Source organism: Clostridium sp. FP1, assembly GCF_011065975.2.
GTDB lineage: Bacteria > Bacillota > Clostridia > Clostridiales > Clostridiaceae > Clostridium_AD > Clostridium_AD tagluense.
The window spans coordinates 3,023,572-3,137,775 of record NZ_JAAMNJ020000001.1; the positions used below are offsets into that span (position 1 = coordinate 3,023,572).

Annotated in this window: 144 protein-coding genes, 1 tRNA gene and 2 pseudogenes (2 of these 147 cut by a window edge); 8 read left to right on the forward strand and 139 right to left on the reverse strand. The window is 30.3% G+C overall.

Going from position 1 to position 114,204, the window contains the following annotated elements; translation table 11 throughout:
* The 36 genes from G9F70_RS14660 to G9F70_RS14835 all read right to left on the reverse strand — a co-directional run.
* Window positions 1–1,684, reverse strand: the 5' portion of a protein-coding gene (locus G9F70_RS14660; RefSeq protein WP_164943682.1) for a phage tail tape measure protein. It extends 680 nt beyond the left edge of the window; only the first 1,684 of its 2,364 coding nucleotides appear in the window; the start codon lies at window positions 1,682–1,684; its stop codon lies beyond the left edge, outside the window.
* Between the two features lie 182 nt (window positions 1,685–1,866).
* Entirely contained in the window at window positions 1,867–2,280 is a 414-nt protein-coding gene (locus G9F70_RS14665; RefSeq protein ID WP_164943683.1) for a hypothetical protein, read from the reverse strand.
* A 111-nt stretch (window positions 2,281–2,391) separates the two neighbouring features.
* Window positions 2,392–2,811: a phage tail tube protein gene (locus tag G9F70_RS14670; RefSeq protein ID WP_164943684.1), complete on the reverse strand. Its 420-nt coding sequence runs from the start codon at window positions 2,809–2,811 to the stop codon at window positions 2,392–2,394.
* Window positions 2,812–2,856: 45 nt separating this feature from the next.
* Window positions 2,857–3,948 carry a phage tail sheath C-terminal domain-containing protein gene (locus G9F70_RS14675; RefSeq protein ID WP_164943685.1) on the reverse strand — a complete coding sequence of 364 codons (1,092 nt, stop codon included), beginning with the start codon at window positions 3,946–3,948 and terminating at the stop codon, window positions 2,857–2,859.
* A 23-nt stretch (window positions 3,949–3,971) separates the two neighbouring features.
* Entirely contained in the window at window positions 3,972–4,433 is a 462-nt protein-coding gene (locus G9F70_RS14680; protein ID WP_164943686.1) for a DUF6838 family protein, read from the reverse strand.
* Window positions 4,434–4,874 (reverse strand): HK97 gp10 family phage protein, encoded by a 441-nt coding sequence (locus G9F70_RS14685; protein ID WP_164943687.1) that lies wholly within the window; start codon window positions 4,872–4,874, stop codon window positions 4,434–4,436.
* The gene (locus tag G9F70_RS14690; protein WP_164943688.1) at window positions 4,874–5,215 is read right to left on the reverse strand and encodes a hypothetical protein; all 342 of its coding nucleotides are present in this window, start codon (window positions 5,213–5,215) and stop codon (window positions 4,874–4,876) included. Before G9F70_RS14690 ends, G9F70_RS14685 begins: the two co-directional genes overlap by 1 nt.
* 15 nt (window positions 5,216–5,230) lie before the next feature.
* Window positions 5,231–5,524, reverse strand: coding sequence for a head-tail connector protein (locus G9F70_RS14695; RefSeq protein WP_164943689.1), 294 nt, complete (start codon window positions 5,522–5,524; stop codon window positions 5,231–5,233).
* 51 nt (window positions 5,525–5,575) lie between these two features.
* Window positions 5,576–6,730, reverse strand: coding sequence for a phage major capsid protein (locus G9F70_RS14700; RefSeq protein WP_164943690.1), 1,155 nt, complete (start codon window positions 6,728–6,730; stop codon window positions 5,576–5,578).
* 67 nt (window positions 6,731–6,797) lie between these two features.
* Window positions 6,798–7,403 carry an HK97 family phage prohead protease gene (locus G9F70_RS14705; protein ID WP_164943691.1) on the reverse strand — a complete coding sequence of 202 codons (606 nt, stop codon included), beginning with the start codon at window positions 7,401–7,403 and terminating at the stop codon, window positions 6,798–6,800.
* Window positions 7,381–8,625, reverse strand: coding sequence for a phage portal protein (locus tag G9F70_RS14710; RefSeq protein ID WP_164943692.1), 1,245 nt, complete (start codon window positions 8,623–8,625; stop codon window positions 7,381–7,383). Before G9F70_RS14710 ends, G9F70_RS14705 begins: the two co-directional genes overlap by 23 nt.
* 27 nt (window positions 8,626–8,652) lie before the next feature.
* Entirely contained in the window at window positions 8,653–10,341 is a 1,689-nt protein-coding gene (locus G9F70_RS14715) for a terminase TerL endonuclease subunit (protein ID WP_164943693.1), read from the reverse strand.
* Window positions 10,331–10,837 (reverse strand): phage terminase small subunit P27 family, encoded by a 507-nt coding sequence (locus G9F70_RS14720; RefSeq protein WP_164943694.1) that lies wholly within the window; start codon window positions 10,835–10,837, stop codon window positions 10,331–10,333. The genes G9F70_RS14715 and G9F70_RS14720 overlap by 11 nt, the downstream gene beginning before the upstream one ends.
* Before the next feature lie 178 nt (window positions 10,838–11,015).
* On the reverse strand, window positions 11,016–11,459 hold the full coding sequence (locus G9F70_RS14725) for a hypothetical protein (protein WP_164943695.1): 444 nt from the start codon (window positions 11,457–11,459) through the stop codon (window positions 11,016–11,018).
* 205 nt (window positions 11,460–11,664) lie between these two features.
* Window positions 11,665–12,765: a hypothetical protein gene (locus G9F70_RS14730; protein ID WP_164943696.1), complete on the reverse strand. Its 1,101-nt coding sequence runs from the start codon at window positions 12,763–12,765 to the stop codon at window positions 11,665–11,667.
* 112 nt (window positions 12,766–12,877) lie between these two features.
* Window positions 12,878–13,117: a hypothetical protein gene (locus G9F70_RS14735; RefSeq protein ID WP_164943697.1), complete on the reverse strand. Its 240-nt coding sequence runs from the start codon at window positions 13,115–13,117 to the stop codon at window positions 12,878–12,880.
* 33 nt (window positions 13,118–13,150) lie between these two features.
* Complete coding sequence (locus G9F70_RS14740; protein ID WP_164943500.1) at window positions 13,151–13,351, reverse strand: hypothetical protein; 201 nt, start codon at window positions 13,349–13,351, stop codon at window positions 13,151–13,153.
* A gap of 69 nt (window positions 13,352–13,420) precedes the next feature.
* Window positions 13,421–13,981 (reverse strand): hypothetical protein, encoded by a 561-nt coding sequence (locus tag G9F70_RS14745; protein ID WP_164943698.1) that lies wholly within the window; start codon window positions 13,979–13,981, stop codon window positions 13,421–13,423.
* Between the two features lie 96 nt (window positions 13,982–14,077).
* Entirely contained in the window at window positions 14,078–14,503 is a 426-nt protein-coding gene (locus G9F70_RS14750) for a hypothetical protein (RefSeq protein ID WP_164943699.1), read from the reverse strand.
* A 25-nt stretch (window positions 14,504–14,528) separates the two neighbouring features.
* A complete protein-coding gene (locus tag G9F70_RS14755; RefSeq protein ID WP_164943700.1) occupies window positions 14,529–14,813 on the reverse strand; it encodes an iron-containing alcohol dehydrogenase in 285 nt (94 codons plus the stop codon).
* A 77-nt stretch (window positions 14,814–14,890) separates the two neighbouring features.
* Window positions 14,891–15,187, reverse strand: coding sequence for a hypothetical protein (locus G9F70_RS14760; RefSeq protein WP_164943701.1), 297 nt, complete (start codon window positions 15,185–15,187; stop codon window positions 14,891–14,893).
* Window positions 15,188–15,301: 114 nt separating this feature from the next.
* A complete protein-coding gene (locus tag G9F70_RS14765) occupies window positions 15,302–15,844 on the reverse strand; it encodes a hypothetical protein (protein ID WP_164943702.1) in 543 nt (180 codons plus the stop codon).
* Window positions 15,845–16,113: 269 nt separating this feature from the next.
* Window positions 16,114–16,860 carry a Rha family transcriptional regulator gene (locus tag G9F70_RS14770; RefSeq protein ID WP_164943703.1) on the reverse strand — a complete coding sequence of 249 codons (747 nt, stop codon included), beginning with the start codon at window positions 16,858–16,860 and terminating at the stop codon, window positions 16,114–16,116.
* 570 nt (window positions 16,861–17,430) lie between these two features.
* The gene (locus G9F70_RS14775; protein WP_164943704.1) at window positions 17,431–17,622 is read right to left on the reverse strand and encodes a hypothetical protein; all 192 of its coding nucleotides are present in this window, start codon (window positions 17,620–17,622) and stop codon (window positions 17,431–17,433) included.
* Window positions 17,606–18,082, reverse strand: coding sequence for a hypothetical protein (locus tag G9F70_RS14780; RefSeq protein ID WP_164943705.1), 477 nt, complete (start codon window positions 18,080–18,082; stop codon window positions 17,606–17,608). Before G9F70_RS14780 ends, G9F70_RS14775 begins: the two co-directional genes overlap by 17 nt.
* On the reverse strand, window positions 18,082–18,228 hold the full coding sequence (locus G9F70_RS14785; protein WP_164943706.1) for a hypothetical protein: 147 nt from the start codon (window positions 18,226–18,228) through the stop codon (window positions 18,082–18,084). Before G9F70_RS14785 ends, G9F70_RS14780 begins: the two co-directional genes overlap by 1 nt.
* Before the next feature lies 1 nt (window position 18,229).
* On the reverse strand, window positions 18,230–18,907 hold the full coding sequence (locus G9F70_RS14790; RefSeq protein ID WP_164943707.1) for a hypothetical protein: 678 nt from the start codon (window positions 18,905–18,907) through the stop codon (window positions 18,230–18,232).
* Window positions 18,908–19,538: 631 nt separating this feature from the next.
* Entirely contained in the window at window positions 19,539–21,194 is a 1,656-nt protein-coding gene (locus tag G9F70_RS14795; protein WP_164943708.1) for a DEAD/DEAH box helicase family protein, read from the reverse strand.
* Between the two features lie 36 nt (window positions 21,195–21,230).
* Complete coding sequence (locus G9F70_RS14800; RefSeq protein ID WP_164943709.1) at window positions 21,231–21,434, reverse strand: DUF5659 domain-containing protein; 204 nt, start codon at window positions 21,432–21,434, stop codon at window positions 21,231–21,233.
* Window positions 21,435–21,559: 125 nt separating this feature from the next.
* Window positions 21,560–24,835 (reverse strand): hypothetical protein, encoded by a 3,276-nt coding sequence (locus tag G9F70_RS14805; protein WP_164943710.1) that lies wholly within the window; start codon window positions 24,833–24,835, stop codon window positions 21,560–21,562.
* A gap of 473 nt (window positions 24,836–25,308) precedes the next feature.
* Window positions 25,309–25,584 (reverse strand): hypothetical protein, encoded by a 276-nt coding sequence (locus G9F70_RS14810; RefSeq protein WP_224617593.1) that lies wholly within the window; start codon window positions 25,582–25,584, stop codon window positions 25,309–25,311.
* A 24-nt stretch (window positions 25,585–25,608) separates the two neighbouring features.
* A complete protein-coding gene (locus G9F70_RS14815; protein WP_164943711.1) occupies window positions 25,609–25,761 on the reverse strand; it encodes a hypothetical protein in 153 nt (50 codons plus the stop codon).
* Window positions 25,762–25,828: 67 nt separating this feature from the next.
* Complete coding sequence (locus G9F70_RS14820; RefSeq protein ID WP_164943712.1) at window positions 25,829–26,755, reverse strand: type II toxin-antitoxin system PemK/MazF family toxin; 927 nt, start codon at window positions 26,753–26,755, stop codon at window positions 25,829–25,831.
* A 75-nt stretch (window positions 26,756–26,830) separates the two neighbouring features.
* A complete protein-coding gene (locus tag G9F70_RS14825) occupies window positions 26,831–27,181 on the reverse strand; it encodes a hypothetical protein (protein ID WP_164943713.1) in 351 nt (116 codons plus the stop codon).
* A 251-nt stretch (window positions 27,182–27,432) separates the two neighbouring features.
* Window positions 27,433–27,732 (reverse strand): hypothetical protein, encoded by a 300-nt coding sequence (locus G9F70_RS14830; protein WP_164943714.1) that lies wholly within the window; start codon window positions 27,730–27,732, stop codon window positions 27,433–27,435.
* Between the two features lie 26 nt (window positions 27,733–27,758).
* The gene (locus G9F70_RS14835) at window positions 27,759–28,526 is read right to left on the reverse strand and encodes a hypothetical protein (RefSeq protein ID WP_164943715.1); all 768 of its coding nucleotides are present in this window, start codon (window positions 28,524–28,526) and stop codon (window positions 27,759–27,761) included.
* Between the two features lie 225 nt (window positions 28,527–28,751).
* On the opposite strand from G9F70_RS14835, the gene G9F70_RS14840 reads away from it, so the two are divergent.
* Complete coding sequence (locus G9F70_RS14840; RefSeq protein ID WP_164943716.1) at window positions 28,752–28,955, forward strand: helix-turn-helix domain-containing protein; 204 nt, start codon at window positions 28,752–28,754, stop codon at window positions 28,953–28,955.
* Window positions 28,956–28,979: 24 nt separating this feature from the next.
* Here G9F70_RS14840 and G9F70_RS14845 read toward each other — a convergent pair whose 3' ends face one another.
* From G9F70_RS14845 to G9F70_RS14980, 28 genes and pseudogenes are all read right to left on the reverse strand, one after another.
* The gene (locus G9F70_RS14845; RefSeq protein ID WP_164943717.1) at window positions 28,980–29,369 is read right to left on the reverse strand and encodes a hypothetical protein; all 390 of its coding nucleotides are present in this window, start codon (window positions 29,367–29,369) and stop codon (window positions 28,980–28,982) included.
* A 35-nt stretch (window positions 29,370–29,404) separates the two neighbouring features.
* Complete coding sequence (locus tag G9F70_RS14850; protein ID WP_164943718.1) at window positions 29,405–29,692, reverse strand: hypothetical protein; 288 nt, start codon at window positions 29,690–29,692, stop codon at window positions 29,405–29,407.
* A 26-nt stretch (window positions 29,693–29,718) separates the two neighbouring features.
* A complete protein-coding gene (locus G9F70_RS14855; RefSeq protein WP_164943719.1) occupies window positions 29,719–30,033 on the reverse strand; it encodes a hypothetical protein in 315 nt (104 codons plus the stop codon).
* Window positions 30,034–30,655: 622 nt separating this feature from the next.
* Window positions 30,656–31,075: a hypothetical protein gene (locus G9F70_RS14860; RefSeq protein ID WP_164943720.1), complete on the reverse strand. Its 420-nt coding sequence runs from the start codon at window positions 31,073–31,075 to the stop codon at window positions 30,656–30,658.
* 832 nt (window positions 31,076–31,907) lie between these two features.
* Window positions 31,908–32,864, reverse strand: coding sequence for a tyrosine-type recombinase/integrase (locus G9F70_RS14865; RefSeq protein WP_164943721.1), 957 nt, complete (start codon window positions 32,862–32,864; stop codon window positions 31,908–31,910).
* 134 nt (window positions 32,865–32,998) lie between these two features.
* A tRNA-Pro gene (locus G9F70_RS14870) sits at window positions 32,999–33,074 on the reverse strand.
* A gap of 112 nt (window positions 33,075–33,186) precedes the next feature.
* On the reverse strand, window positions 33,187–34,665 hold the full coding sequence (gene spoIVA, locus G9F70_RS14875; RefSeq protein ID WP_164943722.1) for a stage IV sporulation protein A: 1,479 nt from the start codon (window positions 34,663–34,665) through the stop codon (window positions 33,187–33,189).
* 155 nt (window positions 34,666–34,820) lie between these two features.
* Window positions 34,821–35,813: an NAD(P)H-dependent glycerol-3-phosphate dehydrogenase gene (locus G9F70_RS14880; RefSeq protein ID WP_164943723.1), complete on the reverse strand. Its 993-nt coding sequence runs from the start codon at window positions 35,811–35,813 to the stop codon at window positions 34,821–34,823.
* A 1-nt stretch (window position 35,814) separates the two neighbouring features.
* Entirely contained in the window at window positions 35,815–37,131 is a 1,317-nt protein-coding gene (gene der / locus G9F70_RS14885; protein ID WP_164943724.1) for a ribosome biogenesis GTPase Der, read from the reverse strand.
* The gene (locus G9F70_RS14890; RefSeq protein ID WP_164943725.1) at window positions 37,131–38,468 is read right to left on the reverse strand and encodes a DUF512 domain-containing protein; all 1,338 of its coding nucleotides are present in this window, start codon (window positions 38,466–38,468) and stop codon (window positions 37,131–37,133) included. The genes der and G9F70_RS14890 overlap by 1 nt, the downstream gene beginning before the upstream one ends.
* Window positions 38,469–38,796: 328 nt before the next feature.
* The gene (locus tag G9F70_RS14895; RefSeq protein WP_164943726.1) at window positions 38,797–39,621 is read right to left on the reverse strand and encodes a substrate-binding domain-containing protein; all 825 of its coding nucleotides are present in this window, start codon (window positions 39,619–39,621) and stop codon (window positions 38,797–38,799) included.
* Between the two features lie 167 nt (window positions 39,622–39,788).
* Window positions 39,789–40,445 carry a phosphate signaling complex protein PhoU gene (gene phoU / locus G9F70_RS14900; RefSeq protein ID WP_164943727.1) on the reverse strand — a complete coding sequence of 219 codons (657 nt, stop codon included), beginning with the start codon at window positions 40,443–40,445 and terminating at the stop codon, window positions 39,789–39,791.
* Between the two features lie 23 nt (window positions 40,446–40,468).
* On the reverse strand, window positions 40,469–41,221 hold the full coding sequence (gene pstB, locus G9F70_RS14905) for a phosphate ABC transporter ATP-binding protein PstB (protein ID WP_164943728.1): 753 nt from the start codon (window positions 41,219–41,221) through the stop codon (window positions 40,469–40,471).
* Window positions 41,222–41,233: 12 nt separating this feature from the next.
* Window positions 41,234–42,121 carry a phosphate ABC transporter permease PstA gene (gene pstA, locus G9F70_RS14910; RefSeq protein ID WP_164943729.1) on the reverse strand — a complete coding sequence of 296 codons (888 nt, stop codon included), beginning with the start codon at window positions 42,119–42,121 and terminating at the stop codon, window positions 41,234–41,236.
* Complete coding sequence (gene pstC / locus G9F70_RS14915; protein WP_164943730.1) at window positions 42,121–43,017, reverse strand: phosphate ABC transporter permease subunit PstC; 897 nt, start codon at window positions 43,015–43,017, stop codon at window positions 42,121–42,123. The genes pstA and pstC overlap by 1 nt, the downstream gene beginning before the upstream one ends.
* Before the next feature lie 202 nt (window positions 43,018–43,219).
* Window positions 43,220–44,110 carry a phosphate ABC transporter substrate-binding protein gene (locus G9F70_RS14920; RefSeq protein ID WP_164943731.1) on the reverse strand — a complete coding sequence of 297 codons (891 nt, stop codon included), beginning with the start codon at window positions 44,108–44,110 and terminating at the stop codon, window positions 43,220–43,222.
* 181 nt (window positions 44,111–44,291) lie between these two features.
* Window positions 44,292–45,995, reverse strand: a complete 1,704-nt coding sequence (pnpS, locus tag G9F70_RS14925; protein WP_164943732.1) for a two-component system histidine kinase PnpS — start codon at window positions 45,993–45,995, stop codon at window positions 44,292–44,294.
* Between the two features lie 2 nt (window positions 45,996–45,997).
* Complete coding sequence (locus G9F70_RS14930) at window positions 45,998–46,693, reverse strand: response regulator (RefSeq protein ID WP_125005596.1); 696 nt, start codon at window positions 46,691–46,693, stop codon at window positions 45,998–46,000.
* Window positions 46,694–46,823: 130 nt separating this feature from the next.
* The gene (gene pgeF, locus G9F70_RS14935) at window positions 46,824–47,564 is read right to left on the reverse strand and encodes a peptidoglycan editing factor PgeF (protein WP_164943733.1); all 741 of its coding nucleotides are present in this window, start codon (window positions 47,562–47,564) and stop codon (window positions 46,824–46,826) included.
* 74 nt (window positions 47,565–47,638) lie between these two features.
* Window positions 47,639–48,094, reverse strand: coding sequence for a transcriptional regulator NrdR (nrdR, locus tag G9F70_RS14940; RefSeq protein ID WP_125005592.1), 456 nt, complete (start codon window positions 48,092–48,094; stop codon window positions 47,639–47,641).
* Window positions 48,095–48,252: 158 nt separating this feature from the next.
* Window positions 48,253–48,528 (reverse strand): YlmC/YmxH family sporulation protein, encoded by a 276-nt coding sequence (locus tag G9F70_RS14945; RefSeq protein ID WP_164943734.1) that lies wholly within the window; start codon window positions 48,526–48,528, stop codon window positions 48,253–48,255.
* 201 nt (window positions 48,529–48,729) lie between these two features.
* A complete protein-coding gene (gene sigE / locus G9F70_RS14950; protein ID WP_125005588.1) occupies window positions 48,730–49,437 on the reverse strand; it encodes an RNA polymerase sporulation sigma factor SigE in 708 nt (235 codons plus the stop codon).
* Window positions 49,438–49,482: 45 nt separating this feature from the next.
* Window positions 49,483–50,289 (reverse strand): sigma-E processing peptidase SpoIIGA, encoded by an 807-nt coding sequence (gene spoIIGA / locus G9F70_RS14955; protein ID WP_164943735.1) that lies wholly within the window; start codon window positions 50,287–50,289, stop codon window positions 49,483–49,485.
* A 199-nt stretch (window positions 50,290–50,488) separates the two neighbouring features.
* Entirely contained in the window at window positions 50,489–51,592 is a 1,104-nt protein-coding gene (gene ftsZ / locus G9F70_RS14960; RefSeq protein WP_125005584.1) for a cell division protein FtsZ, read from the reverse strand.
* Between the two features lie 15 nt (window positions 51,593–51,607).
* Window positions 51,608–52,849 carry a cell division protein FtsA gene (gene ftsA, locus G9F70_RS14965; protein WP_164943736.1) on the reverse strand — a complete coding sequence of 414 codons (1,242 nt, stop codon included), beginning with the start codon at window positions 52,847–52,849 and terminating at the stop codon, window positions 51,608–51,610.
* A gap of 376 nt (window positions 52,850–53,225) precedes the next feature.
* A complete protein-coding gene (locus G9F70_RS14970) occupies window positions 53,226–54,281 on the reverse strand; it encodes a type IV pilus twitching motility protein PilT (protein ID WP_164943737.1) in 1,056 nt (351 codons plus the stop codon).
* Between the two features lie 14 nt (window positions 54,282–54,295).
* Window positions 54,296–55,060, reverse strand: coding sequence for a shikimate dehydrogenase (gene aroE / locus G9F70_RS14975; protein WP_164943738.1), 765 nt, complete (start codon window positions 55,058–55,060; stop codon window positions 54,296–54,298).
* A 91-nt stretch (window positions 55,061–55,151) separates the two neighbouring features.
* Window positions 55,152–55,460 (reverse strand): annotated as a pseudogene (locus G9F70_RS14980) (sigma-70 family RNA polymerase sigma factor); the annotation flags it as partial.
* 402 nt (window positions 55,461–55,862) lie between these two features.
* Between G9F70_RS14980 and G9F70_RS14985 the strand changes: the two are divergent.
* Window positions 55,863–56,093 (forward strand): helix-turn-helix domain-containing protein, encoded by a 231-nt coding sequence (locus G9F70_RS14985; protein ID WP_164943739.1) that lies wholly within the window; start codon window positions 55,863–55,865, stop codon window positions 56,091–56,093.
* Window positions 56,094–56,323: 230 nt separating this feature from the next.
* Window positions 56,324–56,479: a helix-turn-helix domain-containing protein gene (locus tag G9F70_RS14990; protein ID WP_164943740.1), complete on the forward strand. Its 156-nt coding sequence runs from the start codon at window positions 56,324–56,326 to the stop codon at window positions 56,477–56,479.
* A gap of 158 nt (window positions 56,480–56,637) precedes the next feature.
* Here the strand turns inward: G9F70_RS14990 and G9F70_RS14995 are convergent, their stop codons facing one another.
* The 3 genes from G9F70_RS14995 to G9F70_RS15005 all read right to left on the reverse strand — a co-directional run bounded on the left by G9F70_RS14995 (window position 56,638) and on the right by G9F70_RS15005 (window position 59,121).
* A complete protein-coding gene (locus G9F70_RS14995) occupies window positions 56,638–57,384 on the reverse strand; it encodes a hypothetical protein (RefSeq protein WP_164943741.1) in 747 nt (248 codons plus the stop codon).
* A gap of 207 nt (window positions 57,385–57,591) precedes the next feature.
* Window positions 57,592–57,855: a hypothetical protein gene (locus tag G9F70_RS15000; protein ID WP_164945993.1), complete on the reverse strand. Its 264-nt coding sequence runs from the start codon at window positions 57,853–57,855 to the stop codon at window positions 57,592–57,594.
* Between the two features lie 15 nt (window positions 57,856–57,870).
* Complete coding sequence (locus G9F70_RS15005; RefSeq protein ID WP_164943743.1) at window positions 57,871–59,121, reverse strand: DNA polymerase thumb domain-containing protein; 1,251 nt, start codon at window positions 59,119–59,121, stop codon at window positions 57,871–57,873.
* A gap of 213 nt (window positions 59,122–59,334) precedes the next feature.
* Between G9F70_RS15005 and G9F70_RS15010 the strand changes: the two genes are divergently transcribed.
* From G9F70_RS15010 to G9F70_RS15020, 3 genes are read left to right on the forward strand one after another with little or no spacing between them, the layout of a single operon-like run.
* Window positions 59,335–60,147, forward strand: coding sequence for a Ku protein (locus G9F70_RS15010; RefSeq protein ID WP_164943744.1), 813 nt, complete (start codon window positions 59,335–59,337; stop codon window positions 60,145–60,147).
* A 32-nt stretch (window positions 60,148–60,179) separates the two neighbouring features.
* Complete coding sequence (locus G9F70_RS15015; protein ID WP_318010999.1) at window positions 60,180–61,082, forward strand: RNA ligase family protein; 903 nt, start codon at window positions 60,180–60,182, stop codon at window positions 61,080–61,082.
* 29 nt (window positions 61,083–61,111) lie between these two features.
* Window positions 61,112–61,486, forward strand: coding sequence for a hypothetical protein (locus G9F70_RS15020; RefSeq protein ID WP_164943746.1), 375 nt, complete (start codon window positions 61,112–61,114; stop codon window positions 61,484–61,486).
* A gap of 597 nt (window positions 61,487–62,083) precedes the next feature.
* Here G9F70_RS15020 and G9F70_RS15025 read toward each other — a convergent pair.
* The 60 genes from G9F70_RS15025 to G9F70_RS15320 all read right to left on the reverse strand — a co-directional run bounded on the left by G9F70_RS15025 (window position 62,084) and on the right by G9F70_RS15320 (window position 101,362).
* Window positions 62,084–62,860, reverse strand: a complete 777-nt coding sequence (locus tag G9F70_RS15025; RefSeq protein WP_164943747.1) for a hypothetical protein — start codon at window positions 62,858–62,860, stop codon at window positions 62,084–62,086.
* Between the two features lie 27 nt (window positions 62,861–62,887).
* Window positions 62,888–63,946 carry a hypothetical protein gene (locus G9F70_RS15030; RefSeq protein ID WP_164943748.1) on the reverse strand — a complete coding sequence of 353 codons (1,059 nt, stop codon included), beginning with the start codon at window positions 63,944–63,946 and terminating at the stop codon, window positions 62,888–62,890.
* Window positions 63,947–64,206: 260 nt separating this feature from the next.
* Window positions 64,207–64,671, reverse strand: a complete 465-nt coding sequence (locus G9F70_RS15035) for a hypothetical protein (RefSeq protein ID WP_164943749.1) — start codon at window positions 64,669–64,671, stop codon at window positions 64,207–64,209.
* A 64-nt stretch (window positions 64,672–64,735) separates the two neighbouring features.
* A complete protein-coding gene (locus G9F70_RS15040; RefSeq protein ID WP_164943750.1) occupies window positions 64,736–65,488 on the reverse strand; it encodes a peptidoglycan recognition family protein in 753 nt (250 codons plus the stop codon).
* Between the two features lie 16 nt (window positions 65,489–65,504).
* Window positions 65,505–65,759, reverse strand: coding sequence for a hemolysin XhlA family protein (locus G9F70_RS15045; protein ID WP_164943751.1), 255 nt, complete (start codon window positions 65,757–65,759; stop codon window positions 65,505–65,507).
* A gap of 53 nt (window positions 65,760–65,812) precedes the next feature.
* On the reverse strand, window positions 65,813–66,151 hold the full coding sequence (locus tag G9F70_RS15050; protein ID WP_164943752.1) for a hypothetical protein: 339 nt from the start codon (window positions 66,149–66,151) through the stop codon (window positions 65,813–65,815).
* Between the two features lie 254 nt (window positions 66,152–66,405).
* Window positions 66,406–66,570, reverse strand: a complete 165-nt coding sequence (locus tag G9F70_RS15055; protein ID WP_164943753.1) for a hypothetical protein — start codon at window positions 66,568–66,570, stop codon at window positions 66,406–66,408.
* Entirely contained in the window at window positions 66,570–66,854 is a 285-nt protein-coding gene (locus G9F70_RS15060) for a hypothetical protein (RefSeq protein WP_164943754.1), read from the reverse strand. The genes G9F70_RS15055 and G9F70_RS15060 overlap by 1 nt, the downstream gene beginning before the upstream one ends.
* 44 nt (window positions 66,855–66,898) lie before the next feature.
* Entirely contained in the window at window positions 66,899–68,065 is a 1,167-nt protein-coding gene (locus G9F70_RS15065; protein ID WP_164943755.1) for a hypothetical protein, read from the reverse strand.
* A gap of 11 nt (window positions 68,066–68,076) precedes the next feature.
* Entirely contained in the window at window positions 68,077–68,682 is a 606-nt protein-coding gene (locus G9F70_RS15070; RefSeq protein ID WP_164943756.1) for a YmfQ family protein, read from the reverse strand.
* A gap of 3 nt (window positions 68,683–68,685) precedes the next feature.
* Entirely contained in the window at window positions 68,686–69,885 is a 1,200-nt protein-coding gene (locus tag G9F70_RS15075; protein WP_187352950.1) for a hypothetical protein, read from the reverse strand.
* 3 nt (window positions 69,886–69,888) lie between these two features.
* A complete protein-coding gene (locus G9F70_RS15080) occupies window positions 69,889–70,953 on the reverse strand; it encodes a baseplate J/gp47 family protein (RefSeq protein WP_164943757.1) in 1,065 nt (354 codons plus the stop codon).
* The gene (locus G9F70_RS15085) at window positions 70,946–71,377 is read right to left on the reverse strand and encodes a DUF2634 domain-containing protein (RefSeq protein WP_164943758.1); all 432 of its coding nucleotides are present in this window, start codon (window positions 71,375–71,377) and stop codon (window positions 70,946–70,948) included. The genes G9F70_RS15080 and G9F70_RS15085 overlap by 8 nt, the downstream gene beginning before the upstream one ends.
* Window positions 71,374–71,769 (reverse strand): DUF2577 domain-containing protein, encoded by a 396-nt coding sequence (locus G9F70_RS15090; RefSeq protein ID WP_164943759.1) that lies wholly within the window; start codon window positions 71,767–71,769, stop codon window positions 71,374–71,376. The genes G9F70_RS15085 and G9F70_RS15090 overlap by 4 nt, the downstream gene beginning before the upstream one ends.
* A gap of 4 nt (window positions 71,770–71,773) precedes the next feature.
* Window positions 71,774–72,763, reverse strand: a complete 990-nt coding sequence (locus tag G9F70_RS15095) for a terminase (RefSeq protein WP_164943760.1) — start codon at window positions 72,761–72,763, stop codon at window positions 71,774–71,776.
* Window positions 72,760–73,389 carry a LysM peptidoglycan-binding domain-containing protein gene (locus G9F70_RS15100; protein ID WP_164943761.1) on the reverse strand — a complete coding sequence of 210 codons (630 nt, stop codon included), beginning with the start codon at window positions 73,387–73,389 and terminating at the stop codon, window positions 72,760–72,762. Before G9F70_RS15100 ends, G9F70_RS15095 begins: the two co-directional genes overlap by 4 nt.
* Before the next feature lie 13 nt (window positions 73,390–73,402).
* Window positions 73,403–75,781, reverse strand: coding sequence for a phage tail length tape measure family protein (locus tag G9F70_RS15105; RefSeq protein ID WP_164943762.1), 2,379 nt, complete (start codon window positions 75,779–75,781; stop codon window positions 73,403–73,405).
* Window positions 75,782–75,817: 36 nt separating this feature from the next.
* Window positions 75,818–76,156 carry a hypothetical protein gene (locus G9F70_RS15110; RefSeq protein ID WP_164943763.1) on the reverse strand — a complete coding sequence of 113 codons (339 nt, stop codon included), beginning with the start codon at window positions 76,154–76,156 and terminating at the stop codon, window positions 75,818–75,820.
* A gap of 221 nt (window positions 76,157–76,377) precedes the next feature.
* The gene (locus G9F70_RS15115) at window positions 76,378–76,785 is read right to left on the reverse strand and encodes a phage tail assembly chaperone (protein WP_164943764.1); all 408 of its coding nucleotides are present in this window, start codon (window positions 76,783–76,785) and stop codon (window positions 76,378–76,380) included.
* A gap of 56 nt (window positions 76,786–76,841) precedes the next feature.
* Window positions 76,842–77,282 carry a phage tail tube protein gene (locus G9F70_RS15120; protein WP_224617598.1) on the reverse strand — a complete coding sequence of 147 codons (441 nt, stop codon included), beginning with the start codon at window positions 77,280–77,282 and terminating at the stop codon, window positions 76,842–76,844.
* Window positions 77,283–77,296: 14 nt separating this feature from the next.
* Window positions 77,297–78,361, reverse strand: coding sequence for a phage tail sheath subtilisin-like domain-containing protein (locus G9F70_RS15125; protein ID WP_164943765.1), 1,065 nt, complete (start codon window positions 78,359–78,361; stop codon window positions 77,297–77,299).
* A complete protein-coding gene (locus G9F70_RS15130; RefSeq protein ID WP_164943766.1) occupies window positions 78,348–78,800 on the reverse strand; it encodes a DUF6838 family protein in 453 nt (150 codons plus the stop codon). Before G9F70_RS15130 ends, G9F70_RS15125 begins: the two co-directional genes overlap by 14 nt.
* Window positions 78,801–78,835: 35 nt before the next feature.
* The gene (locus tag G9F70_RS15135) at window positions 78,836–79,270 is read right to left on the reverse strand and encodes an HK97 gp10 family phage protein (RefSeq protein WP_164943767.1); all 435 of its coding nucleotides are present in this window, start codon (window positions 79,268–79,270) and stop codon (window positions 78,836–78,838) included.
* Between the two features lie 3 nt (window positions 79,271–79,273).
* On the reverse strand, window positions 79,274–79,588 hold the full coding sequence (locus G9F70_RS15140; protein WP_164943768.1) for a hypothetical protein: 315 nt from the start codon (window positions 79,586–79,588) through the stop codon (window positions 79,274–79,276).
* A complete protein-coding gene (locus G9F70_RS15145) occupies window positions 79,585–80,175 on the reverse strand; it encodes a phage head-tail connector protein (RefSeq protein WP_164943769.1) in 591 nt (196 codons plus the stop codon). The genes G9F70_RS15140 and G9F70_RS15145 overlap by 4 nt, the downstream gene beginning before the upstream one ends.
* A 9-nt stretch (window positions 80,176–80,184) precedes the next feature.
* Window positions 80,185–80,376, reverse strand: a complete 192-nt coding sequence (locus G9F70_RS15150; protein WP_164943770.1) for a hypothetical protein — start codon at window positions 80,374–80,376, stop codon at window positions 80,185–80,187.
* A 13-nt stretch (window positions 80,377–80,389) separates the two neighbouring features.
* Window positions 80,390–80,530, reverse strand: coding sequence for a hypothetical protein (locus tag G9F70_RS15155; RefSeq protein ID WP_164943771.1), 141 nt, complete (start codon window positions 80,528–80,530; stop codon window positions 80,390–80,392).
* Window positions 80,531–80,601: 71 nt separating this feature from the next.
* Window positions 80,602–81,717, reverse strand: a complete 1,116-nt coding sequence (locus G9F70_RS15160) for a phage major capsid protein (RefSeq protein WP_164943772.1) — start codon at window positions 81,715–81,717, stop codon at window positions 80,602–80,604.
* Window position 81,718: 1 nt separating this feature from the next.
* Window positions 81,719–82,603, reverse strand: a complete 885-nt coding sequence (locus tag G9F70_RS15165) for an HK97 family phage prohead protease (RefSeq protein WP_164943773.1) — start codon at window positions 82,601–82,603, stop codon at window positions 81,719–81,721.
* A 47-nt stretch (window positions 82,604–82,650) separates the two neighbouring features.
* Window positions 82,651–82,929 (reverse strand): hypothetical protein, encoded by a 279-nt coding sequence (locus G9F70_RS15170; protein ID WP_164943774.1) that lies wholly within the window; start codon window positions 82,927–82,929, stop codon window positions 82,651–82,653.
* Window positions 82,930–82,964: 35 nt separating this feature from the next.
* Window positions 82,965–85,034, reverse strand: a complete 2,070-nt coding sequence (locus tag G9F70_RS15175) for a phage portal protein (protein WP_224617599.1) — start codon at window positions 85,032–85,034, stop codon at window positions 82,965–82,967.
* A gap of 294 nt (window positions 85,035–85,328) precedes the next feature.
* Window positions 85,329–87,023 (reverse strand): hypothetical protein, encoded by a 1,695-nt coding sequence (locus tag G9F70_RS15180; RefSeq protein WP_164943776.1) that lies wholly within the window; start codon window positions 87,021–87,023, stop codon window positions 85,329–85,331.
* A 2-nt stretch (window positions 87,024–87,025) separates the two neighbouring features.
* Window positions 87,026–87,421 carry a phBC6A51 family helix-turn-helix protein gene (locus G9F70_RS15185; protein WP_164943777.1) on the reverse strand — a complete coding sequence of 132 codons (396 nt, stop codon included), beginning with the start codon at window positions 87,419–87,421 and terminating at the stop codon, window positions 87,026–87,028.
* Between the two features lie 141 nt (window positions 87,422–87,562).
* Window positions 87,563–88,087, reverse strand: coding sequence for a hypothetical protein (locus G9F70_RS15190; protein ID WP_164943778.1), 525 nt, complete (start codon window positions 88,085–88,087; stop codon window positions 87,563–87,565).
* 33 nt (window positions 88,088–88,120) lie between these two features.
* The gene (locus tag G9F70_RS15195) at window positions 88,121–88,984 is read right to left on the reverse strand and encodes a tyrosine-type recombinase/integrase (protein ID WP_164943779.1); all 864 of its coding nucleotides are present in this window, start codon (window positions 88,982–88,984) and stop codon (window positions 88,121–88,123) included.
* A 286-nt stretch (window positions 88,985–89,270) separates the two neighbouring features.
* Window positions 89,271–89,858, reverse strand: a complete 588-nt coding sequence (locus G9F70_RS15200) for a recombinase family protein (RefSeq protein WP_164943780.1) — start codon at window positions 89,856–89,858, stop codon at window positions 89,271–89,273.
* A gap of 533 nt (window positions 89,859–90,391) precedes the next feature.
* Window positions 90,392–90,541 (reverse strand): hypothetical protein, encoded by a 150-nt coding sequence (locus G9F70_RS15205; RefSeq protein ID WP_164943781.1) that lies wholly within the window; start codon window positions 90,539–90,541, stop codon window positions 90,392–90,394.
* Between the two features lie 37 nt (window positions 90,542–90,578).
* On the reverse strand, window positions 90,579–91,571 hold the full coding sequence (xerA, locus tag G9F70_RS15210; protein WP_164943782.1) for a site-specific tyrosine recombinase/integron integrase: 993 nt from the start codon (window positions 91,569–91,571) through the stop codon (window positions 90,579–90,581).
* Window positions 91,572–91,935: 364 nt separating this feature from the next.
* Window positions 91,936–92,073: a hypothetical protein gene (locus G9F70_RS15215; protein ID WP_164943783.1), complete on the reverse strand. Its 138-nt coding sequence runs from the start codon at window positions 92,071–92,073 to the stop codon at window positions 91,936–91,938.
* Between the two features lie 35 nt (window positions 92,074–92,108).
* Complete coding sequence (locus tag G9F70_RS15220; protein ID WP_224617601.1) at window positions 92,109–92,831, reverse strand: phosphoadenosine phosphosulfate reductase; 723 nt, start codon at window positions 92,829–92,831, stop codon at window positions 92,109–92,111.
* 415 nt (window positions 92,832–93,246) lie between these two features.
* Window positions 93,247–93,867: a toxin regulator gene (locus G9F70_RS15225; protein ID WP_164943785.1), complete on the reverse strand. Its 621-nt coding sequence runs from the start codon at window positions 93,865–93,867 to the stop codon at window positions 93,247–93,249.
* Window positions 93,868–94,112: 245 nt separating this feature from the next.
* A complete protein-coding gene (locus G9F70_RS15230) occupies window positions 94,113–94,379 on the reverse strand; it encodes a hypothetical protein (RefSeq protein WP_164943786.1) in 267 nt (88 codons plus the stop codon).
* A gap of 3 nt (window positions 94,380–94,382) precedes the next feature.
* Window positions 94,383–94,595: a hypothetical protein gene (locus tag G9F70_RS15235; protein WP_164943787.1), complete on the reverse strand. Its 213-nt coding sequence runs from the start codon at window positions 94,593–94,595 to the stop codon at window positions 94,383–94,385.
* A gap of 2 nt (window positions 94,596–94,597) precedes the next feature.
* Entirely contained in the window at window positions 94,598–94,786 is a 189-nt protein-coding gene (locus tag G9F70_RS15240; protein ID WP_164943788.1) for a hypothetical protein, read from the reverse strand.
* Window positions 94,770–94,988: a hypothetical protein gene (locus G9F70_RS15245; protein WP_164943789.1), complete on the reverse strand. Its 219-nt coding sequence runs from the start codon at window positions 94,986–94,988 to the stop codon at window positions 94,770–94,772. Before G9F70_RS15245 ends, G9F70_RS15240 begins: the two co-directional genes overlap by 17 nt.
* 29 nt (window positions 94,989–95,017) lie before the next feature.
* The gene (locus tag G9F70_RS15250; RefSeq protein ID WP_164943790.1) at window positions 95,018–95,218 is read right to left on the reverse strand and encodes a hypothetical protein; all 201 of its coding nucleotides are present in this window, start codon (window positions 95,216–95,218) and stop codon (window positions 95,018–95,020) included.
* A gap of 31 nt (window positions 95,219–95,249) precedes the next feature.
* Window positions 95,250–95,417, reverse strand: coding sequence for a hypothetical protein (locus G9F70_RS15255; RefSeq protein ID WP_164943791.1), 168 nt, complete (start codon window positions 95,415–95,417; stop codon window positions 95,250–95,252).
* 49 nt (window positions 95,418–95,466) lie between these two features.
* Complete coding sequence (locus tag G9F70_RS15260) at window positions 95,467–95,673, reverse strand: hypothetical protein (RefSeq protein ID WP_164943792.1); 207 nt, start codon at window positions 95,671–95,673, stop codon at window positions 95,467–95,469.
* Window positions 95,674–95,675: 2 nt separating this feature from the next.
* The gene (locus G9F70_RS15265; RefSeq protein WP_164943793.1) at window positions 95,676–96,233 is read right to left on the reverse strand and encodes a hypothetical protein; all 558 of its coding nucleotides are present in this window, start codon (window positions 96,231–96,233) and stop codon (window positions 95,676–95,678) included.
* Between the two features lie 58 nt (window positions 96,234–96,291).
* A complete protein-coding gene (locus tag G9F70_RS15270; RefSeq protein WP_164943794.1) occupies window positions 96,292–96,576 on the reverse strand; it encodes a hypothetical protein in 285 nt (94 codons plus the stop codon).
* A 60-nt stretch (window positions 96,577–96,636) separates the two neighbouring features.
* Complete coding sequence (locus G9F70_RS15275) at window positions 96,637–96,789, reverse strand: hypothetical protein (protein ID WP_164943795.1); 153 nt, start codon at window positions 96,787–96,789, stop codon at window positions 96,637–96,639.
* A 34-nt stretch (window positions 96,790–96,823) separates the two neighbouring features.
* Window positions 96,824–97,759, reverse strand: a complete 936-nt coding sequence (locus G9F70_RS15280) for an ATP-binding protein (RefSeq protein ID WP_164943796.1) — start codon at window positions 97,757–97,759, stop codon at window positions 96,824–96,826.
* On the reverse strand, window positions 97,710–98,564 hold the full coding sequence (locus tag G9F70_RS15285; RefSeq protein ID WP_224617602.1) for a hypothetical protein: 855 nt from the start codon (window positions 98,562–98,564) through the stop codon (window positions 97,710–97,712). The genes G9F70_RS15280 and G9F70_RS15285 overlap by 50 nt, the downstream gene beginning before the upstream one ends.
* A gap of 48 nt (window positions 98,565–98,612) precedes the next feature.
* Entirely contained in the window at window positions 98,613–98,915 is a 303-nt protein-coding gene (locus G9F70_RS15290) for a hypothetical protein (protein ID WP_164943797.1), read from the reverse strand.
* A gap of 15 nt (window positions 98,916–98,930) precedes the next feature.
* Complete coding sequence (locus G9F70_RS15295; protein ID WP_164943798.1) at window positions 98,931–99,116, reverse strand: hypothetical protein; 186 nt, start codon at window positions 99,114–99,116, stop codon at window positions 98,931–98,933.
* A 187-nt stretch (window positions 99,117–99,303) separates the two neighbouring features.
* Window positions 99,304–99,801: a hypothetical protein gene (locus tag G9F70_RS15300; RefSeq protein WP_164943799.1), complete on the reverse strand. Its 498-nt coding sequence runs from the start codon at window positions 99,799–99,801 to the stop codon at window positions 99,304–99,306.
* Between the two features lies 1 nt (window position 99,802).
* Entirely contained in the window at window positions 99,803–100,567 is a 765-nt protein-coding gene (locus G9F70_RS15305) for a phage antirepressor (RefSeq protein ID WP_164943800.1), read from the reverse strand.
* 12 nt (window positions 100,568–100,579) lie between these two features.
* On the reverse strand, window positions 100,580–100,744 hold the full coding sequence (locus G9F70_RS15310) for a hypothetical protein (RefSeq protein ID WP_164943801.1): 165 nt from the start codon (window positions 100,742–100,744) through the stop codon (window positions 100,580–100,582).
* A gap of 130 nt (window positions 100,745–100,874) precedes the next feature.
* Entirely contained in the window at window positions 100,875–101,024 is a 150-nt protein-coding gene (locus tag G9F70_RS15315) for a hypothetical protein (RefSeq protein WP_164943802.1), read from the reverse strand.
* A 98-nt stretch (window positions 101,025–101,122) separates the two neighbouring features.
* Entirely contained in the window at window positions 101,123–101,362 is a 240-nt protein-coding gene (locus tag G9F70_RS15320) for a helix-turn-helix domain-containing protein (protein ID WP_125004733.1), read from the reverse strand.
* A gap of 206 nt (window positions 101,363–101,568) precedes the next feature.
* Here G9F70_RS15320 and G9F70_RS15325 point away from each other — a divergent pair, with 206 nt between their 5' ends.
* A complete protein-coding gene (locus tag G9F70_RS15325) occupies window positions 101,569–101,934 on the forward strand; it encodes a helix-turn-helix transcriptional regulator (RefSeq protein WP_125004731.1) in 366 nt (121 codons plus the stop codon).
* Between the two features lies 1 nt (window position 101,935).
* Complete coding sequence (locus G9F70_RS15330) at window positions 101,936–103,444, forward strand: recombinase family protein (RefSeq protein WP_164943803.1); 1,509 nt, start codon at window positions 101,936–101,938, stop codon at window positions 103,442–103,444.
* 28 nt (window positions 103,445–103,472) lie between these two features.
* Here the strand turns inward: G9F70_RS15330 and G9F70_RS15335 are convergent.
* The 12 genes and pseudogenes from G9F70_RS15335 to alaS form a co-directional block, all read right to left on the reverse strand.
* Window positions 103,473–103,889 (reverse strand): annotated as a pseudogene (locus tag G9F70_RS15335) (sigma-70 family RNA polymerase sigma factor); the annotation flags it as partial.
* A 92-nt stretch (window positions 103,890–103,981) separates the two neighbouring features.
* Complete coding sequence (locus G9F70_RS15340) at window positions 103,982–105,661, reverse strand: penicillin-binding transpeptidase domain-containing protein (RefSeq protein ID WP_164943804.1); 1,680 nt, start codon at window positions 105,659–105,661, stop codon at window positions 103,982–103,984.
* Window positions 105,662–105,736: 75 nt separating this feature from the next.
* Entirely contained in the window at window positions 105,737–106,357 is a 621-nt protein-coding gene (udk, locus tag G9F70_RS15345; protein WP_164943805.1) for a uridine kinase, read from the reverse strand.
* The gene (locus G9F70_RS15350) at window positions 106,357–107,580 is read right to left on the reverse strand and encodes a peptidase U32 family protein (RefSeq protein WP_164943806.1); all 1,224 of its coding nucleotides are present in this window, start codon (window positions 107,578–107,580) and stop codon (window positions 106,357–106,359) included. Before G9F70_RS15350 ends, udk begins: the two co-directional genes overlap by 1 nt.
* Window positions 107,581–107,585: 5 nt before the next feature.
* Window positions 107,586–108,254, reverse strand: coding sequence for an O-methyltransferase (locus G9F70_RS15355; RefSeq protein ID WP_164943807.1), 669 nt, complete (start codon window positions 108,252–108,254; stop codon window positions 107,586–107,588).
* A 93-nt stretch (window positions 108,255–108,347) separates the two neighbouring features.
* Entirely contained in the window at window positions 108,348–109,346 is a 999-nt protein-coding gene (gene mltG / locus G9F70_RS15360) for an endolytic transglycosylase MltG (RefSeq protein WP_164943808.1), read from the reverse strand.
* A 21-nt stretch (window positions 109,347–109,367) separates the two neighbouring features.
* Complete coding sequence (gene typA, locus G9F70_RS15365; RefSeq protein WP_164943809.1) at window positions 109,368–111,197, reverse strand: translational GTPase TypA; 1,830 nt, start codon at window positions 111,195–111,197, stop codon at window positions 109,368–109,370.
* Between the two features lie 250 nt (window positions 111,198–111,447).
* Complete coding sequence (locus G9F70_RS15370) at window positions 111,448–111,900, reverse strand: Fur family transcriptional regulator (protein ID WP_125004716.1); 453 nt, start codon at window positions 111,898–111,900, stop codon at window positions 111,448–111,450.
* Between the two features lie 155 nt (window positions 111,901–112,055).
* A complete protein-coding gene (locus tag G9F70_RS15375; RefSeq protein WP_125004713.1) occupies window positions 112,056–112,313 on the reverse strand; it encodes a DUF1292 domain-containing protein in 258 nt (85 codons plus the stop codon).
* A gap of 72 nt (window positions 112,314–112,385) precedes the next feature.
* Window positions 112,386–112,805 carry a Holliday junction resolvase RuvX gene (ruvX, locus tag G9F70_RS15380; RefSeq protein WP_164943810.1) on the reverse strand — a complete coding sequence of 140 codons (420 nt, stop codon included), beginning with the start codon at window positions 112,803–112,805 and terminating at the stop codon, window positions 112,386–112,388.
* Between the two features lie 148 nt (window positions 112,806–112,953).
* Window positions 112,954–113,211 carry an IreB family regulatory phosphoprotein gene (locus tag G9F70_RS15385; protein WP_125004709.1) on the reverse strand — a complete coding sequence of 86 codons (258 nt, stop codon included), beginning with the start codon at window positions 113,209–113,211 and terminating at the stop codon, window positions 112,954–112,956.
* A 183-nt stretch (window positions 113,212–113,394) separates the two neighbouring features.
* Window positions 113,395–114,204 carry the final stretch of an alanine--tRNA ligase gene (gene alaS / locus G9F70_RS15390; protein ID WP_164943811.1) on the reverse strand. Its footprint extends 1,836 nt past the window's final position, so the window shows 810 of its 2,646 coding nt (coding positions 1,837–2,646); the start codon falls outside the window, past its right edge — the gene reads right to left on this strand; its stop codon occupies window positions 113,395–113,397.

Consider the following 114,204-nt stretch of genomic DNA (forward strand, 5'->3'; position numbering starts at 1 on the left):
TAGTTCCTGTCATTATTAATGCATTTTTAACCATTTCCACACCTGATAATATTATACTAGCTATAAATCCTGTTACCATTTTAACCCCTGCAATACCTGCTTCAACTCCAACTTTTATTAATGCAGGTGCAAATATAGTGCCTAAAACAACTGCAACTCCACCTATAACGGCTTGATTATCTATTAATATTTGCTTGAAACTATTGAATGCTTCTTTAACTTCTTTGGTATGTTTTATACAGTATATTACTGCTAATGTCAAACCACCAATTGCCAATGTTATCCATCCCAAACTAGTTATTTTCAAAGAACCATCCACTAAAACTATTGCTAATTTTAAAGCGTCTAAAGCAATTTTTAAGTCTTTAACTATTTTAATTGCTACATAGAAACTAAAAAATGCTTCTGCCACATTTATTATAGTATCTTTGTTGTCTTTTAAAAATTGAAATACCTTTCCGATAACTTCAGTAGCCTTATTTACTCCATTTGCAATGTTGTCCACAAACTTTTGTATACTACCATTTTCTTCTAATACTTTTAATTTATCTGTTATATTAGATGTTAATTTTACAATCGCACCGCTTGTATTGTCCATTATCCCTGTTGCTATATTTTTCGTTCTTACTTTTAATTTATTTAGTTTGCTACCTAGGGTGTCGCTCATTACTGCAAATGCGGTATCTGTAGCCCCTGCACTATTTTTCATGCCATCCATTCCGCCTTTTACGTCTTTTAAACCACCACCTGCAAGCACTAACGCACCACTTAAGGCTCTAACATTTCCAAATAAACCTGCCATTTTCTCTGTACTTCCACCAGTTTTCTTTTTAATTTCTTCTAAGAACCCTACAAAGCCTTTAGATTTTAACCCTGCTACACTAAAATTTATTCCTAATTTTTTTGCCATATCCGCAGATTCTTTCGAAGGAGAAATTATGCTTGTCATAACGCCTTTCATTGCAGTTACTGCTTCATCAGTTTTTATTCCGTTTTTCGTCAATCCAATCATACCAGATAGTAATTCATCTATAGATAGTCCTGTGGATTTTGCAATGGGTGTTAAACTCCCCATGCTTTCTGCTAATTCCGCAACTGTAGTCACTCCCAAATTTTGGGTAATTAGCATTTTATCTGATATGCCTTGCATAGCTTTTTGTCCACTAAGTCCATAAACATTCATTGTTGCACACAAAATTTTTAAAGCTGAATTAGAATCTGTAAAACCTGCTTTTGCCAACTTAGCCGACGTAACCGCCGATGCTAAAGAGTCTTTTGAACTAACTCCCGAACTTATTGCATTGTATTGCGTATCCCCCAGTTCTGTTGTACTTATTCCAGTATCGCTCGAAGTTTTAAGAAGTCCTTTCTTAATTACCTTTTTATCTAAACTTGCACCTGCTATACTTTTAACTTTAGCACTTGCCTCGTCTAATTCTTTCATACCTTCAAATCCAACTTTAATAATAAAACCAGTAGCTAGGGTTGCCATTGCGACACCCAATTTTAACGCTTTATCTCCAGCTTTCTCAAAATTCTTTTTAGCATTATTCGCAAACAGGGCACTTTGTTGGCTTGCTCTTTTCATTTCGCTAGACATGTTTTTAACATTTTTATTTACTTTCATTATTCCGCCAGACATATTATCCCGTAGGTTTAGTATCGTACTAATAGCCTTAGACATTTGTTATCACCTACTTCCTGCTATTATTTTAAACTTCTCATTTTCTTCTTCTTTATCTTTATTCATCATTTCTAACAATACCATTTTTTCCATCATTCCTAAATTACATAAATATTCCATTGTTTGCCCTTTTGCAAGGTAATGACGTATAATTTCTAAATCAACATCATCCCCTTGCTCTATTAGTTTTTTACTTTTTCTTTAACTTTTCCAAGACCATAAAAACTGTTTACAATCTCGCATATTGCATTCATTTCGCCCATATTATCATTTAACAAAATAAGTGGTAATTCTAAAGCATCTTCAACCTCAAATGTTTCCATTAATTTCTTAGAGTTTTCCTTGAAAATTGGACAACATTCAAATATTACTTCAGACATAAAATCTAAGTTATCTTCCATGTCTCCATCTTCTACATCATTCATAAGTCCCATATATTTTTTTAGTGGTATTTTAACAACTTGTATCTTTCCACCAATTTCCTTAGAATCGTACATTTTTACTTCCATTTTATCAGTGTCTTTTTGTAGTTTCTTAGCCATTAAATCCTCAAATGTAATTGTTTTAGATTCTATTTTTTTTGCTTTTTTAGTCATTATTAATCAATCTCCTCTATTTTTAAATTTTTATTGTAATTTCAATAAAAAACAACGCCATAGAATAACTCCTAAGGCGTTGTTTTGATTTTTAGGTATATTATATACCTACTATAATATTTCTACGAAACTAGCTTTAAAAGGCATCTCACCTTCTGTAACAGACTTTTCTTCCCATTTTTGCAACATTAATTCATCGAAAGTTATACTTGTAATTTTAATACGTTGTGTTTTTCCACTTGCTTTATTGTAAGCTTTAGACACTATATTTACATCGGGAACATTACCTTTTGCATATTCTGCAAATATTAAATCTAATATAATATTAAAGTTTTTATCTGTTTTTCTATAACTAAAACTACCTTCATAACTAATCCCCATAAGAACTCTATCTGTAGTAAGCCCATTTGGAACATCTTCCCACTCATAAACCGCTTTACACTCAAAAGACTTTACTTTTTCAAATTCCTTGTCTTCTAACCATAAATTTCCATTCCCCGTCCAATAATTATTACTAGCACTATTTCCCATTATTATTAACCACCTTTTTTATTATTATTTTATAAATACTTTTAATTAAAATATTGTTATTCCAAATTGTAATGCTTCCATAGCTTCTAAGAATTTTACATCTGCCATTAAAAATAGTTTATTCCTAAATGCTTTAACTATTACTTGTCCATCATCCCATGTTTCTGCTTCTGTTTTTCCACTCGCAACATAAGCATCTCGTTGTGCTTCTATATTTATTAGAGATTTATTATCGTATAGATTATCTAAAATATCTTCCTTAGCTAATCCTTTAAAATATGTATTTACCGCTCCTATAAACAAAAACTGATAATCTGTCTTATTTTTAAATGTTCCAACATAATCATTTTTATAAGAAGAAGATATATCATTTGTAATTAAATCCATTGTTTCAACCGCTTCTATTTTGGACATTATTTCCGTATTTACTTTATCTATAGTTGTTAGAGAATTTACTGCTGTGCTTATTTTAACAACGTCAATATCATCATTAAATAAGCACAACTTACCTAATCCAATACTTGTATCAATATTAACTTCCTCAACTACAGATTTTAAATTAGTAACTTTAAGATATGTAGCACTTCGGCTCAATGGTAGTCCAGCAAACACTCCTAATAATGTTGGAATAAGTTCATTTCCTGTTTTTTCCCCTCTTAGAGAATCCGTGAATGTTACCTTACTATTAACAAAATTAACTACATGCTTAACATCTGCACTATTATTAAATACAACACCCTTATAGAATTTAAACAAAGATTCTTGCTCTTTTATAAACGTTGCAACTGCTGTTTGGTCTGTAACACTAGAACTCGCAGTTCCCATCCAATCTATTTTAAGTCCTCTTATTATAGTTAATGCATCTGCTATTACCCCACCTATATCTATTCTTACTACACTTACAGTAGCAGGAACTCCTAAAAAACAATCTTTAATAAATTGTAAATTTTCTGCTGTATATAATGCAATATCTGCTTCAACTTCAGAAATTAGTTTATATGTTTTGTTTGTAAATGTTTTGTTTGTATCGTCATTAATTATTAATCCTACTCTACCTCTACTGCCTCTCATATTTGCTGTTTTTGCCTTTTGTGTAAATATTACGGATATACTTGGAGATGTATTTGTTGTTGCCATTTATATTACCTACCTTTCTTATTTTATTGTTTTATATTTATTTCTAACTCTTCCATCATTTCTATGTCATCTTCATTAGTTATAATTTCTTCGCTTGTGAATACATTAAAATAATAATGCACTATTTTATCTATAACATCAGCTTCAACTTCATCAAAAATTTCAATATTAAAATCCTCATTGATTTTAATTATGTTATCTTCAATAAAAATCTCATTAAGTGAATCTATCATATTTAAGTTTTCTATTTTATTTTTCTTATCATCTTTTGGATAATAGTAAATTCTAATAGTAATGTTTTTATCCAAAGCAGAATCACAAAATTTATTTGTCTTTAAATTATCTAAACTCACAAAAAATGAAGGTCTAACAATCTTTTCTGTTACATCTGATTCTGACATTAATTTTATACTTGGAAATTTAGTTATAAGTTTTTTATTTATTGCCGTTATTATATCTGTATATTTTACAATATTAATCACCACCTAATCTATATCCTCGATTATGTCTTCAATCAATTTTTCTATTTCTTGATAGTATCCACTTTTAAAAGCTTCCTCTGTTTTTTCTATAAAATGATAACCTGGAACAAAAGTTTCTGCACCATCGTGATTTTTTCCACCTTTGTGTATATATCCGTTATTTAGTAGGTGGGATAATGGATGACTATTAAATGCTCTACAAGTTAAATCTCCATTGTATTTATAAACTTTACCAGATTTACTACTAGTTAATATTTCTTTTTCTATAAATCCCTGTTCTCCAATCCCTAAACTTTTAATCTCTTTTTTCTGTTCTTTACTTAATTTAGTAGCTTCTTTCTTTAGAAACTTCTTACTCTTTTTAGCTACAGATTTACTTGTTTTTGCTAAATTATTAATATAGCTTTCTAATTCACTTGTGTCAAATGCTATATCCGCTGCCATTATTCCATCACCATTTTTGTAAATATTTCTAAGTATTCACCATTTTTGAAGTCTACATCAAACGAAACAAATTCATATTTTTTACCCTGAAATACGAAAAACATATCTATAGAAGGATTAAGAATACTTTTAATTCTAACTGTAAATTTGTGACTATATTCTACACTTTCTGTTATTCCATTATCCTTTTGCCGATTCATCGTTCCACTTGGAATAATATTGCAGTATACAAGTGGCTTAATTATTTTTTCCTCTTTATCTGATTCCAATAATTTATTTGTAAATTCTACCATTCCCCATAATTGGGCACGATTATTTAATTTATTGGTTATATTGCCCATTTAATCATTCCTTTCTTATAAAAAGTTCCTTCTGTGCATTTCTAAAATACAATCAACTATTTTATTAATTTTATCTTTTTCTACAACATAACTTCTTGTGTCGAACATATCTGCAATTAATACCAAATAAGCCATTGTCAAATCCTCTTTTTGGTCTATTTCCTCTATTGTTAATGCAGTCTTGCCTTTTATAAAAGCTAATGAAGAAGACATACATAAACTTATAAAACTATCATCATTTTCTTGATCTAATCTTAAATAATCTCTTACAAATATTAATGTTACCTGACTGATTTTAATATTAATCACCTACTTTTTTATAATAAAAAAAAGGAATAGCCATAGCTACCCCTTAATTAATTATGCTTTATTAAATATACCTGCTAATCTTTGCTCGTCCTTAACTTTACCATCCATGTACATATCTGCTCCATACCCTACTAATCCTGCTCTCTTATAAGAAGAATCATCATAAACAGTCAGTGCTATAGTCTTTTGTGTATTGGTGTGATAAGCCTTTGGAGAAGCTAAAACTATTAGACATTTAGCACCAGTTACAGTAGTATTATCTATTGCATCTGTTAATTCTACTGGTATTCCCAAAATAGTATAATCAGAAGTTTTTGTTAAGTCTGGCTGTAAAAGTGGTCTACCATCAGCATCTTTAAGTAAATCTAGTAATAGCAATGTATCTGCATGCATAAACCATTTAGCACCAATTAAAGCAGATTTTTTGAATTTTCCTTTACACTTCTTTAAATCTTCAATTGTTACTACTCCTCTAACTTCTACAGTTAGTTTATTTGCTACTTTTATTCCACCAATTAGTCCTGTAGGTTGGTCTACTCCACTACCATTAAATATAGCCACTTCTATAGCATCACCCATAGTTTCTGCAATATCTGTTTTTACAAAACTAGATAAATCTAATTCTTGTACATTCATCATAGATTGAGTTAATGCAGATTCTCTATAAAGTCTATTTTGTCCTAGTTTTAATATTTCTAGTGTTGGAATAGTTGCTTTTGGAGTTGAATCAGGTGTAGTTCCTTCTACTACCCAAGAAGCAGTTCCAGTTCCAGTTTGTTTAGGAATTTTTAAATCTCCTGCTATAGTTGTACCATCAAAGAAAGAATATATGGTACTTCTATCTTTTAATTGTTTTATAATTTCTCCCGATAGAACCTCATTTATTACTATTCCACCTTCAGCACTAACTACAGTATTCATTGCTACTCTTTTTTCAAAAATTTCTCTAAGTTCTTCATTGTTAATAACTTCTTGACTTCTAATTTCTTCCTTTTTATCATTTACTTTAATTTCTCTTTTTTCCATACCTTTAACGTTATCCATTGTTTGTATAGTTTCATCAATTTTTCTAACTTCTTCTATAATTTCTGTCATTCTTGATTGTTCTACCTCATCAAATGCTCTAGTTTCAGTTTTTATCTTAGCAGACATTACCTCTATCTCCTCAATTAATACATTTCTTTTTTCCAATAATCCTTTTATCATTTATAATACCTTCCTCTCGTGCCATTCTTGGCTTTATTTTTTGTTTTTGGGCATAAAAATAAGACACCTATTGATGCCTTTGCTTTAACTTTAATATTAATGTTTTTGCTTCAATATGGTCATAATTTACAAATTCTCTTTCCTCTTCCTTAGTTGTATTGTCTATTATTTCTATTTCATCATCAAAACATCTTAATTCATATGTTTCTTCATTATCTCTAGTTTGTATTGACGTACCATTGTAAGCAGGAGTTTTTCCACTTAATATAGAAACTTCTTTTAGTGTAATATCCTCTAAAAATCTACGCTCTAATCCTTCTGTGTTGGTATTTTCTTTCCTATCCTTATTCATTAAAAACCCAAAACTCCAACCATTTAAATTACCTTCTTTTGCTCTATGTATAACATCAGGATCGCTTATTTCTGCCCTAGCATATAATCCAATATTATCTTCTCTAAGTTTTAAATTTGTTGTTGTGTCTCCCAATTTTCTACTTTTGTCATGATTTAATAGTATATCAACACTATTTTTTTCAATGGCTCTAGTAAAAGTCTTCGGCATAACTTGTTCAACAAATTTTCCATTAGCATCTGTTAATATTTTACTATCTCTACAAACTGCATTTACATATCCTTCTAAAATTACACTATCATTTCTTAATTCCACTTTCATCTTTTTTAATCACCTCCTTAACGACATTCTTACTATCTAAACTATTGGATTCGTTTGTATTTGGAGTATAAAACTGTTTAGTTTTAATATCATACAAAACATCAGCTAAATTTAATTTAATAAATTCTAAATTTAGTGGTTCTAAATTCTCTTCTTCTCTAACTTCATCAATAGTTTTTATAGTGTTTTTAATAGCCATTTCATGTGCCTTAAATCTTTCCTCTATATCAGCCTTATTTAAGCTATTCATATCAAATTCAAAATAATAGTTAGATTTTTCTGATTCCAATAATAGATTTCTGTTTAAAGCATTTTCTATAACTTTTAAAATTGGTAATATGCAAATCTTAATAAAATTTTTATATTCTTCTTTTGTTGCATTACCTTCTAATATTGCAGGAGGTACGTTTAATATTTTACAAATTTCAATAGTGTTAGCTTTTTTATTCTCAACAAGTTGCATTTCTACACTTGTAGCACTAGCTTCTGTAAAATCTAATCCCTTGTTTAATATCATCATGTTATTAGAGTTGTTAGCATATAGTTGTGACCATTGTGACTTTAAATCTTCTAATGCTTCTTTAGTTAGTACTTTATCAGATTTAAGAAAACCTTTTTTATTTCCACCATTCTTTACCAATACATTTTCATAAATTAAAGAGTTATAGGAAACCTGTAATATCTTTTGATTTTCTTCTACTATTCCAACACCTTTAGCCCCGTCTTTTGTATTTCTTAATAATTTTATAAATTCAAAATCTCGATACTCATTGGCATTTACTGTAAGAGAAAAACTTTTAAATATTGGGTCTACTGTATTATTTATTACACTGATACTATTACTATCTACATAATTTAAAGAATCTACAGTATTAAGTTTTTTATTAATATAACTATACCCATTTCCTTCTAAAAGATAATCTCTAACTATAGCTTTTCTAAATTGTGTAGCATCTAAGGTGTCTTTAGTATCCACATTAAATAGAGTAGTTCTATAATCCATTAATTCAGTTGTTTTTTTTCCTGCCTTTTCGTATAATTTTAATTTTGGTAAAACACAAGTATTACATATTAACTCTATACAACTAGATAAAGCAGGTATTTGCATAGCTTGTTGCGTGGTTATAATTTTATCATCTGTGATTAAGCCTAATAATTCTGCTAAAGTAACTGTATCTGTACCCTCTCTAATTTCTTCTTTTTTATTCCAAAACCAACTCATATGTTCACCTCCCCTCATATTTTCATATCAACTTTGTATAGTCCATGTTGAGCCATTTAATAATTCTTGTTCTAATAGATACATTGCATTTATAGTAGAAAATACCATGTCCACTTTCCCTGCTGTCTTTACAGATATTTTTTTATTAATATATTTATTAAGGTTTGTATCCTCTGTGCATCTACAATTACAAAAGTTGTTTTCATAAGCTAAGTTATTCCAATACCAAAACTTTCTATCTAGTATTAATTCTTTTAGCCATTTTATAGAACTATGTAAAACGGTGCTATGTTGTTTTACTTCAACACATTCAAAGTAAAATTCTCTTTCCCATCTCTGTGCTGAATTTCTTAAATTTCTTATGTCATATCCTATTTCAACAATATTAACTCCATATTTTTTAGGTAAGTCAGCAACAAAATTTTCAAACTGTGCATAATCTAATGAACTTTCACCACAGATAATTGTGTTCCCTTCAGCAATAGATTTTCTATAATCAAAGCTTTCACGTTTGCTTTTTTCCTCTATATAATCCTCTTGAATAAAACTCCAAGTCTTAGAATGTACCTCACCAGTGATTTCATCATACCCGACCATAGAGACACTAGAATTATCCCAAGTTTCTGCACCATCTGCTCCAACATAAACATCTTTACCATCCCAATCCCATTCTTCTTTAGCTTTACAGTTCCGAATTTGTTCCGAATTTACATATCCTTCTGTTCCAATTCCTTTGTATTTTATATTATTATGCTTACATAAATAATTTTCTCTTTTAGTTTCATATGAAATTGCATTTGCTCTTTTCTTTACAATTGCTTTAAATACTTTATTATTCTTAACTGCAACTGGATTGCTTTGGTATATAATTAAATCATTGGTTTTCCACATATCTTTTGCTAATAATTCTATATTTGGCTCATATAATAATGCAAAATATCTTTTGTCTTCATTAATGCCATCTAAAGTTTTCTTAGCACAATCTACCTCGGTAATCATTACGTTATTATCATTTGGATATTGTGTAGATATAATTATACCTAGTTTACTATCTAGTGTAATTTGTGATGAACGCATGGCTTCCACTGGGTAATCATCCATTGCACCACTTTCATCTGCTAGGAATATATTACTCAACTTACCGTCCATTCCATCATTACTATAAGCCAAAGGAACATATTCTATGTCGGTTAATTTACATTCAATCATGTCCCTTTTTATAACAAACTCATCTATTAATTGTGGGGATGATTTTATAATCTTTCTTATTGCTAATCTCAATTCATTACTCAATTTATAATCGGGAGCAACTGAAAAAAACCTAGAAAATCTAGGTTCTAGCAACATACCAATTATAAATATTATTGCAGAATTAAAAGTTTTAAAATTTTTTCTTGCAATTTCAAGCAAACTGGATTCGTAATACCGACTATCATCTTCCCTATAAAAAGTACATAAACTTGCAACTATAAAAAGCCATGCATAGTCTTCCATACCATCATAAATACTACAATGAAGGTCTGGATGTATCATCAATTTTAGTATTCCACAAATTTGATCAAATGCAAATTTATCTACATATGCTTCTGTATTATTACCGTCTACTATATTCTTCCATTCTCTAGCTTGTTTCTTTATATAGTATCCCACATATTCATTATCATTCTCTAAACACCATTTACAATATGTATAAGCCTTGCTCTTATTAATCTGCATTGCTTTCACCCCTAATGGCTTTTGCTACTGGGTTTTCTATTACTTCTGGTTTAGTTACACTTGTAAATTTTAAACGGTCTGCGGGAGAAAATCCAAACTTAATTGCAATATTAATCATTTGTGTCTCGGTGGCACGTTTTAATTTTATCCAAGGTGCTTCAACAAGGTTAGTTTCGCCTGCCTTGTTAGTGTATTCTGAAAATAAACCTTTATCATTTTCTAATCTTATACATTCACAATAAGTAGAATAACAATTACAATACATTGCCAGTTGTGTACTATCAACGTTGCTTAGAACTTTTCTTTCCTTTAATTCTTTAGTTAATTTTTTAAATTCTTTCTCTGCTATTTTATTTCCTTTGATGAATGGTGGCATTGTAAATTTATCACAATCACCATTTGCTTTTTTTTCTTGCTGTTGTCTATATTCTATTTGCTCTTTTGTATATCCACCTTTTTTAGTGTCTATATTATTTATACTTTTTCTACTTGGCATTTTTATCACCATCCTTTCGTTCTAATTGATAATTGTTTTCACTTGATAACCCCTCTAGGGTATCTATTTTAACATTCGTGTTTAAAAAAGAGGGCAGTCGGTGAATTTAAATCTTTAAAAAAATAATTATTCTCAATGGGGGGGTATATTGTATCAATTGTTTCAAGAATACAAACAATTAACCATTAATCTTATTTACTTCACTCTTTAACATTCCCATGCCTTCTAACCTCACACCTTCTAACCATAACCTGTTGCACTCTCTTAGTATCTTCATTGTGTTAACTCTATCTATCTTATACAACTCATGTACTACATCATGTACACTCTTATCTAATCCTATTACGTTATCTCTATCATATGCTTTACTATCATCTACTATAAGTTCTACTATGTGGTGCACACATGATGCTTGTCTTATAACACCATCTACATACAGTGACCATAGGCACACATACTCTTGTTCTTCTAGCACTACTACTCTTAACTTACGCCACTTAACAGACCAATATATCTTCTTATCTTCTCTCTTACTATCTCTATCATGTTGTTCCTTCGCAATCACAGGACACTTATGATTCATTGGTACTATGCCACAATGAGAACAACTCTTCATAGGCATTACTTATTACCTCCAATATCTAATCTACACGACAAAAAAGAAGCCTATCTCTAGACTTCTTTCGTATTTCATATTTAATTCTTACTAAGCTATAATCATTCATTAATTTATTAATTCATTACTTTCTTTATCTTCTACTATTTGAAAGTGTAAATCTATATCATTTTTTATAAAATAACTTTATCTAATGTAATATCTACATTATTTATTCCTTCATGCCTTCTTTTTTTCCAGTAATTTCATCTTTAAGTAGTTTTTCGTTTACTTCTTCTAAAACATTCAGACTCATTGTATAATAAGTTCCTATTACCGATCTTTTCCAATCATCATTATGTGCCATTAAAATATATGTAAAATCTCCTACTATTAAAACTGTAAATCCCTTTAAAATCGAATAAATTAAGTGGTCGTTAAAAGTTATAGATTTTCCAAGGAAAGTAACAAGGCTTAAAAAAACTGTAAAAAGTAAAACATAAAATACTGTAGCACTACTACTTTTACATTCTTCAAGATAACATATTTTAGAAGCTAAAATATTCTTTTCTTTAATGTACCCATCTTTAGTTTTAATTACTTTCAAATATTGTTCCTTAATTGCATCATAAACCTCTCCGTATAATGCATGTTCTGTAAGGCTGTCTTTATTAATTGTAATTTCTTGACATATATCAAACCTTTCTACCAATAATGAATTAAATTTTCGTCTACATCGTTCTAATATCAATCTTTTTAATATACTTAATTTGCAATAATGTATATCACTACTAATATCATTATCACTAGAATCCGCTGCAACTTCATCTAGAGCAACTTTAGAGTTGTTTTCAACTTCAATTACTCCATTCTCAATATCCTCTAAAACTTTTAATGAAATATTAAGCATCAAATTTCTTGGCTTTCCTTTAAGAATGTCTTTCCCAATGATATATGATACAAATAAAATCATTGCAAATAAAAAAAGTAATGTTAAACCAAATTTAGTTGCCTCATTATTTATGAACGAATTCAAATAGTTTATTACACATTGAAACGTAAAATAAAAAATACTACCTATAACAGCAATGTAATAAGCCAAACTGGACGAAGTAAGATTATTAGGATGCATTCCAAGGTTATCCTTTATCCTAATTTTCTCCATACTAATGCTAAATCGTTCTTGTTTCTTTTTCTTGATATAGTATTTTTTTATATAATTATAAACTTTGTCAATATTATTATATTGGATAATTGTTCCCTTATTTGATATGTCCGAATTAAATTTACTTATAATCTTATCATAATCGCTTAACTTATTTTTTCTACCCATTATTTTATTACCACCCCATAACCATTATTCGCCACAAAAATGGTAAAATCCTTTAATTATTTTTGGACAAATAAAAAAGCACCTAAATTAATAGGTGTTTTTCACTACTTCTTTATGGTTCTACCACTATGTAGTCTCCACATTTTTCACAATTAATTCTTATTTCCTTTAGTTCTGATTCAACTTCTTCAATATCTGTAATTTCATTTAAATCACCACTTACATCAATAGTTGGAGTATCAGCATTAAATCCATTATTTCTCATTCTCCATAATTGTACTTGGTTTCCGTTTTGATTTGATTTTAATTCTATAAAATTACCACATTTTTCACAGATAATTTGAATTTTCACTATAAATCATCTCCTATAAGACATCAACGGAACTTAAACATTATCTAATTCATCGTAAGGCATATTTGCCATAAGTTGTGCAGTCGCATAAAACTTTCTATATGCTTCTTGAATTTTTTGTACCGTATATTCATTATTATTTCTTTTACTATAAAATAACATAGTTAATTCCATTGCAACATCATTAAAATTTCTTTGTATCGGAGTTGGGATTACTTTAATTTCTTCTGCCATTTCTCTCACTTCCCTTCAATTACATATTTCTACATATGAAGTAAAATATCCTTTATATTCTTACAAATTTTATTTCTTTTTATCATGGCGTTTTTCACTATATTCATGTAATTTCTCTTTTGCAGTAATTGTTGCCGAATCATTCTTATTCTCTCTTTCTCTACTATTTTTAGGTTCTTCCTTTTCAATATCCTCTAAAGCCGTTAAACAAATACGCGAGTTAGATATCTCTTTTCGGTTTTTAATTTTAACCATTTCATAGGACGTCAATATTATAATAACTAAAACTAGATACGTCAATATAAACTTCATTTTAGAAAAAGCATCTCCAGGTATAGAAATTAAGTAAGTTGTCGCTATAGTTATTGCAAGAGCAATAACTGTTATATATACACTTGTATAGTTTATCTCCATTATTTTTTCTTCAATAATTTTTTTCAATTTTATTTTTTCATTTTTTATAAATTCTGGTTTATTTTTTATGAATTCAGAATCATCCATTTTACTTTTATAAATTCTATAAGCATTAATATAGTTATCCTTTACGGATTTATAGCTTTTTTTATCATTTGCAATTTCTTCAATACTTTTACTTCTTAAGAAACATATTTTTTTTAAGATATTGTTCACACAAATCACCTCATGACCATAATTCGTCATAAAGTAGTGATATTCCTTTTTATATGAAAAAGAGCGCCCATAATTGGATGCTCTTAAATAAATTATTTACCTAGATATCGTTTTTAATTCTTCATTTAATTCAAATAAATTCTGAAAAATTTTATCAATAGTATTTTCATCAATAAATTGTTGAAACTCCGGATTAAGGTTTTCTGTATTGCCATAATAAATTAAATACAAACCTGCACCTTTGACAACACTTAATTCAACAAATACATCTTGTTCATCCTCTTCTTTGTTAAATAAAGTAAAAACAATCTTACTTTCATAATATTTTATTTCAATTCTTTTATAACCTTTTATATCAATATATTCACTTAAATCTGTTGTTGCTTCAATACCATCTATTTTATATTTGTCAAGATTACTATTAACCTCATTAACAAGATTTTGCATTGCTCTACTAATAATATTTTTGTCAATAGTTAACTTCCTAAACTGTAAAACTAACTCTTCTTTCCAATCCACCATAAAACTTCCTTCCTCTTTATATTTATTAAATCTTGTAAACCACTTCAACGTTTGTTGATGATTTTGTGTTACATTCTAAATAATCCATCCCTCTTATTGAGATTTTATATCTATCTAAAGGAATCATTAAAACCTTATTCCCTGCACCACCACGCACTGGCTTGATCCCAGAAATTAATCCGTCTTCTAGCATACTATCAATTAAATCCCCATACTCATCTTTATCAATACTTAATTCTATTCCTGTTGGCATCTTGCTTTCTAAGTCAAGTTTTTTTAATATTTCAATAACTTTATCTTTTTTACTCAAGCTAATCACCTCCCCCATAAACAACATATTTCTACATTTAAGAGGTAATATCCTTCTTTTTGTAACATTTTATAAAATTATCTATAAGCCTTCATATCATCAATATTTAATGTAGCAAAACTTTTCTTTATCTTACTGAATTGTTTATTAATGACCTTGAATTCATCATAGAATCCCTCGTCCCATTTTAAAACTATTTCTTGAAACAAATCATCTTCTACCTTATATATACAACTTGTATAATTACCATTTCTTCTCAAAGCACAAGGATATATGAAATTTGCACTTAATACTGCAACCAAGCCAATTGAATCTATGATTTCAAATCTATCCTCTGTAAATTCTTCTCTAATTTTATCTATATTTTCACTCATTTTAATCCCTCCACTTTTAACAGGAAGCAACATTACATCGCTCCCCTATTTTTATTTCATTCCATATGTATATTTTCTATGTTTTTATGTTATAATTTAATTAACGTTTAATATTTATAAATTTACTACATCGCCAAATGTAGTTCTTGAAGTTGCATCTACGCCAATAGATTCAGCTTCTTTTTCATTTTCTATGTTCACATTTGCCCATAACAAACCTGTTTTAATTTTACTTATAGTACAATCTTTAACTCCATATATTTCAGCAATATCCTTGTTTCTTTTTCCTTCTTTTAATAGCAGTTTTATTTTTATTACTTTTTCTTCATCTAGTATTAATTTATATTCTTTTGTAGTAACAACTGCTTTGGCTATATTACAAACTATTACACCTTCAATTTGCCTATAATGTTGCATCCATTCATTTTCTAAATCTCTTGCTTCCACATCTGTATCTATATTACTTTCTAATATTTCCAATTTAATATCTAATATAGAATTATATGCATCTTGAAATTGCTTATTAGAGTGTACGCCCCTTTTAACCTTAGATATATTACCACTCAATCTTTCATACTTACCCGAACCCACATAGATGTAATCACCTACATGTACTGCATATACTATTTGTTTACTTGTATCAATATTTTTTATCATTATTATTGCCCTCCTTGTATGGCTCTCGCCTATATTTTTAGTTATTTAGTTTATAAATTTTTACTAATCTCGCTGCACTCATTTCCTCTGGCCCGACATTCTCTATGTACATCAAACACCCATCTAAATCTGTGAATCGAATATGCCTATGTTCCTTTTGTATCCTCATGCGTTCCTTAAATGAATTGTAAGGAAAAATCTCTACTAAACTCAACATCCACACCTCCGATTAATAGCTTGATATAAGAAAAAGCCAAGTGGAAATACACTTAGCTTACTTGGCTTTCTAATTTTTTAATTTTTTTATTTCTATGAGCTATTTTTTGTCCTCTATTTCTATTCTCAGCCATATGTGCTAATTCCTTAATATCATCTATATATTTTAGAATCTTATAACATTCTGCTATGTTTAAAGAACTTTCTTTAGCTATCACATCATGTAGTTTTCGAAGTCCTTTCATAGCACTCTCACACCTTATAACTCTTGTTTTGGTATCTAAATTTATAACACAATCTATAAACTCTTTGACTAATTGTTTAACATCATCGACATTACTGTCGACAAAGGTATTCATAGTTCTTCTAATACTAAACCTTATTTTATTATAATCCTCTAAAGACATTTCACCTTTTGTATTCATAATTTCATTTACTTCATTAAGTTTTGATTCCATTTCATTAAATTTATTAATATAATCAATCTTGAATTTAAAAGCTTTTGCTCCTGTAAATCCCATAGCAAGCAAAGTAAATCCATCTTTAGTTATTAAATATTCTTTGTATTCCTTACCTCTTGAAATATATGTGCTTTTAACTAAATAATTTTCAACTTGGGAAATCCCACCCTCAAACAATTCATTAATAACACCATTGTTTTTTATATTTCCCTTTGAATCAGTTCTTCCTTCTATAGAATAAATAACCTCAGCATGTTCCTTTTCGAAATCCGTAGCTATCGTTCTACTAGTAGCATATACCTTTCCGTTTTTTGTTAATAAATTAATTTTGTTGTTCATGAAAACAACCTCCTAAAATAATTTTGAAAGCCTCTCACCTTTCTAGTCCTCTCTGTAATTCTGTAAATTATTTTAAGAGGTATCCACTCCAGTTTTTACACCTTCATCGTTTCATCTACCTCTAATTTTAATAGTACCTACTTCTCACTTCGGTACAAAATTTCTCTGTAAATATTCACTTACCTTAAAATTAAGGTAAGCTAATTCCGTTCGATTTATTTATTATCCAGTAACATCACTGGTGCAATTTTTAAAATTACCAATATATATACATATTTCACTCCGTATATTGAGGTTTAAATATATACATATTGCTAACTTAAAATTCTTTGCCTAATTTGTTATTATCACTTTCTGGGTTTATTTTGTTAATATTCTGTAAATAATTAAATCTTTAAATAAATACACTTTTATTAAGTACATTTATTTAAAGATTTATATTGACATATGAAATTATTTTATGATATACTTATATTGGTGTATTATGTTCTAAATTAATTTAACAAAATAAATTATATATTATTTTAACCAGCTCAAAGTTAAGCTGACGGTAAATACCATCCGCCACCCCTATTGCAATATTCTTTCTAAAACAGTTAAAAGTGTAGTAAATGTAAACATTATTACAATTACCAAAGTCCATATACTACTTTTTTTACTAAATTTTATTATGTCTTTTTTTATTGCTATTATTTGTCCTACATTTAAAAAGATTACTATAATAAGCAATATAGCTAAAATTATATTAATTATTAACATCATTAAACATCTCCTTCGCCATTTTTTCGTTTTGTATTAGTCCAGTTCTAACAACATGTCCTATATAATTACTACTAAAAATTAAATTGTTGTAATAGTCCTCTTCTCTGTCTACCTCGTTATCGTCTTCATCAGCAGATTCTATTAATTCAAATACTTCGATAAATGTTTTCCAATCCACAAATTCCTCTATTACATTTAATGTATCTATAATTCTTCTATTTAATAAACACATTTCTTTTTTTATAAAATCCAGTCTTATTTGATATTTATTTCTAAACAAAGTCAAATATCCTATTGCTTGAGCATCATAAGTTTTTTCCATTTGCCTATTTTCTATTTGTTTGTTATATTGGGATATTGCTAATTTATAAATACATTCCTCATTATATAATTTTTTAGCCTGCTCCTGTAAACTTCCTTTTGTATTTATTTCTATTATAGCTTCCATTATTTTATCCATTATCTTCTACCTCCAAATTTGGGTATACTTACTCTATTTAATTTAGCCAGATTTCTTTTTACACCAATTGTTATATTATTAGTTTTATCTAACTTTGAGTTGATTTCCTCTAATAATTCAATTATTCTTTTTAAGTAATTTAGCATATTACGCCACCTCATTTAATACTTTTACTTTATTATGCAATTCTATAAATACATCTTCTTTTCTGCTAAAATTATCTACAGTAACACTAAAAATATTATCTTTATGATTTGCAATAATTTTGTCACTTTGAATAGTAATTTCTACATCAATAATACTAAAATATTCCAATCTATTAATTACATAATCCTTGATATCCTCTATCTTCCAATTTGGACTAAGGACATTTAAAACATTATATAAATCTCTAACATAACTTTTATATGTAGATAATTCATTTGTAACTTTAATTGTTGTATTGTATCTCTCTACAAGCTCCATATTAATCTTATTAACTCTGTCGATGTTTTCTCTACTCAGCCATAAAGCCATAGATTTAATTTTTCTATTATTGAATGACTTATTTTTGTTTATGTAATTTTGTCTGCTATTAATTTCATTTTCATAGATGTTATTTATAATGCTTTTGCAAATATTTAATACATCTGTCTTACCTTCAATTACTCCTATTGCAAATGCCTCTTGTAAATATTCATCATCAAAAATATTAATAATTATTTCATTGTTATTTAATTCTAATTTATAAGTCCAATATTCTTCTTCCCATTCTGCATGTGTATTAATTACCGCTTCAATCTCCTGTAAATTTATTTTTAATTGCTTAGTTGTTAATTTATTCATACATTCTCCTTCGCTCTTTTAAGTGTCGCCACTATTAATTTTAGATAATAAAAAAGAACGATTAGAATTTTATATCCAACCGTTCAAAAATTTATTATACTTCCACAAAAAGTGGTGAGAAGGGGTAGAACCCCGAACACCCTATATAATCTAATAAGAGTAAATAAAAAAGACATATAATAATTTATGTATCCATATCATGTTAAATATTGTTCTTGTTATATGTATAGTTGTACCCCTGTGACATGAAAATTACCATTCGATTTATTTGAACAATTTTGTATTAATTATAAATAATAGTAATGATAAATATATAACTATAAGATTAAAATACTATATATTCGTAACATATTGTTACAGTTGTATTAACGATATGTTATGTAGCCTATCGGCTAGTCTTCACAGACGGTGACACATCTTTAATTCTTATGGCTATCGCCAACGAATGAAATCTGTGTTCGATATTTTTCATATTTTTCTTTTTCATATTTTTTTCATTTTTCATATTTTCATATTTTCATACTATCATACTATATTACATTCTATTTCTATTTTATATTAGTTGTTTCACCCACTACATTTACTATATAATCTATATAACTAGATAAAAAGTAAAACATGTGGGTGAGTTTTATATTATCTTATTTACAATTATATAACTTTTACTTATTCTCTTGCCATCAATTACTTTATCTTCTCTTTTAGTTGTACTAACAGCATAATGTAAATTTAATTGGACTCTTAATATATTTTCCAATGTAGAGGGTTTAAGTTTTTTAGTTCTGTAATCTACTCCGTCTGCAACAGTTATTAATTCTTTGATTATTAAATCTGATATTGTTTGTTGTTCATCTGAATATAATCTTTGACCTACTATACTTTCTAAATATTTTTCTAAACTTTGGATTTCATCATTCGATATTACATTTTCAATATAATTAGCCTTATCAAAACTTCCTGTTAACTCTAACCAATGTAACTGCTCCAATACAAAAGCAAATTTACCACAAGTATCAAATTCTAATATAGTGTTTTCAAATGCTTTAATATCTAACTGCAATCTTCTATTTCCTATTAAATTTAATCCCCATTCTTTAGTCATATTATCTCTATAAAATAAGTCTTGCATTTCTCCTATTTTTTTTAAATCATTATCATATTTTCTATTAAATAAGTTAATATCTGCTTTAAATAGATCAACTTCTAACTGTTTATCTGTACAATCTTTAAGTTTATTTATGAATGACTTTTTATATCTTGTAGGTATATATAAATTTACTTCTTGAGCATCATTAATATCAATTCTTTTTCTACCCAACATTTGCATAAAAGTTATTCTATCCCAAGACATTATAACTATATTAGTTAACTTATCGTCATTTAAATTTATTCCATTATCCATTGCTTTTGTTGCACATAAAATTTTGCATTCAAATTTGCTATTAGATATTATATTATTGAGTTCTTCTGTTTTGTCTCCAGCTTTTACAATAGCGCAAATATCTTCCCCGAACTCCTCTTGTATTTCTGTAGCATCTTTTAATTTTGTAACAAATATCAGCCATTTTTCATCAGTTGTATCATTTTTAATAGTTGATATAATATCTTTTATTCCTGTGAAATATTTTATATTGACATAACTATAATCTACACCAGTTGTGTATTCCCACAGTTTAGGTTGTTTCCCTAAATAACCCTCACACATATGTAATATAGGATATTTCAATTCTTCCATAGTTGCACTTATGAGTATTTTAATAGAATTACGATTTTTACTCATTATTAATTTATTAAATGCAATTCTCACTTTAGCATTAAATCCACCATCTGCTAACAAGTAATGACATTCATCCATTATAATATAATCATACTCACTAGTTTGATAGTATTTGCTTAGTTTATAATCCTTATCTAATTCGCCATTCTGAATAGCATGATAAGAAGTAATTGTTATATCTCCTATTTCTGTTATTTTATCTAAGGTATCAACATCTAATATCTTGTTATTCTTATATAATATGTATTCACCTTTTTCACTCTTAAGGTATGGAATAGGTCTATTTAACTGTTCTAATAAGTCTACTTTTAATTGTCTTTTTAAATTAGTTCTGTTGCATATGTACAATAATCTTTCATGGTCTTTCATATGAGGAATTAAAACTTTCTTTATGAAATATGTTTTTCCTGTTCCAGTTTGTGCTTGAATTTTTACTATATCACCTTTTCGCCATTTCTTATAATCTTCTCCAATTTCATCAATAACCCATTTTAATTTTAATTTATTCATAATTAGAACACCATCCTCTTAATTTATTATCATAACTTAAATTGCTTTATTTGGGTTTTTATTAAACTTATCTCTTAATAATGTAATTCCTGTTATAGCTTTTCTAAATTCTAATGTATCTTCAAAGCTATATATTTTTTCGTCATTTTCTTTGTCGAATATAAAATATCTAAATCCTATGTAACTTAGTGAATTTGCTAAATATAATTTTTTAACCTCATAATACTTTTTATTTTCCATGTTATTGCCACCTTTCATAATTTTCTAATCTCTGTTAACTCCATAATCTTTTAATTAAATCCGTTTGTAATTTTTACATTGTTTTTCCACAAAACGTGGGCATAAGGGGTAGAACCCCGTTGCCCTTATAAGTCTATACATACTCCAAAATTATTTTTAGTTATATGCTTACTACCATCCGTCTTTAGCATAAATCCTTTAACTTTTACATTTGTTTTGCCTTCTATTTTCTTTTTAAATTCTGGAAATGTTTCTAATTTGGTTATATCTAAATCATAGTAGCCGTTTTCAGCTAATCCATTTTCTATATTTTCTATTAACCGTGTATCTGCACTTTTAAATCTAACTTCCGCTGCTAACTTATATCTAACTAGATCATTAGTTTTTAATTTCTGAATAACTGCATCTGATAAATTTACAGGCTTTTCTTCTCTCTTATAAGTATCATACATATATTCAATTTTACCTTCAGAATCTTTTATGTATTTATACTTAATGCTTGGGTTTATTTGGTCTACTGCAATTAATGCACACATAAAAAAGTTAATTATAAATCTTTCTGTAAGTTTTTCTATCTTACTTAAAGCTATTGCAACACTATAAATGTCGTTATTTTCTATTATTGTATTGGCTTTTAATAAGAATTCTGCATCTGTTTTATCAAGTGCCTTGTAGTAATTATATTTATTAATTTTATATCCTTGCTGAATATCTTTTAAATCTTTTTGCCACTGTATATCTTCCCATTTACTCGAAATATTTTCCTTATCTAAATGATGTATTGCAGTTTTAGTCTTAATTCCTTTATCAGCTTTAACCCTATCACTTTGTATTTTATTAATTTCTATTAAATAATCATCATACATTTCAGTTGTTTCTTCCCAAGATTTTATAGCATTTTCTTTTGTATATAATGTATTTACTAGTTGCTTTTGTAATTCTTCACCCTTGTCACTAAAACCTTTCTTTCTCTTAGCAATAACATTTAATAGTTCTTCCTGTACTCTATCTCCAAAATTATCCAGTGTAGAATTTAAAGAATACTCATATTTTGTTGTATCAACATCCTCTAATCTTTTAGCATATTGCAAGAAATTTGCTTTTCTTTTATATTTATCTTTTATAACCCTTGTATAAGCTTTAACGTCTATACAATTCATAGTTTTAGGGCTATCTATAACTAAGCTACTAACATATAAAAGAGAATATATATCCTTCTCATTCTCATAGAAATTTCGCTTTATTTTTTCTCTTAATATTTCATTGTCAAGATTATTGCTATAATCTAATATTCCTTTTTCTATTAATTCAACTCTTATAAATTCTTTAATTATTTCAAACTGTTCATCTTCTGTTTTATCTTTAATTTCAATTTTTTCACATTTTATTATTTTATTTTTTATTTGTTCCCAATTCCAAAATTTACCACTCTTACTATAGAATGTTGGTAGTAATTGGTTATTATTGTTAACACTGGCACCCATTATAGCTACCTGACCTATTAGGTTTCCAGAAGGTGTGTATGTAGCTAGAAATCTCCCCTCAGCATTAAATTTACATCTCTCTTTTTTACCATCTTGTTCAGATATAAAATACTTGCAATCAGCAGGTACAATTACAGCATTTCTAACTATAGAATTATCTACCATAGTAGTAGAGTCCCCATCTTTATCTGCCGATCCCATAAGGCCTAAAATATCTGACTTATCGTTAAAATATACAATTTCCTCACTTCTACACAACCAATTATCTAGAAAAGCATTTCTCTTAAACATTACATTATGTATTTCTGAATAAGCCATGCATGGATTTCTGAATATAGTACGTGTTTCTCCATTTTGAATAGCACTACAATAAAACTCTTCTGCATTAAGTCCATTCTCTCCCTGTTCCCTTGTCATTGCATAGTTTAAGTAACTAATTGGGTCTATTGCTATGTAATTATAAGTAGCTTTTAATGTAATTCTACCCTGTGCCATATCTCTTATTTTCTTCTCTATTAGTTTTGCTAGGTTCTTTTTAACGTAACTTAGCTTCACATTTTCTCGATTTATGTTTATTAATACATTGCTCTTATCTACCACATTTGTAATTTCTTTTAAATCTTCTATGTCATTTTCACTTTCTGCACATTGGTTATAAAATAGGTTTATGTAATCTACATTTATTTTAAATTCATTTTCAGCAGTTCCTTTTTCAAAAGGTTTTAATATTTTCTTAAATAGTTTAAAGTCCTGTTCAGCTAAAGTGTTATATTCGTTTGTAGTAACTGCTAACCCCTGCATTAGCTGATAATTCATTCTTCTATATTGCTTTATATCTTCATTCTTCTTGTTTACTTTAGTTATGTATAATTTATTTAATAATTTGTATATATCCATATGTTTTTCATTGTTACATTTTTCTAATAATGAATTGTATTCTTTCATGCCATAATATTCTTTGCCTTCTTCTTTTTTAAAGAAATCTGCCAATTTAACCATACTCTCATTAAGTAAAATCGTGTTATCTGTAACTACGTTCCATTGCTTATACATATCTAATAATTCAAAATGTCCATCTACTTTTCTACAATAATCTGTGTCGCCTATTTGGGCGTGTGCAATATCTAAATAAGCTATTATATTAAATCTAGTAACCATACCTTTAATAGCTATTCCAAAACCTCTTATAATTGCAAAATCAATATCGTCTCGTCCTAAGGTACGACCTATAGAATCCATAACTTTATGTGTCGCAATTCCACCGCCGTCAAATATATCTAATTTACCATCAAATTTATAATCCACTAAATCGTAATCTACCCCAGTTTTTTCTTTACCACCTTCTGTTGTATATGTAACATCTTTAGGCTCTACAGTCTTATATGTTCTTTTCCATTCTAGTTGTGCCTGAGGTAATATTATAATATTAGGCATATCAATTTCTGTAATCAACTCCGAAGTTGCAAGCGAAAACCTTGATAATATTTTCTTGTTTACGTACATATCTTTAGTTTTATCCACCTTAGAAAATTTACCTAAACTTATAATATCTTCAAACCATCCTGCAAAATCTTCAATTTCTGTATTTATAAATATGACTTCACATTTAGATTTTGAATTCTTATCCTCTTGTTTCATTCCACCGACTGTAGCAAACCATGCTTTGTATAATCTTCCTTCCCATGTTATTCCGTTATTCCATTGTTCTTTAGCTTCATTTTCTGTATAAGGTAACATTACTTTTATAAATTCCGTAACCTGTTCATCATCTTCAAATTCACTTTTTCTATAAGTTTCTAATGACTTTATTAAGAAGTTATATGTTCCCACCTTTACAATATTTTCTTCAGTTAAATTGTAAACCTCACTATTTTTAATATTTGATTGATTAATTTTTAATATTTTAATTTGTTTCACATTAATCCCATCCTTTCATAATTGATTATTTTATAATTGATTTTCCACAAAACGTGGTGCGAAGGCTTGGAAAGCCGAACACCTTATAAGATTATTTTATATATCCAACGGATTCTCCATCGCGAGTAAATAAAATTTTTATTTTAAATTTGAATAAATCTATTGATTAATGTCCAGAATAGAGATATACTATTGTCATAAGTTATTTAGATTATATATCTCTACTAGTAAAGTTAGTGTTTATTTGATTTTCAAGGAACATATTTCAATGTAATATAAAATTCGTCGTTTATAACAGAGGGTTTATTTCCCCTGTATTTGTGTTTGTCTTATACATATTTTAATTATAGTACCACAACCCTATTTTGTCAATGATTCCTAGAATCGTGACGTTTTTTTACTTTTTTGGACTAAAATATATTAACTTTTACAACTCGGTTAATGCGACTCGTGTTAAACAATGAGATGCATTTCTACCCTACTGGGTGTTTCGCCGACTCAGGTATATCTAAAAACATTTCTAATTCTTCTGGAAAAACAGGTCTATTTTTCAGCTTTAAATCTTCCATGATCTCGTCATCAAATTCATAGTTGTACTCATATAACCCGACCAGAGCCTCTATTATATCCATTTTCTTACTTATATATATTCTCTGTTCTTCGCTAAGATTTGTATTGGAAAATGCCTTTCTTAAGTATTGATAATATTCATTTACTTTTTGATGTTTTATTTTAATTATATTAATCACTCCTCTTAATTTATATGGATGGAATTAATGACCTGGAGGATCAATACTACAAACATCTGTCTGTGTTGCTTTTCCTACAGTAAAACCTCCAGACACATTTGTTGCAATTACTGTACTAATCGTTAGTGCAACTACTCCTGCCAAAATTATTCTCTTTTTCTTTTTTAAAATCTTCATATTTGAAGACCTCCTCAATAAATATTCTATGCCAGAGTTTAGCTGGCACGCTATCTATTAAGTTACTTTACAACATACTATCTAGTTCAGATTTTAATGTTATTAATATTTCCTCTTTTTCCGTATCTCCTATATTAAATAGCATTATCTTAAATTTAGTATTTTTATAAGTTTCAATGCATCTTTGCATTTCTGGAATATCTTTTAACATTTTAGCTTTATTGAATATAGATAATATTTTATATCTTTCTTCACCTATCTTGTCATAAAATTCGATACATTCCTCAAACATCTTAATTCCTTCCGGTATAAATTTATCAGTTAATTCCATACATATACTTCCAATCATCCAACAAGTGTAAGCATAATCACTATTTTTTGTTTTGCTAAACATTAAAGATTCTTTAGCCACATTATAAGCTTCATGAATATATCCATTCTTCTTTTTTGCAAGTGCTATGTGGAAATTTACCCACTCTAATTCTATGTCCATTTCTGGACTTTGAGTAATACTAACCATTTCATACAGGTTTTTTAAATATTCCTCTGCTAATTGCTCCATTAATTTATAATCCTCTTGACATTTAGCCATTCTTATTTCCATTCTTTTTTGTTCGTAAACTTGATACATTTTTAAACATCCCCAACTATTCTTAATTCCTAACTGTTGAAGTAATACTTTTTGAACCTCCTGCATCTTCTCTAGGTTTATAAATCCTATCTTAAATAAAATGTCATTCTTGTTAATTGTTTGAATTTGATTACTAAGTAATTTAGATTCGTGTAATAATCCGCACTCCATACCTATTATTACATTGTTATGACTGTCTGTATTAATAGTGGAGGTAAGTGGTATTATATTAATTAGATTGCTAAATTTATTATTATCTTGACAACTTATAACTAAAATAGGATGTTTTCCTTTTAACAAATCTCCTTTTCCTTCTAGTTCTGCCATAAAAATATCTGCTCTTCTAACTATTAATTTTCCCACTTAATTTCTACCACCTTTAAAATTGTTTTTTTGAGGTAGCAAGCAATGCCACCTCGTATATATTATTACTATTTTTTAACTTATTTTCCTGTATCCAATGAAGCAACTTAACCTTTCTGTCGTAGATAATTCTTCTCCACATTCTTCTGCTATTGCTTGCTCTATTTCTAACATGTCTAACCATTCGTAGGTGCCTTCTTGCACACAAATTAGCCCTGTCCAATGTTCTTCTGTCTGTCCTGTCCACTCTTCTACATCTCTTATTGAGGCTAAGTCTACACTATATACCGTAGTTGAAAAATCTTTACATAATTCTAATATTTCATTTTCTGAACCTACTCCATATGTTCCCCCACACAGACCAAAATTAAATATATTCTGAACCCCATTTGCACCAGTTTTAGTTGTTAAATTTTTATTACACATTTTAATATTCCCCCTAAATTTTATTTAATTTTCTAAGAGCATTTTAATCTATCCAATACATTTTTCTATGTCTTTTTAATCCACTTATACTAGGTTCTAAGCCTTTATTCTTACATGCTGTTATATAATCCATAACTATATAAACGCTCATTCTGTGACCTCCTATGCTTGTACTATAGAAGGATTTAATGTTATAATCTAAGTGCGAGTTAGGACTTAACATTATCCTTCGGGTGTGTTGGGTTCTTTTTTTATTTAATAGAATTATTAAATCTTTTATCATAATTAAATGTAAAACCTATACTTGTTACACTATCATCTTTGACCCTTATAAAGTAATTACTATCATCTAGATTTTCTATTACATTTAGAGCTACTTTTAACATTTCAATATTTTGCATAGCCATTTTATTATTTCTACCACTTTTCAATATGGTTCCTTCTTGTAGCTTTGTTTCAAATTCTAATTCTTTAATATATTCTTTTAATTTTTCATTTCTAATATCATTTGCCCATTTTACTTGTTTTTCTGAGCCTTTTAGTTCTACCATCACTTTCTCCCCCATTATTTGCTTTTTTAAACTTCGTAAACCTTTCCTTCTACATTGTCCTTATCCCCATTTATATGAGGTTTAATCCATACTTTTTTACCACTCTTGTATTCTCTCCAATGCCCTCTAACTGTCCAACCTAATGTGTGTCTTTCATATTCTCTTTTCTCTTCTTCCGTAGGAGGTTGTATATGATCTGTATTTAATGTAATTATTGTTTGTTTAATTAATTTAGTTTTAGGTTTTTTACCAGCTCTTTTATCCTTTTTAGATTGAATTTTATGTGTGTGAGTTTTAGTTTGTCTTATAACTTGTTCTTGGTTGAGTTGAGAATATATCAATATTGAAAAAAAATTACATAAAGTAATGTTAATTTCTTCCAAATGCTCATCTGAACTTATTGAATGACTAAGATAAAATTCACTTAATGATATATCTGTATCTTCTAAATCTGTTATAAATATTTTATCTTGAATCATTTTTATGCCATTTTTTAAAGTTATTATAGGTTTCGTTACCCCAATAGTAGGCTTAATTACTCTTACTATAGAGTTATATGCATAATTAGAAAATCTCAATTTTTCATTTACAAACTCAAAGTATATAATGAAGTATATATTATTACTTACATTTCTTTTTATTAGTCCTTTATTAAATATAATATTAATTAAATTCACATTTCTATTTATTAAGTCATTATTTTTTAAACACCAATTTTTTATTTTATCTAATTCATCCTCTGTAACTTCAATCACATCTAACTTATCTAAATCACCTAATGTTAACTCTTTCAATTCTACCACCCCCTTCAATTTATTTAAGGTCGCTACCCTCAGTGGATTATTTTTATATAAGCTATAAGTTCCAACTATAGAAAACTTTGTTTTGATTGTGTTTGTTTTCCATAATTTAATAATACACCTAGACATACAGTATGTCAACATATATTTCAAAATATTTCTAAATTTATTTGCACACATACATCATCTTGACGTATACTATATCTAGGAGGTGTTTCTGTGATTAAAGTTAAAATAAATGATATATTAGAAGAGAAAAAGATAAGCGTATATGCCCTTAGTAAAAATATAGGTATAAGCCAACATAATCTTTCTAAGTTAATTAAGGGCGAAACTAATAGTATTAGGTTTGACACATTAGAAAAAATCGCTGATGAATTACAGTGTGATATATGTGATATATTAAAAATAGTTAAAGACTAGAAATTAATCTAGTCTTTTTGTTTATTAATAATATATTATTTTTGTTAGATCTTCAGATATTAAAATTTTATTATTCTCTAAAAATTCATCATAACTTAAATCAAATACATTTATAATATTTTTATTAATATTATGTATGAAAAATTTATTTCCAATTCCAGTTACTTCCTGAATATCCTTAACTACTTTTTTAAGTTTTTCTTTAAATTTCGATTCTATTGTCTTAGTTAATTGTTCAAATTTTTCATCTGAAATTTCTTCAATTTCATAAATAGAATCCAATACAGCACCTGCTCCTTTTGCAATACCTTGTATGTGAATTAATTTATAAGTAAACTCTTTTGAATTTTCATTTAATTCAATACTTTTTATTGTATCAACTATTGTACATTTTTTAACGAAACTTCCTACCATTACATTTCTCTCCTGTCTGCTTTTTTAGTCACTATTTATTCTATTTTAACCTTTTTAATTTCTCCATTTTCTAGTGTTACAATTTTATATAAACCAATTTTTGATTTTATTTCCTCTCTATCAATTATGTTTACAAATATATCTATTTCATTTTCTAACACTCTCAAAACATTATAACCACTATATTCACATATCAATATCTCGTTTTTCATAGTTATGTGTATTTGTGTAAATGGTACGAGTACAGCACTTAGTCCTTCAAATTTATCAGTTTCACATAAAATATTGTTTTGATTGTCTTCCTCTATAAATCGTATTTTCATTTATAATTCCACCTCATCATTAGTTATTATTCTGCTATTTTTTGTTCTTGTGTATCTGATTTCTCTTCATATTCCCTAATTTTTTCTTTTATTTCATCAATTTTATATTTGGCATTTAAAAGATTCACTTTACTGCTAACATCATTAAATTTTTTTTGATTTAAACAATTTAGTATTTCTATTATCGCATCTAATTTTCTTAAAGCATGTGCATAATCCCTTTTATCAGTTCCTTGATGTAGTTTACTTAAAACTTTAGTAGCTTTACCTAAATGTATCCTAATATCTAACATATCTTCTATTAGTATATCTTCGGGAACTAATATTACCCTATCCATCATTTTATCACTCCTATATCTTTTGTTTTTTGTCTAAACATAGTATAAATTAAAAACGTATTTTTGTCAATTTAAACGCATTCACCTCCTTCTTGCTTCATTTTACTCCATTTTTCATTTGCCACGTTTAATAAATACTCTTAATACTATTAAGTTAATCAAAAAAATCCATCATTTGGGCACTTTTTATTGATAATGTTGGATTATATTATCTTTAGACCATACAAAATCATACTTCCAATCTTAATTTAACTAAAAAACTTCTTATTATTTACAATTATTAACAATATTTATTATAATTTATAGTTTTTATTTGAATTTTTGTTATAATATACTAATTAAATTACATATGTATTTAATAATTGTTTGTGATTGCCTTAAATTTGAACCATTTTATAATTGTTTTAATAGATACAGTGTATAAAATTTTTAAAATAGTGTATAATTTAAATACTTCATTTTTATTTAAATAACTAAAGAAAAGAAAACAATACTGCACTGGGATCCCCCTAGGTGCAGTATTGTTATTTTTATTGATAATCTAAAATCTAAATTTTATCTCATATATCTTATCAGCTCCATTATTACACTCTGCCACTTATGCACTAGAATATCATTACAATTTTTAATGTTTCCAGTCTTTAATATAAATACCTATACAATCGATCAATTCATCTCCATATTTATCAAAAGCTTTTCCAATAATATAATCCAAATCTTTTTCTTTCAGCTCCCTTAATGTCTCTGAAAAACAATCACTTCCATTTATAGAATTTGTATATAAATAGTATCTTTTTTCATTCATGTCTTGTATATATTTAGGATCAGCTCTATCCTCTAAACTTCTTTCAATAAAAGCAACTGATACATAGTTATTTATATCGAGCTTATACAATTTGCATATACCCATTAATCTTCCAACAGGTATTCTCATCATCATTTTGCTATCAGAATAAGCATAAATTTCTTGCTTTAAAACTTCAATGTAACCTTCAACTTCTTCGATACTGCCTTGTCCACTTTTTAATTTGTCTAAATCTATCATGATATCCCCCCATATTTCAAATTAAATTATAAGATTATATTACTATATTACCAAATTATTAACAATGCTAATAATATATTGCTTTTCTACACTCCTCATTTTATTTAACTCTTATTTAAATTTTAACCTTTTCTAAAATATTCACAAACCCATGGCCTTGGTCATGAAATATCACTTCTGTGCATCTCTGTCACTTAAATGAACAACTATAAGGAAATCATATTACATTTGATTTTAAATGGACTTTAGCGATATTTGAGTTAAACCCCTTTGTTTTCAACGTTTTATTATTTAGATTTAATTTAAGAATTTACTTGACACTACGAACTTGAACTTCTAATATTTGGGAATGTTAAGCACGACGTAGTTACCCTAAAAAATTAGGATAACGTAATATTTGGTTGATGTTGAAGTCTCTCGAAAGCCTATTTGTTATAATACTTTTATATGTACTCTATTCCCATACATACTCATAAACTGCTTGTCCATGATTATATTACACCCTTGTCTTGCGACTAATAGCGAACCACCCTAAGTAATATTTAAACAGGACACTTATACCCTGCTAAGGTCGTAGAACACAAATAGGCTCAAGCATTACAACTCCCACTGTACTTTATAGCATCGGACACAGTTATCCTACTCTAATTATTTAGACTTGCTAGAGTGCCTACACAAGTAACCTATACCTTAAATTTTGGCATAGGAAATAAACCTTGCAAAACCTTATTTTCTTTGATAAACTTTATATGAGGGTAAATAGGTTTTAACAAGAATCTATTAATTTATATTCAATTTTTCAAAAGGCTTGAAGGTATGAACTTCGTAGCCTTTATTTTTTTATCTTTACGTATTTCCCTTTATTTGTTGTAGGTTGCATAAGTTCTAATGGGTTAATTAAATCAAAGTCCTTTTGTAAATCCACCAGAAATAAATCCATATATTCTTTTACTGTAGATAAATCTGCATGACCTAAAATTTGCTGTAATCTAAATGGGTCTCCTTTGCCATTTATAATCCAAATTTTGGCAAAAGTATGTCGCCATAAATGTATTCCTGTTCGCATTACCCCACGTCTATTATTGTATTTTATTAGACTATGTTGAATTGCGTTATTTGTAAGCTTATCACCATATCTACTGCAAAATAACCAATCTTCTTCATCTGCATTTCTAATATCAATATATTCTTTCAGTACATTTACAAGAGTTCGTGAAACTGGCACTATTTGATGATATCTATTTTTAGTTGTAGTATAATGCAACAATTGATTCTTTAAATCAACATCACATATTTTTAAATTGATTAATGTTCTAACTCTCATCCCCGTGGCTAAAAGTGTATTGATAACAGTCCAATCTCTAAAATTAACAAACTCTGATTCATTTAAATCGGGCTTTACAAGTAATATTTTTATTTCCTGTTCTGTATAGGTTTCTTTAATTTTCTTTTCTTGCTTCATAGATGGGATTTTAAAGTCTTCTAAGTAACCCATTTTCATAAAGTAATATAACATTACCCTTACACCATTTATTGCAGTATTAAAAGATATAGAGCTTTCTAGTTCTGTATTTCTAAGATTTAATATAAAATAATCTACTGTTTGCTTTGTAATATCCTTTACCAAATTATCATCATCATAAAATTTAGTAAACCGATTATAAGATTCCTCGTAAAAAGTCAGTGTTGCATCTGCAAGATTTTTAACTCTACAGTGTAATATAAATTCCTTAAATGCGTCTTTTAAAGTTTTTTTGGATAAAGGTTTAATTTTTAATTCTTTTCTCATTTATATACCCTCCTAGCACAACAAAAAAACAAAATAGACCACCTAATTAAAATCTCCTAAGAAATTTAATCATGTGGTCTATTTTATGAGATTAACAGTTTAAAACACCTTGAAACCGTTGATATATCTACGTTTGGTCTGAGTGACAAGAGTCGAACTTGCGACCTCATGAACCCCATTCATGCGCGCTACCAACTGCGCTACACCCAGTTATCAACTTTATTATAGCATGAAATTTTAGATTGATTCAAGATTAAATTTAGTTTTGAGTTATAAGAAATGTTCCCTATAACTCAAAACTACTAAATAATAAAAAATATTATTATAGTATAATACATATCAAACTTCCATTACCTTCATTTATAATTCTTTGTAGAGTCTTTTGAATTTTTATTTGAACATCATCAGGCATCTTAAATAATTTATTTTGAAGGCCTTCTTTAACCAATACTTCTAAAGATTTACCAAACATATTACTCTGCCAAATTTGAGATTTATCGTTCTCAAACTGTTCTAGGATTGAATTATAGAATTCTTCACTTTGCTTTTCTGTACCCATAATAGGAGATACTTCTGTGGTTATATTAGCCTTAATAAAGTGAAGCGAAGGCGCTGAAGCCTTTAATTTAACTCCATATCTACCACCATGCTGTACTATCTCAGGTTCTTCTAAGGTCATTTCTGAAAGCTGTGGTGCCACTAGGCCATATCCTTTTTCTTTAACATCTCTTAGTGCATCTGCAATTTTATCATATTCCACTTTTGCTTTAGAGAATTCCCCCATTAATGTTAATAAATCATTTTCACCTTTTATTTCGCAATCACAAGTTTCACCTAGTATTTTGTAAAATAATTCATGTTTGGGAATTATATTAACTCTAGCCGTGCCTTCTCCCATATTCATTTCATCAAGTCTTGCAGAGTCTAAAAAGTCGACCTCCTTAAAACTGAGTAGAGATTTATTTATATCCCTAACTTTAAAAATATCCTTGCACATATCTTTTAAGAACTTCATAAAATTAATTTTCACCCAATGCTTAGAACTTAAGTTTTCAATCCATTCAGGCATATCTATGTTAATTTCTTTAACTGGGAATTCTCTAAGAATTCTTTGGAATATATTAGCTATATCCTCTTCTTTCATATTTAGTACATCCATAACTTGAACTGGAACATCGTATTTTTCTTCCAATTCCCTTGCTAAAGATTCTGTTTCAGGAGCAGCTGCATTTTTAGAATTTAACACCACTATGAAAGGTTTATTAATGGCTTTAAGTTCATCAACTACTCTTTTTTCAGCTTCTAAATATTCTTCTCTTTCTATACCTGTAATAGAACCATCTGTAGTAATTAAAAGACCAATAGTTGAATGCTCATTTATTACTTTTTTTGTTCCAAGCTCTGCCGCTTCCTCAAATGGAATCTCATAGTCGTACCAAGGAGTTGTAACCATTTTAGGTGTCTCCCCTTCTTCATATCCTAGCGCTCCTTTAACAATATATCCAACACAATCAACCATTCTAACTTTGAGTTTAGTACCACCGTCAAAATCAATTTCAACTGCTTCGTTGGGTACAAATTTAGGTTCAGTGGTATGAATTGATTTTCCTGAGCCACTTTGAGGAAGTTCATCTTTTGCTCTTTCTTTTTTATGAGGATTGTCTATTCTAGGAATTACCATAAGCTCCATAAATCTTTTTATAAATGTTGATTTTCCAGTTCTTACTGGACCTACAACACCTACATAAATATCCCCTTGCGTTCTCTCTGCTATATCTTTGTATATATCAAAATTATCCAAGATATACCCTCCCAATAATTATTATTACCATTATAAATATATTTTATATAACAATAAATTATTACTACAGATTAAAAATATATAAAAAACCCAGTTTTTCATTAACTTCTTAATGAAAAACTGGGTTTTAATATTAGTCACTTTATAAAATGTGGTTAAACCTCATCTTTTTTATTTCTTGACATAAGTTCATGTACTCCATCTTTAGGGTCTTTACCTTCAAATAGTACTTTGTAAAGCACATCTGTAATAGGCATAGAAACTTGCGCTTTTTCTTTAAGTTCATAAAAGGCTCTTGTGGCTTTTATACCTTCAACCACCATTCCTATTTCCTCGCAAGCTTTCTCCATTGGAACACCCTTTCCAATTAAAATACCGGCTCTTCTATTCCTACTATGCATACTAGTGCAAGTTACGATAAGATCGCCCATACCTGTTAATCCATAGAAAGTTTCAGTTTTACCGCCAAGCACAGTGCCTATTTTTATAATTTCACTCATTCCTCTTGTCATAAGTGCAGCCTTAGAATTATCGCCGTAACCTATTCCATCTGACACGCCTGCTGCTAGTGCAATAATGTTTTTAACTGCTCCACCTATTTCTACTCCAATAATGTCTTCATTAGTGTAAACTCTAAATTTACTGGTCATAAATACATCTTGAACTATCTTTGCATACTCCATTTTTTTAGAAGTAACTACTACTGTTGTAGGTATCTCTAAGGCAACCTCTTCTGCATGACTAGGACCTGAAAGTATTACTATAGGGTTACTCGGAATCTCTTCTTCTATAACCTGTGAAATTCTTTTTGATGAATGTTCTTCGATTCCTTTTGCAATGCTAACCACAATTTGATTTTGTTTTAAGTGTGGTGCTATCATCACACTTAATTCTCTTATTGCATGGGATGGAACTGATAACACAATTATGTCGCTATCACATATAGCCTTTTCTATATCAATGAATGCTGTTACTCCTGCTGGCACGATAACCTTGGGTAAATATTTAACGTTTTCTCTTTTGATGTTAATATCATCAATAACACTAATTTTTCTGTCCCATATGTTAACATTAATTCCTTTTTTGGCAAGCATTATAGACAATGCGCTGCCGAAACTACCACCACCTAAAAAAGCAACTTTTAACATTCTATTCCTTCCTTTCCCTAAATATAAGCTTTATACCTGTTCCCAAAAATTCAAAGCTATTTCTCAATTGATTTTCTAAATATCTTTCATAAGAGAAATGCAGTAAATTTTCATTATTTACAAAGAACACAAATGTTGGTGGTTTAGAAGCTACTTGAGTAACATAGAATATTTTTAATCTCTTATTTGCTACTGTTGGAGGTTCTTTCATTAATACAGCCTTATTTACAACCTCATTAAGTATGCCTGTAGAAATTCTTTTTGAATAATTTTCATAGCATTCTTTTATTGTTGAAAGTACCTTATGCACTCTTTGGCCTGTTTTTGCAGATATAAATAAATATGGTGCATATGCCATAAAGTTTAACCCTGCTTGTATTCTCTTTTTATACTCTAGCATAGTTTTATCATCTTTTTCAATAAGATCCCATTTATTTACTATAACTAAAATAGCTTTTTTCATCTCATGAGCATACCCTATAATTTTCTCATCTTGATCACTTAATTCCTCTGTAGCAGTTAACATAAGTATAACTACATCAGCTCTCTCCACTGCCGCTAAGGATCTAATAACACTATATCTTTCAATTCCTTCTTCTACTTTGCTTTTTCTTCTTATTCCTGCAGTATCTATAAGAACAAATTTTCCTTCCTGCGTTTCAATTTTACTATCAATTGCATCTCTAGTTGTACCTGCGATTTCAGTTACTATATTTCTTTCTTCTCCAAGCATTCTATTTATCAATGATGATTTACCAACATTTGGCTTACCTACCACTGCAACTTGAATATATTCTTCATCTTCTGTTTGTGAATATATACTATCAAAATGCGCTACTACCTCATCTAACATATCTCCAAGTCCAAGTGCTTGAGTTGCAGAAATAGCAAAGGGTGTGCCTATACCTAAATTATAGAATTCAAAGGCATTTGCTTCTAGTTGAAGATGATCTATTTTATTTACAACCAATACTATTGGTTTTTTGCTTTGTCTAAGCATTTGAGCAACTTCATAATCTGCACCTGTAAGGCCCTGCTTACCGTCTACAATAAATATTATAACATCTGATGTTTCTATAGCTATTTGTGCCTGTCTTCTCATTTGTGCTAAAATAATATCTTGACTTTCAATTTCAATACCACCTGTATCAATTAGTGTGAAATTGTGTCTAAGCCAATCTGCATCTGCATACACTCTGTCTCTTGTTACACCTGGTCTATCATCAACTATTGATATTCTTTTACCTGCTAACTTATTAAATAAGGTAGATTTACCTACATTAGGCCTTCCTACTATTGCTACTATTGGTTTTGCCATTATTCTGCCTCCCGACTATTTTGGTTTATTATATGGATTAAATCTTCTCCTGAATAATCACATATTAAAACTTTTATATTTAAACTTTTTTCTAAATCACTTACAGTAATATTATCTAAGAATATTTGCTGATCGTAATCTCCTAATTCATATCCACTTTTTAACATATTGCTAGGAATTATTATATAATCCCCTAGTTTTTCGTCCTTTAGCTGATTAATTATATCTTTTCCCGTTAAAAGACCTGCTACTGTAATAGTTTCTCCAAAAAAATGATTTACTATTTTTTTAACATTAATATTAATTTTGTTATTAGTTGTAGTGATTTTCTCAGCTACCTTTAGTATTTCTGCATAGGCTGATTGCCCTGTTATAAAGGTGAATTTTCCACTATGATTTAGCTCAAGGTCTGCTACATCTTCATCAATAACGTTTCTAAGCATCCTTATCATGCCAATTCCATCTTCTAACTGATCATAACCATCATAGAAATCTTCCTCTGGAACATCAATACCTGCTGTAACGTAAAATTCATCTGACAACCTTACAAAAGGCGATCCGATTTCATTAATGTATTTTTCTTGTAATTCCTTTACGCATTCAATTTCTTGCCTTGCAGTATTTTTATCATACAAAGTCAAATTAAATAAGCCTTCTCTATACTTAGTTATCCCAACGGGTACAACCGCTAAATTTTCAATGCTTGGATAAAGTTTATATAAATCTTCAATTGTTTTTATAAGTTCAGGTCCATTATTAATGCCAGGACACGAAACCACTTGACAATTGATTTTAATGGAAGCTTCAGCCAGCCTCTTTAACCTATCATAAACATCTCCAGCAAATTTATTGTTTAACATTATCTTCCTAAGCTCTGCATCAGTAGTGTGAACTGACACATTAATAGGACTTATCTTATATCGAATTATTCTTTCGATGTCTTCTTCCTTCATATTGGTTAAGGTTACAAAATTACCTTGGAAAAACGATAACCTTGAATCATCATCCTTAAAATAAAGTGTTTCTCTCATTCCTTCTGGCAATTGATCAATAAAACAGAATATACATTTATTATGACAACTCTTTGGCTTATCCAAAATGGCATCAACAAATTGGATTCCTAAATCTTCATCATATTCCTTTTCAACTTCAATCTCCCAAACCTCACCGTCAGCCTTTTCAATCTCAATTGATATAAGTTCATCTGTAATTAAAAATTTGTAATCTATAATATCTATTACAGCATTGCCATTTATACTAATTAATCTATCTCCCACTTCTAACTCAATTTCTTCTGCAATACTTCCTGGAAGTATCTTAGATATCTGATTTTTCATTTTTACCTCCTGTTTAACAATGACCTTTCATGTAAAAGGCTTTATGAGGAATTAGAAATATTATACTAAATTTAAATATTTTTTTTTAATATATAGTACTAAATATTTAATATTTAATTTATAATAACCAATTAGTTTAATAATAAATTATAGCATTCCATTAAGTTATATTACATGAATTCAATATTTAAGTCAACGTTATTAGTCTTTAAAAGAAGAAAAAGTGCATATATCGCAAATTTTGCGCTTTTTCACGTACTCCTACTAGAAAACTTGTGATTAATAAATAATTTACTACAGAATAAAAATACCTCCTAAGAAGGAGGTACTAAAATGCTTCTATGCAATATTTTCTTATAATCTTTTTACAATCTTCACTTTTAAAATACTGAAAAAGCTCCTTTAGACTATCTTTTTTTTCTTTGGAGTAACACATTTGTATTGGAAATCTTAAAGAATACAGTTTATTCTTTAAATTTGAGGTCGTAATGTCAATACCATTTAATTTTAAAAACACACTCTCTTTATTATACCACTGTCCAGGCATAAAACCTATAGCATTTTTATTCTGAGCAACAAAATTTTTCATTTCTTCTATACTTCCTACATACTGCATATTACTACTCATTTGTTCTTTTACAGGAGTATCCATTATTTTTATATCAAATTCATACTGAACTGAATTCATAATATTTTTAAAAGCTACAGGGACTATTGTTTTTGATTCACCCTTTAACTTTTCCCAGTTTACTATATTTCCGGTATATATTTTTTTCAAGTCAGAAGTTCCAATACTATTTACTTTATTACTGGCGTTAACAATAATGCCAATACCATCATAAGCTAGCATCTCAGAATCAATTTCCTTATTGTCTGACTGAACATATCCAATTAATATATCCACTTTAGAATTTTTCAGTTTATTAAAAGCACTTTCTCTGTCAACGGATTCCACAGTAACTACAGGGTCATTATTTAAATTATAATCCCTTACTAAATCATTTACCATGGGAAAAACTGTGTCCTCACAAATTATTCTAATGTTCTTAGGCTTCTGGTCTTTGGTTTCTGCATCTTTTTTGCATCCTACACCTAACATCGCAATTGTAATGCTAAAGATTAGCCAAAGTGTTTTTAATCTTTTTTTCTTCATAATCACTACTCCACTACAAAATTTTAAATATATAGCTAACCATATTTATATGGCTAATGCCATATTTATATGGCTAATGCCATATTTATATGACTAACGCCGTATTTATATGGTTAACTATGTTTTCATATTTATTATAATTGTAGCTTTTGTATTTCACGTAAAAACTATTCGTTTAAATTAACTTTTTCTCCAGTAACTAAATAAATTGTCCATTCACATATGTTTGTAGTATGATCAGCAATTCTTTCTAGCCACTTACAAATAAATAAAAACTGCGTAGCTTGAGTTACTGTCTCTTGATTTTTAAACATTAATTGTAGAAGTTCTGCAAATACTTCTTTATAAATATCGTCTACTTGATCGTCTCGTTTGCAAACTTCATATGCCTTTTCAACATCTCCTGCCACATAAGCATCTAAGGAGTCCTTTATCATAAGTATTACTATCTCAGCCATTCTAGGTATATCTATTAACTCTTTTATATACTCTTCATCTTTTAATCTTACGGTTATTTTAGCAACGTCCACAGCATAATCCGCCATTCTCTCAAGGTCTGTTACTATTTTTGTTGTGGTAAAAATATTTCTTAAATCTATTGCTAAAGGTTGCTGCATGGCAATTAATCTTATTGCCTTGTCTTCTATTTCTCGTTCCAGTGCATCAACTATGTCATCATTGATCATTATTCTTTCAGCCTTTTCAACGTTTTGAGTAACTAAGGCCTCGATGCAGTCATGAATTTGTTTTTCCACCATACTTCCCATTCTAATTAAATCATTATGAAGCTCTTCAAGACTAGCTTCAAATACTTTTCTTGCCATATTATCACCTTCCTTCTTATATTTTAACCAAATCTTCCTGTAATATAATCCTCTGTTCTTTTATCTTGAGGTTTATAAAATATATTTTCTGTTTTACCATTCTCAACTATTTCTCCATTGAGAAAAAATGCGGTATAATCAGAAATTCTACCTGCTTGCTGCATATTATGAGTAACAATTATAACTGTATACTTTTTTTTAAGCACATCCATTAATTCTTCAACCTTTAATGTGGAAATAGGGTCTAAAGCAGAAGTGGGCTCATCCATTAATAAAACTTCAGGTTGTACAGCCAAAGTTCTAGCTATACATAAACGTTGTTGCTGTCCACCAGATAACCCTAGTGCACTCTTTTTAAGCCGGTCTTTTACTTCATTCCAAAGGGCAGCCCCCTTTAAACTATCCTCTACAATTTCATCAAGTTCTTTTTTATTAGTTAGGCCGTGAATTTTAGGGCCATAAGCTATATTATCGTATATTGACATAGGGAAAGGATTAGGCTTTTGAAATACCATTCCTATTTTTTTCCTTAAATCTATAACATCATAATCCGAGCTGTATATGTTTTTATTTTCGTATAAAACTTCTCCATCTATTTTAACAGAATCTATTAAATCATTCATTCTGTTAATAGTACGTAAAAATGTTGACTTACCACAACCTGATGGTCCTATAAGTGCAGTAACTGAATTTTTCTCTATATCAATACTTACATTTTTAAGCGCTTGAACATTTCCATAATATAGATTTAAATTCTTTGCTATAACTATTCCCATGTTGGTCCCTCCCTATTTACTTCCTGTGTGAGATTCATATAATTTTTTTCCGATTATTCTTGCAGATACATTAAATATAAGCACTGCTATTATTAAAACTGCTGAAGCCCCGTTTGCTATCTTAGCAGCATCAGGCACCATTCCTTCAGAATTCAGCTTCCATATATAGACAGACAAAGTTTCAGCTGGCCTTAATAAGCTATAAGCTGAAGCTTTACTTGTTAAGCTTATATTAGTAAAGTTCAAAGTTGGTGCACTCATACCAGCAGTATAAAGTAAGGCTGCTGCTTCTCCAAATATTCTTCCTGCGGCTAGTATAATACCTGTTAGAATTTGAGGCATCGCAGAAGGTAATACAACATTTTTAATGGTCTGCCACCTGGTAGCACCCAGTCCTAAACTGGCTTCTTTAACACCAAATGAGGCCGCTTTAATAGCATTTTCACAAACTCTAGTCATACCCGGTAAATTTATTATAGTTATTGCGAGCGCTCCAGCAATAAGAGAATATCCCCATTTTGTCATGTTAACAAAAACTAATAGCCCGAATAAACCTACTACTATAGAAGGCAAGGAAGCCATAGTTTCGATACTCAATCTTATAATATTTAATAACTTTCCCTCTTTTGCGTATTCAGCTAAATATATTCCAGCCCCTACCCCTAGAGGTACTGTAATTATAAGGGTTACTAAGAGCAAATGTATTGAATTATATAATTGACGTCCAATTCCTCCACCGGCTTCACCGATTTTGGGTTCACCGAATAAAAATTTTAAATTTAATGATTGTCTCCCATTATATATTATATAGCCTATAAGACTTATAAGCAAAAGAATCACTAAGGCAGAAATTATATATAAAACTATAGTTGCTATTTTATCCTTAACTTTAGAACTCATTATATATCACCTCTTTTTCCAAGTTTTCTAATTAGAAGTATAAATATAAAGGATATTAATAATAATAATAGCGCCATTGACCATAATGCGTCATTCCATGCTGTACCATAAATTGTATTTGCCATATCCATAGTTAGTATGCTTGTTAATGTAGCTGTGGTTCCAAGTAAACCCTTAGGGAGGGTAACTGAGTTTCCTATAACCATTTGCACTGCTAGTGCTTCTCCAAAGGCTCTTGAAACTCCCAGGACTATGCCTGTTAATATTCCACTTTTAGCTGCTGGAATAATTACTTTAATTATAGTTTGCCATCTAGTTGCTCCAAGTCCATAGGATGCTTCTATATAATCTTTAGGTATAGTTTTTATAGCATCTGAAGAAATACTTGTTATCGTTGGTAAAATCATTACGCTAATAACTAGTACTCCTGCAAGTAGACTAAATCCTATTCCTCCAAAAAAAATCTTAATAATAGGTACTAATACACTTACTCCTATCCAGCCATAAACAACGGAAGGTATTCCCACAAATAACTCAATGGCAGGTTGAAGAACTTTTGTGCCGAGTTTTGGTGAAATTACATTCATAAATACAGCTAGTGCTACCCCTATCGGTGCACTTACTAGCACTGCAAGGAAAGAAACCACTGTTGACCCAATAATAAATATCAAAGTTCCAAATTGAGGAGATAGTGATTCTCCGCTACCCTCTGGATTCCATGCCCCTGAGAATATAAAATGAAATATTGAATATCCATGCTTTATAAATGTACTGAGGCCCTTAGTAGTTAGGAATAATATGATTGAAAAGGTAAGAATGACTATAATCGCACCACAAAACATTGCAAAACCGCGTCCTAGATATTCATTTTTAAGTTTTAAAAATATTTTTTTCATATCATTTTACCTCGAAAAATTATTTTAACCACATTTCAGAAGGAAAGTCCGCCATCTTCCATAAATGAGAACTTGCTACCCGAGAAAAAATAAAGCTTCGGTGATGGGTATAAAACTCCTTCTAAAATCGTTAATAGGATAAGCACCGACGGATATTAGTTAATGCAAATAAAGACTGGTTTTACCCAGCCTTTTGAGAACATTAATCTCTTTTAGCCTTCATATCTGCCATTGGGATATATCCTAGTTTTTTTATTCCTGCTTTCATTTCATCACTTATCATATAATCTAAATATGCTTTTGTTAATCCTGTAGGTTCACCCTTAGTGTACATATGCTCATATGCCCAAATTTTATATTTATCTGTGCTTATGTTTTCTGCATTTGCAGAAATACCATCAATTTTCAATACATTTAAGCCTTGTTTATTAGCTGCATCAGAGAAGTATGATAATGCTAAGTAGCTTATTGCTCCATCTGTTTTTGTGATCATTCCTTTAACAGCTCCACTTGAATCCGAAGTTAATCCTGCCACTTCTTCCGCGCCATCTAATCCAAATTGTTTAAATGTTGCTCTAGTCCCTGAAGATGCTGGTCTATTTATAACTGTAACTGCTATGTCAGCTCCACCAACTTCCTTCCAGTTTTTTATCTTTCCTGTAAATATATCTAGTAATTGCTTCTTTGTTAAAGAGTCTACTTTAACTTTTGGATTTGTTACCGCTGCAATTCCTATAACACATACCTTGTGATCTTTTAATGCAGTAGCATCAATTCCTGCTTTATCTTTTGCATATATATCTGAATTCCCTATTTCTACACTACTTTCTAACACTAATTTAAGTCCTGTACCACTTCCGCCACCTTGGACATTTACAGTTGCTCCTGGGTTTTTATCTTGGAAATTTTTAGCACCGAGTTCTGCTAAAGGCTGAAGTGCAGTTGATCCTGCTGCAGTTATTGAACCGGATAATTCAGTGTTTTTAGTTTCAGGTGCAGTTTTAGCTGTTTTATCTGCACAACCCGTGAAAATTCCTGCTGTCATTACAACTGCTAGTGTAGCTACCATTAATTTTAAACTTTTTTTCTTCATTGATAATTCCCCCGTTCACTTATTTTAATTTCTTTATTAGCTATTCATTACAATTATAATATTATACCCCGAAGGTTAATTTTGTATTATGAAAAAGTTAATTAAAGTTTAACTAATGTTAATTAAACTTTACAATGAATAAAAATAAAGCTATCCCAATAATAATTGTACAGTTTTATTTCTATTCATTGTAGGGAATTTCAACTATGAATTTACTACCTAGTCCAAGCTCACTTTCAACATATATTTTCCCGTTAAATTGAAGTACTATATGCTTAACAATAGCAAGGCCAAGACCTGTGCCACCATTCGATCTAGAACGAGCCTTATCCACTCTGTAAAATCTTTCGAAAATACGTGGAATTTGTTTTTTAGCTATTCCAACGCCAGTATCCTTAACCCATAGAATGAATCTATCATCGTAGACCTCTGTTCCAATGCAAATACTATCACCTGTTTCTGAGTAGTTTATTGCATTACCTACTAAGTTAATTAACATTTGTTTAAACCTATCAGCATCACCTAGCAATGCTTTTATGCTGTGCTGCTCAATTGATAACTGGATTCCTTTTACATCTGCTGTGTTTTTCATTAGATTGTAAACATCTCTTATAATTTTATTAACATCAATTTTTTCTTTTTTGATTTCCTTTTGTTGTTCTATATGTGAAAGTGTTAAAATATCTGTAATTAATCTAGTCAATCTTTCGGCTTCTTCATTGATTATATTTAAAAACTTTTCCTTTGTGTCCACATCATCCACATATTTTAGGGTTTCAGCAAAGCCTTTAATAGATGTTAGCGGCGTTTTAAGTTCATGGGAAACATTAGCAACAAACTGCGTTCTCATTTTCTCTAATTTTTTTACTTCTGTAATATCTTGAACCACAGCAACAGTTCCTATATGCTGACTTCTGTTTATTATGTCTGCAGTTTTTATTCTGAGTTCTCTTTCTTGTGGCCAAACTATCTTTATTTCTTTATAGTCATCATCACTTTGATGGAAAATATCTTCTAATTGAAAATCTCTTATATTATCTAGAAGATTTTCTCCTATAATATCTTTAGTGATTCCAAACATTTTTTTAGCATAGGGGTTAATCATTATGACTTTATTTTTCCTATCAACAGCAATGACTCCACTATCCATACTTTGCAAAATAGCCTCTAGCCTGTTTTGTTTGTCTGTAACCTCATTTAAAGTGAACTCTAGTTTATCTGCCATCTCATTAAAGTTCTTTGCTAGTTGCCCTATTTCGCCATCTGATAATGTCCTAGCTCTTCTATGGATTTCCCCCTTACTAATTCTTGAAGTAATAAAAATTAAGTCTGTAATAGGTTTTACTATAATACAGGATAGTTTTAGAGAAAACCAAATTGACATTATCGCACAAAATAATATGGCCAATATGTAAAGCTTAAAATATTTACTGCCTAGACCATTTACAATTTCAACAGGCATCGAACTTCTAATAATAAGACCATCATCAAAAGCAGTGGCAAAATACATCATATTCTTCTCAGTAGATGAACTATATCTCACTGAAAATCCACTGCCACTTTTTCTTGCCTCTATTAATTCTTGCCTATCATTGTGGTTACCCATAGTTTCTGCATTTACAGATGAATCATAAATAACTTTACCTTTCTTATCTATATAGGTTACTCTTAACTCCGAATGCGCTAAATTTTCTACGAAAAATTTCTCTTGGTCTCTTAAATTATTACTTTTCAATAAGTTAATTATCATATTATTATTTATTTCAAGTTTATCTTTTAGATTTTGTTGATATTCATAATTAAAAATAGATACAAATAGAACAGTTACTATTGTAAATATAAAAATCACAGTACTGAGCAAATATATAACTAATTTTTTTTTCATAATTAATCACCAAAATTAAATCTATATCCTATACCCCTAATAGTTTGAATATATGCTGGATTTTTATCATCCTCTTCAATTTTTTGTCTTAAATGTCTTATATGAACGTCTACAGTTCTTGTTTCTCCTAAGTATTCATAACCCCATATTTTATCTAATAGGAAGTCTCTTGTCATAACTCTACCTTTATTTTTTATTAAGATTTCCAATAACTCAAATTCCTTTAAGGTTAAATCAATTTTACTTTCACTTTTAATGACCTCGTGTTTACCAAAGTCAATAGCCAAATTACCAATATTGAAAGTTTTTTCAACTAGCTGCATATTGGTTCTTCTAAGTATAGCTTTAATCCGCGCAACTAGCTCCCTTACTGAAAATGGCTTTGTAATATAATCATCTGCACCTAGCTCAAGTCCTATTATTTTGTCTATTTCTTCTCCTTTGGCTGTTATCATTATTATTGGCATATTTGCCATAGATGAGTCTTTTCTAATTTCCTTACACACATCCAAGCCATCCATTCCAGGCAACATTAAATCTAGTAACATTAATTGTGGCAATTGTTCTTTAACCAGTTTTATAGCCTCTATACCATCCCCCGCACATATAACCTTATATCCGCTTTTCTCAAGATTAAACCTAATTAACTCCTGAATATGCTCTTCATCATCCACCACTAATATTTTTTCTCCAGCCATGTTAATCCCTCCATACTTTTTCTGCTTAACTTATTGAGTTAAATCATCTCCTGCTGAGTTGCAATTAACGACTTCAGAAGGAGATTTAGAGTCCCACTGAAGTTTTTTTATTGCACTATCTAACCCCAACTTATAGAAGTGTGGGGCTTTCCTTCCGAACCGTCGTTAAGTATACAAAAGAAAACATCCTACCTTGCTTATTTTCACTATTTCTATAGGAATATAATTCATATTGTTTATTACAGGCAGTACAAGTGTTGGTAGTAGTAATATTTTCTTCTTTAATACCCTTGTCCACAAGTTGTGCCAAAATACATTTTTCTAAATCCAATTTATTATTATTGCTAATTTTAATATTACTATAAATATCTTCACTAGTAAACGCTTCTATTAGTTCCGGGCTAACTTCATAGCAACAACCACCAATATGTGGACCAATGTATACCCTAATATCCTTAGCTTTTGAGCCATAATTTTCTTCTAATTTTTTAATTGTTTTACTTACAATTAATGCCTTTGTACCTTTCCATCCACTATGTACGGCAGCTATTACTCCTTTTTTAGTGTCTACTAAAATTACTGGAACACAATCTGCCGTAAACACACCTATAGCTGTTTTAGTTCTATCTGATATTAATGCATCTCCATCATTAGTATTTCCATCAAAACTTACAATTATGTCACTATGAATTTGATTTAAATAGCCTATAGCTTGTAATTTGTAATGTTTCTTAATCATTTCTAAATTTAGCAACCCTTCCTGTGTATTTTTATTAAAATTTAGGTCAGCTTTTGCTGTAGCAAACAAAATCACAGCATTCTCATACTGGAATTTTATAAATTCATGATTATTAATAGTTTCAATTTTCATTACTTCACCTCATTTATAAGTACATAGAGTGTAAAAATTTTAATTTTTCAAAATACAAAATGCCTAAGGGTGTTTTATTCCTTAGACATTAATTTCCTTATTTCTTCCATAAACGTATTAATATCTTTGAATTGCCTATAAACTGAAGCAAATCTCACATAAGAAACCTCATCTACATTCTTTAGTATATTCATAATGATTTCTCCGATATAGTCAGATTTTACTTCTGTAAGCATTTCATTATTTAACTGTTTTTCTACCTCATCACAAATGGCTTCAATTTGCATTCTTGATACTGGTCTTTTTTGACAGGCCTTCATAAGTCCATTTATTATTTTTGTTCTGTCAAAATATTCTCTATTAAAATCCTTTTTTATTACTAAAATTGGTATATCATCTACTTTTTCATAAGTAGTATATCGTTTAAAACAAGTCAGACACTCGCGTCTTCTTCTAGTTGCAATATTATCCTCTGTTGATCTAGAATCAACTACTTTACTTTCTTCACAGCTGCAATATGGACACTTCAATGCTTTTCACGCCCTCTTTCTTGTATAGTTAGCAAATATAATAACATTATACACTTTTTCTTATAAATTAAAATACTTTAGGCACATAAAAATAAATAACAAGTAGGATAACTTGTTATTTATTTTTATGTGCTACCTTATTAAATTTCTATTATGTGTTATTCATTTTCTATATTTACATCACTACCATCTACAAGAATAACGTCCACACCAATTTTTTTTACCTTTTCCCAAGGTATCTCAATGCTATTATTTTTATTAAACCAAGATGATTTTTGAGTTGGAAGTATGATTGAAATAATTCGATATTCTTCACAATCAACTTTTAAATCTTTGATGTATCCCATTTTCGACCCTGAATTTAAATCTATAATTTCCATTTGTCTTAAGTTATTTATAGCAAACATTAAGCTGTCCAATTTATTACCCCCCATAAGTTTTTGAAAACCGCTAGTCACGTGCACTAGTCTATTTTTAAAAATGCATAACACTTTATATTATTTATATTCATTAGTCATTAAAAATATCATTTTTAATGACAAAAAATTAATTTCTTAAAATAAAACATAGAACCATAAGAAGTTTCAAGCATAAATTAAAATGATATTACAAAAAAAAGATCCCATAAAGGGACCTTATACCATTTTATTAATTTCTTTTTTTAATCTTTTTATAATTCTTTTTTCAAGTCTTGAGATATAAGATTGTGATATTCCAAGAATATCCGCAACTTCTTTTTGTGTTTTTTCTGTAGTTCCATTTAAGCCAAATCTTAGTTGCACAATTTCTTTTTCTCTTGAATTTAAACGTTGCATAGCAAGCCAAAGCAATTGTTTATCTACATCATCTTCAATAATATTGTAAACCACATCGTTGTCAGTGCCAAGAATATCAGAAAGTAACAATTCATTACCGTCCCAATCAACATTTAGAGGTTCATAAAAAGAAATTTCTGTTTTTATTTTACTATTTCTTCTGAGATACATTAAAATTTCATTTTCAATACATCTTGAAGCATATGTAGCTAATTTGATTTTCTTTTCAGGGTCAAAGGTATTAACTGCTTTTATAAGCCCTATGGTTCCAACAGAAATTAAGTCTTCAACATTTACACCTGTATTTTCAAACTTCCTTGCTATATATACTACTAGCCTTAAATTTCTTTCGATTAAGGTGGCTCTCACTTTTTTGTCACCTGTATCTAATCTAACCACTAATTCGTCCTCTTCATCCTTAGTCAAAGGAGGTGGTAGTGCATCATTCCCCCCTATATAAAACAAATTTTTTGAAAATACTTTGAATTTAACAATCAACTTGTTTAACACTACTTTAAAATTGAACATAATATCCTCCTTATATCTATTATTTCATATAATAATTTTGAACTTTTAATTAAGTATTCCCCTTGACATAAGCGCATTGTAGTAGTTGTCTTTGCTCAATTTATCCTCACAAAAGGCTATAATTACATCTTTTGTTTCAATGGTTTTTTTATCAATATGAATATTAATATACTCTGGTTTAAAACCTACAAGGCTTCCCCTAGTTCCATTTAGTACAGTATAGGGAATGTAATAGGTATTGTTTTTTTCAAGTATTACATCATTTAACATATTACGTTCAACAATTAATACTGGCAAATTAGTAGCAGGCTCACGAAGCTCATTTCCTGTATCTAAAAATGCTACAATAGTTTTTTTATGACTTTTACTAATTATATCAACAGTGTATATAAGAGTTAATATTTTTTTTCTATCCCCTATAAAAATTACGATCCTATATATCAACATATAAATTATCATTACTGAAAGAAGTAATTTTTCATAAGGAAAATTTATTATAATTATATTAAATGACATTTCCTTACTATTGCTTATTTGAATAAATAAACACATCCCAGCTAAAAGAATTGAATATAATATAAATATTATACAAGCCTTAATTATGAATAAAATATTTTTTTCTCTAAAAACAATTAAAATCATTCCTATAACTATTAATATTTTAAAAGGTATATATGACAAGTATTTAAGCTTTGGGTACACAACTGTTAAAACATATAGGCTACCCACAAAACTTGATAGGCACATCCACATAAGATTCACTCTTTTTCTTAATGTTTGAACAGTAACATGCAATATGAATAGATTAACTATAAAATTTACTAATATAAGAACATCTACATATACTATCACTCGCCCTTCCTCCTTTAAAAACATTATATAACTTATGCGATTAAAATTTTGTCATTTTTTACCACAAATATAATTTTTATTCTTCTATAAAATGCCACTAATTCCCATATTTTTTTTAAATATACAGGTAATAAAAAAATACCTATGCACTACAAATTATATTGTAAGTGCATAGGTACCTATAAGTAACTAAAATTGTTTATTTACTTTGTCTTCGTAAAAAAGCTGGAATTTCCAAATCAGAAGTCTCATAATCTTTAGTATATGCAGCTTCTTCGATAGGTTTAACAAATTCTTTTTCTTTTTCTTTTTCTTTGGTCTTTGGTACAGTTTTATTTTTTAATATTTTTTCATTTTCAAAGCCAGTTGCTATAACTGTTATTCTTATTTCATCTTTTAAATTTTCATCTATAACTGCACCAAATATGATATTGGCATCTGGATCTGCAGCTCCTTGAACAATTTCCGCGGCTTCATTTATTTCAAGAAGTCCTAGATCTGTTCCACCAGTAATATTTAAAAGTACACCAGTAGCACCAACTATAGAAGTTTCGAGTAGTGGGCTTGAAATAGCTTGCTTTGCTGCTTCTTGGGATCTGTTATCACCTGAGGCTCTACCAACACCCATATGCGCAAGACCTTTTGCAAGCATAATTGTTCTTACATCTGCAAAGTCTAGATTTACAAGACCAGGTATTGTAATTAAATCAGATATACCTTGTATACCCTGTCTTAAAACATCATCTGCCATTTTAAAGGAGTCCATCAATGTAGTTTTCTTATCTACCATGGTTAATAATCTTTCATTTGGAATTGTAACCAAAGTATCTACCGTTTCTTTTAGAGTTTTTATTCCTATTTCGGCATTAATCATTCTTTTTCTGCCTTCAAAAGGGAATGGTTTTGTTACAACTCCTACAGTTAGTATTCCCATAGATTTAGCAATTTCAGCAACTACAGGTGCAGCGCCAGTACCTGTACCGCCTCCCATACCTGCAGTAATAAATACCATATCTGCTCCTTTTATAGCTTGTGATATTTCATCTCTGCTTTCTTCGGCTGCTTTCATACCAATCTCTGGATTGGCCCCTGCTCCTAGCCCTTTAGTGAGTTTATCACCTATTTGAATTTTTTGTACCGCATGAGAAAGAATTAAAGCTTGTTTATCTGTATTTATAGCTATAAACTCTACGTTTTTAAGTCCCTCCATAATCATCCTGTTTATAGCGTTATTTCCTCCGCCACCACACCCAATTACCTTAATCTGAGCAAATTCTTGAACATCAACATCAAAATCTAGCACGACACTACCTCCTTATTAGAAAAAGTCTGCAAAAAACCCTTTGATTTTTGCTACAAATTGGTTTTTTTCACCTTTACTTTGTTTTTTTGACCATTTACCATCATCTATTTCTTCAGAAAAACTATTACTAGTTTTAAGATTATTAGCAGCTTGTACAACTATTCCAACTGCTGTAACGTACAGTGGACTAGCAGCGCCCACATAATCTGGAGAACCTATTCTCACTGACTTATTGAATATCTCTTTGCTTAGCTCAGTGGTGCCTCTAAATAAAGAGATACCTCCACCAACTATAACTACACCAGAAATCTCTTTATAAAATCCACTATTTAATAAGTTGCTTTTAATTAAATTTAATAACTCTTCTGCTCTAGCCTCAATTATATCAACTAATAAATTATTATCAATATCAGTGAAATTATCATAAGAATCTTTAATCCTAATTTTCTCTACATCGGTTTCTTTGCCTTTGACTAAACTTCCATATTTAAGCTTTAATCTTTCAGCTTCGCTAAATGGAACTTTAAGACAAACAGAAATATCATTAGTTATGCTATTTCCACCTAATTGAAGAATAGAAGTATATTTTATTTTTGAACCCTTGTATATTGAGATATCAATAGTCTCTGCTCCAACATCTACAATTGCTATTCCCATATCCTTTTCTTCTCTTCGAAGCACTGCCTCCGAAATAGCTGATGGTTGAAGTACTATGCCATTAACTTTAATTCCAGCATATTTTACACTTTTTAACAAATTACTAACTACGGTGGATTGTGCCATGACTACTTGTGCTTCAACTTCTAGTCTTACTCCACTCATTCCTCTAGGGTCTTTGATATTGTCATATCCATCAACAATATATTGTTCAGGTTCAACGCCTACTATTTCTTTGTCGGATGGAACTGAGATAAGTTTAGCTGCTTCAATTACCCTGTCCACATCAGATTGTTTAATTTCTCTGTCTTCAGAAGATATTGCAATCATTCCAGTATTTCTTACTAATTTGCAAATTCCACCAGGTAGTGATATATATACCTCACTTATTTGTATATCTGTCATACGCTCTAATTGTGTGATACATTGCTTTATAGATTCAGCTGTACTATCAATATCTATTACAACTGATTTATTTAAACCACTACATACCACTGATGTAATGCCTATAATCTGAAGTTTTCCATTGCTAGCAATCTTACCAACTGCTCCGCATATTTTCGTTGATCCTAAGTCTATTCCCACTATATGTTCATTCATTAAGTTTATCCCCCCTTATAAGAGAAACCTCATTTTATATATTCAACAAAAAAATAAATTTTCCTCTTATTTAAATGAGTTTTTTATAATATTTATTAGAAATTTAAATACAATTAAAGCTGCATACATTTTATTCTATATTAGTAGGTATATATAAACTTAATTTAGAATTCGTAAACTACATTATAATAATCATAATAATATTAAAAAGTTAATTTTCTTCTAGGTTTAGTATAATAGCAATATATAAAAAAAGCAATATTATATTAATTGGGTAACTTTACCTAATCAATATATGATTAAAACTTAACTTTAAAGTAAAAATAGAGCTAAAAGCAATAATTCATCTATGCTTTTAGCTCAGTTTAATTATTTGCTAAAGTGATAGCATTCTTAACATCATTTCATTGTCAACGGAGTATGTCATTGCCTCATCTTTTGATATAATACCTTTTTTATATAAATCTGCAATGGACATGTCCATAGTTTTCATACCATATTTTCCACCAGTTTGAACGCAAGACTGCAATTGATGCGTTTTACCTTCCCTTATAAGGTTTTGAATTGCTGGAGTTGATATCATTATCTCAAGGGCCGCTACCCTTCCTTTTTCATTAACTTTAGGTATTAACTGTTGAGAAACTATTCCTTGCATTACTGCTGCTAATTGGACTTTAATTTGTTGCTGCTGATGTGGAGGAAATACATCCACTACTCTATCTACTGTTTTTGCCGCACCTATAGTATGTAGCGTAGAGAAAACCAAATGACCAGTTTCAGCCGCAGTAATAGCAATAGAAATTGTTTCAAGATCCCTCATTTCGCCTACTAATATAACATCTGGATCTTCTCTAAGGATAGCTTTTAAAGCATTTCTATAATTTTTACTGTCTTTCCCAATTTCTCTTTGATTAATGATGGATTTATTATGTTTATGCAAATATTCAATAGGATCCTCCAGGGTAATAATATTACATGCTCTAGTAGAGTTAATTTCATTAACCATAGCAGCTAGTGTAGTACTTTTACCACTGCCTGTCGGTCCAGTTACTAAAACTAGTCCTCTTTGCTTTGTGGTAAGTGCGCGAACAACCTCCGGAAAATCAAGTTGTTTGAGCGTAGGTATTTTTAGGGAAACAACTCTAATTGCTATAGTATCGCTTCCCCTTTGTTTATAAACATTAACTCTAAATCTTCCAATACCTCCAATAGAGTAAGAAGTATCAATTTCTCCATTTTCATAGTATTCTTTATAAGAATCTTGTAAAATTTCTCTAGAGTATTTTTCAGTATCCCCTGGAGTTAATTTATCTTTCCCTACTTGTATTAGATGCCCATTAACTCTAATAATTGGTACGGAACCAACTGTTAAGTGCAAATCTGATGCATTTTCTTCTGTAGTTTTCTCTAGCAATTCACTAAGTGATATCATTGTTTGTCCTCCTGTTATTTTAATGAAGCTTTCCAAATATCTATGGCAAAATGGGCTTGGAATTTTAGCATATTCTTGCCATTTATAATCTTAGCTCCCTTTTCCTTACCTTGCTTTAAAAACAATGTTTTCTCAGGTATATAATTTAAATCGTATAATATATTTTTTTCTGAAGCGTTTTCCAGTTTTAATGTAAATTCCTTAAGATGATCTATTCCACCTAAGGGTGTACAATTTACAATTATATTGTAGTTACTACAATCTATAATTGAATTAAATTCTACAAACTTATCCATTTTAGAAAATTGGTTAAGAATCTTATGTTTGTCTCTTCCTGTAATATCTATAGATTCTATTCCTAAATCTTTAAGTGCAAAAAATATACTCTTTGCCGCACCTCCATTTCCAATAATCAGTGCCTTGCCATTTAGAGAGTTAATCCCCTCTACTTTTAGGCTTTTAATGAAACCTAGATAATCTGTATTGTAGCCAATAAGTTTATTATTTTTTAATACAACTGTATTGACTGCGCCTATATTATTTGCGGGATACGTAACCTTGTCTAGAAAACTTATAATATGCTCTTTATAAGGTATAGTTACATTAAAACCAACTATATTATTTTTTTCTAAATTTTCAATAAAACAACTTATTTCATTCTTTTGTAAATCATATAAGTTGTAATTAAAATCAAGTCCATTTAGTCTGTAATATTCATTGTGAACTTCCGGTGATCTTGAGTATTGTATATTATTTCCAATTAATCCAGTATACTTCACTTTATCATCTCCAAGTTATAATATGGAAGACTTATTAATATTCGACGAAATTATAAAATTCTCCTTTTTTTATTTTTTCTATTCTCTATAACTATTTATTAGAGCAATTAAGTTTTGATTTATTAGTATTATTTAATTCTTTATAAAGCTTCTTTAATGCTCTCTTTTCAATTCTAGATACATAAGACCTAGAAATTCCTAGAATTAATGCAATTTCTCTTTGGGTTCGAGGGTTACCATCAAGTAATCCATAACGCATTTGGATTATTATTTTTTCTCTATCCATCAAAGCTAAGTTTATCTTACTATAAAGCTTTTTAATTTGTATTTTATTTTCTACTATCTCAATAATAGAATCTTCATCACTGCTTAATATATCCATAAGCGATATTTCATTACCTACAATATGTTAGACATTAATATAAATATTTAACCTTCCATTATATATACACCTGTTGCTTAATACCGTCAATAGGTGTATTTATTTTCTCACTCAATTTAATTACTAAATATAACAATTCCTTTTGCCTTTTTATTATTTCCTCATTTGACATCAGTTTTGTCCCCCTCTGTTTTGTCTATTTAATTTTCCATATGTATCCTTAATAACTTAATAATAACACCATGCTTCTCTAAAGTAAAGAACGTATGTTCCTATTTATATTTGTGCTTTTCAATAATTGGCATTTTTTTATTAATACTTTATTGTCTAATCTTAAATGTCTGCTAAACGAGCCACTTTTAAATTAATCCAATTCCCCAGTGATATACTAGCTATATTTATCAAATTGGAGGGATTGTTGTGCAGTTTAATAATAGGTTAAGAGCTCTAAGGCAAGACAGTGATTTAACACAGGATGAATTATCAAAAGCATTACATATAGATAGAAAAACCTTATCAAATTATGAAACTGCTTATAGAACTCCTAATATCTATCTAGTCATTAAAATGGCTGATTACTTTAACATATCTACAGACTACCTCTTAGGTAGGACAAACATACAAACTCCATATCCTAAAAAGCATAAATAAATTTGACGCTTCAGCACCCCATAATTTCCTTTAATGTCTTGTTAAAATCTTAGCAATTAATCACTGTTTTTAGTGTATCACAAAAAGCCATGACCGGTAGGCATACTTTCGACAATTTACCATTATTTTCCGATGTATTTCTACAATATTATATGCTATTCTTTAATAAAAAACATTTATCGACCATATTCGATTGTGAATATACGGTTGTATATAGGAGTGTATAGAATGTGCATAGGATAGAATATTGGAGAAATAAGCTTGTTATATCACAGTCGGAACTTGCAAGAAGAGCGGGAATATCTCAAAGTTATATAAGCAAATTAGAGAAGGGTACAAAAATTCCATCGCTTCCTATGCTTTATAGAATTGCAACAGCCATGTAAGCCTGCCCAAAAGATCTATTGTCTTGTGTTTTAAATTGCCCCAATTGTAAATCTAATTGTAAAAAATGCAACACTAAAAACCTCAAAATAAAAAAGGCACTGGATCGTGGATGAACTCCATTGACTAGTGTCTTTTTATTATAACTCGTATAGAAAATTCACATTAAAGCTATTGTTTCTTTTATTCTTATTGTTTCATTTTTCATCTTGTTTATATCCCATAGGTTCGCTATGCTTAAATATTTAAGAACATTTTCAAAGCTAGTTACCTTGTATCCTTTATTTCTAAAATATTTAACCCTTGAAGCTAATCTTGCATTGCATCCAAATATGATAACAAATTTAGTATTTTTAGATTGGGTTTTATAATATCTTCCTCCATGTTCTTTGCAAATATCAGAGATATAATTTTCAATATTTTTAAAATCTTTTATACTTCCACCACAATTTATATTGCCTAAATCAGTATCACCTTTATCAACAATACAGCACCTATAAATATCATCATCTATTTTGTCATATTCAAATTCTTCACTATATGTGGCTTTTATCCTTATTTTATTGTTTTGTTTTTCTAGTTGGTACTTTTTTTCTCTATCTTTCATTATGTATAAAATAGCATTATAATCACAAGGTGTTATCCAAAATGCAAAATTTCGCGTATATATTTTTCTATATAAATCATCTTCACTTCTTCCTGCTTCATCTATAGATAAAGCATTAAAATACATACTATCACCATTTATTATAATTTGATTACTGTCTAAAGGAAATATTATCTTTGCATTTTTTAATTTTTCATCATAGTCTATATTCAAATAATCTATTGTAAATACAATATTATATTTTAGATTGATTTTATTTTTGGCAATATACTTGTTAAATATTTTATTAAATAGTCCCATGGTTTACCCCTCCCTATACTTTTAATATCTCAATTATAATACAATTTGCCACATTTGTAAAAATATAATATTTTTTATAGTTCCAGTGGATAAAACTTGTAAAATAGTCTATAATTTAAATATCCTTTTATTTTAATAACTAAAAATACTGCACTGGGTTACCCCCCTAAATGCAGTATTTTTTTAGTTTTATCAATAATTTAAGATCTAAATTTTAAATAATATCCACTTGCAGGTACTCAACTCATATTTTATCTCATATAGTTTTTCAGTTCCGCTAATTACACTCTGGCACTTATACACTAGCATATTATTACCTGCAAGTTTTTCTCTATCTACACAAATTATCTTATCTATTTTTATGACTTGCATAGGCTCATCATCTATTTGCATTCTAAACCTTATAGGCTGTATAGTACCTTTGCTATCTGTATAAGAAACCATTTCTATAGGTAAAGCTAAAACCTTCATCACCTTCAACTCCTTCTATAACATTGCACTCATCAATGGATAATCGTCTTCTCCTATCCCTCCACACATAGCACTTAGACCAGAATGAAGAAAACAAGACCTACTTATAGCTTTATCGCCATACTTTAGCCTTATTCCATCCACCGCTTTATTAAGTCTACTATCTTTATCATAATCAAATGTATCAAGTAAGCAGGATTGATAAAAATCGTTACCACAAAAATCTGTTATGTGAATCCCTAAATGTCTTATGGGGTTACCCTTCCATACATTATCAAATAGGTAACATGCTACTTCATATATTCTTCTAGTTGAATCAGTAGCTACTTCCAATTTCTTTTGACGTGAATAATTAATTAAGTCACTTCCTCTTACACTTATTGAAACTACACTACAGCAGTTCTGTGAATCTCTTAAACGCATAGATACTGTTTCACACAAGGACAACAATACTTTATGAGCTGTATCACTATCTTCAACGTCAAAAGCTATTGTTGTAGAATTGCCTATGCCCTTCATTTGAATATAATTGCTCTTTCTGACCTCTGAAATATCTATACCATTAGCGTAATTCCAAATTACTTGCCCATGACTTTTTAATTTATACTTTAAAACTTCCACATCATAATTTGCTAAATCACCAATAGTATTGATATTTAAACTATGAAGTTTTGGAGCTGTAGCCCTACCTACCATAAACAAATCTTCAACAGCTAGTGGCCACATCTTTTCTTTTATTTCATGAGGGAATAAAGTATGAATCATATCTGGCTTCTTAAAATCAGAAGCCACTTTCGCCAGCAGCTTATTATTTGATATTCCTATGTTTACTGTAAACCCAAGCTCTTTTTTTATTCTTTCACTTAAAGTTTCAGCGAGTTCCATATAGTCTGGATATAAATGCTCCATGTTAGAAAAGTCTAGAAAGCTTTCATCAACCGAAAATCGTTGAATTTGTGGAGTGTATTCCTGAAATATTTTATTCATAGCTGAACTGCATTGCATATACAGCCAATATCTTGGGGGAACTATTACTAGCTCTGGACACTTCTGTCGTGCAGTATAAAGAGTTTCACCTGTCTGTATGTTATATTTCTTTGCAGGAATTGATTTAGTTAAAACAATACCATGTCTGCTTTCTTCATTTCCACCCACTACACTAGGAACTTCTCTTAAGTCTATTTTCTCTCCCTGTTGCAATCTATAAGCTGCTTCCCAAGAAAGGTAAGCACTATTTGCATCTATGTGAAATATAAGTCTGCTCATAAATATTTTCCTTTCTGCCAAGCGTTATATTTTAATATCAGAACATCAGTTCGTAACTATTATATCCTACTTTCATGTATTTTAGAAGTAATTTAATTTTCCAAATTAAGACATAATTTTAGTCATTTTATAGAAATAGCAAAATTGAAATGATTAATAGTAAATAAATTAAGTTTTGGTTATACTAATAAAAAAGTAAGAGAGGTGTTAATAATGGCGGTAGCTCATAAAACAGTTATTTCCTTTGGCCTTGTTGCTATTCCGATATCTATGTATACTGCTACTCAAGATAATGATATACACTTTAACCAGCTCCACAAAGAAGATAATTCAAGGATAAAATATAAGAAGACTTGCGCTCACTGTGGGAAAGAGATTGTTACAAAAGATATTATCAAAGGATATGAATATGATAAAGAGCATTACGTGGTTGTAACAGATGACGATTTAGATAAAATTAAAACTGAGAAAGAAAAATCAATACAGATAATGCACTTTGCACAGCTTAATCAAATATCACCAATTTATTATGATAAAACATATCAAGCTACTCCTCTAGCTGGTGGGGACAAAGCTTTTGAATTACTACGCGCTGCGCTTATGAGTGAGCAGAAAATTGCAATAGGTAAGACGGTAATGGGAACAAAAGAAACTTTACTTGCTATAATTCCTCGTGAGGACGGAATATTAATTTCTACAATGTATTATGAGGACGAAATTAAAGACCTTGCTAAATCCTACAATAAGCCAGAATTAGTAGAGGCTGAGGTCACGATGGCAAAGGCATTAATTAACTCAATGATAACTCCTTTCGAGCCTGCTAAATATAAAGATGAGTATCAAATGAAGTTACGAGACTTGCTTGAAACAAAAATTGCTGGCAAGGAAATTGTTGCCGCTAAATCTGAATCTCCAGGTAATGTAATTAATCTTATGGATGCACTTAAGGCTAGTATTGAGCAAAATAAAGTTAAAGAAATTCCAACACCTAAGCCAACACGTAAAAAAACTTCTAAAGGTGCATAATGGATTTCTTTGAGAGCAAAGGGATAAAACCTATGTTGATAGGTGAGGCTCAAGAGGCTTTTGACAGTTTGGATTATATTTACGAGTTAAAGCTCGATGGTCATCGCTGTATAGCTTATCTTGATAAAGATTTCTCAGATTTACGAAATAAGCGAGATATTAAAATGCTTCCAAAATTCCCAGAACTTTTAAATATAAACAAACAAGTCAAGTATCGTTGTATTTTAGATGGTGAGTTGATTGTTATCAAGGATGGCAAGCCAGACTTCCCTGAGATTCAGAGGCGCTCCCTATTGTCAAATACCTTTAAAATCCAACTTGCATCATCTAGATTACCAGCCAGTTTTACCGCATTTGATATCCTTTATTACAAGGATCACTCGGTTATAGATTTGCCTTTAATGAAACGCAAAAAGTTGCTAGAAAAAGTTATTATAGAAAATGAACGAATTGCTATTTCTAGATATATAGAAGAACATGGAATTGAATTTTATCAGCTTGCTAAGCAAAATGAACTTGAAGGAATAGTCGCTAAGAGAAAATATAGCAAATATTATTTCGACAAGAAAACAAAAGACTGGATTAAAATTAAATATTTACTGGATGATGACTTTGTAGTGTGTGGATATATCTTTAAAGAGAACGGTGCAATCAGCATTGTTCTTGGTCAATATTTAGGCAAAGAACTGGTATGTAAGGGTCATGTTACGCTGGGAATATCAACGGAGGATTTTAAATCAATAGAATCGATGCCTAGAATAAATGCTCACCCTTTTTATGAATTGCCTTCTGGAAACGATAATGCTATATGGATAAAACCTGGCCTTGTATGTATTGTAAAATATATGACAAAAACAGCAAATGGTTCGTTACGACAACCTGTGTTTAAAGGTCTGAGGGTAGATAAAGACCCCAAAGATTGTATCGTAGTATAACTCCATTCAATTAGTAGGGAGAGATAATTATGTATAATGAAAGACAAATTAAATACAAAAATAACAACATTACTCTAATTGAAGACGATGCTGATATAGCAAAATTTGATATTACGACCTCTAAAGGGCATATGTTTAGAGATAAGGTTTTAATGATTGCAGATGATCAACATGGAGAGGATTTAACTTTAGTAGTTTCAAATCTTACTGATATAGAAAAAGAAAATCTATTTGATGCACTAGATACAGGGTTACATGACAATACTAATACCAGTGCATATATGACTGATAGAATTATGTATTTAGAAGGGCAGATAGATAATTTAACTGAATCACTTGAGTGTGATACTGAAGCCGAAATTGCATTTGATGGTGAGTATGATTTTTACGAAAGAAAACTCTAAAATCGTATTATAAATATAAATTATCAACCTCATACACAAGAAAAAAATAAGGCATATAGATTACAAATTAATGTAACTTATATGCCTTATTTTTATAGCAATACTTGGGCTGCCACTGTAGCTAGAATAAATATAACTGCTACAGATACTACTAAGTTTAATTCTATAAAGCTTCTTTTAGATTTTTGCAATGCAATTACCCCTTTTATTTTTTTCTAAATTATTGCCATGATACAATTATTTATACACAAAATTAAAAAGTTCCAAATTCACTAAAAGAAGTGAATAAAATTTGTAAAATAGCCCATAACTTAAATACCAATCCTTTTATTTTAATAACTAAAAATACTGCACTGGGTTCCCCCTAAGTGCAGTATTTTTATTTTTATTGATAACCTAAGGTTTAAATGTTTAATTTTATATAAAATAAAAAAGCCCCAAGGCATACCTCAGAGCTTCTAACTATTATTAGAAATTATAAATACTACTTCACTTCATTTCTACAAGCTAATATTGCAGTACAATCACCACATTAAAAACAAACCTAAATCTAGCGATTAAACCTCTTGTTCTAAACCATTCTATATCAGAAGTATGTTAATTAAAAAGACCATCAAAAAAAGTCTTTAAAGGTTTTATATACGGTGCTAAGTCATTCCATTTACTCAATGTAAACATAAGTAAATGTTTAGTCGCTTCATATCCTTTATATAGTTTTCCAACCTTATCAGCGCTATTTACAGTTTGATTAAATACCGTTGTCATCGATGAATGTGGTTTATTTACTTCTTCATTTCCAACTAATTCATCAATTTCATCAAATTTGTCTAAAAGTTGTTTATCCCCTGAAGCCGCTAATGCTGAAGTCAACTGACCTAAATTTTCATCTAATTCATTTATATTCAAATATTGTTTTCTTGGAACATGAATATTTTGTTGCATAAAATAGTTTCTAACTATACCTTCAATATTCAAAGCATCTATAGCAGCTTCACTTTCAGATAAAATATTGATATTTAGATTACTACAATTTAATTTTTTTTTTACACATTCTCTATATTCATCATTTATATAATATAGGGGGAAAATATTTTCAAGTGTAATTTCAATATCTTCATTACAACTTCTACAATAAAGTGTATTACCTAAATATTTACCATAATCATCTACTATTTCTATAATGTCTGAATCCTCATCACATCTTATTTCATATTTTAGCTTAATGGAATCACCTAGCACTAAATAATTTAGTCTAGGAACAACCTTATCTAGAGAAAGTTCTAATACCTTAGAAATATACCATGGATAAAAACTCTTTATTATACTTTTTGAAGCTATTTGTTCTACAACATTGTCTATCTCAAAAGTACTCATACATAAAAGCCTCCTCTCAAAAACTGTTTATAGTATTTTTTCTCTTATATAATTTATAACATCTTCTGTAACAGAAGATGTAAAAGAAATACTATTAGTTGTTATTCCTATTTGTATAGTGTGGGTTAGTCCATCTTCTGGTGTAGAGAAAGTAATAAATCCTTTATGATTAGTAATATAGGATTTCAAAACAGCATACAAAGATTGAAATGACAAATCTTCTTCTGCATCCGGCCTTACTGTCATACCTATTTTTGACATCCCTGCAAGGAATAATTGTGTGAAAGGTACTCCATCAGAATCTATATTTAATGTACTCAATTGATCGCTTAACGCTAACATGTCCTTATTAATGAAGTATTCATCTAGTGCCATCAAAACATTTGCAAGTGCCTCGCTATCATTTTTTGTAAGCGCTATGTTTTCATCTGGAACCGATGTTGTATCAATGAATTTACCATTGAAGAGCGAGTCCCTAAGCTCCTCAATGGAATTATGGTATTTATTTAATATTCTAGCTCCGTCATACATCTCTATACCTAGTTTTTCACAAACAATGTCTGCTATTTTTTTTGCATCCTTACTATTTGATCTTACTTCAATAAAGTTTCTTCCTATATCAATTATTATAACTATATTATTGACTGTTGTAAATTTTTTTATGCTGCGCCCATCATTTACTGTTTTTGTTCCTGCTGGAACATAAACTCTCATCAAATATCTTTCTTCATCAGTCTTGATGCATGTATACCTTCTAACTGTTCGCAAATTATTTGTATCGATCTCTAAGATATCATCATAGCAATTTTCCTCTGATTGCAATTTATTTATAATTTTCTGTTTTTCAACTTCATCTTTAATTTTAAATTTAAACCATTTTATAGATGTCCTACCCGCTAACACTCTGTTAAGTATTAATTTCTCTGTTACATTGTTACTAAACAAGATATTTCTAATTTGATAATAATAATCTTGTTTAACTATGTCTTCTGTTAATATAATATCACATTCTTTTCCTATCTTGTCTAATTCATTCTTGGTTAAATTAAAAAAATCAGAGTATGTTAATATGTCTTTTGTATTCATATTTCTCCCCCATCCATAAAGTAAGCTCCTATACTTTCAAGAAAATCATTAAATAATACAATTATATTGCTACCTAATAATAACTATTTTTACTTTCCTTTAAAATTTTACATCATATAGTCAAATTAATCAAATCTCATAAATAGCTTTTTTACTCAATAATTGTGTATTTATCTATATTTTGTTTTATAATACTAATAATACATTAAAAATAAAAAATTAAGCCTGAAGCTAGATTTCTCTAACCTCAGGCTTTTAAATTATTGTGTTACTACTGGATCTATTATGGTTACTGGTTGCAGTTCTGTAACTCCATCTAAAGCAAAATACTTTAAGATGGGTGCTGCTATGATTACTGGATCCTCTATAGCTTTTACAATTAAAGGTTTATTCTTATTAAATTCTCCCGCAACTGATTGTCTTAAATTTTCTATTTGCTCATCTGTTATCCCAGGTATCTTTAGTCTTACAAGAGCAGTAAACATCTTTATTTTAGCTTGAACTGTATTTCCAATAATTTCATTTAATCTAAAATGCTCTTCAACTATGTTCCAAACATCTAAAGCTACAAGTTTGCTTTTTGTATAGTTTGTGATCCCTATTTTGGCTACTATAAAGTCGACTAACTTAGGCACTAGCTTTACTACCTCTTTACCTAAATAGCCTAGAAACCCTGTTAAAATTGTTAATAGTATTGGATATAATATTGTTGTAAAATTTTGCATTTAATACACTCTCCTTAATTTTTATTATTTTAAATGTTGAGCTGAAACGATTTTTCTGCTTTATTTATGCTTTAACCAATTCATTAATAGTATTAAAAGCTTTTTCTGTATTTGAACCCCACTTACCATCTGTAGTAATTGGTAGTCTTGTCTCTGTAATTTTATTAAACCAACACTGGAACTCATAACAATACTTATATTTTTTCCCTTTATCAATATATGTGAGAAGAAAATCCAACGACTTTTGTGTTGATGTACCGTAGAATCCATCTTCACTAATTTTGGCTTTTGTGCCTGTAATCTTATTATAAAAAATCTGCCATGATTCGCAATATCTAGATTTTTTTTGTAGAGCAGAAGGGGATATATTACTTGAATTTACTAACTTCTTAATCTCACTTAATGGATAATTAATACCTGGGCAATCAGTAGAATATGGAACATCTTTATGTCCTTTAATATCTTTAAATTCATATCTTTTGCAAATATCTTTACATAAATTAACTATTGTCTGTTTCTGTACATTATTCATTGTTTCCGTCATGAAATCACCCTCAGCACAAATTGCAATACTACATCTATTGGCTCCTGGACAATGTGAGCCTTGTGCTTTCTCTGGTCTACCTCTAAATATTCTTCCATCCTTTTTTACATAATAATGATAGCCTATCCCTGTCCACCCATTTCCAATATGCCAAGAATGTATATCAGTAACTTCAGCACTTTTAGCTTCTAGATGGTGCAATACTATCATTTTTGGTACATTATTATAAGTTAAATTACCATTCCATTTGAAGCTCGTTTCTATTATATTCATAATTACTTTTCCTCCTCTATTTAAATATATTTTGTTGAATTGCATAAAAAAAGAACCCAAGTAAACTTGTTACCCAAATTCCCATAAACCATTTCATTGTGCTTGTTAGATTTTTTATGTTTTCACATAAATTTTTTATTTCTACTTTAAATTCTGATTGATGTTGCTCTAATTTATCAATCCTTTCTGAATGTTTGTTTAATCTAATGTCGTGGTTATCTAATCTTTCATCAATCCTCTTATGTCTTTCTACACATACGTCATCATTCATGATGCACCTCCATTTTTTATATTAAAAAGACACCCTCTCAGGTGCCTCATAAATTATTTTTCAGTTTTAATTTCTATCTGAAAGGTCTTTAGCTCATTTAATTTATAGGTAATATCATTTATAAGATTTATAAGTTTATCTGAGTTTGCAAGACTTATTGTAGTTGCTAAATTACTTTCCTTAGGCAATACTATATATTCACCATCTACAAATTGAACAGAATCATCATAACCTTCTCCACCATTTGGACATTCTTTATGATATTTTCCAATATAATGGACTACTCCATCTGGCCATTTTTGCATACTATTTACTTCTACTATAGCCTCATCCCCTACAGTACCTGGCATATTAATTTTTACTTGGTCATCAATGTTTACTAAATTTTTCATTTTATATATTCCTCCTATTTCTATTTTTTTATTAAAAAAGGCAATAAAGAAAGACTTCTAAAAGTCCTCCATTTTGCCTTATAATTTTATTAAGTTGTGTCGGGATATTTTTCTAATATTTAGAAAAAGGCAATAAAAAAAGACTATTTAAAGTCATGTCTATTGCCTTAATTTTAGTCTGTTTAAAAACTTTATTTTATATGGTTTCTTGAGTTATTAATACGTCGTCATATTTTCCTATTATTACTCAGAAACTAAACAACTTCTGCTAAAGCTAATAAAGCATTTTCTGTAGCAGTTTTATATTCCGCTATTAAAATATCCTCTGTTCTGAAAGGTTCATTGGTTTTAAAATTCATCTCTTGTGTGCTTATTTTTTTAGCCAAAATATCTACCAAATACTGTTTTATTACTACCATTATAATACACCTTCGCTTTCTAATAATTTAGTTTCTAATTGCACTATTTTTTCCGCTTCGGTTTGGACATGTTCTGCTTTACTATCCACCACAATGGATTTAGTAATAATGTCTATATGATAAGATAATACCTCTTTGAGTGTTATATCTCCAAAGGGTAAATCTAAATAATCAATTTCTAAAGGTCTTAAACCTTCTTGTAGGCTTCCGCTCATTTCTTCAAATGTATCATTTAAAACTTTACCTGTTAATTTATCAAATATTATTCTTTTCCCTATTTCCATTTTATTACCTCCAATTTAATTTATTCCCATGACTCATATTGAATTTAGCTCCAGGCTTCCCATGTAAACATTTTTTTAGGATAGCCTGTGAATATACTAAAACCTGTAGACCTTACATATTGACCTAATTCATCCAAACTAAAACATGCGGCGCTAGAGGTAGCAGGTGCAATATTTTGTGCCCAAACTACAAGGCCCGCTTTATTGTTCCACTCAAAAGGCACACCGCTAGCAGAATACATAATCCACTCTAAGGCGGAAGTTATTACTATAGTGGCAGGTGTAAAGTCTAAGCCACTAACAGTAACATTACCGTTAGTTTGGCTGGTCATAGTGCCACTGGCATACTTTTTTAGCCCTGCCCCGTTAATAGCTATACCAGTTACGCCGCCAACTACCTGCGGTGCTATGATATTACTGGGTACTAAATTATCTATGTTTGCTACTACAGTTCCCCCAGGACTATACCCCGCGGGTATTACTTTAGTTGCGCCATTTGTTGTAAGCGTAATAGAAGGCGAGCCATTATTGGGCATTGTTCCTGCTATAGCCATAACAGTGTTGCCTGTTAATAGTTTTGAAGCATCAAAGGTGATTGCATTTATCTTACTTGCCAATACCGTAAATGTATCAGTAATCACTGCTGAAACACCTTTAGCAATTAGCGAATTTGCTACTGCTTTTTGACCGTTATCGGCATTTGTAAAAAGTACTTTTGCTATTTCTGTAAGGGATTTGCCCTTTAGGGTTGAATCTAATGTTGGGTCATTTATATTTCCTATTTGTTTAACATTTTCCACCAATTGTGAAGCAAATAATGCAGCATTAGCAGCTATTGCATCTGCATTACCTTTCACTGTTTCTGTAGTTCTTCCTGCACCAGCAACTATATTTACTTTAGCTTGTGCTCCTGCTGGCGTTTCTTTTGTTCCAATAAGTGCAGCAGTTGTGGCTGCATAGTTTGCATCATTACCTAAAGCATCTGCTAATTCTTTCAAAGTATCCATTGTTGCTGGTGAGGAATTAACTAAAGCAGCTATCTTTGAATCAGCATATGATTGTGCTGCTGTTTGTGCTGCAGTAACTTCTGCTTTCAATGCCATTTTAGCTAGTTCAGCATCAACAACATCAGCATTATAATTTAAATCTTCAATATTAACAACATCAGTTCCTTCTGGTTTCTTAAGTCCATAATTCGCTGTTGTTTTCATAAGTATCACCTCTATTCATAAACTTTCAAATCATTCCATGTTTTATTATTTTGCCATGTTAATTTGCTTAAAAAATTCCAAACTGTATAGGTATATTTAAAAGAGTATCCCAAATGTGCTGGCTTAATAGTTTCTATCATGTCTATTAAACCATTCATATTTTTTGGAATACCCTTTATACCAATAAACTGTACTATAAAACTGTAGTCGTAGGAGTTTTCTATTATATAAACCTCTCCACCACTAAAAGCTTGTGCTACATTTTTAATCATTTTTTTAGTAGCCGTTCCAGATCCTCTCTTTTTAGCCTTTAATATTTCTCTTCTTTCCTCATAACTTTTATTTAAATCTGTAGATATTCTATAGTCTCTTTCCCATAGATTAAGCCCCCATGTGGCTGTATCTATAAAAAATTGGTTAAGTAAATCATTAACATTATAATTAAGCAGTCCAATTTCAAGAGCATTTGCATTTTGAACATTCATCATTATTTTTGAGGCCCTACAATAAGGTGGTAAATATTTTATCAAATCTGGAATATACGGTTTTATTTGTTCATCTATTATATCGGTATCGAAAGCATATTTATTTGCACCATATTTTATAGCACCATACATAGCTTACACCCCCTTTAGGTCATTCCATATAACCCCTTTTTTAAGATAGTTGGCATCATTTTGTAACTGCGATAATTTTGTTGGTACATCATTAGCTGCAGCAATTGGTTTAGTACTATCTATACTCACTGTTCTTAATGTCCCATCACTTGTTTTGAATGGAATATTTAAAGTGTTGCCACTTAAGTAAACCCCCACTTGATTAGAAGACATATGGGTAGTATAAAACTGTGAAGCATCCACAGCACCCAATTTTGTTTCGCCAGTTGTATTAATATTAGTAGCAGAAGCAAACTCACTAGCATGCTTTATATCCATCGTGTCTGCATATTCTTTAGCTGTTTTGAGAGCAGTATTAGCTTTACTTTGAGCACCTTCATGAGTTTCTTTATTGCCCCACACTTGTTTTTCTATGTCACTTGCAAATCTTCTATTCTCATTTTCTACTACCATATCTGCCGAATGTGAAGAAGGATGAATATATTTATTTGATTCCTGCTCTATGCCTGCAAGTTTTTGTTTTTCTATTGTCGAATAATCCTCGGTACTTAGTTGTTTACCCGCTACTTTATCTACCTTGGTTGCTAATTCTTTAGTAATAGTTCCTGCAAAATCAGCATCATTATTAAGTGATTTTGCTATTTCTTGTAGAGTATCTAATGCATCAGGGGCAACTCCTATCACATCTTTTATTTTTTGTAGAACTTCTTCTCTAGTAAATACTTGTTCTTTTAAATATCTTTTATTTAATTCAGTATCTACATAAGTTTTTTCTGATTTATTATTTTCTAAATTTGTAGCTCTGACTTTTAAATTGCCTACCTCTAAATTGTTGCTAGATTTATAACTTATTGCATCAGTTTGAGTATTAACAATACTTTCCTGTACCTTATTTATGTCCTCTGCCTCTACTGTATCTCCTTGAGTTTGATAAGTTATATATACTTTATCAATATTGGAAAATATCTTAATTTCATTTTTCCAAGGGGATTTTGATGGAGTAGATAAGATAAAGTTTTCTATTTTATCTCCAGTCAATTTACTCCCAGCATAAACAGAAATAGAAGGTAAACTCACATTGTCATGTTCCAATTCACCTTCATATATTCCATTTGCAAGAGTTACTTTTTCCTCGATTACATAAGTATTGTTTTCAAGTTTATTAAGCTTTTCTGTAAATTTATCTACATTTTCTGGGTACAATTATCACACCCCCAATTCTACAGTACCAATTATTGGTATTTCTTCATCTTTCAATCCAATGTTAGATATTTCATTGTTTACTTTTAAGTCTGAATAGTCTAACACCCCTGGAGTATTGAGAAATATATTCCCTAGCTTTGCATAACTTAGATAAGTATCTGCAAAAGCAATATCTTTTAAGTAAATATCTAGTATTTTTAAAAATTCTTCTTGAATATTAGATATATTATAGCCACTAGCAAGTGTGACTTTAGCAATTACATTTATTTGTTTTTCTACAGCACTTACAACGCTAACTGTTGCCCCAATAGGTCTATTTTCTTCTATGTGTGCACTAACTTTGTTAATTAAATCTGTATTGGCACATTTTTTATTGCTATCTACGATAACTACCTTTACAGTTCCATTACCATTCCATAAAGGGAATGCTCGTGCCAACCCTATTCCGTCTACTTGTAACGCCCATTGAACATAATGAGCCGAATTGCCACTTGTAGAAGGAGTTTGAACCTGTAATAATAACCTTTCAAGCAATGCTAAATCCGTTTCAACATTTGTTCCTCCACTGGTATTAGTGGTATTACTTACTCCAGTAATACCACTAATGGCTGCCGGGATTTGAATAATTGTATTTGTTGGAACATTATAAGCTGAACCAATGCTTACAGCCTTTATATTTACAATAGCCACTCCATTGGTTATAACCCCATATGCTATTGTTTCAAATTGTAATGCTCCAGTTGTCTGTATTATGGAGCCTATAGGAATAGGCGTTGTTTCTGTACCTGAGAATGTTACTTGTCCTGTACTAGAAGAACCGTTTTTTTGTATAACTCCAAATTCAGCACATCTTAGTTGCAATTGTTTTGAATAGCCATTTTCAGCAGCACTTTGAGCAAAAACCATATTAAGTATTTCATCCATATTAATATAGGAAGATACTACCTCCTGGCTTACAGGAGAAATAGCATCATAAATCAAACTACCCTCTGATTTATCTACATCAGAGGGTACATTTCTAAACATTCTACTCTTAACAATATCTTCAGTATTTAATTCGCTATACACTCAAGCCCGCCTCCCCATAGATAGTAACAATTGTAAAGTTTGCACTTACTTTACTACCTTCAATACAAATAGAAATGTCCTTTAGACTTTCAATATATGGATTTACTAATAACGCTTCTTTAAGATATCTTTCTAATTCAGTTTTTAATGCTTCGGGCGATAGTCCCTGACTAATTAGATCATCAAATTCATTTCCGTAATTCCAACTATAAGCTAAATATCTATAACGTGGAGTTTGAAGTGCTTTCCATGCCCAAACCTTTACTGCTTCAACTCCTGTAACTAGAGTATTTTTACCATTTGTTAATGAAAAATCATTATTAACATAATCCCAAGCATATGTTTTTAAAAGTGGTAATTCACTTGTATCTGTGGCAGTAGAATCTATTATTTTATTAACGGTTTCTACTGGAAATATACTCATAAACTCACCACTCTTGCTAAAATAATATATTTTTGTTCATCTTTTGTCGCAAATACAATTACCTCATCATCTTTTATAAGTCCAATCCTCAAATTAATAGTACCCTTTGTAATTCCTAGTTTATTTATTGTATGCGTATGGTTGCCATGATCTCCAACGATTGTAGAACTCATAATTCCAGTTCCCTCTGTTGAAGGCATATTGATTTCCATTTTATAATCTTTTAATAAATAATCTGCAATCAATAAATTATCTTTACTAATTTGTAAATCTCCTACTTTAATAGTTAATGGATCATTAGATATAACTATACCTATTTGAATAGCAGGAGGATTATATTTAGCTCCCTGCTCCCGCATATGGTTTACAATTCCGCTGTATGGGTTTTTCATTCAATTACTCCTTACTATCCATTGTATTTTTGAAACTTAAATTTAAACTCATAGTGTATTTACCGGTTCCTACTTCCCAAGTATGAGTATCTCCTTCTATATACAGTACCGCATTTTTCAATATATCAAGATAAAATATTTTGCTTTTTACTGCGTAACCAGTTCTACACTCCCAATTACCTATAATGTCATTAATAGTTGGTATTTGATCTATGCCATGTAGCATTCCTTTAGCGACTGTGGCATAGTTTTTATCTGCTTCTTTAGTATAATTGTCTTGAATTAATCCATTATCGTCAATACTAGTTTGATTGCTTACTCCACCTAAATATACATTTTTATCATCATATACTTTTACTCTATTAATCATATTATCTAATGTATCGTGGTAATCTACACTACCAATGTTATTACCAATGCCATTCAATTGTGTTGTTAATGTATAATCAATAATTACTTTACCTTGTTCTATTACATTTAATTTGAGTCCATCCATAACAGGTACATATTTTTTATTATTATTTTTACTTGCTTGAGTATACACTTGCATTATTGCTTCATAGCCACTCTTTTGAGCTATAAGTGCATTTATCTTAATTCCAGTTCTAGCTAATGTTCCTACAGTTATTCCAAGTTCACTACATATCTTGCTTGTAGCATCTTCTGGTGTAATGTTTTTAAAATTAAAGGTTACTTTAGACTTTGCAAGATATATCAAATAATCATATGCTAAAAAAGTTAATTCCTCTGAAGAGGATTTTAAACTTCTGTCCCATGCAACACCTCTGAAAATTTCTTTTCCATCTTTTAGCATCCAAATTTTTGTGCCTGGTCCTATTTGTGTTTGTGGTTGGTTTCTATCCCATATAGGGTAGGCTAAAGAAACATCTATTTTTCTTGCAACTTGTGATTTATCCCCTGAATTACTTATTGTCTTTACTACATTCGTTATGTCTGTAGTTACACCTTTATAAAGGCTATAAAGTTTAATCATAGGAGAAGCACCTGCCCCACTTTAATTAAGTTAGGATTTTTAATCTTATTTTTTGATACTATAACAGTATATTTTGAACTATCACCATATTGTTTTTTTGCTATTGCTAATAAAGTATCTCCAGCCTTTACCTTATAGGTTTTCGCTACAGTTTTTGTATTCCTTTGCACTGCTGCTGTTGTTGTTTTAGCAATGGTAGGAGTAGTAGCAACTGCTGATGTAGTTTCCAAGATTATTCTTTTATATTCTTTTAATCCCAAACTAAAATATACATCATTAGTTCCATCTTGCTCCCCATATTCAAAATTTTCTATACTGCATTCTATATTTATTACATTGTTTACCATATACCTTATTGGTTTTCCACTTAGTATCCATTTTTCAATTAAAGATATACATTCAGCTGGCGGAGGGAAATCATTATACTGACAAAATGTATATATTTGATTTGGAAAAAAAGTTTGTATTATAGGTATTTCTGCAAGTTTAGGTTTTCCAATAAAGCTAACTTCTCCTATACCTTCAACAGTTAAAGTGCTATTATTTAAAGCCCTTTTTATTGCGTAGTTTGGAGGAGGTACAGGGAGTTGTAATTTTTCATTATCTTGTGATAGCCAAAATTCCATTTTGGTACCTCCTTTAAGGCATATTTATAGCAGCTGCATTTAGTTTTAATAATAGAGCATTAGCTAACTTATCTATATCTGCATCTTCCCTTATAATTATTTGATCAGCAAGCTTAGAAATGATTATAGATGCCTTTCCTTTTTCTACTGCAGTAGCTGTTTTTGTTGTACCACCTGAAGATGTATCTTTTAAGTTTGTTTTAATCCCTAAAGATACATTTTTAATAGGTTCTATAACTTGTTGAGTGCTAATCTTTATGGGTTTAGTCATATTCATAGTAGATGTTACTTTACTAATTGCAGATTGAATTAGTGGGATATTGCTTGTAATTCCATGTGAAAGTCCACCCATAAAATCAGGCATCCATGACATGTAGTCCGTTAATGGACCTTTTTCCGGTACGGAGAAATGAAGATGTTCCCATATAGCCTTGCCTACGTCTTTTGCTGCGTCCACAACTCCACCAATAGCTCCTTTAATTCCAGATATTATTCCATCTATCATATCTTTTCCCCAACCAATTGCAACTTTAGCAATGTCTACAAAAATCTTACCTATACCATTTAGTATATTACTTATAATAGCCCCAACTCCGCCGAAAATAGTTTTAACTGCATCAATTACGCTAGCCCATGCACCTTTCCAGTCTCCATTAATAGCTTGCATAATCGCTTTAATCACATCTTGTATTACATGTATAACAGTTTCGATAGCAATTTTAATGTTATTCCATACAACTGTTACATAATCCATAATAGTTTGGCCCCATGTGTTCCAAAATGCTTGAATAAAAGTTAATACGCTTTTAACAACATTCATAACTCCATTTAAAACAGTTGCTATTGTTTGTTTTATAAGTGGCCAGTTTGTCACCACCCATTGAACTACTTTTGATAGTTCTGTGATAATGAATTTCAAAACAGGCTTTAGAATGCTATTCCATAGATTCATAACCCCTTGAAATACCGTTGCAATAACCTTCTGAATCTGTGGAAAATGAGCTATTACCCATGATATAACATCACCTATTCCTGACATTAATAATTTTAAAACAGGCTTTAAAATGCTATTCCAAACAGTCGCAATGCCTTGAAATACAGATTGAACTACAACTTTGATTTCTGGCATATGTGCTTTTATAGTGCTTATTACATTCATGACAATTGTTTTTATATTTGTTAATGTAGTAGTTACGGTATTGCTTACTTTATTACCAAACACATTTGTTATGAACACCCCAATAGCGCCTATAGCATCACCAGTTTTTTTAAATTGTGCTGTTGCCATTTTAAATGCAGATGATATTCCACCTATTATTTTATCAATAGATATTTTAAGTCCACCAAAGTTTTTTGTGTATGCTAAAACTAAAGCAGCAATCGCGCCTATAACAAGTAATATGGGCAATGAGAGGCCTCCTATAAGCCCGGCAATTCCAGTAACAGCAGGTCCTAAAAATCCTGCAACTTTTGAAAATAATCCGACACCACCGATAAGTGTTCCAAAAATTGCTGTCATAGATAATACAGTCGCCACTAATTTTTTATGTTCACCAACAAATTTAGACACCGACTGAGCTCCAGTATTAAGTTTTTCAGCTATTCCCTGCAAATAAGGAAGTAATGCCGACCCTATTGCGCCTTTTATTCCTCCAATAGTATTTCCTAGCTGTTTCATTTGCCCATCATAGGTTTTAGCCGCGGCTGCTGCTTGACCTCCAAACTCTTTGTTTAGCTCGCCAAGTATAAGCTTTTGTGCTCCAGCCATATTCCCGGTTGCTTGCATAGTTTGTATTTGTTTTTTCTGTTGTTCAGTAAAAGTAATACCAACTCTAGTAAGTGCAGTGATTCCTTTCGTTGGATCATTCAAAGCTTTACCCAGTTGAAGTGAAGCACTTACAGGATCCCCGCCCATCTTTTGAGATAAATCTAACATAGCTTGCGTTGCCATAGGAAATACATTCTTACCGATATTAGTAAATGTGAGGAGCATATTTTGCCCTGTTTTTATTGCACCAGCACCAAATGTTGTTGTCTTGCTAAAGCTTGTTGCCATAGCGGAAACCTGTGCAGCAGTTAAACCAGCAGCTCCTCCAGTCGACTTTATTGTTTGTGCTAAATCTGCATTTGTTTTTTGTGCCTTTGTAGCTCCATCAACGCATGTTTTCAAAAACCCAGCACTAGCAATGCCAGCAGCACCTAATGCATCTCTTGTAAGAGCAAGTCCACTCGCCATTTTTTGTCCAATTGCTGGAACAGAAAAGGCATTTTTTATTGAACTACCAGCTTGGTCCGCTTGCCCTTTTATACCTTTCATTAGCTCAGCATTTTTTTGTATTTGTGCTGCAAAATTACCAGTGAGGTTCATAATTGCGCTTAATTGCATTGTCACTTACTCACTTCCTTTTGATTTCTAAATAAAAAAGAGCTACTTTTCAGTAACTCTTGAGTTGTTATATTTAGCTTTTGAGAATTTAATTAATCTTATAATACATTTATAAGCATACTGACATAGAGCTAAGCTTAATGCAGCGCCTACTGTAACCATGTACTTAAAACCTATCCAGAAAATCTTGGCCGTAAACATGAAAGGTTTAACAATCAACCATTTGATAGGGAACTTTATTAATTCACCTATTAATATTATCAGACCACATATTCCAAATACTCCACCAATATCATTTATCTTTTTATTTCTGCTTATTTGTGCAAGTGCTCCTATTCCAATGGTTTCTGAAGCTACTTGATTTCGTGTCTTTTTATTCATAACTATATATCCCCTTTAAAAGCTATTTGTTACATCATACACCATCTAAAGGAAAATATGTTATAATAATTATTCTTTTTTATTCATCTCATCAATCTCTTTTGAAATAAAAGCACTGATGATTATCCTTTCACCAGTGCCATAATTATGGAAAATAGATGGGGATATATTATGTAATTTAAAAGCATAATACATTAATTGCACCTCACCATTTTCCTCTATTAGTTTTTTATTTTTTCATTAGCATCTTCAACAGCCTCTATACCTGAAAGTTGGGATATCACTTTTGCTAAGTTTGATACATCTCCTGGGAGTAGTATTTTTTTAATCAATTCTTCAGGAGTAGGTGAATTGAAATGATCCATGAGTTCTTTTGATTTTAATTCAGGAACTCCGGCTAAAACTAATTCTAATTGCATACCACCAGTATTATAACCTTTTATATTTCCTTTTTTATCTAAGCTTACTGAATTGCTTTGTACGTCATTATAAGCATCTAAACTTATTGCATTACAAGTAAAATTAACATCCTCACCAGTTAGCATACTTAATCTCTCTATTTTAACATCTTGAGTTGGTACTGTAATACTAGCAGCATCTAATTTTAATAATTTTTCTACAATATTCATATAAAATTCCTCCTAATAATTAATTTTAAAAATAAAAAAAGCCTAAGCTTCCATTGTTATTGTGGTGTTATTTTATCTAAGTATTCCCAATCAGTGAATGTGAAAGGAACAGATTCTTCACCATTCTTTTTAGCCTCCCAATCAGCTAATGTAAGTTCATCAAACTTTGCGTCTTTAATACAAAGCCTTTCAGCACCATAAGCATCTGGGTCAGCAAGAGCAGACATTAATGTGCATACTGTTTCTTTCCCGCGTTTTATATTATCACTAATTTTGTTTATCATCCTTGAAGATACCTTGTGAAGCTTTAATGTCCCCTTGCATTGTATACCCGTAGTTTTAGTATCTTCTGCAAGTTTGCCACATATATTTACTGCCGTCTTTTGCACAGTAACTTTAGCTTGAAGTCCATAAGCTTCTGATACTTTATCTCCGTCTATCCATATTTGTCCCCAGGTACCATTAATTATATTTTTTGCATCCATAATGCCATCCATATGTTACGCCTCCTTTAAATTCCTATATTTAAGTTGAAATCTTCCATAGCATCAACTATTTTTACATTTCCAGATATGAATACCTTGTCAGATGTATTCGCTGATTTTATAGCTTGCTTTTTCCACTCCGAAATATCAATACCTTGTGCTTTTAAGAAATTGCTCTGCGCTTCTATGTCAATTCCAATACTAGACATACCTTTATCAAGTAATGAATCATTTTCTAATCCTTCAAAATATGCACTATAAGCTATTATTAAAATACATTTATTATCATAATTATTAGGTAGTTTACCAGTATAACTATCTGCTGTAGTTTTCTTTAAATCATCATGAATTTGATCCATAATATCTACCAGTTTAATCTTTTTATAGTCAGTTCCTTTAGCTGGTGTAGTGGTTACAAGTGAATTAACAGCTCTAGCCACTTTAACTTTCTCACCATCATTAATTAAAACAAGCTTACCCGCATCTATTGCATCATTAAACGCTGTTATAGACAAATGAGGTACATCTGTAACCTCTGATAATACTTCATACGTAGCTGACATATTTAAAGGCGTTCCAGCCAACAATCCAGCTATTCTTGCGCAATAATCAGCAGAAGAATAAGTTTTTGTACCCACGACTATATCATCAGTATCAAAATTAATTACACATTCATGGTCCCCAGGGTAATTTGGAAGAACCACCTTGATTCTTATATCCATATTATCTTTCAATCCTTTTATCCAAGTAGCAATAATTGGGTTATCTGCGCTAGTAATCCCTGGTATAGCTAAGTAATTCCACTTAGTGGATTCCAATACCCCCATAGCCTCTGTGTAATTTGTTGCTGCAACTGGTTCTATATAGGCTATTACTTTTAGCGGTGAATTTGTGCCACCAAGCCACGCTTTAGTTAACTGGTCCTTATTATAGGTACTTAAAGTACTTGGAATATCTTTAACTGAGTATAAAACAAGTAAGCCATTATTTGTTGCATCTTTTAAAATTAATGCCGCTATACCTCTCTTACCTCTTGCAACTGCTGTAATTCCAGCTTGTTTGAAAATTATTTGTATATTAGGCAATCCCATCAGATAAACCTCCTTTTAAATTTAATAAAACTTCATTAGCCATTGGAGATTCGATTACATCATCTTGCTTTTGCTCTGTAATATTTAAGTTTAGTGTTAAATAAATTTCAGCGCCTCTTGGTCCACCTGTAAGTTGAGCTATCTTAACAGCTCTATCCCCAACTTTAAAGTATCCTTTTTTAAAAATACTCATCAAAATGTCATAAGTATTATATTGATTTTCTGCGTTAACATTTTCATAATTATCCCAAGGTGCAAAATAAACAATTTGAATAAATATGTTATTGTTTATTACAGCTCTATTCAAATCATCGGTTCCACTATTTATATGAGAAATAAAAAAAGACGGTCTGTCAAAACCCTCTCCAATGTTCTGTATATATATTGTTGCTTCACTTTTTTTTGCTATTAACGTACTAATGCTATTAATAATGTCCATTAACATAACTATCACCTACTAAATATTTCATTCTCTTAATTAGCTTTATCTAGTATCCCTTGAATCCATTTTTCCAACTCAACTTCTGCTTTAGGTTGGAGACTTTGGAATCCGTCTTCCATAAAATGTTTTCCTTCTATGAATTTTTCACTAAGCATTACTCCTTTATCATTTGGACAATTTTTCATGTATTGAGCTGGAAGAAATCTTTGATGCTGAACATGGCCATCATTTATAGCTTGAGCATAATCAACATCTGTACCAGTTTCTACTCTATCGGAGCCTATTACTTGAGAATTTATTGAAGCTCTAAGCCTACCTTGGTCTACTGGTACTAAAGGCTTAATTTCAGATTCTAACATTAAGCCTAATTTTAATAGTTCTTTTTGTTTTTCTTCTGGAAATTTATTTATTATATCTTCTAATATTTTTTGAGACTCCTCTAGACCTTCTATTTTAAATTCATCCATACATTAGGCCTCCCCTTTATATAAAATTTCGGCTTCAATATGATGCTTATTAGGTTTATATACATTACCTACAGTGTACTTAATCCCGCTTACTGTAGCTATATCACCATACTTTATATCTGCGTTTATATTAGTGATATATAACTTTAAAGTTTGTGTAAATGTAGATTGTGGTTGCCCTTGCGCTATACTTCCATTTGCGCGTCCTAGTCTACAATCAAAAGGCAATAAATCAGTTTCAGACGAACTAGCTATATGAGTTATAGGGTCTTTTTTAGTAGTAGTTCTAGTAATTGAGCAGCTATCGTCATGTCTCATAGTGATACCCTCTTATAACGATCCAATATAGCACTAATGTTTAAAGGCATTTGCACATCTTTTTTCGAGTAAGTATATTTCACGTCTCCCTCAGATTCCTGTTCTACACCTAATCTGTTTTCTCTACTTTCTTTATATTCCAGAACAACTAGCTTAGTCGCTGCTAAATTTAAATCAGCAGGAGGAGTTTTAAACCCTGCAGTATAGGTTATTTCAACATAAGATTCCTCCGAATTAACATACTTAAGCCTATTCCCCATAGTCATATATTTATAGTCAAGCAACTCAACATAGCCTGGGAATATCCTATAATTACTCATGTCATTACTTCCAGGCACAGTATTTACTATACTGCCATCAAGTCTAACTATATTTGATACGGATATAATAGGAGTTTCTTTTATAAATATTTTATGATTTACATTGTGCTGTTCTCCAGTATAGGTATCAATATCAAAATGTCTATGGCAATAGTTTTCTATAGTCGCTTGAACATTCTCAATTAAATCATTTAAGAAATCATCTTCAGTATCTATATAAGAAGGTCCTAAATAATTTTTACACTTTTTAATAGTTGTTAATGGCATTTATACCACCTACTTCCCAGCGTTTAGGTCATCTATCTTTGCATTTTTCTTTTCAACTATAACTTTTGTATCCTCTAAGGCTATTTCTTCTCCATAACCCGCAGCTATAACTCTTTCTGCTACAACATCTTCAAATGTTGCAGCATCACCTTCTCTATACCCACCATCCATTGGTTTTATAAATTTAATTGTTTTTGCCATTTAAAAATCCTCCTTAAAATTGAAATTCGGCTTTTCCAGCCTTTATTAATTTTTCTGCGACTGTTTCATCTATATTAATTATATCGCCTTGCTTTAGATCTGTTAACGCACCAACCTCTTGTCGTGTAATAAAAGTTAATATTTTAATTTTCATATTAGCTCCTTTAAAAATAAAAACACCTTATATTAAGATGTTTTTTATCATTCTTTAAGTATTCTATTATCTTATTTTAAGAAGCCTGTTAACAATGCAAAAGCTTGGCCTATGGCCGCCTTACCGTCCAAGCGTTCCCACATCTTACAAAGAACTTCATGGTTTTTAAAAGCTTGGTCGCTGGCAGTATTAAGCTCGCTACCCATCTCCGTTTTATCAAATAAGTAGAAATATTCTAAGTTTCCGAATACCATCTCAGAGCATGTAGTTTTTGCATTTACAGTAAGATTCTCAGGGAATATTGCTGAAAACTCTTGAACAGGATAGCCATTAAATGTTGCTGGTTTTCCTGCTAACATATCTCCATTTACCCATAAATATCTACCTTGCAAATCTTTAAATAATTTAGCTTGTCTTATAGCACTAGTATTCATGTAATAACAACCGCCATCTCTCCAATTTATATCAATTGAAAATGGTAAAGCTACCATATCGTCAGCAGTTAAAACATTTGTGGTTGCTGCATTTATGCATGCTACAGTTTTAAGTCCTGTTGCATTAATTATTCCTTGTGGTTGATTAGTTCCAGTACCTACCATAATCGCAAGATTTTCAGCCTTAACAAATGCCTTAGCGTATTGTTTAACTAAGTAGCCATAAAGATTAACCGGTGAATCTGAAAGCAAATCTCTTGCCATTGCAGTGTATCCATCAAGTCTGATTACGCTGTAACTTAGAGATGTAAATGTTGGAGTTGTTGGAGTGAGTGGATTAGTATCACTATTCTCCCAGGTAAGGTTTACTCCGGTAACACCTACTGGCCATGTTCCGCCTCTAAACGTTACAGGAATTATAGTACATTTATTTCTTAAAGCAACAGGATCAGCTGTAACTTTATCTATAATATCTGTTTGGAACTCCGTTGGAAGTAATTCTAAACCACTACCTGCAGTACCTCCACTTAAATCTTTTACAATACCACCACAATATTTAGCAATTTCAGCCCTGTTATTATCCATCTTTGCTACAAAATATTTAAGTGTTTTTTCCTCCTTGCTCATTTCATCAGGTTCTTTATCATTAAATTTAAGTTTATTTAACACCTTTGTGAATCCTTTTTCCTTTAGTACAGCCTCAGTTGTTCCAGCTATTACAGCTGCTAATTCTTTATCAGTTAATTTTGGCATATTATTTTGCCTCCTTCATCATTTTTTCGATATTTGCTTGGACTAGGGTTTCTATTTCTTCTGGTGTATAGTCTTTAGCTTCATCCTCATCAGGTGAAGAATTATCTGCTTTGCACATTTCAGCAATACTTTTCACATGTCCTGTAATGCCTTCACATGCCTTTACAAGGCTTGCCATTGTTGCTTTGCTAAGTGATGCCCCTGTCTTAGCTTCAACCTGTGCTTCAAGGTCCTTAATTGTTACATTAAGATCCTCAACTTCTTTAACCTTTAATGCCATTTCATCTGTGTGTTTTGTCTCTATACCTTTTACTTTGTCATCTACCGCCTTAGATATTAGTGCTTCAACTTCTTTACTTGTCATACTTTCTACCTCACTTTCATTTTTATTAATTAAATCAAAAAGAGCCTTGGAGATTTTTTTATCTTCATAAGCTCTTTGGACTGCATTAGGATTACAAGGAACAGCTACCATGCTTAATTCGAGGAGTTCCCACTTAATGAAATCATAGCCTCCTTGGTCGTTAGGTTTATATTCTTTAGGTATAAATCCAATTGAACTAGCATTCATATATTTATTTGAGTATAAGTAAAACCACTCTTTGCCATTATCTGTTTCAGCAAATTGTACTTTGAATACCATCTTAGACCCGACTATGTTAACATCTAGTGCCCTACCAATAACGGATGGCTTTTCTGTATATCCATAATTATGATTAGCTATTATTACTGGGTTCTTTTTATAATTACTTAGGTCAGCTCCAGTCATCAACATTTTATCTCCAACCCTATCAAAGCTTTCATCACTACCTATCATCTCAATAATTCTGTTGGCTTTATCAATGACTTTAACTTGCCAATTCATTGGTAATATTTTATTTTTCAATGTTCCACCTCCTCCTAGGGCATAAAAATAAGACATATTTCTATGCCTTAATCAGCTTTATAATCTATTTTGTATGTATCTAAAATATCTGAATTTATCTGTCCAAAGGTACTTAATTCAACACATTGCTTTCTAATGTCTAAAAGCTCATTTATACTAGCTGAAACCTGTTCATCAGTATCTAAACGAACTGTTTCTGGCATATTAACCATTCTTGCATTAAATAAGTTTTTTAATTTATAATCTATCTGTGAAACTACCTTAGTTTGCTTTTCAATTAACTTAGCATCTGAGATCTCATTTAAATTTATACAATTCATATTCATTATTTAATCCCTGCTTTCTTTTTTTTATTTTCTCCCTAATTATCAAAGTTTGCAATTAAAGTACATCTACAATTAACTACATTTTCAGGGGAAGCTCCACCATCACCAGGACAATCCATTTCTTCTCCATCAATAATAAATTTTTCATCTACACCTACAATTTGTCCGTCGGCTTCTGAATGCCAAGGTCTAGTTCGCTCATCCAATGCTGTAAGCCATTGTTTTTTGTCTACTACTCCACTTTGTTTATATCCCATAAGTGCAGCATTATTGGATGCTCCTATAACTTCAGTTCTAGCTATTCTTTCAATCCTATATTGCTCAGTGTCATCAAAATATTTTCCTATTCTATCACAAAGTTTTGGAATACTTTCGCCATCAAGCTCACCAGCTTTTAATTGTGCTCTTATCGATGCTTCAGTAGTGGCATTGATATTTGTAATTTGTTTACCACAATATTCTTCAAGATATTCAGTTACCATAGGGTTATGCAAGTCAAAAGATACGCTAACATCTAAGTCATCCATAATCTCGTTACCTTTATCTTCAATAAGCTTCTTAAGTATTGGAAATATTTTATTTGCCATATATTCCGTTTCACCTTTGCTTAACAGAAACTTTAATAGATCATCTTGATTCAATACCTTCAAAGATTTATTATTCTTTATGTTTAATATAACTTGTTCACTTTGATGTTGGAATATTGCTTTCCAAATAGGGCTTAATTCTTTTTCCCACTTATCAGTTTTGTTGATAAATGATTTCCAGTAAGCTTCTTTATCTAAATTTTGAAATTTGCTTTTACGTTTTATATCAATTTTTTTTTTAGCACCTTTAGTTGATTCATCGATACTCTCTTCAGGTTTAACCTCTGGAGGTTTCGATTGTGATAATGATGGTAATGCAGTCCCTAATGGCTGCATACTAATAGCTTGATAAATCACATCTCCACCAGCAATATGTGGTAGGTTCCATCCCATAAGTTTATTTAATATATCTCTTGCTTCATTTTTAGTAATAGATTTATCTGTTTGAGTATCCACTACAGCCTTAACAAAATCTTTATTCTTTGGAACTGGATCAGTAAACTTCAATTCGCCATCTTCGCCAAACATTGGTACAAACTCATTATTTAAAACATCTTGAAATAAATGAAGCAATGGTTTGATTGTATGCATTGCGAAAGTATATTCAGCAGCCTCGGCAGTTGACCTATTAACATCATCAGTTATACCAACAATACTCTTAGGAACTCCAAATGCCCCTAGAATACCATCTCTTGTATTATCTTTGAGATTAGATATATCAAGCTCTTTAATATTAATATTAATAGGTGTAAATGTTACTGCTCCACCTTTAGTAAATAGTATTTCACCACTATTTTCCACACCTCGGTGCTTATCCTTATATTGCTCTACCGCTCTGTCATATTCATCAGGGTCAATATCTGGAAAATTTACTATACCACCTGGCCTTGCATCATTATAAAAAAAGTTTTTAATATATGTTGATGTATATTTATCAATTTCCAAGTTATTGGCAGCTGCTTGAGCAGGGCCCTTACCTCCATATGGATTTAATAAATCCGGTAAGTTAATGAAAATAACTTCGTCAACACTTAGTGGAATTTCAACAGCTCCAGCTTTATATAAATAGCCTTTTATAAAATTATCTTTATCAGGTATAACCCATACATCCAAAGGATTAAGACACCATATTTCTTTAGGCCTGCCAATGCCATCTTTAGCAATATACCAAAAGCATTTACCTGTTAACTCTAAGTAGGCAGAACTTTTCCAAAGCAATTGATACTGACTCATGAATCTATTTGGATGCTTAAGTACATTCAATGCTAAGCTATCTTGTTGTACTTCCTCACCTTTAAAGGACTTCCATTCACTTGAACCTATATTTTGACTTATACGGTTTACCGCCGCAAATAACCAACCAATTTGACCATACGAACGAAGAAAATCCGACGTATTCATATCTGGCGCCATCCGTGATTGCTGGGAATAGTATCCGTCGAACATTTTTCTTTTAGCAGTATTCACTACTTTAACTACTGTTTTTCTAAAATTAAAGAATCCTATTTTTCTCACCACCTTTTAGGACATAAAAATAAGGCATATCTCTATGTCTTTAATCTCTACTTTCTTTTTCTATTTCTTGAATATTATCAAGTAAGAACTTAGATACTTTCTGATATCATTCGGTATTGCTTTTCTCATCAAATCCTCTGAACTTAACTCTTGCTGGATAAGCTTCGGTTACTTCTTCATTATCATCAATACTAACTACAATAGCCCAACCAAACGTATGAATTAATGAGTTAAAAGTCCACTCTCTCTAAATTCTTTCCAAGTTCTTTTAGCTACCAAATTAAAACCACCTTTCACTTAAACCCAAGTCATCTTAAATTGACCTGTGCTTTTAACGTCTTTAATTCTATTTGCAAATTCAGAAACTATATCAGGAGCATCATCATGAGCTGAAAAATCTTGACCACAAAAATCCATTAATTCATCTGTAAAATCTATATCCTCTTCATTGAAAATTATACGTCCATTATTTACATCAGCTACAATAGTCGCAATTTTATCATCCTTATTTAACTTTTGAGCTTCATTTATGATAGTAAATTTTTTACCTCTTAATAGGTTATCAGCCTTAATAGATTTTTCTAATATATTTGCATCACTACCATTGAATGTATTTTTTTCAATATAAATTGTATTTATATCAGTATACTTTTTTAATAATTCAATCATATGATTAATATATTTATCAAATTCAGTTCTTGCATCTATTTTTAAGAGTTCAGCTTTTCTTACATATTTAAAATCGTTATCGGCTAAAGATCCAACTAAAAAAGCAAAACTATCACTAGTTTTTTTAGAGGTAGAAGCAGGATCCACACATAACATTGTCTTAATGAATTTATGATTTTCAATATTTATTTCTGCTCTATTAGATTTAAACCATTTTTCTCCTATCTTAGAAGCATCGTTCATCATTTCTTGTTTGAATCCACGAGAGTTATTAAAATACCTTATAGCTAACTTCAAACAATCAAATTTATCATTCCATATAGTATTATATTTCATTGCCTCTTCATTCTGATAATAAAACTCTTTAGCTTCTGAAGCAGAATCCTTCAATTTATTATTAAAATAAATTGTTCTAAATTCTCCCCAAAGTCCATCGTTTAAATATTCATCTACATCAAACTCTACTACCCTTTTCAAAATATGGTTATAATCCTTATTGTTCAGAAGTCTCGACATAAAGCAATCTCTGTGTAAGATAGTTCCTAATACAATGAATTTTGTAGCCTGTTTAACCTTAACACCATTACGAATAACGGCTTCATCTCCTGCATATCCAGCATCTTCTATCCATGTATTATATTTTTTGTCCCTTGCTTCTTGTGTAATAACATCACTTTTACCTTGATAATCATCTGCTATTATTACGCTCGGCCTTGATCCATTAAATTTTTTTCCTCTGACTGAAGATGTAGAAGAAATAGCTTGTACTTTAGTTTTATTAGACAGCTCTAATTCAAGTTTGTTTACTGTACAATTCTTGTTATCAATTAATGCTCCAAAAGCTTGAATTATATATTTATTTTCTTCAAAAGCTTGTTTAGTTTGTGCCATAAATTCGATAGAATCCTGTTCTGTTTTACCGCATACAAGTGTATAAATAGATTTAGAATAACTATGTAGCCAGACAGAAACAGCAAAGTTAACTACGGTTGTTTTTGCTGTACCTCTAGGAAGTATAAGTTCAAGGTTATCAAATTCATCATTTTGAAACATTCTTTTTATATTATCCCAAACCTCAAAATGGATTGGGGCTAAATTTCTAGCTGCATTAGTTGGCTTTGGAGTAAATGTATCTTGCAAAAAATACTCACAGAAGAAATCAAAATCTCGTTCACCTAATACCCAAGCCAAACCATGATAACCAAATAAGTTATTATTATTTTTTATCATTAATTCTTCGGCTTTAACTTGGCCATAATGTTTCTTTAAATAAATGTATAGAATTTTTCTGTTTTCTTTTCCTAAATCATATTCTATTTCCATATTTATTTACCTTGTAATTTTTCAAGTTTATCTAATTCTTTTTTTAATTCTGATGTATTAATATTATCGTCTACTAGGTTTATATCCTGTTTAGGTCTATACTCCCCAGCCATCTCTAATATCATCTTTCTGTCTTGAAAGTTTTTAGCATTACTTATAGCATATTTGACTGCAGCTTTTTTTACCTCGGGAACAAAGTTTTCAAATAATCTATTAAGAATTTCATTTCTCATTTTTACAAATTGCGGCTTCTTACACATATTATAATAAGTGTTTCTTCCAACATCTGCTTTTTTACAAAGATCAGTAATAGAAGCTGTATAGTTTTCTGGTTCAGCTAATGCTTCCAAAATTTTCTTTTCTGCTAATGTAGGTATATATTCTTTATTCTCATCCATTGCTTCACCTTCCTTATTTTTTCAATAAAAAAAGCGCCATTAATTCAATAAAGAATTCTCTAGCGCTTTGAATTTATAGTTTTGCATAATATCATCTTAATACATTTGTAACCCCATTGCAACCCCATAAAATCCCCATCATTACATCATATATGATTTTAATCCGTCTAACCCAAATATTAATATACTAAGTTCATTGAGCATTTGGTTTATCCATCTTCCCGGAGTATTTTTGCTGCATTGAAAATGTTCTTGTATATCTTCGTATCTCATCTCACTTAAATAAAACATCTCTAATGCTTCATACTTACAATTAGTACCTATTTTACACTGGTTTTCTTTTAGAGCTTCTAATGCAACATCTATATGAGCTATCATAATCAATGTCTTTATTTTGCTTTTCTTTATAGCATATATATAAAGCTCATCATATCCTTGAGTAATATCGATGTAATTACTTTCTTGGAGTTCATGGTTTTTTAATTTATTAATATCATCTACAGCATTTCCTACATGGTTCCTTAAGCTATTATAGTTAGACATTAGTAACCTGGTATTATGAAACACTTTTTTCTTTTGCTCATATTTTTGTTCTTTATCAAACTCTTTAATTGCTTCAATAATTATTTTTTTTATTGTTTTATCTGTATAAATAATATTTTCCATATTTACCCCTCCGTATTTATGATACTCCTCTTATTATTCTAATTTAAAATTTCTTGCATCATCAACTAGTTGCTTTCTCGTCCTTTTGGTATATATTTTAGTAATGTTTATATCAGAATGACCTACCCTTTGTGCAACTTCGTCAATTGTCATTCCACGCTCATTTATACACACATAACAAAACAAATGCCTTATATTATGGCAATGAGCTTTTTTTAATTCAACCTTTGTATCACTAGCATACCTTTTAATCCAATAATCACACATCCAAGATGACAATCTACTATCCTTTGTTTTATTTATAAAAAGAAATTTCTGTTTTGATTCACGCCTAATACTAGTAGCGGCATATTCTTTAAATAGCTTTCTAAGCTCATCAGGTATTGCTACAAATCTTTGTTTTCTACCTTTCCCAACAACTTTTATTTCTTTTTCATTTGTATCTTTAATCTTAATACTTAATACTTCACTAACACGCATTCCAGTAAGATAAAATGTCATAAGTAATGTGGTAACTAATATATTTTTATCTCTAATCGATGCATTTACTATTCTTTTAAAATCAGTTTTATTTAAAACGTTTCTTCCATACTCCTGCATTCCAATTTTCATTTTCATTTTTTTAATATTAAAATTAATTTTAAAATCATACTCACTATTCAAAAACTGAATATATTTATAAATTGCATATATTTTTCTATTTATAGTCTTTGCATTAAGTTCCTGAGCTTCAAGTGAATTAATAAAATTAGCTATATCCATACTCTTAATATCCAATGGATCTTTATTAAGAAAAGTTAACATCTTTTCAATATCAGGTATATAGTTTTTAATTGTATTCTCACTATTCTTATCAGCTTTCATATATAATTCAAATTCATCTATATAATTTAACAAATAACTTCCTCCTTTCAAAAAAAATAAAAGAGCCATTAACTAAAAATTAGTTATCAGCTCCATTAGCTCTACTATAACCCCATTTGGTTATAGGCTATTATTAAGGTCGAAAAATTTTACAAAAAATCGTCTGTCTAAATTAGTATTCCTACTATGTTTTTAATTTGGGGGGATTTCAAAATCTATCTATATCAATTTATAGAAATATACGCTTACTCTACTTACTATTTTACATTTAATTGTATAGTTTTACAAGCATGCAATCATTTAATTTTTATTTTAGTTATTATACCTCAGTCTGAATAGCTTCAGCCTTTCTTTTTCTCATTGCTCTTACTAGAGTTGCTTCACTTATCTTTGTCATAGTTGCTACTTGCTTATAACTATTCTCTTTTAATAAATCTAAAGCCATATTTAATTGTACATCTGTATATAGTTTAGGTCTACCATCCTTAAATCCTGCCTTAGTCTTAGCAACTTCTTTACCAGCTTGAGTTCTCTCAATAATCATGTCACGCTCGAATTGCGCAAAAGCAAGAAACATAGTAAGTGAAAGTCTACCAGATGGAGTGTTATCAAATGTACCCATATTAAGTATTACTAGTTTAACACCTTTGTCTACAAGCGTCTGAACTATCTGTAATCCTTCTGTAGTACTCCTAGCGAGCCTATCTAACTTACAAACCATCAAACTATCATTATCATTTAGTTTATCTACTAACTTATTAAAAAGTGGTCTATCCGTAGTCTTGCCTGTAAATTGTTCTTGGATAATCTTGGTACATCCATTTTTATTTAACATACTTACTTGATCCTCTAAACTATTACCTTGGATTTGTTTCCACGTTGATATCCTAGCATACCCATATATCATGTAAAATCCTCCTATCGTTTTGATTACTACTTTTGATTAAGTTCTATAAGTTGATTTTACATGATAAAATTGTTACTGTCAATAGTGTACACTTATGATTACAAACTTAAATTATAGAAATATAAAAGAAATCCAAGGCAGCTGAGTGCCTTAGCTTTCTTTTATATTGATTGTTATTTTTTTAACAAGATTTGTATTAAAATGGATTTACGGGACACTGTATAACAAGAAGATTTATAAACTAGACCCATTTGTCCTCTTTTGCCTCTAAATTTTTTAAAAGTACATTTATGTCAATAATGTTGCTATTACTAGGATTGAGGTACATTTAATATTTTAATTTAAATTGAGTACTCACATATAATCTCTGTTTTGTTGGACAGGTAAATAATATATGTCAAGCTATATTTTATAAAGGCTTGCTTTACATTAAAATATAGCTTTCCAGTTTTTGTATTTAAAATATACCCCTATGCCATATCTAACTTTTCTATAGCATTTCTATAAGTTGTACTGTCCCATTTATTAATTATTTATCTAAGTATACTTGCTTTTATAACCTGTACCTTTAATCCCTTAGGTGTATTTTTTAAATTAATTTCCTTACCCAGTTCTAGTTCTTTAACTATTTTATCTTTAATATTTTCAATTTCTCCACTTAAAGATATCTTTTCAAAACCCATCTATATTTACCTCCTAAATTTGTTAAGTCTTTTTATATTAAGAAATTCTTTTATATTCATAAATAACATTTTCGATTGAAGTTTCTGCATAAATTTGAGTTGTTTTTGGATCGCTATGCCCAAGTAGTTTTTGTACATTATGCAATAACATTCCACCAGATAATAAGTGTGTGGCTATACTATGGCGTAATAAATGAGGATATATTGACTTTCCTAAATTTGCTCTTACAGCAATTTTTTTAACTTCATTTTCTATGCTTCTACCGCCAAGTCTTGCATGCGTTCCTTTGTTAGCTACGAATAAAGCAGGTGTACTGTCATTTCTTGATGATATATATTCTTTTAGTAGGTATTTTGATTTTGTATTGAAACATACAACTCTTTCTTTGTCACCTTTTCCTATAACTTTTAGTGTTTTATCGTGAAAATTTAAGTCCTTTATATTAACATCAACGATTTCACTTAGGCGGCACCCAGTCGAGTATGCGAATTCAAGTATTGTTTTCTCGCGTAAATTCTTACATTTCTGTCTTAATATTTCTACTTCATCTAATGTTAATGCTTCTCTTAGTCGTCCTGGCACTTTTGTTTCATGTATTATTAACATTGGATTCTTTGGAATGTATTCTTCTTGATGCAACCATCCAAAAAAAGATTTTAATATATTTATTTGAGTATTGGTGGATGAAGGCATCAGTTTATTACATCTTTGGGCCAAATAAACTCTAAGATCTATCGTAGTAATAGTGGCAAGAGGCTTTATAAGAGTATTAGCGAATTTTAATATTTCTCGATTATATCCTTTTAATGTTTTTATGCTTAATCCATCTAGTTTTTTTACCATTAAATAAATTTGAAGTTTTTCTTCTGTATCGTTACTTGTTACAAGTCCTGTTTCCTGAGGAACTACATCATATTTGTATAAAATTTCCTCTGCTATTTCTCTAACCTTAAGCTGATCTATATTCGGGAACTCCAACGTTAATTTTCCTACTAATCTAATAATTATTTCGTTGTTTGCTATGCTCATTATACCTGTACCTCCTAGAATTTTTGCTACACAGGAGATATAGGTATATAATAGCTATATCTCCTGTGAGAGATTTAAGAAAGAAGAGAGTTTAAGTTGTTCAGACTGGGACTCTCTTTTTTCAGTTATAGCTATTATAAATATTCAATTAAAAACAGCTTAGATTTTTTATTTTTAAAAACTTACCAAGGAGGAGGCTCTATTGTATTGCCATATTTCATTTTTTCACCTTCCTTATTATTTTAGTGTGAAATATCACCATTTTTTTTAGCTTAATTTAAGCCATAATTTTTTATACATATTATTGTTATTACATTTTCAAAATGTTTTTTACTTAATTAAAGAAATATGTTGTTTTTATTTATTATTCATTTCCTATTTGTCTATCTGTTTTGCCTGGATACATACCATGTGCCATTACGATTTTTATTGCTTGCTCCTCTGTAAATCCTTCCTTCAGAAGCTCTCCATAATATACTTTTTGACCTTTTGCAATCATCATGCACATATCGATATATTTTGGAACTGTGAATTAAACTATTTTAAATTTATCTGGCACATGATACCGCAATCATCCATAACTTCATCTTCTATTTTCCCTCTGGTTGGGTCTAATTCATCAAGATAAATTCCTTTTAGGCAAGTATGACCAACTTCACGCTCTTGCTTTGACCTTATTGCAAACACCTCTGGGAAATCCACTCTGATTTTATTCCAGTAACCCATGCCACCTTTAACGCATCCAATACAGTTGTTATTTCTATAGCCTAAATCATACATTGTAGGTCTTTTAATGCCTAAACTCCTAAGTATTCCATGGCAATCCTCTTTGGTTAGGTTCCTATCTATCAGTGGAAATTCATGATTAAATTTATCCATTGTTTCAACTGTTCTGTTAGCTCTTTGGCGTTCTCTCTTAGAACTATCAAATCCCCAGATATAAGTTAAATCAGTTTTCCCATATTCCCATTCTTTTCTAACTCTTTTTTTCAAAACGTCTGTACACTTTGCTCCGTATGGGCCATTAATAAATCTAAATGTTTGTATAACATTGCTAACTGATTTATAAGGACTTTGTAGTATTCTCACAGGCTTTCCTAATGCTTTTTCGCAATCTTTTATAAATCTTAGTGAATCTGAATGTTGTTCATCAATGTGCGTGTATATAAATTCATCTACCGATTCTTTCATCATGTACCCAGCTATAAAGCTTGATACTCCTGCCGAAATCCAACATACTTTCATAACAACCACTAACATATAATCCGTTAGTGGAAACAATTAGTACCGTTCTCTTTTCATAAGTTTTTACACTTAGCCGACATTCCTTCGTTTTACCCTTGCGGTCAATATAAACTTACAAGGAAACCTGGTCTACCAGGATTAGTTATGTATTACCCCTTCCTTTTTAATTAATTTATTATTCATGCCCTTAATATTCTCCTTAGTTTTTATTTCTGATTATTTTTGAAGTACGACGTAAAAATGCCGTAAAATTCGATTGAATAATACGGTGTTTTAAAGAGATTATTCGGTTTTAATAGTTGCGACGTTCTAAAAGAACATTGTGAAGAAAACAAGTTCTTATCATGCTTATTAGGAACATAATAAAGAATCTATCTCAAACCATTGTTCTGTCAACCAAAGCATTTTATCCAGTGTCTTTTTATGTTAGCTAATTATAGTCAATCATATCTACTCCTACTCCTGGTAACATTACTTTCCCCCCCTTAGTCGACTTACGAGTAAATCCATAATCAGTAATTCCTGTCGATACTCCTCTAATAGTAATTTCATCATTTTCCAATACTCTTGAATCAAACTGATTTTTATAACATGTTGCTATTAAAATAGTGTCATAATTATCATTTACAGCTATTCTTAATTTTACGTATAAACGATCTTCCATAACGTGTATTACTTTTCCGTAGAATTTAACCTTTTGATCAAAATACTTATCGGGTGTTCGAGCTAGTTGATCATAGGTTATACCTGTATCATACGTTGGTTTTTCTGCTTCTCTTGCAGCTGCTTCAGCTTTTTTGTCTTCAATAGCTTGCAATCTAGCTGTTTCTTCATCTTTGGCGACTTGAGCTTTAGCTTTAGCATCAGCCTTTGCTTTTTCATCAGCTTCTTTTTTAATCTCTTCTGCGGTTTTTTCTTTCTTTTCTGTAACTACAGGCTTAGTAGTAGTTTCAATGCTAGGTTTATCGTCGTTACCTGCTGAACCTATTTTTCCAAATATAACTAATACAATTAGCCAAAACCACCATTTCTTATAAATTTTGCCTTCCACACCAATTCCCCCTCTACTTTTACCTCGCCAATTATATCACATTTTTACAATTATTACATGAGCTTTATATTACAACTTCGACCTAGTTATATAGAAATTATAGCATACTATACATATTTTCACATTATTACATTTCTACAATAGTAAATATTTTCATTTTAAAATACCGTATTATTCAATTTTCAAAGAACATTGTTCGTACTTTCAATTTCAATAGTTACGTCGACCTTTTTTCATATTCCGTATCACATTAATTTTAATAATTTATTAATTTGTTTATCATATTTATCATATTTGTTTCTTAACTCAACATATTTTGTGTGGTCATTCCAAGGATGAAGTTTTTTCATTTCAGCTGTAAGTTTCTTTTGTTTTAATTGAATATTATCAAATTCTATAGACTTTACATTTCTCAAAAGGTCATCCTTACCAAATAGATTATTTTTAATAAATGCTTTTATTAAAGTTTCTTTAGAATACTTTGATAATTCAACAATCATATCTTCTTTCATATTTTATCTCCTTACAAACTTAAACATAAAAGCTTCATCATTAATTATTTGCAGTTCTCCATTTTCATTTATAACCGATGCTTCAATAAATTTAACCTTGCATTTTTTATTAGTTCTATTAGTTTCTTCAAGATAATCTATAGTTGGTATAATACCTACAACATTAAATACTTGATCGTTATATATCATTTTATAATTACTTATATCTATTCCCATTTTTACCCCTCCAAAACTAAAGTAATTCCACCACATTTGCCACTAAACCCAGCTTCGACATATCCGCTTTTTTCTTGATCTAAACTTAAATTATTTTCTCTAAGAACCATGCCTATTTCTTCTTTTATTTTTTGGAACCTTTCTTTAGGTATGTTTTGTATTTCTATATCAAGTTTATTTATATACTCCATGATTACCTCCAATTTTCCTTTCTAATTCTGCAATTTTTCTTTTTAACTTTTTGTTTTCAATTTCTAAAAGTTCATTATGTGAATATTTGTTTTTACAATCTTTGTGAAGGAAATTCATATCTTTGGTGAAGCCATAATATTCATCTTCCCACACAAATTCATCACAATATATACAAGTTTCAAGTATGCAATCATTAGCCATGACTTCACCTCCAATTTTCATATTTTGTCTTAACCTTTAGATTTTATTAAGTTAATAATCTTTGCAACCATAGGCATTAATGCATCCATTTCGCCTTCTAACTCATTAAATAATTCTTCTTGCGTTGCAAATGCTAATAATGATTCATCAAACTCAACATCTATAATACCCTCGTTTGTAGTACCATCATTTTTAATAGAAACTGTAAATAAATTAGCTTTTTCAATCATACTTTTCATTCTCCTTTTCTCATATTCCGTATTATCTTATATCTAAAATTTTATTTACTTTCTTATCTGTTTTTTCAAGTTCAGCTTTTATTTTTTTCATTTTTTCTAAAATATCTAAAAGCTTTTTACTATCCTTTTCAACATACATTTTTTGTACTAACTCATAAAATTCTTTGCCTAAGCTGTTGCTTTTTTTCATTAATTCATCTACACTATCAAGTCCTAACCCACTTTTAATTAAATCTAACTTATTCCTCCATTACTTCAAAATCAATTCCACAAATTCTATCTCCAGTTAACCCTGCTCCAATTCCACCATAATCAAATTTAATTCCTTCTCTTTTCAGAATTTCTCCTACTTCATTAGCAATACTTGTAACTTTTTCTTTAGGTATATTAGTGACTTCTATAGACATTTTACTTGTCCATTTTTCTGAAACTTCTCCTGCTTTCATTTCTATTCATTCGCTTCTGACATTGATTTTAAGGCCTTTATATACCAAACATTTTCTATGTCCACATTTGTTATATCTTTTAAATCCTCTTCTTTTTCAATAATGCTCCACCAACTGGCGCATCCGTAAATGATTTTATTTAAGTCAAAAACAAATATAGCAGGATTAGTATCAAAACTAATGTTTAACTCTTTTGTTGTAGGATTATGTGATATATGATTACCTATTGGTAAATCTCCCAAATAAATTCCTAGATAGGTCTTCCCTTCATGTTCTTTTGCACAAGGTGCTATTTTGGCAAATTTGCCTACTTCGCTATCCCTTAAACATATTTGCTCTGTGTTTTTGTTTATTTTGGATACTTCTAAAGGGTATTCAATATATCTGCACTTATAATTGTCACAAATGAAATTATCTTTAAACCTCCATTTTCCAGTGTCAAAAGGCTTACTATCTTTAATGATAGCTTGATAGTCCTCATTATTTTTTAAAGTTTCACATTTACCAAATATGTTCCCATGCTTGCAGGTGTTGCAGTTTCTTTTATTTTTATTTTCCATCAATACATCCCCCTCAATTTTTCTTCTAGTTCTGAAATTTTTATTGCATTATTACGTATTACTCGCTATCATTATCTTCGGTTTCTATGCCAATAAAATCTTTCCATATATCCTCACGCTCTCCATTACAATCAATACTCAAACCTTCTATGCACCCTATATGATTTACCTTACAATGTCCTATGCAATCATAATTCTTGAAAGGACAAACCATTCCATTTTTCTCAATCAACGCATTTACAATATGGTCAACATATGTTTCATCTGAATCATTAACTTCCAAGTCCCCTGAATCAGATTGGTCATATAACAATACATATAAAGCCTTTTTTAAATTACTCATTATATACTCCTTTCAACTTCACAATGTTTAGCTAAGACGAACTAACCAACTAAAACAACTTTATTCATTTTTAATTAATTTTTCAATCATATTAATTATTTGATATTTTCTTGATATTTGATAAAATTCCATACGCTCCTGATACGTAGCAGTTGTTACATCTTTATTAATCCAATGTCCGTTCTTTTTAACTTTTATAAATATTTGTCCCATTATTGCCCTCCATTTATTTCATCCTTGCCCATTATTAGATTTCCCTTCTATAATCCTTACATTCTTGCATATTCACCCCCTGGCACATTTCAAACATTCTTGATACAATTGCTTCTGAGGTTTCTAAATTATCACCTACTGTTAGTCTGTCCATTAATTTTGTATCATTGTAATTGCTAGTTATTGTAATAGGTTTATTATTTTCATATCTACAATTTACAATATAATATAATTTTTCAAGGATCCATTCCGTAGGCTTTTCTTTACCCAGGTCATCTATAATCAGCAAATCACAATTTATATATCTATTTATAATTTGTTCTTCATTTTCTTTAGAGTGTGTGTCACCATAGCTTGCTTTAACTTTTCCTAATAAAGTGATTAGAGTTCCGAATATCGGTTGGTAATTTTGTTTTATTAACTCATGCGCTATGGCTGCTGCTAAGTGTGTTTTGCCTGCTCCATAGTTCCCTGTTATCAATAACCCTATTCCTTTTTTATTCAACGCCTTAAATTTTTCTGCATATCTTCTGCAAGTTTCATGGGCCACTTTATTTTCATTAGATATTTTAAATGTGGTAAAGGTTCTAGTCTTAAATTTTTCTCCTAAGTTACTTTGCTTTATCATTTTTTCAAGTCTTTCCTTGTACTGCCTTTCAGCTTCTTTTTTTTCTTCATTTTCTTTTTTTAGCTTTAATTGTTCATCAAATTCAACCCAGTATTTTTCAGCATCCTTGCATCCACATCTTTCATATTCACCCCTGGATAGCCACCCCCTTGAAAATATTGAGTTAGTTAAATAAAATCCTGTTTGTTCTAACATATTGTTGCAAAATCCACATTCAATTGTTGGAGTTTTAATTGAATGTCTACCAGCTTCTATAGCCTGTGAGTTATTGCAATGAACTATTCCGCATTCATCAGAATTTTGATTTGGTGTACAGTGTAGAATTTCCGATATTAGTTCCATTATTAACCATCACCCCCTTATTATCTTTATAATTGCCCTCTAACACCTTTATAAAATTATTAGGTTTGATGAACCAATCAAAAGTTATAACCCAGCTGGTCTTGTTTTGTCCTTTTAAAAAATTGCTTATCTTGATAATTTCTATAGCCTTAAGCACATCTTCTATGCTATATTCTTTTATCCTAGCTTTTACGAGTTTTAGCCTAGTACCTTTTATATTTATTATTTTAGATAAATTTAATGAATTCCATTTGTCTATAACTGGTTGAAGTTTACTACTGACCCCAACTTTAGTTGGTATTTTTTTTCTTAAGAATAACCTAAACTTACCTAACTTAACCTTACCTAACCTACCCTTAACTAACCTAACCTTACCTAACCTATGCGGTCCATTTGTCGTCCAATGGTCGTCCAATGGTTGTCCACTATTATTTATGGTTTTTTTTGCTTTTAAATTTGATCTAGGTTTAGATTCCAATAATTTAACTTCCGTAACCATTTGCAATAGTAAATCCTTATAAATACTATTTATTTTTCTATCTGGTCTTATTAAATTATGTTCTTGCCAATCTGTTATAAAAGAAACTAAATCCGCATTTAAAACTATTACCAATTCTTTTGCTACAAGTATTTTTAAATCATCTTCAGTGCAATTTGTCATTCTTATTACGTTGTATCCCTCAACGACTCCATCATCATCGGCATTTAATCCTAAATGAAAATATAATAGTTGAGAACTTATAGGCATTTTTAAAAATCTTGCTGAATTTATAATTTTTAGAGAAAACATTCTTCTTTGTGCCATTTATTAACCTCCATGTTGATTAATTTATATTTGACATGTATAATGTCATTAGAATTGTTTTGACTGGACCCTCTCCAAAGGGTTCTTTTTTATTCTCTTCGTATTAACATTTTTTAAAGTTTTTTTCATTTTGCCCTCCTTGCGCAGCAGGGTAACTTTATGCATCACCGATTTAATAGTTCTATCTATTGCAAAACTTATTTCTTCGGGACCTATAATGTCATACCAGTCGGTCAAATATTTAGTATCCTCTATATGCCAAGGCTTTCCATTGTTTTCATGAAATATGGGATTGTAACCCATCCGACCATATTTATCGTATTCTATTGGTGTATTTAGTTCTTCCAGCATTTTCTCACCTTCTCGCTACGCACATCTTTTAAATATTTCAGCACTCTTTGCTGCTATATCTAAAACATAATCTAGGCTTGTATATTTTTTAAAGCTAATCCTATTAAATTTAATATCATCTGTTGTGATTTCCATTATTATTTTAAATTCTGCATCTGTAATCTCTTGTCCAAGTCTCTGCTCTAGTAGTTTTTTTGACATCATATTCACTCCTTAAACAAATTTGTCTGTCCCTTAATCTCAATTCTTTTATAATTTTTATTTTTAGACTTATAAATCTTTTTAGCTTCATTTAAGATTTTCAGACATTTAGGGCCACATTTTATTTTTCGGCTTAGCGGGTCCTTAAGAGGGCGGTTGCAAACTATGCAGATTACTTTATCCATGGCTAACCGCCTATAATTTCGCTTAATAAGCCATTGTCTTGTTTAACTGCCATTAGTATGCCTACAAGTTCTCCATTGCCATATATCCTTAAGTTAGGAATTTCCGAACTATTGTTAGATGCCTTATATTCAACATTCTTAAATATATCAAGATACTTTTTATCAAAGGTTACATACGCCCCATTTATTTTAAATATGTTGTAAATGAAATCCGCATTCACTTTTAAATATGCTGTTTTAGTTGCTTCAAGTTCTTCCTCACATTCTGTTATATCTTTAAAATCAAATGTTCTTGCTGGTGTCCAGTTCTTGTAATTTGCAATCGCTCCAGCTTTGAATAATTTTTGAATAACTAAATCTAAGTCATAAGTGCATCTAGCGATAAACATTCCGTTCGAGTATTCAAAGGATTCCTCTTTTAAATTTATAACGTGGTTGCTGTTGCTCTGTATTATTTTTGCTAGGTTGCTCTCATTAATATAGGTTTGTTTTTTAATCATTTTAATTCAGCTCCTTAAATTTATTAACAAAGTAAACTTGGCCTTTGCCAGTTACCTTAGGTGTCTTGGAGATACTTACATGTCCATTACTATGTGCTATAGAAGTTTCCTTGATTTGAAATAGCCCTAGCTCCATCGACCTTTGAGTTGGCATGTTGTAGTCAGTTCCTTTTCGGCATATCAAATATCCCATTATTCTTAACTTTTCAAATAGTCTATTTGCGCCTACATCGAAGCCATTTTGTTTTAGTATCTTTGCTAGGTCACCAACTAAAATTGATGTGTTGGAAGCTGTTACCGCATCAGCAAATATTACTTTAGGTTCTTGCAATGTTAACTGCTTGTCCTTATCTGCAATAGCTTTGTCTTTAAGTTCTATCTTTCTAGTTGCTATTAGTAAGGCCTTTGCCATTATGTCCTCGTCACTGTCATTTTCATTTGATGGAATATAGCCACCGGTTTGTCTTATTTGCGGAAGGACTTCATCGAATATCCAACTTTCAAACTTTTCTGCTCCTGGTAGTTCTGATTTTGCTGTTAACCTGTATATGTCACCTTCTGAAATAATATTCATTTGCTGTTCTCCGCTATTTGTAGGGACTGCGTGTTTCACGTACCCCTTGCAATGTCTTGCAATTGCATCATTTGGATTTTTATATCCTAATGATTTTGCAACATCAATTCCAACTGCATAATCTTTTTCATTTACTTTTATCCATCTTATTTCTCCAAACTGTTCATTTTTAAATATCTGTAATTTATTCATTGCTTGTCCTCCTTAAAGCTTCTCTATTTCCTTAACCTTGGCTTCATATCTTTTTATATTCCTTTTGGCATCCATTGTTGCGCTGTGTTCTACACCATTACTAAATATAAACAGCTCCTTAAGCCTTTTCTTTTCTCTTTCCAAATTTTCTTTCCAAAATGGTAAATCATTGTTCATGCTCGTCCTCCTTATTTTTTTACCCTCTACTAAGGCTTGTACACCTTGGGTGGTGCGGGTTGGATTAGAATTGTTTAGATGTGCTTACTACTTTATATCTTTAGTGCGTTGCTTTTTATCCTGTTAGCGCCTAGCTGCTTAATCTTTTTAGTGTAAATTTCACTTTAACACCATATTCTTTAGTTATTATTTTTTCTATTACATGTGAAATGCGTTCCAATACTTTTATTTCTTCTTCCGGTGTGTTATTAGGTCTAACTATCGTCACTGTTGCTGGCATATTATCACCTCTATATTTTGTATGAAATTGTCAGCTTGTACTATTCTTGTTTAACCTTTTTATTTTTAACGCTTTTATTAAACAGTAATTCAATTTCATTAAGAAGCTGCGCTTGCCTTTTTAGTATCTCGGTTTGTCTCATTTTTACCCTCCTCGTACATTTTTTTAATTGTATCAACACTTACGTTATAAAATTGGGAAAGTTTAGTTGCAACATTATCAGTCAAATTAACTCTTCCTGCCTCAACATCATTAAGATGTTTTCCGCAGATACCGATATTAGCAACTACAAATTTTCTTTGCGACCCTCTGCTATCTCTAAATTCTTTTAAATTCATTGTCGTGTTCACCTCCTATAACTATATTCTCACATATTGAAAGAAAAGCCAAATTGAATATTCTGCTATTTAAAGAAAATAAACCACTCATACTTTGATTTGCTACATTTTTCTACATTTCTCACAATTTGAAAGAATAATTTGTCGTGCTAATTCTCTTGAAATGTGAGAAAAAATACTATACTATAAATAGGAGGTGTTTAATTATGAATAAGTTATTTTCTGAAAAGTTAAAAAAATATAGAAAAGAGTTAGAAGTGAAACGAAATGAAAAGGTAGGTCAAGTCCGTCTTGCCGAGGAACTAGGCATAAGTAAAGGTGCTATCGGAAATCTAGAAAATGGAGAAAGAGTTCCTTCTAAAAAAATATTAGTTAAACTAGCTGAACATAGCAAGAAGTCTTTAAGCTATTGGATGGATGGTGTTGAAGAATATGAAGCCCCAAACAGTGTAGATCTAGTTTTAGATAAGATGATAGAAAAAGGATTAATAACGGATACTGATATAAGTGATGAAGCTTGGGAAATAATAAAGAAGGCTGTCCTGTTAGAAATAGAAAGGAAGATAAGATAAAATGAAAATAGCTATGTATTTAAGAAAATCTAGAGCGGATGAAGAACTTGAAAAAACTTTAGGGCAAGGCGAAACTCTATCTAAGCATAGAAGGGCCTTATTAAAATTTGCAAAAGAAAGAAAATTAAATATTGTAGAAATAAAAGAAGAAATAGTTAGTGGTGAAAGTTTATTTTTTAGACCTAAGATGCTGGAGCTCTTAAAAGAAATCGAAGATAAGCAGTATAGTGGTGTCCTAGTAATGGATATACAGCGTCTAGGACGTGGAGACATGCAAGAACAAGGCATTATACTAAAAACTTTTAAAGACAGTGGCACCAAGATAATAACCCCGCAAAAGACATATGACCTTAACAACGATTTCGATGAAGAATATAGTGAATTTGAAGCGTTCATGAGCAGAAAAGAATTGAAGATGATTAATCGCAGAATGCAAGGTGGAAGAGTTAGAAGTATAGAAGATGGTAATTACATATCTCCTAATCCTCCTCTGGGATATGATATAGCGTTTATAAATAAAAGCAGGACCTTACAACCCAATCCAAATGAAAGCGAAGTAGTGAGATTGATATTTAAAATGTATGTTGATGGTTCTGGAGCTGGAACAATTGCGAAATATTTAAACGGCTTAGGATATAAATCAAAGCTTGGAAACAACTTTGAATCTAGCGGTATCCTATTTACTTTAAAAAATCTTATCTATATTGGTAAAGTTACGTGGAAAAAGAAAGATATAAGGAAATCAAAAGACCCTAACAAGATTAAGGATACTAGAACCAGGGACATATCCGAATGGATTATTTCAGAGGGTAAGCATAAGGCTATTATCGAAGAAGATGTTTTTGATAAAGCTCAAGAAATTTTAAAAGGTAAATACCATATACCATATAAAACCGCAAATGGAGCTGCTAATCCCCTTGCCGGGCTAGTCATTTGTGAGACTTGTGGTAGCAAAATGGTTATGAGAAAATATGGAGATAAGGATCCGCACATAATATGCAATAATAATAAGTGCGATAACAGAAGTGCTAAATTTAAATACATCGAACATGAAATTATTTTAGCCCTTGAACAATACCTAGCAGTTCTAGGTGGTGAATCTGAAAATATAACTTCTACAGTTGATGTAGACATATACGAAAAACAAATAGAAATGTTAAGTAAAGAACTTGGTACATTAAGCACTCAAAAACTTAATTTATTCGATTTATTGGAGCGACACGTTTATGATGACGAAACTTTTATCGAGCGTTCGAATAATCTTTCTCAACGTTCCGATGCGATTGCAAATGAGATTGAAAATATAAAAGTTGTGATTAAAAAACAAAGTAAAAAGACAAATAATGATGTTCAGTCTAAAATAAAAAATGTCATTGATAGTTATAAAATATCAGATGACATCGCACTCAAAAATGAATTATTAAAAAGCGTATTATATAAAGTTGAATATAAAAAGAGTAAGAGCCAGAGAAATGACAACTTTGAAATTAACCTATTCCCAAGGCTTTAGGCATATACGTCTATCATGCAGAGTGCTATTCATTTCCCTCTTTATCAATTCCAATAGGATCCTGCAAATACACCTCACCTTTTGTTTTTTTATTATTGCGAATAAGCATGAGTATTTCGTTTTCTATGCACCTGGCAGCATAGGTCGCAAGCCTTGTTCCTTTGCTTGTATCAAAGGAATCAATAGCTTTAATTAGTCCTACAGTTCCAATGGATATTAGGTCATCTACATCCTTTCCTGGGTAGGAATATTTTTTTACTATATGTGCAACTAGTCTTAGATTTCGTTCAACTAATATACTTTTAGCTAGTAAATCACCTTGTTTTAACTTTGTTAAATAAAATTTTTCTTCTTCTTCACTTAATGGTTGAGGAAATGAGCTACTACCAGTAATGTAAGCTGTTAAAAATGTAACATTTCCAATCATATCTAATAAACAATTCATGAAAAACACGGAGGTTCCTCCTAATAGTGCTTGTTAATATAATATGATTTATATTATTAATATTGCCTGTACATAAAAAATATTTATTTAATTTATTTTTTAAGTGCATTTACTACTTCTTTAAATATTGGAGCAGCCGTACCGCCACCTTCTTCATCCGCTATACCGTTTACATTCATCCCGATATTATTTACAAATACAACCATAGAATAATTCTTCCCCTTCCAATGAAAAAAACCAACAAACCATCCATCTGATTTAGTTTTTTCCTTATCCTTATAGGAAGTAGTGCCAGTTTTTCCACCTATGTTCATATCTTTAATATAAGCCTGTTTTCCTGTACCAGTTTTCACTACATCCATCATATGAAGTTTAATTGTCTCCGCAGTTTGACTTTTTAATACACGAGAAGTTTTAGAAGTGATTTTCTCTAAAATTTCTTTATCACCCTTTAGGAAGGAGTCTATTATTGTTGGCTGTACATATATCCCATTGTTTATGATAGTATTAGGAATACTAATAGCTTGTAGTGGTGTTATTCTAGCAGTCTGACCAATAGATGTAAAGCTTGTATCTTCAATTTTAGGACTCGATAAATCTACCTCTAATTTACCACTTTGCTCCTGCTCAAAATTTAAAACTTTATTAAATAACCCTTGTTTTCTTGCATAATCATACATATTTTCAATACCTATCTTCCAACCTAATTGAGCGAATATATCATTAGAAGAATCAGATAGCGCCTCTGAAAGTGTATATTCATATCCAATTTTATGCTTATCCGCTTTTTTAAATATATTGCCTTTTACTGAAATTGTTTTATCCTTGTCTATTAAATTTAAATCTATCCCAGCTTCCTCCACAATAACTTTAAAAATAGATCCTGCAAAAAAACCATTACATAAATTTGCATTTGAGGTACTATCATTTTTTTGTGCCATTGCTCTTATTTTACCAGTGCTACTCTCCATTAATACAACACCAATTTGGTCATATTTTTTGTATTTATCCTCATGAAGAATACCTTCAACACTATCTTGAACTTCTTTATCTAAGGTAAGTTTTACATTAATATTGTTTTCAGGTTCAATTATTTTGCCTTCAGATATTTCACCATCAACGCCTTTAAGAAATCTAATTTTTGTAAATTCATTATTTTTGGTTTTGTTATATATCTGCATTTCTAGAGAATTAGTACTTTTGAAAATGGGGTCTTTAACCCCCTCTTTATAGTATTTCGGATTTGACAACAAATTCTCAATTTTCCATATTTTATCTTGAATAACCTCATTGGCTGCATAAGTATAAAACCCTTTTACTCCTTTAATATCCTTAAGTTTATCATAAGTCTCTTCATCAATTTTATATTTTATTTTTTGTCCATTACCACTACCATTTATCTTATATAAATCATAGTTGCTATTATAATTTCTTAATATAAAAGTTAAGGCTTGCATGTCATATTTGCTGGTATATTCATTAAATCTAAAATAATCCAGTGGATCAATAATTGCGTAATAGTTTATACTATAATCCAAAATGGGATTATCTTTACAATCAGTTAAACTATATTGCAAGCCATATTTTTCATCTATTGTATATTGTGCATCTGCCATTGCTTTTCTATCTGGTCCTTTAATATACATACTATATACACATTTCCAAAGGAGGAAAGAGAACATTAGAATTACTATTACCATCACCGTCCAATTTCTTTTTTGAGCTTCTCTCCTGTGATTTGAAGAACCAAATATATTATTTCTACTATACATAAAAACACCTCACTTAGCCTAATTCTAGCCTTAAATGAGATGTTTTATACTTTATAATTATTCCTTTTATATTTCTTACTTTTGTAGTGATTGCCTTATATTTGAAGTAATTATATCTATAGCTACCTTGTTATGTCCACCTTCAGGTATAATAATGTCCGCATGCCTTTTAGTCGGTTCTGTAAATTGTTCATGCATTGGTTTAACAACATTTAAATATTGATTTATAACAGAATCGGTTGTTCTCCCTCGCTCATTAATATCTCTCACAAGTCTTCTTATAAACCTAACGTCTGCATCCGTATCTACATATATTTTAATATCCAACATATCTCGAAGAACCTTTTCCGAAAGTACAAGAATTCCTTCAACTATAATAATTTCCTTTGGCTGCACAGAAACTGTTTCTTCCATCCTATTATGTATTTCAAAATTATATATAGGCTTTTCAATAGCCTGTCCTTCTAAAAGAAGAGTAAGATGCTGAACTAAAAGTGAAGTATCAAAAGCATCTGGATGATCATAGTTTGTTTTTATCCTTTCTTCAAAAGAAAGATTACTTTGATCCTTATAATATGAATCTTGTTCAAGCATTGCAATACATGTGTCATCAAACTGTTTATAGATTTCTCTTGCAATGGTGCTTTTTCCTGATCCCGTTCCTCCAGTTATCCCTATTGAAATCGGACGATGCATTATTTTTCCTCCTTGCATTTTATGAGTATATCATTCTCATGAAGTTTTTCCATAATATTTACAGTAAATAACATCTGAGCATTTGGAGCAGAAGCTATATTCTCTCCCTTAGAATTTCTCATATCCTTAAGCACAATTATTACATTATCGCCTACAGGTCTTAATACTTCAACAGTATCACCTTGGAATACCTTATTTCTTTGCTCTATTGATGCAATATTAGTTTCTTCATTATATTCCCGTACAACTCCAACAATATCATAATCTCTAATATATGAAGAGGATTCATATATCTGTTTGTTTGGATCTCCAAAATAAAATCCAGTATAATATTGTCTATGGCTAGGTTTTAGAAGATTATCCATCCATTTTTGCTGGAATTTATAATTTACTGGATCTTCTATATAAGCATCCACAGCTTCTCTATAGGATTTACATACAGAAGCAACATAATATGAGCTTTTCATTCTTCCTTCTATTTTAAAAGACATTATACCGGTTTCCATAAGTTCTGGCACATGTTCTATCATGCATAAGTCCTTTGAATTCATTATGTAAGTACCTTTATCATCTTCAATTACAGGAAAGTATTCTCCATCTCTTTTTTCTTCCATTAAAAAATATTTATATCTACATGGCTGAGCGCATTGTCCCCTGTTAGCATCTCTACCGGTCATATAATTTGACAAGAGACATCTTCCAGAATAGGACATACACATAGAACCATGAACGAATGCTTCTAGTTCACATGTATCCGGTAATTTTTCTCTAATTTCTTTAATTTCTTCTAGGGATAATTCTCTTGCAAGAACAATTCTTTTTACCCCTTGTTTATGCCAAAAAATAGCTGATTTATAGTTTACATTGTTAGATTGAGTACTTAGATGAATTTCTAAATTTGGTACAACTTCCCTAGCCGTCATAATAATTCCTGGATCAGATACAATTATAGCATCTGCCCCTAGTTCATATACTTCTTTTAGATAATCTTCCAGACCTTGTAAATCATCATTATGAGGAATTACATTTAAAGTAACATATACCTTTTTATCTCTTGAATGGGCAAAATCTATACCTTCTTTTAATTCTTCATTAGTAAAATTATCTGCAAAAGCTCTTAAATTTAATTTGCTTCCACCTAAATAAACTGCATCTGCACCAAAATTTATAGCTGCTTTTAATTTTTCTAAATTACCTGCTGGTGCTAGTATTTCTGGTTTCATTGGTTTTATTCCTCCTCGCTACTCTCTTTGCATTTTCTTACTGTAACTGAGATTCCATCTCCCATAGGTATTACAGAAGTTATAAGTTCATCATTATTAGATACTAATTCTAAATAGCTCTTCATACGCTTTATTATAGTTACTTTTCTACGTGTTGCAAGCTCTTTTGATGCAACCATTCCTCTAAAAAGAACATTATCAGCAATAAGAACTCCCTGTTTTTTTAGAAGCCTAAGGCAGTGCGGAAGAAAATGATTATAGTGTCCTTTACCAGCATCCATAAAAATCATATCATATTCACCCTTAAGATTTTCTAAAATTTCTAGGCAATCCCCTTGTAGAATAGTGATTTTATTTTGCAATCCGTATTTTTTTATGTTAGCCTTTGCAAGCTCTATCATTTTTTCATCTCTTTCGATGGTGGTAATCTCACTTAGTCCTCCAAGCGTTAGATTCATTAAAATAGCAGAATATCCTATGGCTGTACCCAGTTCTAATATCTTTTTAGGCCTATTCATAGTTATCATTAATTCTAAAAATTTAGCAGTTTCTTTTTGAACTATAGGAACTCTATTTTCTAGAGCAAATTTTTCTAAATCTTCTAAAATGCCAGTATTACTAGGAATCAATTCTCTTAAATATTGTTCCATATAATCATGTGTTATGCCACTCATTTAATTTCCTCCAAAAATTGATTAAGGCACATGAAAATAAATAACAAGTCAAAGCTGTTAGTCTATTTATTTTCATGTGCCTAACACAGTTAACTAAAATCCTTGTGTTGCAGCTTTAACTTTTAAGAACTCATTATAGTCATCTGTAAAAAAATGTTTCCCATCATTATCTAGAACAAAGTATAAATACTTTGTTTTAGCAGGGGACAGAACTGCTTTAATAGATGCTTTTCCTGGGTTACAAATTGGTCCTACAGGAAGACCTTCTACTTTGTATGTATTATAAGGTGATTTAACTTTTAAATCACTATTATATAGTTTTTCTTTATGTTTACCTAATGAATATAAAACAGTTGCACAAGATTGTAGCTTAATATCTTTATCTAATCTATTATAAAAAACTGATGCTACCTTAGTTCGTTCAGTTGCATCACTAGTTTCTCTTTCAACAATTGATGCCAATATTATTATATCATCCAATTTTTTCATATCTATAGGCTTTTCTTTATTCAGTTCATTTATAGTGTTGTAAAATTTATCCACCATAGACTTTATTATGACCTTACCACTCATATCAGCTTTAAACTCATAGGTAGCAGGAAAAAGAAACCCTTCCAAATTAAACTTTCGATTTGCATCTTCATGTATATAAGTTGGTAGCTTATAAGTTTTACAACTCTCTATAAATTTTTCACTCTTTATTATACCTTTTTCTTGTAGCACTTTTGCAATTTCATTTATATCAAAGCCCTCGGGCACCGTTACTTTAATAATATCTTCCTCATTTCCTACAGTTGTTAAAATAGTTATAATCTTATTAACTGTAGCATCTTTTGGTATAAAGAACTTCCCTGTATGTATATTGGATTTGACTCCATTTTTTTTGATATAAAATTTTATAATACTTAAGTTTTTTATAGCCCCATTTTGGTTTAAATCATCTAATATGCTATATAAAGTGTCTCCATTTTTAACATTAACATGGAGGTCTTTGGTAGTCGCAATAGGATGTTGTATTATTTTCTTATACTGAAAAATACCAGCTAACACACAAACTATTAAAACCACAATTAATAGCCCTATCTTCTTCATTAAACCACCCCATATTTAAAACTATTTGTTTGATTTACTTGATGCTCTTTTTCTTTCTCCTGAATCTAATATTCTTTTTCTCATTCTAATGTTTAGAGGCGTAATTTCTACTAACTCATCTATAGATACAAATTCTAAGCACTGCTCTAGTGACATAGGTCTTATTGGAGTTAGTTTTAGTGCATCATCTGCTCCTGAAGATCTAGTGTTTGTTAGCTGTTTCTTTCTACATACATTTACTTCTATGTCTCCAGCTCTTGCACATTCTCCTGCAACCATTCCTGCATATACAGGCACTCCTGCTGGTATGAAAAGAGTTCCTCTTTCTTGAGCATTGTATAATCCGTAAGTTACTGATTCTCCGCCTTCAAATACAATTAGAGAACCCCGACTTCTATCTGGAATTTCTCCCCTATACTTATCGTAACCATCTAGAACGTGATTCATTATACCATTACCTTTAGTATCAGTCATAAGTTCACTTCTAAACCCAATCAATCCTCTTGAAGGTACTTTGAACTCTAATCTAGTATATCCATTTATAGCAGAAGTCATATTAACCATTTCTGCTTTTCTAGGTCCCATTTTTTCCATTACTACGCCCATAAATTCTTCTGGCACGTCAATTGTAAGGTGCTCAATTGGCTCTGTTTTATGGCCATTTTCCTCTTTGTATATAACATTTGCTTTTGACACTTGGAATTCATATCCTTCACGTCTCATAGTTTCAATTAGAACTGAAAGATGAAGTTCTCCTCTTCCACTTACTTCAAAACCATCTGCATCTTCAGTTTCTTGTACTCTTAAACTAACATTAGTTTCAAGTTCTTTCATAAGTCTATCTCTTATGTGTCTTGATGTAACATAAGTTCCTTCTTGGCCTGCAAAAGGAGAATTATTAACCATGAAATTCATAGTTAGTGTAGGCTCATCAATTTCAACGAATGGAAGAGCTTCTGGTTCATTAATATCAGCTATTGTTTCTCCGATGTTAATGTCTGGAATACCAGAAACTGCTACGATATCACCCATCATTGCTTCTTCAGTTTCTTCTCTTTTAAGACCATTGTAAACGAAAAGGCTTGAAACTTTAACATTGCTTATTGTTCCATCTTTTCTTATAAGTGCTATTGGTTGATTTTTTTTGATTGATCCTCTTTCAATTTTTCCTATTCCAATTTTTCCAACATACTCATTATAATCAATAGTTGAAATAAGCATTTGAAGTGGCATATCTAAATATCCTTCTGGTGCTTTTACATTCTTTATTATAGAATCAAATAATGGTTCCATGTTGTCACTTACATCTTCAACATTGAATTTAGCAAACCCTTCTCTAGCAGAAGCATATACCACTGCAAAGTCTAATTGTTCATCATCTGCTCCAAGTTCAACAAATAAGTCAAAGACTTCATCAAGTACATCTGTAGGACGAGCATCTTTTCTATCAATTTTGTTTATAATAACGATAGGTTTAAGATTTAATTCTAATGCTTTTTTCAAAACAAATTTAGTTTGTGGCATTGGACCTTCATATGCATCCACTACAAGAAGTACACTATCAACCATCTTAAGTACTCGTTCAACTTCTCCGCCAAAGTCAGCGTGGCCTGGAGTATCAACTATATTTATTTTAATTCCATTATGCATTACTGCAGTATTCTTAGAAAGAATTGTTATTCCCCTTTCTTTTTCTATATCGTTAGAATCCATTACTCTCTCTTGTACTTTTTCATTTTCTCTGAAGACATGGCTTTGTTTAAGTAAACAATCCACCAGGGTTGTCTTGCCGTGATCTACGTGCGCAATTATTGCTATATTTCTAACATCATTTCTTGTAAATAAATTCATATTAATCCTCCAATTTTTTTTTCGTAAGTTTCCACATTTTGCACAAACAAAAATTGGATACGCCTTGAAGTATCCAATTTTCGCATTTACTATACTTATTCTAATATTATCTTGCAAAAAAGTCAACTAGTTCTATTATACATTATTACCAAAAGATAAGTCTACCCCAATTGTATCATTTAAAATATTAAACAAATAGTATTTTATAATTTATTTAGTTCCTTTAATCAAAAAACTAAAATTGCCTATTCTATTTATCTAAGCACTTATCACAAACACCATAGAATTTCAAACTATGATCTTCAACCTTAAAATTGTATTTTTTTTCAACAATTGCTTCTAGCTCATCAAGCAAATCTCCCTGTACCTCTAATACTTTACCACAGCGATTACATATTAAGTGGTGGTGTTGATGATTCTCATCCTCATGGATAAGTTCATATCTACTGCATCCATCATCTAAATCTAGCTTTCGAATTACATTCATTTCTTCTAAAAGTTGAATTGTCCTATACACTGTAGCAAGACCTATTTCTGGGCAATCGGATTTAACCAAGTCATATAGTTCTTCCGCAGTAAGATGGCTACCTTCGCTCTTAATTATTCCATTTAAAATAGCTCTCCTCTGTGGAGTAAGCTTATATCCCTCTTGCTTTAAGGTTTCCTTTAAACTCTCAATTGTCTCTGGAGATAAATTCGACATATATGCACTCCTCTTCCATAAATATCATTCGGTTCAAAAAAATAAAATATATTTACTATAGTATTATTTTAATACCTTATTGTGATATTGTCAATTGATAATCATTTAGTTTCAACAAAACAGGTTAACTGGTATAAATCTCCACTAAAAAACGATTAATCTTCCTCAGAAAAAATTGTTTCGTAAGCTTCTGAAATCATTTCAAATTCTTCATCGTCTTCTATTGTTACTAGGATATCGTTACCCTCTGCATCCTTATCAATTCTTAATGCTATTGCATCAATGTCTTCCTCCCCAGTTGGTGCAACTATAAGATATTCCTTATCTTCAATGTCTAATTTAGTTAGTACATCAAATTCTGTTTCCTTACCCTCTTCATCGTTTAATAATATAGTTTCAACATTGTTTTCCATTTTATTATCTCCCTTCAATTATATAATTATTACTATTTAAACCCCAATTACATATTTTGTAAACGAAGTAGATTATAGACGTGTACCTAAACTATCTAAATATCCTTGCAAAATGAATGTAGCTGCAATTTTATCTACAATTTTTTTTCGTTTTGACCTAGACAAATCACCCTGCAGCATTACTCTATTAGCAGCTACTGTAGTCAATCTTTCATCCCACATTTTTACTTCTAAATCCAAGGTTTCTTTGAGCGCATCACAAAAACGTTGAACCTTTTCTCCTTGTGGTCCTATAGTTCCATTCATGTTTTTAGGAAGCCCTGAAACAATGGTTTCTACATCGTAGTCTTTGCATATTTTAGCAAGTTCTTCAATATCTAAAACTATGCTTTTCCTTTTGATGGTTGTGATTCCTTGTGCTGTTAATCCTAGTGGATCACATACCGCTACTCCTATTGTTCTATCTCCAATATCTAAACCTAATACTCTCATTCACATACTCCTTTAATAATAGCTTAATTAATCTATAGCATTAGTCATCATCTTCGATGCTATTAGTCATCATCTTCGATGCTATTAGTCATCATCTTCGATAATGAAATGTCGTTAATTTAAAAAACAAAATGCCCATATGGGCATTTTATTTTTTAATGTCTAGATAAGATTTCAAAACTTCTTCTAAGATTTCATCCCTCTCTAGCTTTCTTACTAACGCTCTTGCTCCATTGTAATTCGTTATATATGTGGGATCTCCTGAAATCAAATAACCTACCATTTGATTTACAGGGTTATACCCCTTTTTTATAAGTGAATTATACACGTCAGTCAAAATAGTTTTTGTTAAATCTTTTTTATCTTTTACAAAATCAAATTGGACTGTATTTTGATTAGTATCCATTGTATTCACCCCTTTCCTTATTATAAGCTAAACACTGTAAATTAAACATTGTAAATATATTGCCACACAACTTTCTAATATATTACAGTTTGTTAGTTACAATAAGTTCCATAATTACATACTAACGATAATTAATTTACTTATTAATAATTATATTATAAAACATCTGTTGCAAAAAGTATACTATTTTACAAATGTTTCAATTATAGAAGGTACATTAGCTATTGCTTCCTCTAATTTTTCAGGAAGCTTTCCACCTGCTTGAGCCATGTCAGGTCTTCCACCACCACCACCACCAGCAATTTTAGCAACTTCTTTAATTATTTTTCCACAGTGGACTCCATTATCTATAGCAGACTTAGATGCCATTGCAACAAATTCAACTTTATCATTTGTGGCACTTCCGAGCACCACTATGCCATCACCAAGTTTATCGCGAAGTTTATCAGCTAAATCTCTTAGCGCATCACCATCTATGCCCTTTACAACTCCACAAATAACCTTAACACCCTTAACTTCTTTAATATCGTCTAAAATTTCATCTATTGAAGATGCGGCTAACTTTCCTTTTAAGGATAGTATTTCCTTTTCTTTATCTTTTAATTCTGCCAATTGAATTTGTAATTTATTTGTTATGTCTTTTTCTGAGCATTTTAATGTACTAGCAATTTCTTTTATTAAATTATTTTTTTCTTCTAAATATTTTATAGAGTTACTACCAGTTATGGCTTCAATTCTTCTAACTCCAGCAGCTACTCCCGCTTCAGATAAAATTTTAAACATTCCAATTTCTCCTGAGTTTCTTACATGAGTACCACCACAAAGTTCCTTACTATATCCTCCCACAGACACAACTCTAACATCCTCTTGATATTTTTCATCAAATAATGCTATAGCTCCACTTTCCTTAGCTTTATTAATAGTCATAATATTAGTTTCTACCTTATATGATTGCATAATATTGTTATTTACAAGCTCTTCAACTTTAATAAT

What these genes read in the sequence shown, in the direction of transcription:
- G9F70_RS14665 (WP_164943683.1), bottom strand. Translation starts at nt 2,280, where the DNA reads ATGACTAAAAAAGCAAAAAAAATAGAATCTAAAACAATTACATTTGAG.
- G9F70_RS14670 (WP_164943684.1), bottom strand. Translation starts at nt 2,811, where the DNA reads ATGGGAAATAGTGCTAGTAATAATTATTGGACGGGGAATGGAAATTTA.
- G9F70_RS14675 (WP_164943685.1), bottom strand. Translation starts at nt 3,948, where the DNA reads ATGGCAACAACAAATACATCTCCAAGTATATCCGTAATATTTACACAA.
- G9F70_RS14685 (WP_164943687.1), bottom strand. Translation starts at nt 4,874, where the DNA reads ATGGCAGCGGATATAGCATTTGACACAAGTGAATTAGAAAGCTATATT.
- G9F70_RS14690 (WP_164943688.1), bottom strand. Translation starts at nt 5,215, where the DNA reads ATGGGCAATATAACCAATAAATTAAATAATCGTGCCCAATTATGGGGA.
- G9F70_RS14700 (WP_164943690.1), bottom strand. Translation starts at nt 6,730, where the DNA reads ATGATAAAAGGATTATTGGAAAAAAGAAATGTATTAATTGAGGAGATA.
- G9F70_RS14705 (WP_164943691.1), bottom strand. Translation starts at nt 7,403, where the DNA reads ATGAAAGTGGAATTAAGAAATGATAGTGTAATTTTAGAAGGATATGTA.
- G9F70_RS14710 (WP_164943692.1), bottom strand. Translation starts at nt 8,625, where the DNA reads ATGAGTTGGTTTTGGAATAAAAAAGAAGAAATTAGAGAGGGTACAGAT.
- G9F70_RS14715 (WP_164943693.1), bottom strand. Translation starts at nt 10,341, where the DNA reads ATGCAGATTAATAAGAGCAAGGCTTATACATATTGTAAATGGTGTTTA.
- G9F70_RS14720 (WP_164943694.1), bottom strand. Translation starts at nt 10,837, where the DNA reads ATGCCAAGTAGAAAAAGTATAAATAATATAGACACTAAAAAAGGTGGA.
- G9F70_RS14725 (WP_164943695.1), bottom strand. Translation starts at nt 11,459, where the DNA reads ATGCCTATGAAGAGTTGTTCTCATTGTGGCATAGTACCAATGAATCAT.
- G9F70_RS14730 (WP_164943696.1), bottom strand. Translation starts at nt 12,765, where the DNA reads ATGGGTAGAAAAAATAAGTTAAGCGATTATGATAAGATTATAAGTAAA.
- G9F70_RS14740 (WP_164943500.1), bottom strand. Translation starts at nt 13,351, where the DNA reads ATGGCAGAAGAAATTAAAGTAATCCCAACTCCGATACAAAGAAATTTT.
- G9F70_RS14750 (WP_164943699.1), bottom strand. Translation starts at nt 14,503, where the DNA reads ATGGTGGATTGGAAAGAAGAGTTAGTTTTACAGTTTAGGAAGTTAACT.
- G9F70_RS14760 (WP_164943701.1), bottom strand. Translation starts at nt 15,187, where the DNA reads ATGAGTGAAAATATAGATAAAATTAGAGAAGAATTTACAGAGGATAGA.
- G9F70_RS14765 (WP_164943702.1), bottom strand. Translation starts at nt 15,844, where the DNA reads ATGATAAAAAATATTGATACAAGTAAACAAATAGTATATGCAGTACAT.
- G9F70_RS14770 (WP_164943703.1), bottom strand. Translation starts at nt 16,860, where the DNA reads ATGAACAACAAAATTAATTTATTAACAAAAAACGGAAAGGTATATGCT.
- G9F70_RS14775 (WP_164943704.1), bottom strand. Translation starts at nt 17,622, where the DNA reads ATGATGTTAATAATTAATATAATTTTAGCTATATTGCTTATTATAGTA.
- G9F70_RS14780 (WP_164943705.1), bottom strand. Translation starts at nt 18,082, where the DNA reads ATGGATAAAATAATGGAAGCTATAATAGAAATAAATACAAAAGGAAGT.
- G9F70_RS14785 (WP_164943706.1), bottom strand. Translation starts at nt 18,228, where the DNA reads ATGCTAAATTACTTAAAAAGAATAATTGAATTATTAGAGGAAATCAAC.
- G9F70_RS14790 (WP_164943707.1), bottom strand. Translation starts at nt 18,907, where the DNA reads ATGAATAAATTAACAACTAAGCAATTAAAAATAAATTTACAGGAGATT.
- G9F70_RS14795 (WP_164943708.1), bottom strand. Translation starts at nt 21,194, where the DNA reads ATGAATAAATTAAAATTAAAATGGGTTATTGATGAAATTGGAGAAGAT.
- G9F70_RS14800 (WP_164943709.1), bottom strand. Translation starts at nt 21,434, where the DNA reads ATGGAAAATAAAAAGTATTATGAGGTTAAAAAATTATATTTAGCAAAT.
- G9F70_RS14815 (WP_164943711.1), bottom strand. Translation starts at nt 25,761, where the DNA reads ATGAAGATTTTAAAAAAGAAAAAGAGAATAATTTTGGCAGGAGTAGTT.
- G9F70_RS14825 (WP_164943713.1), bottom strand. Translation starts at nt 27,181, where the DNA reads ATGTGTAATAAAAATTTAACAACTAAAACTGGTGCAAATGGGGTTCAG.
- G9F70_RS14830 (WP_164943714.1), bottom strand. Translation starts at nt 27,732, where the DNA reads ATGGTAGAACTAAAAGGCTCAGAAAAACAAGTAAAATGGGCAAATGAT.
- G9F70_RS14845 (WP_164943717.1), bottom strand. Translation starts at nt 29,369, where the DNA reads ATGGTAGGAAGTTTCGTTAAAAAATGTACAATAGTTGATACAATAAAA.
- G9F70_RS14850 (WP_164943718.1), bottom strand. Translation starts at nt 29,692, where the DNA reads ATGAAAATACGATTTATAGAGGAAGACAATCAAAACAATATTTTATGT.
- G9F70_RS14855 (WP_164943719.1), bottom strand. Translation starts at nt 30,033, where the DNA reads ATGATGGATAGGGTAATATTAGTTCCCGAAGATATACTAATAGAAGAT.
- G9F70_RS14860 (WP_164943720.1), bottom strand. Translation starts at nt 31,075, where the DNA reads ATGATAGATTTAGACAAATTAAAAAGTGGACAAGGCAGTATCGAAGAA.
- G9F70_RS14865 (WP_164943721.1), bottom strand. Translation starts at nt 32,864, where the DNA reads ATGAGAAAAGAATTAAAAATTAAACCTTTATCCAAAAAAACTTTAAAA.
- G9F70_RS14880 (WP_164943723.1), bottom strand. Translation starts at nt 35,813, where the DNA reads ATGTTAAAAGTTGCTTTTTTAGGTGGTGGTAGTTTCGGCAGCGCATTG.
- der (WP_164943724.1), bottom strand. Translation starts at nt 37,131, where the DNA reads ATGGCAAAACCAATAGTAGCAATAGTAGGAAGGCCTAATGTAGGTAAA.
- G9F70_RS14890 (WP_164943725.1), bottom strand. Translation starts at nt 38,468, where the DNA reads ATGAAAAATCAGATATCTAAGATACTTCCAGGAAGTATTGCAGAAGAA.
- G9F70_RS14895 (WP_164943726.1), bottom strand. Translation starts at nt 39,621, where the DNA reads ATGAAGAAAAAAAGATTAAAAACACTTTGGCTAATCTTTAGCATTACA.
- phoU (WP_164943727.1), bottom strand. Translation starts at nt 40,445, where the DNA reads ATGGCAAGAAAAGTATTTGAAGCTAGTCTTGAAGAGCTTCATAATGAT.
- pstB (WP_164943728.1), bottom strand. Translation starts at nt 41,221, where the DNA reads ATGGGAATAGTTATAGCAAAGAATTTAAATCTATATTATGGAAATGTT.
- pstA (WP_164943729.1), bottom strand. Translation starts at nt 42,121, where the DNA reads ATGAGTTCTAAAGTTAAGGATAAAATAGCAACTATAGTTTTATATATA.
- pstC (WP_164943730.1), bottom strand. Translation starts at nt 43,017, where the DNA reads ATGAAAAAAATATTTTTAAAACTTAAAAATGAATATCTAGGACGCGGT.
- G9F70_RS14920 (WP_164943731.1), bottom strand. Translation starts at nt 44,110, where the DNA reads ATGAAGAAAAAAAGTTTAAAATTAATGGTAGCTACACTAGCAGTTGTA.
- pnpS (WP_164943732.1), bottom strand. Translation starts at nt 45,995, where the DNA reads ATGAAAAAAAAATTAGTTATATATTTGCTCAGTACTGTGATTTTTATA.
- G9F70_RS14930 (WP_125005596.1), bottom strand. Translation starts at nt 46,693, where the DNA reads ATGGCTGGAGAAAAAATATTAGTGGTGGATGATGAAGAGCATATTCAG.
- pgeF (WP_164943733.1), bottom strand. Translation starts at nt 47,564, where the DNA reads ATGAAAATTGAAACTATTAATAATCATGAATTTATAAAATTCCAGTAT.
- G9F70_RS14945 (WP_164943734.1), bottom strand. Translation starts at nt 48,528, where the DNA reads ATGGGGGGTAATAAATTGGACAGCTTAATGTTTGCTATAAATAACTTA.
- sigE (WP_125005588.1), bottom strand. Translation starts at nt 49,437, where the DNA reads ATGTTCAATTTTAAAGTAGTGTTAAACAAGTTGATTGTTAAATTCAAA.
- ftsA (WP_164943736.1), bottom strand. Translation starts at nt 52,849, where the DNA reads ATGAATGAACATATAGTGGGAATAGACTTAGGATCAACGAAAATATGC.
- G9F70_RS14970 (WP_164943737.1), bottom strand. Translation starts at nt 54,281, where the DNA reads ATGATATCACTTAGTGAATTGCTAGAGAAAACTACAGAAGAAAATGCA.
- G9F70_RS14995 (WP_164943741.1), bottom strand. Translation starts at nt 57,384, where the DNA reads ATGGGACTATTTAATAAAATATTTAACAAGTATATTGCCAAAAATAAA.
- G9F70_RS15000 (WP_164945993.1), bottom strand. Translation starts at nt 57,855, where the DNA reads ATGAAGGTTTTAGCTTTACCTATAGAAATGGTTTCTTATACAGATAGC.
- G9F70_RS15005 (WP_164943743.1), bottom strand. Translation starts at nt 59,121, where the DNA reads ATGAGCAGACTTATATTTCACATAGATGCAAATAGTGCTTACCTTTCT.
- G9F70_RS15010 (WP_164943744.1), top strand. Translation starts at nt 59,335, where the DNA reads ATGGCGGTAGCTCATAAAACAGTTATTTCCTTTGGCCTTGTTGCTATT.
- G9F70_RS15015 (WP_318010999.1), top strand. Translation starts at nt 60,180, where the DNA reads ATGTTGATAGGTGAGGCTCAAGAGGCTTTTGACAGTTTGGATTATATT.
- G9F70_RS15020 (WP_164943746.1), top strand. Translation starts at nt 61,112, where the DNA reads ATGTATAATGAAAGACAAATTAAATACAAAAATAACAACATTACTCTA.
- G9F70_RS15025 (WP_164943747.1), bottom strand. Translation starts at nt 62,860, where the DNA reads ATGAGTACTTTTGAGATAGACAATGTTGTAGAACAAATAGCTTCAAAA.
- G9F70_RS15030 (WP_164943748.1), bottom strand. Translation starts at nt 63,946, where the DNA reads ATGAATACAAAAGACATATTAACATACTCTGATTTTTTTAATTTAACC.
- G9F70_RS15035 (WP_164943749.1), bottom strand. Translation starts at nt 64,671, where the DNA reads ATGCAAAATTTTACAACAATATTATATCCAATACTATTAACAATTTTA.
- G9F70_RS15040 (WP_164943750.1), bottom strand. Translation starts at nt 65,488, where the DNA reads ATGAATATAATAGAAACGAGCTTCAAATGGAATGGTAATTTAACTTAT.
- G9F70_RS15045 (WP_164943751.1), bottom strand. Translation starts at nt 65,759, where the DNA reads ATGAATGATGACGTATGTGTAGAAAGACATAAGAGGATTGATGAAAGA.
- G9F70_RS15050 (WP_164943752.1), bottom strand. Translation starts at nt 66,151, where the DNA reads ATGAAAAATTTAGTAAACATTGATGACCAAGTAAAAATTAATATGCCA.
- G9F70_RS15055 (WP_164943753.1), bottom strand. Translation starts at nt 66,570, where the DNA reads ATGGTAGTAATAAAACAGTATTTGGTAGATATTTTGGCTAAAAAAATA.
- G9F70_RS15060 (WP_164943754.1), bottom strand. Translation starts at nt 66,854, where the DNA reads ATGGAAATAGGGAAAAGAATAATATTTGATAAATTAACAGGTAAAGTT.
- G9F70_RS15065 (WP_164943755.1), bottom strand. Translation starts at nt 68,065, where the DNA reads ATGAAAACAACAGCGAATTATGGACTTAAGAAACCAGAAGGAACTGAT.
- G9F70_RS15070 (WP_164943756.1), bottom strand. Translation starts at nt 68,682, where the DNA reads ATGTATGGTGCTATAAAATATGGTGCAAATAAATATGCTTTCGATACC.
- G9F70_RS15085 (WP_164943758.1), bottom strand. Translation starts at nt 71,377, where the DNA reads ATGAGTATATTTCCAGTAGAAACCGTTAATAAAATAATAGATTCTACT.
- G9F70_RS15090 (WP_164943759.1), bottom strand. Translation starts at nt 71,769, where the DNA reads ATGAAAAACCCATACAGCGGAATTGTAAACCATATGCGGGAGCAGGGA.
- G9F70_RS15095 (WP_164943760.1), bottom strand. Translation starts at nt 72,763, where the DNA reads ATGATTAAACTTTATAGCCTTTATAAAGGTGTAACTACAGACATAACG.
- G9F70_RS15100 (WP_164943761.1), bottom strand. Translation starts at nt 73,389, where the DNA reads ATGGAATTTTGGCTATCACAAGATAATGAAAAATTACAACTCCCTGTA.
- G9F70_RS15110 (WP_164943763.1), bottom strand. Translation starts at nt 76,156, where the DNA reads ATGAATAAAAAGACACGAAATCAAGTAGCTTCAGAAACCATTGGAATA.
- G9F70_RS15115 (WP_164943764.1), bottom strand. Translation starts at nt 76,785, where the DNA reads ATGAATATTGTAGAAAAATTATTAAAATTAGATGCTGCTAGTATTACA.
- G9F70_RS15120 (WP_224617598.1), bottom strand. Translation starts at nt 77,282, where the DNA reads ATGGATGGCATTATGGATGCAAAAAATATAATTAATGGTACCTGGGGA.
- G9F70_RS15125 (WP_164943765.1), bottom strand. Translation starts at nt 78,361, where the DNA reads ATGGGATTGCCTAATATACAAATAATTTTCAAACAAGCTGGAATTACA.
- G9F70_RS15130 (WP_164943766.1), bottom strand. Translation starts at nt 78,800, where the DNA reads ATGGACATTATTAATAGCATTAGTACGTTAATAGCAAAAAAAAGTGAA.
- G9F70_RS15135 (WP_164943767.1), bottom strand. Translation starts at nt 79,270, where the DNA reads ATGGATGAATTTAAAATAGAAGGTCTAGAGGAGTCTCAAAAAATATTA.
- G9F70_RS15140 (WP_164943768.1), bottom strand. Translation starts at nt 79,588, where the DNA reads ATGAGACATGACGATAGCTGCTCAATTACTAGAACTACTACTAAAAAA.
- G9F70_RS15145 (WP_164943769.1), bottom strand. Translation starts at nt 80,175, where the DNA reads ATGCCATTAACAACTATTAAAAAGTGTAAAAATTATTTAGGACCTTCT.
- G9F70_RS15150 (WP_164943770.1), bottom strand. Translation starts at nt 80,376, where the DNA reads ATGGCAAAAACAATTAAATTTATAAAACCAATGGATGGTGGGTATAGA.
- G9F70_RS15155 (WP_164943771.1), bottom strand. Translation starts at nt 80,530, where the DNA reads ATGAAAATTAAAATATTAACTTTTATTACACGACAAGAGGTTGGTGCG.
- G9F70_RS15160 (WP_164943772.1), bottom strand. Translation starts at nt 81,717, where the DNA reads ATGCCAAAATTAACTGATAAAGAATTAGCAGCTGTAATAGCTGGAACA.
- G9F70_RS15170 (WP_164943774.1), bottom strand. Translation starts at nt 82,929, where the DNA reads ATGAATATGAATTGTATAAATTTAAATGAGATCTCAGATGCTAAGTTA.
- G9F70_RS15180 (WP_164943776.1), bottom strand. Translation starts at nt 87,023, where the DNA reads ATGGAAATAGAATATGATTTAGGAAAAGAAAACAGAAAAATTCTATAC.
- G9F70_RS15185 (WP_164943777.1), bottom strand. Translation starts at nt 87,421, where the DNA reads ATGGATGAGAATAAAGAATATATACCTACATTAGCAGAAAAGAAAATT.
- G9F70_RS15190 (WP_164943778.1), bottom strand. Translation starts at nt 88,087, where the DNA reads ATGGAAAATATTATTTATACAGATAAAACAATAAAAAAAATAATTATT.
- G9F70_RS15200 (WP_164943780.1), bottom strand. Translation starts at nt 89,858, where the DNA reads ATGATATATGGGTATGCTAGGATATCAACGTGGAAACAAATCCAAGGT.
- G9F70_RS15205 (WP_164943781.1), bottom strand. Translation starts at nt 90,541, where the DNA reads ATGGGTTTTGAAAAGATATCTTTAAGTGGAGAAATTGAAAATATTAAA.
- xerA (WP_164943782.1), bottom strand. Translation starts at nt 91,571, where the DNA reads ATGAGCATAGCAAACAACGAAATAATTATTAGATTAGTAGGAAAATTA.
- G9F70_RS15215 (WP_164943783.1), bottom strand. Translation starts at nt 92,073, where the DNA reads ATGATGATTGCAAAAGGTCAAAAAGTATATTATGGAGAGCTTCTGAAG.
- G9F70_RS15220 (WP_224617601.1), bottom strand. Translation starts at nt 92,831, where the DNA reads ATGTTAGTGGTTGTTATGAAAGTATGTTGGATTTCGGCAGGAGTATCA.
- G9F70_RS15230 (WP_164943786.1), bottom strand. Translation starts at nt 94,379, where the DNA reads ATGAAAGAAGATATGATTGTTGAATTATCAAAGTATTCTAAAGAAACT.
- G9F70_RS15235 (WP_164943787.1), bottom strand. Translation starts at nt 94,595, where the DNA reads ATGGGAATAGATATAAGTAATTATAAAATGATATATAACGATCAAGTA.
- G9F70_RS15240 (WP_164943788.1), bottom strand. Translation starts at nt 94,786, where the DNA reads ATGGAGTATATAAATAAACTTGATATAGAAATACAAAACATACCTAAA.
- G9F70_RS15245 (WP_164943789.1), bottom strand. Translation starts at nt 94,988, where the DNA reads ATGGCTAATGATTGCATACTTGAAACTTGTATATATTGTGATGAATTT.
- G9F70_RS15250 (WP_164943790.1), bottom strand. Translation starts at nt 95,218, where the DNA reads ATGATTGAAAAAGCTAATTTATTTACAGTTTCTATTAAAAATGATGGT.
- G9F70_RS15255 (WP_164943791.1), bottom strand. Translation starts at nt 95,417, where the DNA reads ATGAAAAAAAGCAACAGCTTAGGCAAAGAATTTTATGAGTTAGTACAA.
- G9F70_RS15260 (WP_164943792.1), bottom strand. Translation starts at nt 95,673, where the DNA reads ATGAAAGCAGGAGAAGTTTCAGAAAAATGGACAAGTAAAATGTCTATA.
- G9F70_RS15265 (WP_164943793.1), bottom strand. Translation starts at nt 96,233, where the DNA reads ATGGAAAATAAAAATAAAAGAAACTGCAACACCTGCAAGCATGGGAAC.
- G9F70_RS15270 (WP_164943794.1), bottom strand. Translation starts at nt 96,576, where the DNA reads ATGAGTAATTTAAAAAAGGCTTTATATGTATTGTTATATGACCAATCT.
- G9F70_RS15275 (WP_164943795.1), bottom strand. Translation starts at nt 96,789, where the DNA reads ATGGGACAAATATTTATAAAAGTTAAAAAGAACGGACATTGGATTAAT.
- G9F70_RS15280 (WP_164943796.1), bottom strand. Translation starts at nt 97,759, where the DNA reads ATGGAACTAATATCGGAAATTCTACACTGTACACCAAATCAAAATTCT.
- G9F70_RS15285 (WP_224617602.1), bottom strand. Translation starts at nt 98,564, where the DNA reads ATGGCACAAAGAAGAATGTTTTCTCTAAAAATTATAAATTCAGCAAGA.
- G9F70_RS15290 (WP_164943797.1), bottom strand. Translation starts at nt 98,915, where the DNA reads ATGCTGGAAGAACTAAATACACCAATAGAATACGATAAATATGGTCGG.
- G9F70_RS15295 (WP_164943798.1), bottom strand. Translation starts at nt 99,116, where the DNA reads ATGTCAAAAAAACTACTAGAGCAGAGACTTGGACAAGAGATTACAGAT.
- G9F70_RS15300 (WP_164943799.1), bottom strand. Translation starts at nt 99,801, where the DNA reads ATGATTAAAAAACAAACCTATATTAATGAGAGCAACCTAGCAAAAATA.
- G9F70_RS15305 (WP_164943800.1), bottom strand. Translation starts at nt 100,567, where the DNA reads ATGAATAAATTACAGATATTTAAAAATGAACAGTTTGGAGAAATAAGA.
- G9F70_RS15310 (WP_164943801.1), bottom strand. Translation starts at nt 100,744, where the DNA reads ATGAACAATGATTTACCATTTTGGAAAGAAAATTTGGAAAGAGAAAAG.
- G9F70_RS15315 (WP_164943802.1), bottom strand. Translation starts at nt 101,024, where the DNA reads ATGCCAGCAACAGTGACGATAGTTAGACCTAATAACACACCGGAAGAA.
- G9F70_RS15320 (WP_125004733.1), bottom strand. Translation starts at nt 101,362, where the DNA reads ATGAATTTAAAAGAATTTAGAGATAGCAGAGGGTCGCAAAGAAAATTT.
- G9F70_RS15325 (WP_125004731.1), top strand. Translation starts at nt 101,569, where the DNA reads ATGAATAAGTTATTTTCTGAAAAGTTAAAAAAATATAGAAAAGAGTTA.
- G9F70_RS15330 (WP_164943803.1), top strand. Translation starts at nt 101,936, where the DNA reads ATGAAAATAGCTATGTATTTAAGAAAATCTAGAGCGGATGAAGAACTT.
- G9F70_RS15340 (WP_164943804.1), bottom strand. Translation starts at nt 105,661, where the DNA reads ATGTATAGTAGAAATAATATATTTGGTTCTTCAAATCACAGGAGAGAA.
- udk (WP_164943805.1), bottom strand. Translation starts at nt 106,357, where the DNA reads ATGCATCGTCCGATTTCAATAGGGATAACTGGAGGAACGGGATCAGGA.
- G9F70_RS15350 (WP_164943806.1), bottom strand. Translation starts at nt 107,580, where the DNA reads ATGAAACCAGAAATACTAGCACCAGCAGGTAATTTAGAAAAATTAAAA.
- G9F70_RS15355 (WP_164943807.1), bottom strand. Translation starts at nt 108,254, where the DNA reads ATGAGTGGCATAACACATGATTATATGGAACAATATTTAAGAGAATTG.
- mltG (WP_164943808.1), bottom strand. Translation starts at nt 109,346, where the DNA reads ATGAAGAAGATAGGGCTATTAATTGTGGTTTTAATAGTTTGTGTGTTA.
- typA (WP_164943809.1), bottom strand. Translation starts at nt 111,197, where the DNA reads ATGAATTTATTTACAAGAAATGATGTTAGAAATATAGCAATAATTGCG.
- G9F70_RS15370 (WP_125004716.1), bottom strand. Translation starts at nt 111,900, where the DNA reads ATGTCGAATTTATCTCCAGAGACAATTGAGAGTTTAAAGGAAACCTTA.
- G9F70_RS15375 (WP_125004713.1), bottom strand. Translation starts at nt 112,313, where the DNA reads ATGGAAAACAATGTTGAAACTATATTATTAAACGATGAAGAGGGTAAG.
- ruvX (WP_164943810.1), bottom strand. Translation starts at nt 112,805, where the DNA reads ATGAGAGTATTAGGTTTAGATATTGGAGATAGAACAATAGGAGTAGCG.
- G9F70_RS15385 (WP_125004709.1), bottom strand. Translation starts at nt 113,211, where the DNA reads ATGGATACTAATCAAAATACAGTCCAATTTGATTTTGTAAAAGATAAA.